Genomic DNA, 113,040 nt, shown 5'->3' with positions numbered 1-113,040 from the left:
GCTGGTCGCGAAGTGGAAGTGGTGGAGATCATCTAAGGTCCTCCGCCGATGCGGCCGGCTTCCTGGATGATGATCGAAGCGCCGGAAGCCAGCGCCATCAAACCCGTTGCACAACATTAGAAGACCGAGGCTTCGCTCCTGAGCGGCGGGGCCAGGCGTCTCCGGCGGCGTCATAAGGCTGTAACGGCGTTCCGGTAGCAGCGCTGTGAAAACGGTTACACAGCCGGTTCACGCATTGCAGGATCCCTCGTGCCGCGCCCCGTCACCATCCGCACCGTCGCCCTCAAGGCGGGCTGCTCCATCGCCACGGTCAGCCGCGTCATGAACGGGACCGCCAGGGCGAGCGCCCAGGTGGAAGCGCGGGTGAGGACGGCGATGGCGGAACTCTCCTTCCGGCCAAGCGAGATCGGACGCGCGCTGAAGACGCTGCGCACCCGCACCCTCGGCGTCGTCATCCCGAGCCTCACCAACCCGGTGTTCGCAAGCTCCGTGGCCGGCATCGAGGCAGAGGCGCGCAACCGCGGGCATGTGCTGCTCGTCACCGCCACGGATTATGATCCCGCCCGCGAGCGGGAGCTGGTGGACACGCTGGTGGCCCAGAGCGTCGCCGGCCTCGTCATCACGGTGGCCGACCCCGACGACAATCCCACCCTCGACCATCTGGACGCCGAGGGCATTCCCTATGTGCTCGTCTATAACGAGCCGCTGCGGGCGGAGCGGGCGGCCGTCACCGTGGACAATGCCGCCGCCGGGCAGACCCTGACAGAGGCCCTGATTGCGCTGGGGCACCGGCGCATCCTGTTCGTGGCCGGGCGCTTCTCCACATCGGACCGCTCGCGCCTGCGCCACCAGGGCTACATCGCGGCCATGGGAAAGGCGGGCCTTGAGCCCGCGCCGGTGCTGGAACTCGACTATATGGGCGATGCCGACGCGCATCGCAGCGCACTTATCGGGCTCCTCGGGACGCCCAAGCGCCCCACCGCGCTCGTCTGCTCCAACGATTTGCTCGCCCTTTCCATCGCTGCGGCGGTGCGGGACATGGGGCTCGACGTGCCCGGCGATGTCTCGGTGGCGGGCTTCGACGGCATCTCCATCGGTCGGCTCGTCTCACCCGCGCTCTGCACCATCGACCAGCCCACGCGCCGGATGGGCGAGCGGGCCGTGGAGCGCCTTTTCGATCTCTTCGACGGCAGCGGCTCCCGCACCGTTGAGCACCTGCCGTTCCACCTGCGCCCCGGCGGAACCATCGCCGTGGCGCCCAGCCCTGCGTGATGCGTCAAGCCCGAGTATCGCGTCCCCCCGCGACCAACTGGAAAGACCAAGGCATGAAATTCACAGCGCTGAAGAGCCTCATCGCCGCCCCGCTGCTGGCGGCGGCCGTCCTGCCCGCTTCCGCTCCCGCCGCGAGCGCCGCGGACGCCATCTGCTACAACTGCCCCACCGAATGGGCGGACTGGGGCAGCATGCTGAAGGCCATCAAGGCCGATACCGGCGTCGACGTACCCCCGGACAACAAGAATAGCGGCCAGTCGCTCGCCCAGATCATCGCCGAGAAGGCGAGCCCGGTGGCGGATGTGGCCTATCTCGGCGTCACCTTCGGCATCAAGGCGAAGGATGTCGGCGTCACCCAGGCCTATGAGCCCAAGCATTTCTCCGAGATCCCCGCTGGCCTCAAGGACCCGCAGGGCCATTGGTTCACCATCCATTCCGGCACGCTCGGCCTGTTCATCAACAAGGACGCCCTCGGCGGCGCGCCGGTCCCGGCCTGCTGGTCGGACCTCTTGAAGCCCGAGTACAAGGGCATGGTGGGCTATCTCGACCCCTCCAGCGCCTTCGTCGGCTATGTGGGCGCGGTGGCGGTCAACACCGCGCTCGGCGGCTCGCTGGACAATTTCAATCCCGGCATCGACTTCTTCAAGAAGCTCTCCGCCAACGCGCCCATCGTGCCGAAGCAGACCTCCTACGCCCGCGTGGTCTCCGGCGAGATCCCGATCCTGTTCGACTACGACTTCAACGCCTATCGCGCGAAATACAGTGAGAAGGGCAATTTCGCCTTCGTCATTCCCTGCGAGGGCACCCTGGTGGTCCCGTATGTGATGACCATGGTGAAGAACGATCCACACCCCGAGGCGGCCAAGAAGGTGCTGGACTATGTCCTCTCCGACAAGGGCCAGGCCATGTGGGCGGCCGCCTATCTGCGTCCCGTGCGCGACATGCCGCTGCCGAAGGAGGTAGCCGAGCGCTTCCTGCCCGCCACCGACTATGCCCGCGCCAAGCCTGTGGACTACGGCAAGATGGAGACCGTCCAGAAGGGCTTCTCCGACCGTTACCTCGCCGAGGTGAAATGAGCGTCTTGCACTCCGCCGCAGCCGGTCGCCCGGCTGCGGCATTTCAAGAGGGGCTTGCATGAACAGCGCTGACCGGCTTGCGCGGGTGATGCTGCTGCCGCTCGGCGTGTTCGTGCTCGCCTTCTTCCTGTTGCCCCTGGTGCGCGTCGTGCTGGTGGCGGGGGAGGGGCCGAACGGGCCGGCGGAATATCTCGTGGTGCTGACCAATCCGCGGCATCTTTCGACGCTCATCTCCACCCTCGTCCTCTCCGCCGGCGTGACACTCGTGACGCTCGCCATCGGTGTGGTGGTGGCGCTGTTCCTGGCGCGGAACCGCTTTTATGGGCGGTCCCTTCTCGTTTCCATGCTCACCTTGCCGCTGGCCTTCCCGGGCGTGGTGGTGGGTTTCATGATCATCCTCTTCGCCGGCCGGCAAGGGCTCGTCGGCGGCTTCACGCAAAGCCTCGGCCTCGGCAAGGTGGTGTTCGCTTATTCCATGGCCGGACTGTTTGCGGGCTATGTCTATTTCTCGCTGCCGCGCGTGCTGGTGACGCTGATGGCAGCGGTGGAGAAGCTCGACCCGGCCTTGAGCGAGGCGGCGCGCTCGCTGGGCGCTGGGCGCTTCGCGGTGCTGCGGGACGTGACTTTGCCTGGGCTCGCGCCGGCCCTGATGGCGTCCGGCGCAGTCGCTTTCGCCACCGCCATGGGCGCGTTCGGCACCGCCTTCACGCTGGCGACCCGCATCGACGTGTTGGCCATGACCATCTACACGGAGTTCACGCTGGCCGCGAACTTCTCCACCGCCTGCGCGCTCTCGCTGGCCCTGGGGCTCATCACCTGGGGCGTGCTGGCGGCCACGCGCAGCTTCGCCGGCTCCGGCGTCGCGGCGGCAGGGTAGGGCGATGCGCACGAGCCCCCTTATCTTCGCCTTCCAGCTCCTCGTGACGCTCGCCACCGCAGCCTTCCTTGTGGTGCCGGCGGTCACCTCCATCCTCGCGGGTGTGACGGTCAACTATTTCCAGGGCGTGCGCTCGGGCCTCACGCTCGACTGGGTGGCGCAGGTGTGGGGCCTCTATGCGCCGACCATCTTCCGCTCTATCGCCATTGCGCTTGGCACGCTCGCCGTGACGCTCCTCATCGGTGTGCCCGCCGCCTGGGCGCTGGTGAGGAAGCCGAGCCGCCTGACCCGTCTCGTGGAGGAAATCGTCACCTTGCCGGTGGCGATCCCCGGCCTTGCTCTCGCCCTCGCCTTGATCCTCGCCTATGGCGGCATCCGCGCGTTCCGGGCCAGTGATGCCTTCATCCTCGTCGGCCACGTGCTCTACACGCTGCCCTTCATGCTCCGCTCTGTCATGGCGGTGCTCGCTGCCGTGGATGTGCGCACGCTCGAGGAGGGGGCGGCGAGCCTCGGCGCCTCGCCCTGGCAGCGCTTTATCCAGGTGGTAGTGCCCAATGCGCGGCCCGGCATCATCGCCGGCGCGCTGATGGTGGTGACGCTCTCCATCGGCGAGTTCAATCTCACCTGGATGCTGCACACGCCGCTGACCCAGACCCTGCCCGTGGGCCTCGCCGACAGCTACGCCTCCATGCGGCTGGAGATCGCCAGCGCCTATACGCTCCTCTTTTTCCTCATGATCGTGCCCCTGCTGCTCGCCATCCAGTTTGCCGGCCGCGAGCATCGGGCCGACCGGAAGGCCCGGCCATGATGATCATTCCCCACGGCGCCGCCATTAGCCTGTCGGGCTGCGCTAAGACCTTTGCCGACGGCACCCGCGCGCTGGAGCCGCTCGATCTCTCCATCGCTGCCGGGGAGACCCTGGTGCTGCTCGGCCCCTCCGGCTGCGGCAAGACCACGACGCTGCGCATCATCGCCGGACTGGAAGCCCCTGATACGGGAGGGACGGTGGCTTTCGACGGCACGGACGTGACCCGCTTGCCCATCGAGAAGCGGCATGTGGGCATGGTGTTCCAGTCCTATGCCCTTTTCCCCAATATGAGCGTGATCGAGAATGTCGCCTACGGCCTGCGGGTGCGCGGCGTCCCCAGGGCGGAGCGGCTGCGGCGTGCCGCAGAGGTGCTGGAGATGATGCGCATCGGCACCCTTTCGGCGCGGCGCATCGACCAGCTCTCCGGCGGACAGCGCCAGCGCGTGGCGCTTGCTCGCGCGCTGGCGGTGCGGCCCCGTGCTATCCTTCTCGACGAGCCGCTGACAGCGCTCGACGCCGCCTTGCGCGAGCACCTGCGCGCCGAGATCGACGCCCTGCTGCGTTCGCTTGCCATCACCGCCATCTATGTCACCCACGACCAGGCGGAGGCGCTGGCGCTGGGCGACCGCATCGTGGTGATGCGCCAGGGCGCCATCGCCCAGATCGGCACGCCGCGCGAGGTCTATTTCCGGCCGGCCGACGCCTTCGTCGCCGGCTTCGTGGGCGTCACCAACCGCCTTGAGGGCCAGGTGCGCGATGGCCGTTTCGAGACCGCCGCCGGCACGCTGCCCCATCCCGGCGCCGCCAGCGCGGAGGCTGTGATCGCCTTTCGGCCGGAGAGCGCGCGCCTGTGCCGCCGAGATGAGGCGCCGCTGCGCTTCACCGTCGCCCAGGTGCACTTCCTCGGCGCCCGCCAGCGCGTCGTGCTGACCGCCGGCGTGAGCCGCATCGTCGTCGAGGCAGAGCCGCAGGAGCCGATCGCCGTCGGCGATGAGGTCGGCCTCATCCTCGATCCCTCCCGCCTCGTCCCGGTCTGACCGCCATGCTCCTCGCCCAGCTCACCGACACCCATATCCGCGCACCCGGAAGCCTCGCCTATGGTGTGGTGGACACCGCTGCCTTCCTGGAGCGCGCAGTGGCCCATCTTGCCGCGCGCGCGCCCCGCCCGGATGCTTTGATCGTGACTGGCGACCTCACCGACTTCGACCGGCCGGAGGAATATGCCCGCTTCAAGGCTCTGACGGCGGGCCTGCCCATGCCGATCTTCCCCATTCCCGGCAACCATGACAGCACGCAGGGTCTTGCGGTCGCCTTTCCCCACATCGCGGCGAGGGGGCAGGGGGGCAAGCTGAACTACGTGGTGGACGACTTCGCGCTCCGCCTTGTGATGCTGGATTCCAGCGTGCCGGATGCGCCCTACGGCCTCTTGGGCGGCGAGACGCTGGCCTGGCTCGACGCCGCGCTTGCTGTGGCGCCCGACCGGCCGAGCCTCGTGGCGCTGCACCACCCGCCTTTCCTCACCGGCATACGCCACATGGACGTGCAGAACCTTCAGGACGCGTCCGCGCTGGAGGCGGTGCTGGGGCGCCACCACCACGTGCTGGCGCTGGTCTGCGGCCATGTCCACCGCACGGTCCTGACCAGCTTCGCGGGCCGGCCGGCCTCCATTTGCCCCTCGCCGGCGCATGCGGTGAGCCTCGATCTCGACCCCGAAGCACACCCGACCTTCCACCTGGAACCGCCGGGTGTGCACCTGCATCGCTTTGCCGGGGGCGGGCTTGTGACCCATCTCGACTTCATCGGCGCCTATGACGGGCCGCACCGCTTCTTCGACGCCGACAACCAGATGCTGGACGGCACGGTCCGCGATTAGTCGCGCACACGGCCCCGCGTGTCTTCTACAGAACCCCGGGGAGCCAATAGGGTGCGGAGCCGCGAGACGGCGCTTGCAGGCGTGGTGAGGACGGGAACCCCCGTCCTGCGCGCCGCTGTCGGCGCGGCGCGTGCCATGGAGAAGTGCCCGAGCACCACGGCATCTCCTTGTGGAAGGGTGCTGACAGCCGCGGCGATCAGCGCGTCATGTCGTTCCGTGTCTCCGCGTTTCAGTGCGTCCAGAGCGCCCTCGACAACGTATCCCTCCAGGTGGAGATCGCTCCCGGTCTCTTCGGCCACCTGCTTCATGTCCGCCGACATGGCCGATAAGGCGGGCGGGAAGGTGACCACCAATGCGATGCGCGGACCAAGTGCGAGCGCCTCTGCGAAGGCGGCCTCGTTCGGCTTCAGGACTGGAATGGCGAGGTCAGCCTTCACCGCATCGATGGCAGCGCCGAAAGCGGAGCAGGTGAACAGGATGGCGTCAGTCCCGCCCCCCGAAGAGCCGGTGTCGGCGGCGTAACGGCCGATGGCGCGGAAACGCTCCACCATGCCGTGGGTGATGGCGCCGTCCGCCGCAAGATCATCGGACAGGGACGTGTCCAGGAGGTCGTAGGCCCGCGCCTGCGGCCATTCCGAGGCGAAGGCATCATGGATTGGCCCGACAGCCTCCTTCAGGGCGTGAACCAGCATGATGCGCGGCCGGGAGCCCGGTGAGGAAGCGCTCATGCTTCGGTCCGCGGGGATGGATCGGGCAACTCGATGGCCAGCATCACGTTGCACAGGCTCTTCCCATGAATGTCCTGCGCGAGCGACCGGGTGACGCCACCGCCAAGTGCGCGCTCGATGACAAAGTTGAATGCCTTGAGATTGGGAATCTCATAGCGCGTCACCGGCCCCTTCGCGATGTGGCGGAAGGCGTGGAGAACCCGTTCCGGGGTCAGCGCGTGGCGCAGGAAATCCCAGTCCTTTGCGTCGTAGCAGATGACCGAGACGTTGGAGGTGTCGCCTTTGTCGCCGGTGCGCGAGTGGGCGAGATCATAGACGCGGACGCTCATAGCTGGCCCTCCACCGCAATCTGCGGATTGACGAACTGCCGGGGCAAAAGGACGGACTTGACCGCGAGCACGTCGCGCACGCGCGGCTCGCACGCGCCGCCGGCACCACCGGGGCCGTGGATATGCATGGCGCGGGTCTCGAAGCCGATGGCGTGGGCGGCCTTGTAGTTGTCGGTGCGGCCGGCGAGCCGCAGACGCACCTCGTAGGGTTCGGGCCGGGACTCCGGGTCGCCGTGAAGGCTCGACATGCCAATGAGGTCCACGCGGAAATCATCATAGGTGAAGCCGCGCAGGCGCAGACGCTCCTTCACCACCTCCGCCGCCCACTTGGCGCGCGCAACGGCATCAATGCCGCCATAGGACACTTCACCCTCGCCGATATAGCCCTCGGCATGGCCAATGGTGACCTTCAGGGAGGCGGTGCGCGGCCGGGCCACGGCGCCGCGTACCCGCACCTGGTCCGCGCCCTCCTGGGTCAGGCTGAGGCCGGTGATGTCGAGGACGCAGTCGGGGGTGATGTAGGCCGTGGGATCGTGCATCTCATAGATGAGCTGCTCGGTGCAGGTCATCACATCCACGCGCCCCCCTGATCCGGGCGTCTTCGTCACCAGGACCGAGCCGTCATCTCCCACCACCGCGAGCGGATAGCCGACGCGGGCGAGGTCGGGGACCTCCTTCTTGCCCGGCCAGCCGAAGCAGCCGCCGGTGACCGAGGCGGTGCATTCCAGGAGGTGGCCCGCCGCGGTGCCCTGCGCCAGGAGGGAATAATCGTCATAGGACCAGCCGAACTCGTGCATCATGGGTGCGACGAACAGGGAGGGATCTGCGACGCGGCCTGTCAGCACGATGGGCGCGCCCGTAGCCAGCGCCTCGCAGATGACGTCGGCGCCGAGATAGGCGTTGGCGGAGGCCACCTTGGGCAGGATGGATTCCAGAGGCTCACCGGTCTCCAGGATGGTCAGCTCGGGATGGTGGCGGATGACGGAGGAGACGTCATCACCCAGCACCACCGCCACCGGCACGTCGCCGAGGCCGAGATCCTTCGCCTCGCGCCGCGCGGCCCGTGCCCCGCCGAGCGGGTTGGCCGCGCCCATATTGCTGACGATGCGGATGTTCTTTTCCATGCAGGTGGGCAGGACCATGCGCAGGCGCTCATGGAGGGAGGGCGTGTAGCCCTTGTCCGGATCCTTGGTGCGGGAGAGGTTCTCGCGGGCGACCGTGCGCTCGGCGAGGCATTCAAACACGAGATAATCGAGGTTGCCCCGCTCCGCCAATTCCAGGGCCGGGACCATCCGGTCGTCGGATGTGCCGGCGCCCGAGCCGATGCGTATAGACTTGCCGCTGCCCATGGAGGGCCTCCATTCCTTCTTATCCCGGGCACCCAATATTGAAAATAAAAGTGCTCGGGTAAGCTTTGATTTATTTCGCTACGCGAGGAGGCGGAATGTATTCGTCTCTTCGTTGGGCGCCAGATTTGATGAGCCGGCCTTCACCGTCCAATTATCTTTGCGGGCGCGGGCATAATGGCCGTTTATGGGGCGGTGGGTGGTGCGAGGTCGCCGCCCGGCCATGGCGGCCCATCAATTGCCGGGCAGGTCGTAGACGATGGGGAAGAACAGCTCCTTCCAGTCGGCCGGGACCGTCTGGATCTGGCCGATCTTCTTCAGGTGCTGCGCCGTGATCATCGTGCCGAGGGGGGTGATCTCCCACCCCACATTATGCCCGCCGATGATCGAGACGATCATGTCGAGGTCGGTCTTGTCGCCGGGATTGGCCGCCTTGTAGATCTGCGCCGCCCGCAGCCGGTCGGTGTTGATGAGCGCAATCGAGGCCTCCAGTGCCTTGCGGAAGGCGAGGAGAAGGTTCGGGTTGGCGGCGTAGAATTTCTCGGTGGTGTAGACGAGGCCGTTCGACACTGGCTGGCCCACCACGTCCTCGGTCTCCATCACCTTATGCATGCCCGGTACGGCGAGCTCGAAATCCGCATAGGGCGGTGCTGTGAAGTGGGCGGTGATCTCGGTATTGCTCAGCAATGCCGCCATCCCGTCCGGGTGCGAGCGGGAGACCGTCAGCGGATCCAGCTTGCGTATGCCTTGAGGCCCAAACGCCTTTTCCGCGGCCATCTGCAAATAGATGGCCTGGGTGGAGGAGCCGACGGCGGGAAGCGCGATGCGGTCCTTGTCGGTGAAGTCCGCCACCGTCTTCACGTCCGGCCGCCGCGTCACCAGGGTGAAGGGCATATGGCCGTAGCCGAACATGGCCCGCACCAGCTTGCCGCGGCTCTTGTCCCACAAGGTCAGGAAGCTGGTGGCGCCGGTGCAGGCGAGATCGATACTGCCCGACAGAAGCGCATCGTTGAGCTGAGGCCCGCCCGCTGTCCGGATCCAGGTGACCTCGACATCGCCAAGCCCCATCTTCTTGGCCTCCGCCTCGACGAGGTGCTCGTGCTCCATCACCATGAAGGCGAGATAGGTGAGGCCATACTGGAACCCCACACGCAGCTTGCCGGCATCGGCAAAGGCCTGCCCCGCCCAGCCGACCCACAGCGCGCAGAGGGCCATGGCCACGGACCTGCGGCTCCATCGCATCATTGGCATCGTTTCCTCCCCTGCCGATCCGGGACGACTGACGCGTCCTCTGGCGATCATCTTACGGGTTGCCGTCCGGGGCGCGCAGGCGCCCCGGTCAATTGCCGGGAAGGTCCGCCGCCGTGGCGTGGAACAGCTCGGTCCAGGCCTTCGGCTCGTGCTTGATGGCGCCGGTCTTGAACATGAAGGTCGCGAAGTCCATCGCACCGGCGGGCACGGTCGTGTATTCGACCTCGGGATCGGCCACCATCTTGGTCACCGCATCCACGGTGCTCTTGTCGTTGTTCATGGCGAGATAGATCTCGGCGGCGCCGCGCGGATTGGTCTTGATAAAGGCGTTAGCCTCCTCCTGGGCCGCGCGAACGATGGCGACCACCTTGGGATTGGCAGTGACGAAGCTGGTCATGGCCAGCATGGCGCCGTTGGTGTGGGGGCGTCCCAGCACCTCGTAGGAGGTGAGCACCTTGTGGATGCCCGGCGTGTCGAGCTCGTAATAATAATAGGGCGAGGAGGCGAAATGGGTGCTGATGTCGCCGCTATTGCTGATCAGCGCGGCGGTGGCGTCGGGATGCGCCCGGTTGATGGCCAGGGGATCGAGCCGGGCATAGTTGGCCTGGCCCCATTCCTTGGCGGCGGCCATCTGCAAGACGATGGCGTGGACAGAGACCTTCACCGCCGGCACCGCAATCTTGTCCTTCTCGGTGAAGTCCTTGACGGACTTGACCGCGTCATTGCGGGTGACGAGGTAGAGCGGCATGGATTGGAGCGACCATAGCCCCTTCACTTCCCGCGAGGTCCCAACCGTCCGGTCCCAGAGCGTGAAGAGCGAGGGCATGCCGTTGCCATACATATCGAGCCGGCCGCCCAGCATGGCATCGTTGAGCTGGCTCGGGCCTGCGAGGACGATATAGGTCGCCTTCAGCGCGGGCATGCCGGCGGCTGCCGCGTGTTTTTCCACCAGCTTGAAATGCTCCATGATCATCAGCGGAAGGAAGGGGAGGCCCGGCTGGCGCCCGATCCGCACTTCCTGGACCTCCGCCTGGGCGGCCCCGAGCGAAACGATGGCGCACAGGACCAGCGCGCACGCCGCCAATGCTCCGCGCATGGCCGATCGGGCATTTCTCATGGACGGTCTCCCCTTCGTTGTTCTTCTCTTTGGCTGCTCTCGCCCGCAACAGCACCTCAGCTTCCGGGCAGATCATGGGCGGAGGGATGGAACAGGTCCTGCCAGCGCTTCGCCGGGTTCTTGTAGCTGCCGGTCTGATACATGAAGGTGGCGATCTTCATGATGTTGAGCGGCGTCGTTGTGTAGTTGACCTCCGGATCGGCCACCATCTTCGCCACCTCGTCCACCGAGCGGCTCTTGTCGTTGGTGGCGTCGATATAGATCTGGGCCGCTTCGCGCGGGTTCGCCTTGATGAAGGCGTTGGCCTCCTCCTCCGCCGCGCGCACCACGGCGCAGACCTCCGGATTGGCGGTGTAGAAGGCGGTGGTGGAGGCGAGGATGCCGTTGGTATGTTCGCCGCCGGTCACCTCGTAGGAGGTGAGAACTTTATGGATCTTGGGGTCCGCCAGCTCGAAATAATAGAAGGGCGAAGAGGAGAAGTGTGCGGTGATCTCGTTGCTGCCGCTCATGAGGGCGGTGGTCGCGTCCGGATGGCCGCGCGAGATGGTGAGGGGATCGAGCTTGGCATAGCTCTCCTGCCCGAACGCCTGGGCCGCCGCCATCTGCAGGGCGATGGCCTGGCTCGACACCTTCACGGAGGGCACGGCGATCTTGTCCCTGTCCGTGAAGTCGCGCAGCGTCTTGATCTGGGGATTGTTGGTGACGAGGTAGAAGGGCATGGACTGGAGCGCCCAGAGCCCCTTCACCTCGCGGCTTGTCCCGGCGGTCTTGTCATAGAGCGTGACGAGGGCCGGGATGCCGATGCCGATCATGTCCAGCCGTCCGCCCAGCATGGCGTCGAGCAATTCCGCCGGGCCGGCGCGCGTGATCCACACCGCCTTCAGTTCGCCGAGCTTGGAAGTGGCAGCGTGCTTCTCGATCAGCTTGAAGCGCTCCATGATGGTGAAGGGCAGATAGGGCAGGCCCGGCTGCCCGCCGATCCTGACCTCCTTCACTTCCGCCCGGGCATGGTCCGCGGGCAGCATGAGCAGTCCAAGGAGCGCGGCGAAGGCCATCTTGTGCAGGGTCTTGATCATCTGCGTCCTCCCCGGATGCCCGTTGTGGGGCTTATGTGTGCGAATAGAGCGGCAACCCGCTGACCGGGACCTCCGCCTTCAGGATGTGGCCGGTCTCCGACTCCGTGATGTAGAGGGTGCGCCCCTCGGGCCCGCCGAAGGCGACATTGGTGGTCAGGAGCCCGGCGCAGGAGCGGATGCGGCCCGTGGGCTCGCCGAGCTTGCTGAACAGCCAGACGGTTCCCAGGCCCACATGGGCGACGGCAAGGCTGCCGTCCGCCGCCATGGCCATGCCGTCCGGCCCGGTGCCGCCGGACATCTGGATGAACACGCCCACCCGGGAAGGCATGCCGTTGCCCGTGAGGTGAAGGGGCACGCGCCAGACATTGTTGGCCCGTGTGACGGCGAGATAGAGCGTCTGCTCGGCGGCATCGAGGACGAGGCCGTTGGGGCTCGGAATGGTGTCCAGGAGCCGGTCGAGCTGGCCGTCCGTGCGCAGTCGATAGAGGCAACCCGCCGGGTTCTGGAGGCCGGTCTGTCCCTGGTCCGTGAAATAGATGTCGCCGTCGCGGCTGAAGATCAGGTCGTTGGTGCCGCGGAAGCGCTCGTGCAGGGCCCATTCGAGATGGGGGCGGATCGCGCCCGAACCCGGATCGAGCACCATGAGGCCCTGCTTGTTGTCGGTGATGAAGATCCGGCCGTCCTTGTGGATCTTCAGCCCGTTGGGAGTGCCGTCATATTCGCACACCACGTCGAACACCCCGTCCGGCGAGACGCGGAAGATGCGGCCATAGGGAATGTCCACGCAGTAGAGATTGCCGGCGCGGTCGAAGGAGGGGCCTTCGAGGAAGCAGTCGCGCGCGTGGCCCCCGCGGACCACGGGATTGCTCGTGCGGCGCAGATGGTCCGGCACGCGCGCGAATACCTGCGTCTCGATGACTGGAGGAGCGGCATACATGGGCTCGGCTCCTTGCGGCTCAGGCGGCCTTGGCGGCGAGCGCCGTGCGCAAGCTTCCGGTGACCCGGTTGGCTTCCGCCATGAGGAAGCCGATGTCGGTCTGGGTGGTCACGAAGCGCGCCCCACGGCGGATCAGCGAGACCTGGCGCTCCACATTGCGGTCGCCGCCGAAGCCGGAATAGCGGCCATGGGCCTTGGCCACATCGATGACCCGCTCGATGGCCGCCATGATCTCCGGATCGCCGAACTGCCCCGGCTTTCCCATGGAAGTCAGCAGGTCGTTGGCGCCCACATGGACCACGTCCACGCCGTCCACGGCCGCGATCTCCTCCACATTCTGAAGGCCCTTCATGGTCTCGATCATGCAGACCACCAGTGTGGCGGCATTCATGGCGGGAATGGTCTGGGTGAGCGGGGTCGGCGCATAGTTGAAATAGGGATAGCCGCCGCACACGGAGCGCGTACCGACGGGGGCGAACTTCGCCGCATTCACCGCACGCCGGGCATCCTCCGCCGTCTCCACGTCTGGGAAGATGATGCCGGTGACGCCGTTGTCCAGCAGCAGCGGTACGTTCGGGTCCTCCGGCGTGCGCACCCGCACCATGGGCGAGATGCCGCAACCCAGAGCGGCCTGGGCGATGTGCCCCACCGTTTCGGTGGCGAACAGGGAATGCTGCATGTCGATGAAGATGAAATCGTGCCCGGTCGCCTTGGCGATGCGGGCGATGTCGCCATTGTGGCCGAGCCGCACATTCATGCCGAGCGCGACGTCGCCGGCCGCCATGCGGTCCCTCGTGGGGTTAGGGATGGCGAGGGGGGCTGAAGACATGGGATGCTCCGTCAAGAAGAGATCGAAAGGTCAGGCGACGCGGCTCAGCGGCTCTTTGCCGGCCACCACGTCGAGGAGCTGTTCGGCGACGAGGCGGGAGCTCCGCGCTTGCGTATCCTCGGTGGAGCCCGCCGCATGGGGCGTCGCCACGAGGTTCGGCAGCGATACCAGCTTGTTGGCCGTGGTCGGCGGCTCCACCTCGAACACGTCGAGGCCCGCACCGAAGATGCGGCCAGCCTTGAGCGCATCGTAGAGCGCATCCTCGTCGACGATGCCGCCGCGCGACACATTCACGAGGATGGCGTCCGGCTTCATCAGCGTGAGTTCGTGCGCGCCGATGAGATGGCGGGTCTGGGACGTGAGGGGCAGGTGCAGCGTCACGACATCCGCGCGCTTCAGCAGGGCGGTGAGATCGTCCACGCGCTCATGGGGAATATCCGCCCATGCGTCGCGAGGCGCGAAGGGGTCATAGGCGATGAGGGGGGTCTCGAAGGCGCCCCGCCATTTCCGCGCCACCCGCGTGCCGATATTGCCCATGCCGACCACACCGACCGTGCGGTGCCAGAGCTCGACTCCGAGGGCATCGGCGCGCTCCACCACTTCGCCGGAGCGGATGCGGGCCGCAAAGTCGGCGACGCGACGAGCCACCGCGAGCGTGAGCGCCATGGCCATCTCCGCCACGGCCTCGCTATTGATGCCGGGCGTATTGCAGACCGTGACGCCATGGCGGCGCGCCGCATCGAGGTCGACGGTGTTGACGCCGACACCCTGCTTGGCGACCACCTTCAGTCGCGTGGCCTTGGCGAAGTCCTCGGCCGTCAGGGGCCACATGCGCACCATGATCGCATCGGCGTCCTGGTGCCAGTTGGCGGCCCTGGGATCGTCCCAGAGCACCACGTCGGCGTGCTGCTGCATCAGCTCCACGCCGGCCGGATGAAACTTGTCGAGGATATAGACCTTCATCGCCGCCTCCCATGGACACAACGGCCGCGCCGATACGTGGCTGCACGCGCCGTTGAGCAAGGCACGGCCGTCTCGGCGCTGCTGTGTCGAAGCTTTTTGCGTTCCGTCCCGGGTCGTTATTCGTCTTGGGCGCTACGGTGCGTTGGGAGGCCTATTTGCGCCAATATTATAATCGGCCCCATCCATAACCGGAATTTATTCGGCCACTCGGTCCGCGAAGCCATAGAGGCGCTCGGGATTGCCCACCAGGAGCTGGTGCAGGGCCTGCGCATCGCCAAATGACGGCAGAAGGTCGAGGAGGACGCCATCATCCACCTCGGTATGACGCGGAAGGGGATGGGGAAAGTCCAGGCCCCAGATCACCCGGTCGGGCGCGGCGGCCATCAAGGCGCGCGCGAACGGCACGGCATCGCGGAAAGGCGGGCCTGAAGCGGAGACCCGGTCGGCGCCTGACAGCTTGATCCAGCAATGGTCTCTCGCCGCGAGCGCCAGCAAGGCCGCGAAGGCAGGCTGGTCGAGGCCCGCCCCTGCATCCACGCGGCCCATATGATCGATGACGCAGGGGAGGGGGAGCCCGTCGACGATCTCGTGCAGGTCTGGCAGCTGGCCGGCGTCCACGTGCAGCAGGGCATGCCAGCCGAGCGGTTGAACCTTCTCGACGGTGCGCCAAAGCGCATGCAGATCGGGTCGGGCGGAGAGGTGCCGCACGAGGGCGAAGCGCACGCCCCGGACGCCGCCTTCGTGCAGCCGCAGCAGGTCTCGTTCGCTGATGTCCGGCGCGACGAGGGCGACACCGCGATAGCGCGCGGGATCACTGGCAATGGCATCGAGCATGGCCCGGTTATCGGTGCCGTGGACGATGGGCTGCACCAGCACCGCCCGTTCGATGCCGAGCCGCGCATGCAGGGTGAACAGCATCTCCTTTCCACGCTCTGGCGGCGTATAGGGCCGCGCCGCGGCGAATGGAAAGCGGTCCGTCGGTCCCCAGATATGGCAATGGGCATCGCAGGAGTGCGGGGGCGGCACGAAAGCCGGGGGCCGGAGCGACGGAGGCATGGGGCGAGCCTGTCATCCGCCGAGAGCGAAGGCCAGCCAAATCCACCATTATCGGGCCTTATGGGGGAACGGGCTTTTTTAATTTCTGCGCCAGTGGGTGCTGCCCTATCGTCCGGTTCCGGCCCCGGCATCCTTGGCGGTGCCGCGCACAAGAACAACCAAAAACAATGGGAGGATGGCGGCGGCTTATAGGCTCCGATCCGGCTGAAAGTTTTGGATCTTCAGTCTTCGTCGGGGCGTCGTCTATCCACACAAGGCCGAAAACTGTCTCAAAGAATGAAGTCGCGGTCCGTCAACGGCACACGTCGCGGCCATCCCTGCGGCATGCCGATGCGTGAAAGACGCGGCATAAAAGGAGGGAGGACGACGTGGGAAGATCGATCTGGTGCATCATCGCGGCCGCCATCGTTGCCGGCCTGACGGCCACTCCGGCGTCGGCGGAGACCAACAAGCTCCGGCTCGGTGTGCAGTATGGCCTCACCTATCTCGTGCCCACCGTCATGGAGCGGGAAAAGCTGATCGAGGCCCAGGCCCGGAAGGCGGGGCTGGGCGAGATCGAGACGGTGTGGGTGCGCACCGCGGGCGGCCCCCAGCTCAATGATGCCATCCTCTCCGGCAATCTCGATCTTGCCTTTACCGGCTCCACCTCCTTCCTCAATCTGTGGGATAAGAGCCGCGGCAAGCTCGTGCGGGCGCTGTTCGGCTATGGCCATATGTCGTTCGTGCTGGCCACCAACAATCCCAATGTGAAGACGGTAGCCGATTTCACTTCCAAGGACCGCATCGCGGTTCCTGCGGTGGGCTCCTCCACTCCGGCCATGTTCCTTCAGATGGCGGCTGAGAAGGCGTTCGGGCCGGAGGGCATGCGCCGCCTCGATCCCCTCACCGTGTCCCGCGCGCATCCCGACGCCATGACGGCGCTGTTCTCCAACACGGAGATCACCGCCCATTTCGCCTCTCCGCCCTTCGTGCAGATGGAGGCGGCGCATCCGGGCATCCGCAAGGTGCTTCAGACCGAGGACGTGGTGGGCCAGCCGGTGTCCAACGGCATCATCTACACCACCGAGAAATTCTACGCGGACAATCCGCGGCTGATCCGGGTCTTCCGGGATGCGCTCCAGCAGGCGGTGGACCTGATCAACACCGATGCGGAGCGCGCCGCGCAGATCTACCTCGCCGCCAATCCCGGCGGGAAGATCACCGCCAGGGAGATCGTGGACATCATCAAGGACCCAAGCACCGGCTGGGAGATCACCCCCCTCGGCACCATGGTCATCGCCAAGCACATGAAGAAGACCGGCCAGATCCAGTCCAACATTCCGGAGGACTGGAAGGAGTTCTTCTTCCCCATCGCTCACGACCTGCCGGGGAACTGAAGCCGCCTCCGCCGGCACCCGCTCATGGAGAAAGTTCATGTCGAACGCAGATACCGCGCTTCGGGTACGCAAGCAGCTTCTCGGCAAGGTGCCGCCGGAGGCGGTGCGGCGCATGGAGATCGAGCGGCTGCCCCGGGAGGTCGTCGAGGGCTTCGCCCGGCTCGTGGACCTCACTGGGACCGTGTCCGACAGCATGGACAATCTGGGATTGACCGGCACCATCCCCGCCTCCGTCCTACCGCCCGCAAGCCCCGGAAAGAGGGTGGCGGGACAGGCGATCACGGTGCGCAATGTGGAGCGCCAGACACGGGATTTCCCCGCCGCGCAGGAGGGGCGCAACCTGATGGGCGAGCAGGAGGCCTACAATCTCGCCGAGCCCGGCGATGTGGTGGTCATCGAAGGCATTTTCGGCGTGTCCAACATGGGCGGCCAATCGGCGACCCTCGCCCATCGCCAAGGCTGCGCGGGCGCGGTGATCGACGGCTCTTATCGTGATCCGGACGCTTCGCGGGAACTTGGCTTTCCCATCTGGGCGCGCGGCGTCACGCCGATCACCGGCAAGTGGCGGCTTGAGACCGTGGAGATCAACGGCCGGGTCCGGATCGCCGGCTTCTCGGTGGAGGCGGGGGACCTTGTGCTGGCGGACGATGCCGGCATCGTATTCGTGCCGTTCGCCCATGCGGCAGCAGTGCTCAAGGAAGCGCAGCGCATCGATGCGGCCGACACGCGCCGCAAGCAGGACATCGAGGGCGGTGCCGATCTGCACGCCTTGGCGGGCCGGAAGTACAAGTAGAAAGCCGCACGCGAGACTCGCATTGAACATGATGGGGAGAAACGGGAATGCTCCGCGTCTGGGGCCGGGCCAATTCGAGCAATGTGATGAAACTGGTCTGGCTCCTGGAGTTGCTCGAGGTTCCCTATCAGCGGATCGATGTGGGCGGACCGTTCGGTGGCACCGACACGCCGGCCTATCTCGCCATGAACCCCAACCAGAGGGTGCCGACCCTCGAAGAGGAGGACGGCTTCATCCTGTGGGAGAGCAACGCCACCTTGCGCTATCTCGCCTCCACCTTGCCGGGCGGCGAAGCCCTTTGGCCGGCGGACATGCGCGCGCGGGCGAATGTGGACCGCTGGATGGACTGGCAGCAGTGCACGGTGGACGCGCCCCAGAGGGTTCTGCTGCAAGGCCTGGTGCGCACGCCGCCGGAGCGGCGCGATCTGGCAGCGCTGGAGAAGGCGGCCGCCGAGTTGCGGCATTGGTGGACGCTGCTGGACCGCCAGCTTGCCCGCGGGTCCTTCGTGGCAGGCGGGGCCTTCTCCCTCGCCGACATCGCGCTCGGCGTCCATGTCCACCGCTGGTTCGCGTATGAGATCGAGAAGCCCGAGCTTCCCACGCTCAAGGCGTGGTACGAGCGGCTGCTCTCAACACCCGTCTATGAGCGGCACGTGGCCCTGCCGGTGAAATAGCCACCGGCAGGAGCGGTCCACCTGACCGCTTCAGGATTGCATGCCCCAGCGCTGCACGGTCCGCTGCTCCAGGATGCGGAACACCAGATTTTCCACGAACAGCCCGATGAGGATAATGGTCAGGAGGCCGGCGAAGACATCGGGGATATTGAGCTGGTTCTTGCTTTCGAAGATGTACCAGCCCAGCCCGCCGGAGCCCGAAGAGACACCGAACACCAGTTCGGCGGCGATCAGCGTGCGCCACGCAAAGGCCCAGCCGATCTTCAATCCCGCGAGGATGCTCGGGAAGGCGGCCGGGATCAGGATCTGCGCCACGAACTTGAGCCCGCCGAGCCCGTAATTGCGGCCCACCATGCGCATGGTGGTGGAGACGCTGCGGAACCCCGCATGGGTGTTGAGCGCCACCGCCCACAGCACCGAATGGACGAGGACGAACACGAGGCTGCCATTGCCGAGGCCGAACCAGATGAGGGCCAGCGGCAGCAATGCGATGGCCGGCAGCGGGTTGAACATGGCCGTCATGGTCTCGAGGAAGTCGGTGCCGAGCCGCGAGCGGATGGCCAGCATGGTGAGCAGCGTGGCGCAGACGATGCCAGTGGCATAGCCCATCAGCAGCACCTCGATGGAGGCGAGCGCGCGGCGCAGGATGGTGCCGTGCACGACGCCGGAAATCAGGGCTGCCATGGTGTCGCTGAAAGTGGGAAACAGCAGCGGATTGTCCAGCCAGCGCCCATAGATTTCCCAGATGCCGGCGAGGATCACGAGCAGCAGGAGCTTGCGCAGCCAGGCGCGGTTGTAGAGCTGCTCGAAGGCAGTGAGGGGCTTCTCGATGATACCGAACTTGTCCGCGCCCAGCGGGGTCCGGTGGATCTCGGGACGGTAGGAAACATCAGCCACGGTCCATCTCCTCGATCCGGTCGGCGAACAGCATTTCGTGGATGGAATTGGCGAGGGCCTCCGCCTCCGCGGGTGAATCGTGGCCGGGCCGCACGCTGTTGAGTTCCGCCTTCACCTGGCCGGGGTGGGGGGAGAGCAGCAGGATGCGGCTGCCGATCTTGATGGCCTCCGGAATGGAATGGGTCACGAAGAGCACCGTGAAGCGGGTCTCCTCCCACAGTGTCAGCAACTCGTCCTGCATGCGCCTGCGCGTGAGGGCATCGAGGGCCGCGAACGGCTCGTCCATGAGCAGGATGTCGGGCTCCATGGCCATGCCGCGGGCGATGGCGACGCGCTGCTTCATGCCGCCGGACAGCATGTGCGGGAAGCTGTCGGCGAAGTTCGCCAGATGCACCTTGTGCAGATAGTGCATCGCCTTTTCGTCCGCCTCCTTCCGGCCGAGCTTGCCGGAGGCGACGAGAGGGAAGACGACATTCTGGCGGACGGTCTTCCAGGGGAGGAGCTGGTCGAATTCCTGGAACACCATCATCCTGTCGGGACCCGGCTTGGACACCAGATCTCCCTTCAGGCGGATCTCGCCCTCGGTTGGCTGGAGATAGCCGCCCACCGCCTTGAGGATGGTGGATTTCCCGCAGCCCGACGGACCGAGCAGGATAAAGCGGTCCGAGCGGAGCACGTCGAAATCCACCCGATAGGTGGCGGTCACGAGATGCTCCGGGGTCTTATACTGCAGCGTGAGCGCGCGCACCTGAAGCAGCGGTGCCGCAGTGCGGGAATCGCGCTGTCCGGCAGCATCCGCCTGCATCGCGCTGGCACGGCGCGCAGCGGCGGGGGACGGACTGTCAGGCATCGCAGTCAAGTGTAAGGCGGCCAATGATTCCTCCCATCTTCTTATCTTTTTGTTGGCACGAGTGTCCGTGCCTTATTCATAACTGTCCAATAAGAAGACAGACCGCGCCTATAAGGCAGGTTGATGCTCTTCCGAGATGGTTCGCTTCAGGTGCGAGACGAACTGGGAGGCGACCTTGGAGATGGGAGAAGACTTCTGCCGCACCAACAGCATGGTGAGCGGTGTGGCGGGGCGCAGCGGCCGCGCAACCACGTTGGGAATGCGGATGGTGTTCAGAAGATAGGGCTCCACCAGCGCCACCGAGCGGCTCCAGCGGGCGAGCATGATCCCCACCAGTGAGAGATTGACCTGCACGGACAGGGAAGGGGCGATGCCCGCCTCCGCCAGCACCTGTTCCACCACGGGACGCAGCATGGCCTGGGGCAGATAGGAGATGATGGGGTAGGGGGCGAGATCGGCCGCGTCGATCACGTCACGCTTCGCCAGTTCGTGGTCCTCATTGAGCGCGCACGTGAGCTGCGAGCACAGCAGCACCTCGGTCTCCAGCGTGGAGTTGATCACGGGAGAGAAGGCGATGCCGATCTCTGCCTCGCCGTTCACCACCGCCTCCACCACGCGCGGCGAGGTCAGCGGAATGAGGTCCACCTGGACATGCGGGCGGTTGGAGATGAAGGTCGCTACCGCCTTGGCGACATGTCCGTTGGCGATAGCCATGGAGGAGCCGATGGTGAGCCGGCCGAGGCGTCCGCCCACCAGTTCCTGGGTGAGGCGCGATATGTCCTCCATGCGGGAGAAGATGGCCGAGACGTCGGGGAAAATGGCCTCGGCTTCCGCGGTCGGCTGAAGGCGGCCCCCGACCCGCTCGAACAGTTTCAGCTGAAGCTGCTTTTCGCAATTCTTCAGCATGGTGCTTACGGCCGGCTGGGTGACGTTCAGGATCCGCGCAGCGCCCGTTACGGAGCCTGTGCGCATGATGGCGTGGAACACCTCCATGTGGCGGAGCTTCATGGCATCCATCTGGTCTCCCTGGGCGGCTTCCCACCCTTATGGCGCGGGGTCGGCCACGATCGTCTTGAGGTGGGAAATGAAGTCCTCCATCACCTCCGATCGCGGCGCGGAGCGATGGCGGATGAGCACGGTCTTCAGCTCGATGGGGGGCACGAGCGGCCGCGCTACCATGTCGGGAATGTCCATGTCCTTCAGGAGGAAAGGCTCCACCAGCGCGATCCCGGCTCCGAAATGCGCCAGCATCATTCCGGTCAGCGACATGCCGAAGCGCACAACGACGTTCGGCACGATGCCGGCCTGGTTGAAGGCGCGATCGATGCCGAGCCAGAGCGTGGAGTCGAGCCTGTAGCTGAGAAGTGGATAGGGTTCGAGGTCGCGGACGCGGATGCTGTCCTGGGCGGCGAGCGGGTGATCGTTGCGCAGGATGCAGGCGATGCTCGCGGTAGCGAGCACTTCGGTCTGCACCTCGGGGCTGACGATCGGCTCATAGGCCGCGCCGAGCTCCACTTCGCGGTTGATCACCCGGTCCAGCACCTGGCGCGAGGTCAGCGACTGCAAGGCGATGCGCAGATGCGGCCGGTCGCTGAGGAAAGTCGCGGCGGCGCGGGCGAGCACACCGTTGGCGATGGGAAAGGCAGCCGCCACCGACAAGGTGCCGAGCCGTCCGCCCACCAGATCCTTTGTGAGGCGCTTCACAGCGTCGAGGCGGCCGAATACGGCGGCGATGTCGGGGAAGATGGCGTTCGCTTCGGGCGTGGGCTGAAGCCGTCCCGCCACGGGCACGAACAGCTTCATCTTCAACTGGCTTTCGCAGTGCTTGAGGATGGCGCTGACCGCCGGCTGCGTGACGTTCAGCATCCGCGCCGCGCCGCTCACCGAGCCGGAGCGCATGACGGCGTAGAACACCTCCATCTGGCGAAGATTCATCATGACGGAACTCGACAGCCGTCCAAGACCATAAAGTTCGTTTATGGGCAGCGTCAACGAATTGATTAGGCGTTTATTACTGCCCGTCCGAAAGTGCCTCTGCCACAGTCTTTGCGGGGCTTCTCGTGCTCATGTCCCTTGATCAGATCCTGCGCAACCGGGTGAAGGAAAAGCTGGCGAATGACGAGGTGGTCGCCTCCATGACGGTGCGGCTGGTGCGCCATGTGGAGATTGCCCGGATCGCGCGCACCGCCGGCTTCGACGCGCTCTATGTGGACGTGGAGCATTCCAGCTTCGGGCTCGATACCACTGGCCAGATCTGCATGATGGCGCTGGAGGTGGGGATCGTTCCCTTCGTGCGGGTGCCGAGCAATACGCCGGACTATATTTCCCGGGCGCTGGATGGCGGCGCCCTGGGCGTGATCGCGCCCCATGTCCGAAGTGCGGAAGAGGCCCGGGCGGTGGTCTCCGCCGCAAAATTCCCACCCTTCGGCGAACGCGGCATTTCCGCCGGGCTGCCGCATCTCCACTTCCGCTCATTTCCCACGGTGGAAGCCTTCGCGGCACTGAATGCCGCCACCATGGTGGTGGTGCAGTTCGAGAGCGCGGACGCGGTGGAACAGGCCGAGGAGATCGCAGCCGTCGATGGCGTGGATCTGGTGCTGATTGGCACCAACGATCTCATGGCCGACATGGGAATCCCCGGCCAGTTCGAGCATCCCCGCGTACGGGACGCCTTCGCCCGCACCATCGCTGCCTGCCGGAAGCACGGAAAGCACGTGGGCGTGGGCGGATTGTCCACCCGTCCACAGCTCATGGCCGAGATGGTCGGCCTCGGCGCGCGTTACGTCTCCACGGGGACCGACCTCGCCTTCCTGCTCGGCGCGGCCACCCAGAAAGCCAATCAGGTTCGGGAGATCAATATCCCATGACGCTCACGGCCCCTCGCGCCGTCGATGGCGCCCCGCTGCTCGGCGTGTCCCACACGCCCCCGTCCTTCTCCGTGCCTCAGCAGGCCTGCGACTGCCATGTGCACGTGTTCGGTCCGGTGGAGCGCTTTCCGTTCGCGTCCGGGCGCCTCTACACGCCGGGGGCCGCCTTGCTGGAGGATCTGAAGGTCCATCAGGGGCTGCTGCACATGGACCGTGTGGTCATCGTGCAGCCGAGCCCTTATGGGCAGGACAATTCCTGCACGGTCGCGGCGACGCAGGCGCTCGGCCGGCGCGCGCGGGCGGTGGCCGTGGTGGCGCCCGATGCCGACGATGGAGAGCTGGAGACGCTCAACGATGCCGGCGTGCGCGGCCTGCGCGTCAATCTGGAATCGCGCGGCGAGACCAGCCTCTCTGCGGCGCGGGCGGCGATGGAGGCCGCGGCACACACCGCAGCCCGCTTCGGCTGGCATGTGCAGACCTACACAAATCTCACCGTGCTCGCGGGCCTTTCCGATGTGATCCGCAGGCTGCCCACCACATTGGTGGTCGATCATTTCGGCCGGGCGGGCGCACAGGAGGTGGAGAGCAGAGATCCCCGCCTTCAAAAGCTCCTGGACCTTGTCTCCAGCGGCAAGGTCTATGTAAAGCTGTCGGCCCCCCACCGCAGTGCGCGGGCGGAGGATTGCTCCGACATGGCGATGGTGGCCCGCACCTTCATCGACGCCAATCCCGATCGCATGCTGTGGGGCTCGGACTGGCCGCACCCTGGCGGCAAGCCCGGCGTGGACCGCGGCGCGGGGATCGAGCCATTCCGTCCCGTGGATGACGGCCAGGCTCTCAACCGCCTCGCCCAATGGGCGACAGGCACCACGCTCCACAAGATCCTGGTGGACAACCCGGCGCGCCTCTACGGCTTCTAAGTTGTGACGCTTGCCGAAATCAGCCGCGCACGTCGCTGCGGGCGCGCCGCATATCCCCAGGCCAGAGTATACTAGCTCCTCGGGGGCATGAACGCGCATGCCCGTTGCTCAATAATCTTTGGCCACTCCAATATATGTTTTACCTGATCAGTATTTTAAAGATCCAAGCCGTAACGCTGCATCTTCGCGTAGAGATTGCTGCGGGAAACGCCGAGCCTGCGTGCTGCTTCGCGCTTGTTGCCTCCGGCTTGGACTAGGGCATCGGCGATCAGGGAGCGCTCCAGCCCCGCCACGGCGCTGGCAAGATCGCTTCCGGGAGCAGGTTCCGGCTGGAGCGGCCCAGGCGAGGCCGATGGCAGCGCCTCGTCAACATGCTCCGCCTCGATGCGTGTTCCATCCGTGCGCGCATAGACCTGCTCAATCACGTTGGCGAGCTCGCGCACGTTGCCGGGCCAATCGTGGTCTCCAAGCCGCGCAAGGGCTGCGGTGGTCAAAGGGCGCAAGGCCATCCCGAACGCAGCCGCCGTCTGCTCGGAAAAGCGTCTGGCCAGAAGCTCGATGTCGCCGGCGCGCTCGCGCAGCGGCGGCAGGCGGATGGGGAGGACATTGAGGCGGTAATAGAGGTCCTGCCGGAAGGTCCCAGCGCGCACCATGTCGGCGAGCGCCCGGCTGGTGGCCGCGATGATGCGCACGTCCACCCGGGCGAGCTGGTTCGAGCCGACGGGTTCCACCTCTCCGTCCTGCAGGGTGCGCAGCAGCTTTGCCTGGAGGGGGAGGGGCATGTCGCCGATCTCGTCCAGGAACAATGTCCCCTCATGGGCGATCTGAAATTTTCCCGGCCGCGGCTGGCGGCCCGCGCCGGTGAACGCGCCGGGCGCGACGCCGAAGAATTCCGCCTCCAGGAGATTTTCCGGCACCGCGGCCACGTTGATGGCCACGAAGGGACGGTTGACCCGGTTCGACGCCGCGTGGATGGCGTGGGCCACCATCTCCTTTCCGGTGCCGGTCTCTCCGAGAAGCAGCACGGGTGATTTCACCTCCGCCGCCCGGCGCAGCAGCCGGGACACCTGCCGCATGGCCGGGCTCGCGCCGAGGATGTGTTCCACGTTGTAGCGGGAGGTGCGCGTGGTGGAGAGCGCCTGCTCGATGCGGGCGAGGCGCGTCTGCAAGTGCTGGACCCGCTCGGCGATGGGCCGCAGATGGGGAATGCTGTTCTTCAGGGCGAATGCGATGCAGCCGATCACCTCGCCCTTCTCGTCCTTGAGCGGCAGGCGGGTCACGAGGAGCGAGCGGTCGCCATACTGGATGATGTCGAGGGGATGGGGGTGGCCTGTCTCGACCACTTCCCTCATGCGGCTGTGCGGGATGACGCGCTCGATCTCCTGCCCCACCACGTCGCTCAGCCGGGGGCCGCCGATCAGCGCCAGCTGGCCCTCGCTGATCCAGACGATGCGGGATTCGCGATCGACCAGGGTCGCCCCTTCGATCATCTCCTCCACCATCAGAAGCAGCGCCCGGGCGGCAGCGAAACGGTCATCTGTCGGAATGTGCATTGGACTATCCGCGCGCACCTGAGTGTCTGACTTTAGGACATATGTGTCAGATTACAGGACGGAGGGGGAGGGCGCGAAGTGCCCTGAATTACAAGCACTGGTTTCTCCGTGGTCCGCGTTCTTGCCGACCGGTGTCCGAAAATCAGGACGCTTCCTGGCGCATCCTCCACAGCGCTATTTGCTCAACCCATTGATTCTCTTTGTTTTTCTCGCGCGATAGAAGCTGGCACACCGCTTGCTCCCTCAGCGGCAACACGTGCCCGCCACACGCATCGATGCCCCGCAACGGCGCGGAAAATGAAGGCCGTGCGGAAGCTGGGGAAGAAATGCAGCCGTCGAGGACCGCCGCCATTGGTGCCGGCCTGAAAGGTCACGCCATCGCCGAGGCCTTTGCCTGGGCCTTGCTTTTGCCTGGGCCGGCCATTCCACGGCCATCCCCGAAGCGGATCCGGCGCGCCGTCCTGGTATCGCCGGCGGCCTCCCCATCGTCTCCTGATCCATCCAACGAGAGAACGCATCCATGAAAGGGCGCAACGCCGTCGTCACTGGCTCCACTTCGGGGATCGGCCTTGCCATCGCGCGGGCGCTGGCCGTCGAGGGCTGCAACGTGATGCTCAATGGCTTCGGGGATCCCGACGAGATCGAGGCCATCCGTGCCGAGACCGCCGCCATGGCCGGGACGAAGGTGGCCTATATGAACGCTGACATGAGCCGTCCGGAGGAGGTGCGCGCGCTTATGGGGCGCGCCGTAGGCGAGTTCGGTCCTGTCGACATCCTCGTCAACAATGCCGGCGTGCAGCATGTGGCGCCTCTCGCGGACTTTCCCGAGGAGAAGTGGGATCTGCTTCTCGCCGTGAACCTCTCTGCAGCCTTCCACGCCAGCAAGGCCGTGATCGCCTCCATGAGCGAGCGGCGGTTCGGGCGCATCGTCAACATCGCGTCCGCTCTTGGTCTCGTCGGTGCGCCGCATAAGCCGGCCTATGTGGCGACCAAGCACGGGCTTGTCGGCCTCACCAAATCCATCGCCATCGAGGTGGCGGAGATGGGGGTGACGTGCAACGCGGTGTGTCCCGGAATGGTGATGACGCCCATCATCGAGATGCAGGTGGCTGATCAGGCCAAGGTGACCGGCCTGCCGCCCGAAGAGGTCGTGCGGCAGGTGTTCCTGGAGAACCAGCCGATCCGCCGCCCTGTCACCGCAGAGGAGATTGCCGGCGCGGTGGTGTTTCTGTGCTCGCCGGCGGGCGCCGGCGTAACCGGAACCGCGCTCTCGGTCGATGGAGGGTATGTCGCCCGCTAGGTCTCGTGCGTCCGTCTAATGTCGTTCTCGAAATAAAAACTGGGAGGAACACATGAGGAGCATCACTTTCGTCGCAGCGTTGGCCGTTGCCGTTGCCGGGCACGCCATTCCCGCCTTGGCGCAGGCGTCCGACGGCAAGATCAAGATCGGTGTCCTGTCGGATCTTTCCGGCATCTATTCGGACATCAACGGTGAGGGCTCCGTATTGGCGGCGCGCCTTGCTGCTGAGGACTTCGGAAATGCCGTCAACGGCGTGCCGATCGAGATCATCTCCGGCGACCACCAGAACAAGGCGGATATCGCCGCAGGCCTCGCCCGTAAATGGATCGACACCGAGCAGGTCGACGTCATCGCCGACGTGCCGAACTCCGCCGCGGCGCTCGCGGTGCAGGATGTCACGAAAGACCGCAAGCGGATCTTCCTCATGTCCGGTCCCGGCTCGGTCGACCTTACGGGCAAGGCGTGCAGCCCCTATGGCTTCATGTGGACCTGGGACACCTATTCCGTCTCATCCGCCACGGCGCGCGCGTTGGTGAACAAGGGCGAGAAGACCTGGTTCTTCATCACCGCCGACTATGCGTTCGGTCATTCGCTGGAAGCGGAAGCGAGCAAAACCGTGAAGGCGCTGGGCGGCACCGTGAAGGGGAGCGTGCGCCATCCGCTCGCAACGTCGGATTTCTCCTCCTTCCTTCTTCAGGCGCAGGGTTCCGGCGCGAAGGTGGTGGCGCTGGCCAATGCTGGCGGCGATACGATCAACTCGATCAAGCAGGCGACCGAGTTCGGGCTGCCGCAGGGCGGCCAGACGCTGGTGGGATTGCTGCTCAACATCAACGACATCCACGCGCTGACGCTGAAGGTCGCTCAAGGGCTCATCCTTTCCAATTCCTTCTACTGGGACCTGAACGAGGAGACCCGCGCCTGGTCGAAGAGGTTCGAGGCGAAGACCGGGCGCAAGCCGTCCATGAACCAGGCGGGCGTCTATTCGGCGGTGCGCCACTATCTGCAAGCGGTGAAGGACACTGGCACGGACGCTTCGGACAACGTGGCGCAGAAGATGCGGGCGACGCCGGTCAACGACATGATGATGAAGAATGCCGTCATCGGTGAGAATGGCCGGGTGTTCGGCAACATGTACCTGTTCCAGGTGAAGAAGCCCGGGGACTCGAAAGGGCCGTGGGATTATCTGACCCTGCTCGAGACCGTCCCCGGGGCTGATGCCTACATTCCGGTCAAGGAAAGCGGCTGCCCGCTGGTGAAGTGAACGTCTGGGAAACGCAGAGCCTGACCTTCTCGACGATGGCGAGCGCGCGGTGATCCCACACGCACGCTCGCCGCCTTGGAGAGCTGAAAACCGCGAGGGCCTGCGCCGGCGGTGAGTGGCCTTCGGTTGGAGCACGGAGTGAACCTCCGACCGGTCCCGCTTGTTGTGTGACAGCACTGAGCGGAGAGTGAAATGGAGCGCACGCACTGGGGACGGATCGCCTGGAGCCTGTTGTTCTGGGGCGTGATTGCCGGGACCCTCGCGTTCGCTCCAAGGCATGGAAGCCGCCGGCACCTGGGCCAAGGGCGCCGGGAAAGGGTGCGCAATGGCCAAGTTACGCCATTGGATGCCCCGGAGCTCGGGGCCGATCGTGGCCGCGCCGCCTCCACTCCCGTGCAGATTCCTTCGCAAGGCTGGCGGGACATCGCCCTGCGTACGTTTAACGAGTTCTTCGCGGACCGGGTGCTCAGCCTCGCCGCCGGCGTGACCTTCTATGCGCTCCTGGCTGTCTTCCCCGCCATCAGCGCCTTGATCTCGCTTTACGGACTGGTGCTGGATCCCTCCGGCCTTCAGGACCAGCTGGAAGCGGCATCCTGGGTTCTTCCGTCCGGCGCCATCGAGGTGATGCGGGATCAGGCATTGCGCGTTATCGCGCAAGGATCCTCCACCTTGAGCTTCGGCTTCGTCTTCAGCCTCGCCATTGCGCTCTGGAGCGCGAACGCCGGCACCAAGGCCATGATCGAAGCGCTGAACATTGCGTATGAGGAAGAGGAGCGGAGGTCCTTCGTGACGCTCACGTTCCTGACCCTTGGCTTTACCTTCACCGCCATTGTCTTTGCGAGCATTGCGACGGCCGCCATCGTGGCGCTGCCGATGGTGCTGAATGTGCTCTATCTCGACACCGGAACCGAGTGGCTGATTTCGGTGCTCCGCTGGCCGGCCCTCACCGTCATCGTCGCGGGGGTCATCACGGTCATCTACAGATATGGCCCGTGCCGGGAACGGGCGCGATGGAAATGGGTGAGCCTGGGCAGCGTGATGGCCGCCATTCTATGGCTGATCGTGTCCGCGGGCTTCTCCTGGTACGTCAGCCGCTTCGGGACTTATAACCAGACATATGGCTCCCTGGGCGCGGTTGTCGGCTTCATGACCTGGATGTGGCTCTCCATCACCATCATCCTCCTCGGGGCCGAGCTTAACGCGGAGATCGAGCACCAGACCGCCGTGGACACGACCACGGGACCTCCGCTGCCCATGGGCGCTCGCGGCGCACGAATGGCCGACACGATCGGCGCTCCGCAATAAGCCAGCAAAGCCACCAAGGCTTTCTTTTACCTAAGGTAAATGAGGCGCTCATTATTTATGCAGAGGCCGGAACATGCTTGGGAGCGAGGGGGTTCACTTCTTGCGTAACAAGGAGGTTTCCCAATGCCCGCCATTCTCCTCTGGCTGCTCGGCGTTCCGCTCCCCATCATCCTCATCCTGATCCTGCTTGCTCACTGAGGAGGCTCCCATGGCTGTTGTCTCCGACGTCAGTGTCCGTGGAGGCCTTGGCGAGGCTTCGGTCTCCTGCATCTCCTGGGCCGCCATCTTCGCGGGGGCATCTGCTGCCATCGCCACGACGATCGTGCTCGCGGTTCTCGGCGTAGGGGTTGGGCTGACCACCGCCTCTCCGTGGAGCGGTCTGCCCTCCGGGACGACCCTCGCGGTATCCGGCGCGGTCTGGCTGATCGTCATGCAGTGGCTGTCTTCGGCGCTCGGCGGATATCTGTCGGGGCGCTTGAGGACCAAATGGTCGGGCGTGCGCACGGAGGAGGTGTTCTTCCGGGACACGGCCCACGGGTTCCTTGCATGGTGTGTCGCGACCATCGTCGTGGTGACCATGGTCGCGTCTTCCACGACCTCATTGGTTTCGGGTGCCGCCAGCGCCGTCGGCGGCGTCGCGGCAAGCGCTGCCCAGGGGGCAGGGCAGGGGGCTGCCCAGCAGGGGATCGCCCAGCTCGGACAGGGTGCTGACCCGACAGCCTATTTCACAGACATGCTCTTCCGCAACACGTCGCCTGGAGCCCAACAGCAGGATGCCCGGGCCGAGGCATCGCGGATCCTCGTGTCCGGCCTTACGGAAGGCGATGTATCCCAGCAGGACCGGGCCTATCTCGCCCAGCTTGTCGCGGGACGCACCGGCCTCAGCCAGGCCGACGCGGAAAAGCGCGTGAATGACGTCATCTCAAGCGCACAGGCCGCCAAGCAGAAGGCCAAGGAGGCTGCGGACGTCGCCCGGAAAGCGAGTGCCACGTTTGCTCTCTTCAGCGTCCTGTCGATGTTGGTCGGCGCCTTCATTGCTGCCGTCGCCGGAGCTGTCGGTGGCAGGGCGCGCGCGGACAATCTCGCCTGACCTCAGCCTTGCAGTCTTCGCTTTAAAGCCCCGCCGGCTCCGTGCCGTGCGGGGCTTTTACTTCCTTAGCCCTTGCCATCGAGCACACGCCGCAGGGATTTCTCAATCTCACCGCCACAATATGCCCGCCCATACTGCTCGAACGATCTCTCCTGCAGCGCGGTAAGAGAAGGGATCGCCTGCATGCGGCGGGTCAAGGCCGCCGTCCGCGGGGCAGTCGCGTCCAGCATTGCCCGGATAGGCGGAAACCGATCAGCCATCGTCGACCATAAGGTGCTCGTGACGATATCGGCCACGCCAGCCTCCGCCGTGCCGAGCAGGTAGCCACTATCTTCTTTCAAGCGATGACGGGTGGCCGTCGCCTCCCAGATGGCCATCCATTTCTTGAGCCTGGGGATGAATTCTTCCCACTTGGCTTCAGTCCACATCTCACGCCCGCCGTCCAGCGTCAGTTCGTCGATAACGTCGTTCGCATCGTTTGCGACCTTGGCCGTCATGGCTCTCTGCCCAGGCTCATGCGCGATGAGGCCGAGGCTGTCGCCGAGGTAGATCGCGATGGAGGGCATTTGCGAGAGGGCGAGACCGGATTGCGCATCGATCAGGACCGGCGGACCCATGAAGGCTATTGGCTGGTTGGCGGGTTCGAGGCTCATGAGCCCCGCGATCTCGTCGGCGTCGTGCTCGTCCCAGCTTTTGCCGCCATAAGCCAGTATGGCGCGGATGAATTGCCCACGGAACGGCACGGGCCAGTAATAGAAATCATAATCCGCCATGGATGCTGCTCCTTCTCCCGAAAGGGAAATGCGCCCATCGGCGCCGTCACAGGAAACACTCAGGGCGGCACGTAGTTTCGGGCCCGCCGCATCTGATTCCAAGCGCAGACCGTGCGCTATTCCGCAAGCTGGGTGCTGTAGAGCCGCGAATAAACGCCTCCGGCATGCACCAGCTCCCGGTGGGGCCCCTGTTCCACCACGCCGTCTCTGGTGACCACCACGATGCGATGGGCATTGCGCACGGTGGACAGGCGATGGGCGATGACGAGGGTGGTGCGCCCTTGCGACAATTCGGCGAGCGAGCGCTGGATCTCCCGCTCGGTCTCACTGTCGAGGGCGGATGTGGCCTCGTCCAGGATCAGGATGGGCGGGTCCTTCAGGAACATGCGCGCGATGGAAAGCCGCTGCTTCTGGCCACCGGACAGCTTCACCCCGCGCTCGCCGATGAGCGTGTCGAGCCCCAGGGGCAGCCCGGCGATCATCTCGTCGAGATGGGCGCGCCGGGCGGCGGCGCGCACCTCCTCTTCGGAGGCGCCGAGGCGCCCGTAGGCGATGTTCTCGCGGATCGTGCCGCTGAACAGGAACACGTCCTGCTGCACGATGCCGATGCTTCGGCGGAGCGAGGAGAGCCTCACGTCGCGGATGTCGTGGCCGTCCACGGTGATGCGGCCGGAGGTCGGCTCGTAGAAGCGCGGCAGCAGCGAGCAGATGGTGGTCTTGCCCGCGCCCGAAGGGCCGACGAACGCCACCGTCTCGCCGGCACGAATGGCGAGATCGATGTCGCGCAGCACGGGCGTGCCGCCGCCATAGCCGAAGCTGACCTTTTCATAACGGATCTCGCCCTTCGCCCCGGAAAGCTCCGCCGCGCCGGGCCGGTCGGCGATGTCGGGACGCACGCCGAGGAATTCGAGATAGGAGCGGAAGCCGGCGACCCCCTTGGGGTAGATCTCCATCACCGCTGTGATCTTCTCGATGGGCCGGAAGAACACGCCCACGAGGAGAAGGAAGCTGACGAAGCCGCCATTGCTCAATTCGCCGCGGATCACGAACCAGGTGCCGGCCAGCATCACAACCACCTGCGTCAGGCGCATGCCCAGATAGTTGAGGGACGTGTTGGCTGCCATGAGGCGGTAGGCGGCAAGCTTGGTGTCGCGGTAGCGGGCATTGTCCTGCGCGAACAGCGCGCGCTCATGGTCTTCGTTGGCGAAGGCCTGGACCACGCGGATGCCGCCCACATTCTCCTCGATGCGCGCGTTGAACGCGCCGACCCGGCCGAACAGGGCTCGGAAATTCTCCGTCATGTGCTGCCCGTAATGGCTGGTGACCCAGGCCACCAGGGGCACGATGGCTCCGGTGATGAGCGCCAGGGGCATGTTCACGGTCAGCATCAGAAGGAAGGCGCCGATGAAGGTCATCACCGCGATGAACACGTCTTCGGGCCCGTGATGGGCGACCTCGCCCACTTCCTCCAGATTCTTGGTCAGGCGGGCGACGAGGTGGCCGGTCTTCTGGTTGTCGAAGAAGCTGAAGGAGAGCTTCTGGATCTGGTCGAACGCCCGGCGGCGCATCTCGGTCTCGATATTGATGCCGAGCATGTGCCCCCAATAGGTGACCACCGCCATCAGCCCCGTATTGAGCAGATAAATGGCCAGCAGCCCCGCTGCTGCGAGGATGATGAGGTCCCAGTCCTGGGCAGGAAGGAGCTGGTCCACGAACAGCTTCACCGCCATGGGGAAGCCGAGTTCCAGCACGCCGGAGGCCACCGCGCAGGAAAAGTCCAGCAAGAACAAGCCCTTGTAGGGCGCGTAATAGGAAGCAAATTGTCTGAGGATCGACATGGAACTCTTCGCAGGCGTCAGGCGGCAATATCGACGCCTTGATGGCCCAACCGCCAATAGGCCGCAACAAGCTGGCGGTTCCGTGGAAGGCCCCGCTCCCTGGTGAGATGGGCGCTAAGCGACCCCGAGGTCCGCCGGCCAGTCCACGGCTCGACCGCACGGCGGAGCAGGTCCGAGGTGCCGGCGGGGCATTCCCGCGATGTAGCCAGCGCAAGTCGAGCGGGGCCGGGGAGGGCAGTCACGGTATGGACCCGCAGCGTCAGCGCATCCTCCGCTCCCGGCCAGAGGGTGCGTCCGTCCATGCCGGCATAGGACCAGACAGGCGCGCGCCCCTCAGGTGCAATGAGCACGCGCACATGCAGGCCGCTGTCGCGGAAAATGCGCGGCGTCCCGGCAAGGACCACGCGGCGCATGCGGAAGGTCGAGGACATGCTCGCGCAGCAGGAGCTGCCTCTGACTGAAATCGCGGCGGCGGCAGGCTTTGCCGATCAGGCCCATTTCACACGGACATTGCGCAAGCTGGCCGGCATCACGCCCGCCGCCTGGCGCAGGGCTCAGCGGAGTTGAGAGCGGGATCGCAATCCACCAAAGTCACGTGTTGGGACGTGAGACCCGGAGATGGCATTTATATTCCATAATATCTCTTCTGCGAATTATCTCATTCCGGTTCCAGGCTCCCGCCCCTTGTGAACGCAAACAAAAACGGGCGCCGATGGCCTCGGCGCCCGCTTTGGTGTGATGTCGGGATTGAGCCCTATTCCGCGGCGCGGATGTTGAGCTTGGCCTCGGCGATGCTGGTGAGCTTCTCGTCCGCGGCCTTCTCCTCTGCGAGGTTTCTTTCGAGCACCCGCGCACAGTCGCCGCGGCCGAGGCGCTTGGCCCAAGCGATGAGCGTGCCGTAGCGCGTCATCTCGTAATGCTCCACCGCCTGCGCTGCGGCGGCCAAGGCGGCATCCAGGACTTCCTTGTCCGCGATGTCGCCAGCGATGTCCTCCGCTTCCTCGATGATGCCGTCGATGGCCGGGCACGTGACGGTCTTGGCCTCGGCGCCATGCATGCGGAAGACCTCTTCCACACGCGTCACATGGCCTTCGGTCTCCGCCAGATGCGCCTGGAAGGCCTGCTTCAGCGTCGAATCCGTGGCTTTATCTATCATCTTGGGCAGCGCTTTAAGGATGCGCTTCTCCGCATAATAGATGTCCTGAAGCGTGTGGACGAACAAATCGTCCATGGTCTTGATGTCTTTAGAGAAGAATCCCATGGCGAAGCTCCCGTTCGACTGATGGTGAAGGCAAAGGTGCGCTGCAGCCTGCCTTCCAAACGAACGTAGGCCCCAAAAGCTTGTTCCTTATGCCAAGCTTGCCGAAACAGATACTTACCCCCTGCCCGCCCCTCTTATTCCGCAGCGTCGAGGGCGGCCGCGGCATGGCCGGAGGAGGGACGGCCGACGCTCTCATAGATGAAGCCGAGCTGCGCCATCTGCTCCGGCACATAGATGTTGCGCAGATCCACCAGCACCGGCTGGCGCATGATGGTCTTCAGCCGGTCGAAATCCAGCGCCCGGAAGGCGTCCCATTCGGTGATGATGACGAGGCAATCGGCCTCTTCCGCCACATCGTAAGGCCCCTGCCCGTATTCCACCGACGGCGGCAGCAGGTGCTTGGCTTCCTCCATCCCCTCGGGGTCGTAGGCGCGCACGCGCATGCCCTTGTCGATCAGCGCGTTGATGATGGAGATGGCGGGGCTTTCCCGCATGTCATCGGTGTTGGGCTTGAAGGTGAGGCCGAGGATGGCGGCGGTCTTGCCACGCACATTGCCGCCCAGGGCCTGCTCCACCTTCCGGCCGATGGCGAGCTTGCGCACGTCGTTCACCGCCACCACCGTCTCGATGATGCGCAGGGGCGCGCCCACCTGTTGGGCGGTGCGGGTGAGAGCCAGCGTGTCCTTGGGGAAGCACGAGCCGCCATAGCCGGGGCCGGCATGGAGGAATTTCGAGCCGATCCGGTTGTCGAGGCCGATGCCCCGCGCGATGTCCTGGACATTCGCGCCCACCTGCTCGCACAGATCGGCCATCTCGTTGATGAAGGTGATCTTCATGGCAAGGAAGGCGTTGCCGGCATATTTGATCAGCTCGGACGTGCGCCGGGCGGTGAACATGAGCGGCAGGTTGTTCAGCGACAGCGGGCGGTAGAGCGCGCTCATCACGGCCTTCGCGCGCGGATCTTCCGTGCCCACCACCACCCGGTCGGGCCGCTTGAAATCCTCGATGGCGGCGCCTTCCCGCAGGAATTCGGGATTGGAAACCACGGAGATGTCCGCCTCCGGCCGTGCCTCGCGGATCACTCGTTCCACCTCATCGCCGGTGCCCACGGGCACCGTCGATTTGGTGACCACCACCGTATAGCCCTCCGCCGCCGCCGCGATCTCGCGCGCCGCGGCGAAAACGTAAGAGAGATCCGCATGTCCGTCGCCGCGCCGCGAGGGCGTGCCCACCGCGATGAACACCGCCTCCGCTTCCTTCACGGCGCGCGTCAGGTCCGTGTCGAAATCGAGCCGCCCGGCGGCTGCGTTGCGGGTTACCAGTTCGTCCAGGCCCGGCTCGAAGATGGGGATGCGCCCCTCCTTCAGCATGGCGATCTTGGCCGAATCCTTGTCGACGCAGGTGACGTGGTGCCCGAAGTCCGCAAAGCAGGCCCCCGAGACCAAACCCACATAACCCGTACCGATCATCGCAACGCGCATTGTCCGATCCTTCGAGCGGCCTTCTTTGTCGCTTTCTAGCGACATTCCACAAACAGGATGCCGCGCCCTTATAACAGGAAGACGGCATCGTCCCCTTAAATGTTGCCGGCGAGAGAAGTCTATATTACATTATATTTTTGTTGTTTTTATATATTCCCATTGGAAAAGTTGCAATGACGGACGCCAGGGTCTAAGGATCGGCCATCCGTCACAGAGCATCCAATGCAGACGCAGAGCACTGCCGGCCTTCTCCTTCCGGACCTTGAAACTCTCGCCGTTTCGGCAGGTCGAGAGATTCTGGACGTCTATTCCACCGATTTTAAGGTGGCCGTGAAGGCGGATGCGTCCAGCGTGACGGAGGCCGATACCCGCGCCGAGGCGGTGATCCTGGAGGGCCTCGCCCGGCTCTCCCCGTGCATCCCCGTGGTGGCTGAAGAACAGGTGGCGGCGGGGCATGTGCCGGATGCCGCTCCCTGTTTCTATCTGGTCGATCCCCTTGATGGAACGCGGGAATTCATCTCCCGCAACGGCGAGTTCACCGTGAACATCGCCTTGGTGGAGGACGGCGTGCCCGTGGCGGGCGTGGTCTACGCCCCTGCGCTCGGCGTGCTTTATTCCGGCGCGGCCGGGCTCGGCGCATTCCGGCGGGATGTCACCGAAGGCGTTCTCGGCCCCGCAGCTCCCATCGCCGTGCGCCAGGCGCCGGCCGAGGGCATCGCCGCCGTGGCGAGCCGGTCGCATGCGGACCCGGCGACGGACCAATGGCTGAGCTGCCTTTCCGTGTCCTCCGTCCATACCGCCGGCTCCTCGCTGAAGTTCGGTCTGGTGGCCGAAGGGCGCGCCGATGTGTATCCCCGCCTCGGCCGCACCATGGAATGGGACACGGCGGCGGGCGATGCGGTGCTGCGGGCCGCCGGGGGCCTCGTCACGCGGCTCGACGGAACGCCCCTTGTCTACGGCAAGGATCGCCAGGGCGCGGATGCGCCTTATGCGAATCCCCATTTCGTCGCCTATGGCGACCGGCGGCTCGTGGAACTGGCCGCCGCGCGTGCAGGATAGGTCATGTCGGTAGCCCACGCTCCCGAGGCGCTCACGGGTCTCTCCCCGGACCGCCTCTCGCACCTCCAGCGCCTGGAGGCGGAAGCCATCTTCATCATGCGCGAGGTGGCGGCCGAATTCTCCAACCCGGTGATGCTCTATTCCATCGGGAAGGACTCCGCCGTGATGTTGCATCTGGCGGTGAAGGCCTTCTATCCCGCCAAGCCCCCCTTCCCGCTCCTGCACGTGGATACCGGCTGGAAGTTCAGGGAGATGATCGCCTTCCGCGACCGGATGGTGAAGGAACTGGGGTTCAACCTCATCGTCCACACCAATCAGGCCGGAGCGGCGCAGGGCGTCAACCCGTTCGACCACGGCTCCTCGCTCTATACCAGTGTGATGAAGACGGATGCGCTGAAGGAAGCGCTCACCGCCCACGGCTTCGACGCGGCCTTCGGCGGCGCCCGGCGCGACGAAGAGAAGAGCCGCGCCAAGGAGCGCGTCTTCTCCTTCCGCACCACCAATCACGGCTGGGACCCGAAGAACCAGCGGCCCGAACTGTGGAACCTGTTCAACGCGCGGGTGAAGCCGGGCGAATCCATCCGCGTCTTCCCGCTCTCCAACTGGACAGAGCTGGATATCTGGCAATACATCCTGGCCGAAGAGATCCCCATCGTTCCGCTCTATTTCGCCGCCGAGCGGCCCATCGTCTGGCGCGGCGGGCAGATGATCATGGTGGACGATGCGCGCATGCGCCTCGAGCCGGGCGAGACGCCGGAACTGCGCAAGGTGCGCTTCCGCACGCTGGGCTGCTATCCACTCACCGCCGCCGTCGACAGCGAGGCCGACACCCTGGAGGCCATCGTCCGCGAGATGCTGGCGGCGCGTACCTCGGAACGCTCCGGCCGGCTCATCGATCATGACGAGGCAGCGTCCATGGAGAAGAAGAAGCGGGAGGGCTACTTTTGATGAACGCCGCCCCCCGCTCGGAGCTGTTCGCCCCCGAGACCAAGAGCCTCCTGCGCTTCCTCACCTGCGGCAGCGTGGATGACGGCAAGTCCACCCTCATCGGCCGGCTGCTCTATGACACGAAGCTGCTGTTCGACGATCAGGTGGCGACGCTCGCCAGCGATTCCCGCAAGTACGGCACGGCCGGCGACGACCTCGATTTCGCGTTGCTGGTGGACGGCCTCGCCGCCGAGCGCGAGCAGGGCATCACCATCGACGTCGCCTACCGCTTCTTCGCCACCGAGCGGCGCAAGTTCATCGTGGCCGACACGCCCGGCCACGAGCAATACACCCGCAACATGGCCACGGGCGCGTCCAATTCGGACCTCGCCGTGATCCTGGTGGACGCCCGCCAGGGCATCCTCACCCAGACCCGGCGGCATTCCTTCATCGTCTCGCTGCTGGGCATCCGCCATGTGGTGCTGGCGGTGAACAAGATCGATCTCGTGGATTTCTCGCAAGAACGGTTCGACGCCATCGTCGCGGAATACCGCGTCATGACGGCCGGGCTCGGCTTCGAGACCTTCCAGGCTGTGCCCCTGTCGGCGCGCTTCGGTGACAATGTGCTCACCAAGAGCGAGCGCATGCCTTGGTACACGGGTCCGAGCCTCGTGCGGTATCTGGAAGGCATCGACGTCGCCCGCTCCGCCGAGCATCAGCCTTTCCGCATGCCGGTGCAGTGGGTGAACCGGCCGAACCTCGATTTTCGCGGCTTCTCCGGCACCATCGCCAGCGGCATCGTGCGGCCCGGGGAAGAAGTGGTGGTGGCCGGCTCGGGGCACGTGTCCCGCGTGAAGTCCATCGTCACCGCCGACGGGAATCTCGACGAGGCCAGCGCCGGCCAGTCCATCACATTGACGCTGGAAGACGAGATCGATGTCTCGCGCGGCGACATCCTTGCCGCCGCATCTGCACGTCCCGAGCTTGCCGAGCAGTTCGCCGCCCGCGTGATCTGGATGCACGAGGACGCCCTTCAACCGGGCCGGCCCTATCTCATCAAGATCGGCACACGGACGGTGGGCGCCAGCATCTCGGCCATCAGCCACAAGATCAACGTCAATACCTACGCGCCGGAGCCGGCGCGGGCGCTTGCGCTCAACGAGGTAGGCGAGGTGAATATCGTCCTGCGCGATGCCATCGCATTCGACCCGTTTACTGAGATTCCGGGCACCGGCGCCTTCATCTTCATCGACCGCATGACCAACCAGACGGTCGGCGCGGGAATGATCCGCTCCGGCCTGCGGCGCGCCACCAACGTGCACTGGCAGGAACTGAAGGTCTCCAAGGTGGCGCGCGCGGCGCTGAACCACCAGAAGCCGACCGTGCTCTGGTTCACCGGACTGTCCGGGGCAGGCAAGTCCACCATCGCGGCTTTAGTGGAGAAGAAGCTGCATGCCGCCTCGCGGCACACCTATGTGCTCGATGGTGACAATGTCCGCCACGGCCTCAACAAGGATCTCGGCTTCACCGATGCCGACCGCGTGGAGAATATCCGCCGCGTCGCGGAGGTGGCGAAGCTGTTCGCCGATGCCGGGCTCATCGTCATCGTCTCCTTCATCTCGCCCTTCCGCGCTGAGCGGCAGCTTGCCCGCGATCTGCTGGACGACGGTGAGTTCGTGGAAATCCACGTGGATACCTCGCTGGAGATCGCCGAGCAGCGCGATGCCAAGGGGCTCTATCGCAAGGCTCGCGAAGGACTGATCAAGAATTTCACCGGCATCGACAGCGCCTATGAGCCGCCGGAGCGCCCCGAACTGCGCCTTGCGGGAGGCACGAGCGCGCCGGAGGAACTGGCGGACCAGGTGATCGCCTATCTCGCGGAGAACGGTTATCTGGAACGGGATGAGGAGACGGACTGGAGCATCTGACTCGGGTTCGCTCCGGGGGGATGACCGCGCGTGCCTTTCTTTCCACTGACGGCGCTGGCGCTTCTCATGGAGGCCGCCTTTGGCTATCCGCGCCGGCTCCTGCCGGCGGTCGGGCATCCCGTCATCTGGATGGGCCGGCTGATTTCGGCGCTGGATCGGCGGATCAACCGGGAGAATGCATCCTTCGCCATGCGCCGCGGGCTGGGCGTCCTGGCCTTGCTGGTGATCCTGCTGTCCGCCGCCCTGCCCGCCTTCCTCGTGCAGCATGTGCTGTTCATGGTGCCGCTGGGCATGGTCGCGGTGGCCCTCCTCGCCTCTTCTCTCCTCGCCCAAAGGTCGCTCTATGAGCATGTGGCGTCGGTGGCGGCCGCGCTGGAGACTGAAGGGCTTGAGGCCGGCCGTGTGGCCGTCTCCCGCATCGTCGGCCGTGATCCGAACCAGCTTGATGTGGCCGGTGTCACACGGGGCGCCATCGAGAGCCTCGCAGAGAACTTCTCCGACGGGATCGTGGCGCCGGCTTTCTGGATGGTGGTCGGTGGCCTGCCCGGCGCAGCCGCCTATAAGGCGCTCAACACCGCCGACAGCATGATCGGCCACAAGACGCCGCGCCATCGGGCATTCGGCTGGGCGGCGGCGCGGCTCGACGATGTGGTGAACCTGCCCGCCTCGCGCCTTTCGGGACTTCTGGTGGTGCTCGGTGCGTCTCTCATGCCGGGCGCCTCGCCGGCCCAAGCTTGGCGCACCATGTGGCGGGATGCGCCCAGGCACCGCTCGCCCAATGCGGGCTGGCCGGAGGCGGCCATGGCCGGGGCGCTCGGCATCTCCATTGCTGGCCCGCGCTCCTATGGCGGCGTGCAGGCGGAGGCGGCCTATATGGGCGACGGCAGGCGGGAGATCGGCGCCGCCGATATCCGCGGAGCGCTGCGGCTCTATCTGATTGCCGATGGCCTGCTGGTGGGGCTCTCCTGCCTCGGCGCGGTCGCGATGCTCATCGCGCGAGGCTGAGGAGGCGGTCGAGGTCCACATGCCGGGCGAGATGGGCGGCCAGCGCATCCAGGGTCTCGTCCACCTGGGCCTCGTAGGAGACCTGCGTCGGTCCGGCACCGAGCAGAGCGAGCCATGCGGCGCGTTGGGCATCGTCCGCGAACAGGCCGTGCGCATAGGTGCCCATCACCAGCCCGGAAGCTGAGACGGCGCCGTCTGGGGCGCCACCTGTGAAGGTCGCGAACGGCCGGGCGCGATCGGGGCCGGTCGTCTCGCCCATATGCATCTCATAGCCGCTGAAGGGCGCGCCCAAACAAGAATGGCCTGAGACCGCCTCCAGGCGCTTGTCCGGCGAGAGCCGTGTGCGGACCTTCAGGAGGCCGAGCCCTTCCGTCCCACCCGGCGGGCCTTCCAGGCCAAGCGGGTCCTCGACCCTCTCCCCGAGAATCTGGTAGCCACCGCAGAGTCCCAGCACGCGCCCGCCCCGCCGTGCGTGGGCGATGATGTCGTGATCGAGGCCCCATTGCTTCAGCGCGGTGAGGTCTGCCCGCGTCGCCTTGGAGCCGATGAGCAGGACGAGATCCGTGTCCGGCGGCAGCACGTCGCCGGGGCGCAGGCGAAGCACTTCCAGAGCCGGCTCGGCGTCCAGCGGGTCTAGATCGTCGAAATTGGAGATATGGGGCAGGATCGGCACTGCGATCCGTACCCGCGCCGCCGGTTTGGAGACCGGCGGGCCTTCCAGGGCGAGCGCGTCCTCTGCGGGCAGGCGAATGGCCTCGGGAAAGTGGGGCACGAGCCCCAAAGCCGGCCAGCCCGTGTGGCGGGTGATGATCTCAAGTCCCTCGCGAAAGAGATTAGGATCGCCCCGGAACTTATTGATAATGAAGCCAGAAACAAGCGCTTCATCTTCAGGATGAAGAACTGTTTTGGTGCCGACGACGCTGGCGATCACGCCGCCCCTGTTGATGTCTCCAATCAGCACCACGGGCACATTTGCTGCGCGGGCAAAGCCCATATTGGCGATGTCGTTGACCCGCAAATTGACCTCGGAAGCGCTCCCGGCCCCCTCCACAAGCACCAGATCAGCCTCGGAAATAAGCCGGCTAAAGCTTCCTAAGACCGCGGGTATCAGGTTCTTCTTCATGCCCTGGTAGACGGCGGCTTTCGCGCTGCCCACCACCCTGCCCTGCACCACGATCTGGGCGCCGGTCTCGCTCTGGGGCTTCAGGAGCACGGGGTTCATGTGGACGGATGGCGCGACTCGCGCGGCGCGGGCCTGGAGCGCCTGGGCCCGGCCGATCTCGCCGCCATCCGCCGTGACCGCCGCATTGTTGGACATGTTCTGCGGCTTGAACGGCCGCACCTTCAGCCCCCGATTGGCGAAGGCGCGGCAGAAACCCGCCACCAACAGGGACTTGCCCACGTCCGAGCCCGTTCCCTGGAACATGAGTGAGGGCATGGCGGCCCTAGAATTCGATGCCGGCCTGCGCTTTCACGCCGGCCGCGAAATGGTGCTTCACAAGGCCCATCTCCGTCACGAGGTCGGCGGCGGCGATCAATTCCGGCTTGGCATTGCGGCCGGTGACCACCACGTGCAGGTCCGGGCGGCGCGCCGCCAGCGTCTCCACCACTTCGCCAAGGTCCAGATAGCTATAGCGCAGCGCGATGTTCAGCTCGTCCAGGATGAGCAGGGCGAGGGTCTCGTCCGCCATCAGCTCGCGCACCTTCTCGAAGGCCCGCTGCGCGGCGGCCACGTCGCGGGCGAGGTCCTGGGTCTCCCAGGTGAAGCCCTCCCCCATGGTGTACCACTGAACCCGGTCGCCGAAGGCCGCGAACGCCTCGCGCTCGCCTGTCTCCCACGCGCCCTTGATGAACTGGACTACACCCACCCGCTTGCCGCGCCCCAGCATGCGCAGAGCGAGGCCGAAGGCGGCGGTGCTCTTGCCCTTGCCAGGGCCGGTATGAACGATGAGGAGGCCCTTCTCCAAGGTGGTCTTGCCGGCCACCTCGGCATCCTGCACGGCCTTGCGCTTGGCCATCTTGTCGCGATGGCGGGCGGCCTCGGCGTCGTCGATCCCGGCGCTCATGGCGCGTCCTCCTTCACCACCAGGGGCAGGCCCGCCACCATGAACACCACCCGGTCGGAGGCCGCCGCCACCGCTTGATTGAGGCGGCCGGCGGCGTCGCGGAAGCGGCGGGCGAGCGCGTTGTCCGGCACGATGCCGAGCCCCACCTCGTTGGCCACCAGAACCGTCAAGCCGCCTCGCCCGAGAAGCGCGGAAACCAGCCGCTCCTGTTCCGCCTCAAGATCATGATCCGCCAGTAAGTGATTGGTCAGCCACAAGGTCAGGCAGTCTACGAGCACGGGGGCGTCCGGCGGAAGCTCCGCCAGAAGGTCAGCTACGTCGAAGGGATGATCGTGGGTCCGCCAGCGCGTGTCACGTCTTGAGCGATGCAGCGCGATGCGATCCGCCATCTCGGCATCGAGCGCCTGCGCCGTCGCCACATAAACATAGGGCGGCGGCGCGGCTTCGATCAGGGCTTCGGCATAACCGCTCTTGCCGGAGCGCGCCCCGCCAAGCACCAGCACGCGGCGGGCGCGCGGCCCGGCCGTCATGGCTGGGCGCCGGCCATCCTTGCGCGGACGAGGCCGGCGACGCCGCCGAGGATCGCCCAGAACAGGAAGCTCGTGACCACCACCGCGACGACGAAATTGTGCGCCAGATCGTGGGGCACGGGAGTTTCGAAGTTCTCCGGCTGCGGCGCGCCGATGAAATGCGGCGCCGCAATCAAAGCGAGCGCGGCGATCACCGCCGGCAGCGAGCGGCCATAGGCGATGAGCGCGATGCCCCCGGCGGTGGCTGCCGCTGTGGCGGTCCACCAGAGCTGCCGGGGACCCAACTCCGCCGCCGGCATGGCGGGAAGCTCGGGCGGAAGGCCGAGGCTGGGCGCCAGCGTGAAGGCGGCAAAGCCCGCGAGGCCCCAGAGGAGCCCGTCGCGCCAGCCGGTGAGCCCGCCCGCGAGTTCTGAAGCGGCGACGAGAAGCAGCGCGAAGCCGATGGCGCCAACGACATTCGCCGCCAGCGTGAAGGCCATGCGCTCGAACCCATCCGCCGGCTGCCAGCCGCCTTCGTCATGGTCATGGGCGGCCGCGGTGTCATGGCTATGCGCGGGCGTTGCGGCGTCATGGGTATGGGTCGCGGGCGCGGCGGCTTCGGCTTCGGCTTCGGCTTCCTCATAGGTCTCGGCCTTGAGGATCAGCGGAACGGTCGCGGCCTGCTGGAAGACGGTCATGGCAATGCCGGAGAATAGGCCGGCGGCCGCCGCCACGAAGACGATGGTGCGGAACAACGACATGTCGGCCCCCTGTCAGTGGCAGGGGAAGCCGGTCGAATGCCTGTAGTCGTGGGCCGCGTTATGGACCACTTCCATATGGGAGAAGCCGACGCCGCCCACCACGAAGAGACCCAGCAGCGCGGCGAAGGTGATCTGCAGCGTGCGCGACGCGACGGATTTGCCGGCGAGGTCCTGGGAAACCTGGTTCTGCGTGCTCATCTTCATCTCCTGGCCCTCCCTCCGAGGGCTGACTGGAAGCGCCCATGACTGGGCTCGCGCGCCTTCGGCAGGTCTCCTGGCTCGCGGTTCATCGCCTCTCCCCAGCCTTCCCGGAACGCATGTTCCAGTGGCGCTGCGGGGAGCGCTCACCGCCGACAGTTGCGGGGGCAGCCGCGGCTTTGGGACAGGTCCCGCACCGCATTCCCTTTTGATCCCCGAAGGGAACCGACGACTCTTCGACTATATAGGCCCGCGCGTGCGCCGCAACGGGAGCGGGGCGATTTATTGCCGAGGCGCCTCAGGACCGCGCCTTCGCCACCAAAGACGAGGTGGAGCGGCCCGCGATCAGGTTCGCCAGCACAAGGCGCCCGCCATTGGCAGTCACCACGTCCGCGCCCACCACCTCCTCGGGCTTGTAGTCGGCGCCCTTCACCAGCACGTCGGGCAGCAGGGCCGTGATGGTCTCAAGGGGCGTGTCCTCGTCGAACAGCACCACGAGGTCCACGCAGCGCATGGCGCCGATGACCCTGGCCCGCGCGGCTTCGTCCTGGAGCGGGCGCGTCGGCCCCTTCAGGCGCTGCGTGGAGGCATCCGTGTTGAGCGCCACCACCAGCCGGTCGCCCTCGGCGGCGGCGGCCTCCAGCAGCGCCACATGGCCGGGATGCAGCAGGTCGAAGCAGCCATTGGTGAAGACCACGCTCGCCCCGCCCGCCCGCCAGCGGGCGATGATCTCCTTCGCCCGCTCCAGCGAGACGAGGGCGCCCGGCGTCTCCATCTGCGGCAAGGCGCGGCCGAGGGCGGCGGCCAGCTCGGCGCGGGTGACGACGGCGGTGCCGAGCTTGCCCACGGCGATGGCCGCCGCCGCATTGGCGATGCGCACGCAGGTTTCCAGCGGCTCGCCGGAGGCGAGCGACATGGCCAGCGCCGCGAGGGCCGTGTCCCCTGCCCCCGAGACGTCGAAGACTTCGCGCGCCTCGGCGGGCACGTGCAGCACGGCGCCGTCGCGGCGCCAGAGGGTCATGCCCTTCTCGGCGCGCGTCACCAGCACATCGCCGCCGAACTGCGCGGCGGCGGCGGCAGCGGCAGCGGCCGCCTGCTCGTCGGTGGTATCAGGCAGGCCGGTGGCGTCCGCCAGTTCCCGGCGGTTGGGCGTCACCAGGGCCGCGCCGCGATAGGCCTCGAAGGTGCGGCGCTTGGGATCAACGATGACAGGCACGCCCCGCGCCTCGGCCTCTTTCATGATGGCCGCGATCACCCGGTCGCCCAGGACGCCCTTGGCATAATCGGAGAGCACGGCGACCCGGCATTGCGCGATGGCCGCACGGGCGGCGGCGATGAGGCGGGCTTCCACCTCAGGGGAGGCAGGGCTCGCATCTTCGGCATCGATGCGGACGATCTGCTGGCGCCCGCTCATCACCCGCGTCTTGGTGATGGTGGGGCGCGCCGGGTCGGCCACGAGATCGAGCGAAATGTCGGGAAAGGCGGCCAGCGCTTCGCGCAGCTCTCCGGCGCGGGCATCCGCACCCACGAGGCCCACCAGATGCACCGGCGCGCCCATGGCGGCCGCATTGGCGGCCACATTGGCCGCCCCGCCGGGCACCAGCCTGTCCATGCCATGCACCACCACCGGCACCGGCGCCTCAGGGGAGATGCGGGAGACCGAGCCGATCACATAATGATCGACGATCACGTCGCCGATGACGGCGATCGGGCCGGGCCGGGCATCAGCGAGCATGGCGCGCCCTCACCCGTTCTTGCCGCGCAGGTGGCCGGTCACATACTGGTGCACGCCGTCCTCCAGCGAGGTGAAGGGCTGGGAGAAACCGGCGGCGCGCAGCTTCGACATGTCGGCCTGGGTGAAATACTGGTAGGCGCCCCGGATGGCCTCGGGCATGTCCACATAGTGGATCAGCGGCTCCTTGCCGGCCGCCGCGAACACCGCGCGGGCTAGGTCCGCAAAGCTGCGCGCCTGGCCCGTGCCCACATTGAAGATGCCGCTCACCGCGGGCGTCTCCAGCAGCCAGCGCACCACGGCGACGCAATCGCCGACATAGACGAAGTCGCGGAGCTGGCCGCCATCCTCATAAGCGGGGTCATGGGACTTGAAGAGTGTCACCGCCTCCCCGGCGGCGGCGGTGGGATAGATCTTGTGGATCACGGAGCGCATGTCGCCCTTATGCGCCTCGCCCGGCCCGTAGACGTTGAAGAAGCGCAGGCCCGCCCATTGCGGCGGGCGCGGACGGCCGGCGGCGATATCGGCGAGGAAGCGCCGGTCCGCCATGAGCTTGCTCCAGCCATAGGCGTTGAGTGGCGCGAGCTCGAGAAGCGCGGAGGCGCTTTCATCGTCCCGGAAGCCGGAGGCGCCGTCGCCATAGGTGGCGCCGGAGGAGGCGTAGATGAAGGGCAGCCCCTTGCGGGCGCACAGGTCCCACAAATCGAGGGTGGGCCGCACATTGCGGGCGACGATCTTGTCGCCGTCCCGCTCGGTGGTGGCGGAGATGGCGCCCATATGGATCACGGCGCGCACCCGTCCGGCCTCGCGCTCCAGGAAGGAGAGCGCCGCCTCGGGGCGGATCACGTCATCCAGCAGGATGTCGGAGATGTTGCGCCATTTCGGCCCGTCTTCCAGCCAGTCGGCCACCACCACGCGCAGGCCGTCCGCGGCGCAGGCGCGGGCGAGATTGGAGCCGATGAAGCCCGCGCCGCCGGTAACCAGCACCGTATCGCGGGAGCCCGGAAGGGTCATGAGCCAAAACCTTCAGGAGCGGGGCCGCTCCGGTCACGAAGCCGGGCGCTGTTGAGGCGCCGAAGGGGTTCCCTGTGCCACGCCTGGGCCGGTCTTGTCCATCTTGTCCGCATGGCCGTGCCGCAGCACATTGAGCCCGCGCCATGCGGCCCGGGCGCCATGATCCACCATGCAGGGCGGGCCTTCCACGGTGTGCGGCGCGATCTTGCAATGGGCGTTCTCGCACGGGGCGCAGGGGCGGAACGAGCGCATCTCCAGCACCTTCGGGCCGAACAGGCCGGTGAGGCGCGCATCGGTGGGGCCATAGAGCCCAACGGTGGGCACGCCCAGCGCGGCGGCGAGGTGCCCGAGGCCGGAATCGACGCCCACCACCCCCTCGGCGCCCGCCAGGATGGGGGCGAGCTGATCGATGGGCGCGGGCGGGAGGATCTCCACCGAGGGCATGCCGCGGGCGATGGCCTCGGCGCGGCGCGTCTCCTCCTCGCCGAGCGCAAAGATGCGGGTCTTCAGCCCCGCCGTCTCGGCGATGGCGGCCAGTTCGCGCCAGCGCAGCACGGTCCAGGTCTTGGTCAGCCACGTGGTGCCGTGGAGCAGCACGAGATAGGGCGCCTCCGCCGGCGCGGGCTCCACCTTGAGCCCGGCATCGGCCGGCAGCGCCGTCAAATCGTAGCCCAGCGCGGCGGCGAACAGCTTGCGGATGCGCGCCGCCATATGCTCCACCTCGGGAATGGCGTGGCGGCGGTGGTAGAGCAGCGTCGCGATGCCCTCCCGCGCGCTGCCCCAGGCAAAGCCGTGGCGCTTTCCTTTCGCGAAGCGGGCGATGCCCGCGCTCTTCATCAGCCCCTGGGCGTCGATGATGAGGTCGTAGCGCTCTTCCGCCAGGGCCGCGCGCAAAGCGCGCCCTTCTTCCGAGCGCCAGCCGGCGAGCGGGGATTTCTTCAGGCGGCGCAGGGGCACGGGAATGGCGCGGCGGACGGCGGGATGCAGGCGCACCAGCGGCACCATGGCCTCTTCCACCGCCCAGTCCACCACGAGGCCGGGCACCGCGCGCGCGGCGTCGGTGAGCGCCGGGAAGGTGTGGACCACATCCCCCAGCGATGAGAGCTTCACGATGAGAAGCTTCATCCCCGGATCCGCGCGGCCGCCGCGAGGACCTCGCTGGGCTGGATGCTCTCGAAGCAGGCCAGCGTCCCCAAGGGGCATTCCCGCTTAAGGCACGGCCGGCAGGGCAGATCGTGGGACACGACCTGGGAGCGCGGCCCGGTGGGCGGGGTCATCTTCTCGGACGAGGAGCCGTAGAGCACCACCAGCGGCCGGTCGAGGGCGCCGGCCACGTGCATGAGCCCGGAATCGTTGGAGATCACCACGTCGGCGGCGCCGAGGATCGCCGCTGCATCGATCAGGCTGGTGCGGCCGGCGAGATTGTCCACGGGCACGCCGGCCTGCGCGACAATCTCCTCGGCGATGGAGGCGTCCTTCGGCCCGCCCAGCACGCGAATGCGATAGCCGGCGGCGCTCGCCATGGCGGCGAGGCGCGCGAACTTGGCGGCCGGCCAGCGCTTGGCGGGGCCATATTCGGCACCGGGGCACAAGGCCATCACCGGCCCCTCTCCGGCCAGAGGAAAGCGCGAAGCCGCCGCCTCCATGGCGCCGTCCGGCAAGTGCAGCACGGGGCGCGGCGACGTGAGGTGGTCGCCGCGGGGGGCGCCGAGGGCGACGAAGCGGTCGATGGTGCGGCCGGTCTTCCGGTCCCTGTCCTTGCGCGCTTCGGTCAGCAGCAGGCTGCGCCCTTCGGCGGCATAGCCGATGCGCTCGGGGATGCCGGCGGCGAAGGGCACGATGGCGGCCTTGAAGGCGCGCGGCAGGATGATGGCCTTGCCGTAGCCCTCCTCGCGCAGCGCCCGGCCCGCCTTCCACCGCGCCATCAGGCCGAATTCGCCATGGCCGAGGCCGAGGGGAATGGTGCGGCGAACGCCGCGGATCAGCTTTGCGATGGGCAAGGCGGCGGGCGGCGCGATCACATCGATGGGGCGGCCCGGCTCGCGGATACGCAGGCTCTCTATCAGGCTTCCCGCCATCACCATGTCGCCGACCCAGGAGGGGCCGACCACGAGGATGGGAGAAACCGAACCTAAGGCGCGCATGGGTGGCTCTTGGCCATGGGTGACTCTTGGGGCGCCGACACGAGGGCGCCGATCAGACGCCCATCATAGTCCGCCGGGCGGCAATGGAACACGGTGGCGCGACGGGCTGCGTCATCGCAAGGCCGGCAGGCGCCGTCAAGGCGGCCGGAAGCGGGACGGCCCGAAAAGAAAAGGACGCCGGGGAGACCGGCGCCCTGCCCTCGCCCGAGGCGAGACGCTGAAAGCGGGAAGAAGATCAGGCCGCGGAGCGGAAGGTCTTCTCGGCCGCGGCCTTGATGGGCTCGGAGCTTTCCGTCGCGATCTTCTGCGCGAGGCCGGAGAGTTCCTTGGCCTGGGCCTGGAGGTTCTCATACTGCGAGCGCAGGTGGGTGCTGGAGAGCTCCACCGCCTCGGCCGCGCTCTTGGCGCTCAGCACGGAGGCGAAGAAGTCGAACGCCGAATTCATGTTCGAGCGCAGGATTTCGAGGGACTTCACATTGTACTCGGCGACGCCCTTGGCGGCGGTGGAGCACGAATCCTCGATCATGTCGGTGGTCTGCTCGGCGGCAGCCTTGAACTTCTCGTAATTGCCACGGGCCTGCTGGACGCTCTTCTCCGCCATGTCACGGAAGGGAGCGGGCACCTCGAAATTGGAGAAGGCGCTGCTGGTGGCGGCCATCTGGTCCTGGAACGCTTTGGCAAAGCTTTCGTTCATGGCTTCCTCGGTGCGAGCAGGTTGGTGCGCGATTGGGCTGACAGGTCCAAGCCCGGCTGCGCGCACGCCCCGGACCCGTGATCCACGATCCCACAACCATCATAACCCACGATGGGTGCGGCACAAAAGAAAATTTTGCGCCGCACAATGTCGAGGTCAAGACGTCGCCAAAGCCTTAGTAGGTCTGATTCGGATCGTAAGGCTTCGGCGCAGCTTCCGCTGCCTTCTCGGCCGCATTCTGCATGTTCTTCGCAGCTGCGGCACCGGCGCTCTGCATGTCTTCAGCCACGGATTTGGCATGGGCGGTGGCGGCGGCGCCCAGAGCCTGCACCCGCTCGGAGAGGGCGCGGGCATGCTCGTCCAGCGAGCGGACGGTGGATTCGCCAAGGGTCCGCGCATCGCTGCCGAGCGCGGCCGCCTGGCTCGCCACGGCCTGCACCTGATCCTTCACGAAGGCGGCCTGCAGGCTCAGCACTTCCTGGGGCGACTTCGCCTGCACCAGCTTGTTGAGGAAGTCGAAGGAGGCATTCACATTGGCCTCCACGAGGCCGAGGGTCTTCTGGCGAAGCTCCTTGATGCCGGAATGCACTTCCTTCATCCGCTCTTCGGATTCGCCCACCGCGCTGCGGGCGGTGTCGAAGAGAGTGTCGAAAGCCTGCCGCGCCTGGGCGACATTCTTCTCGGCAATGGCCCGCAGCTCAGCGGGCAACTCGAGGTCGGGACCGAACTTATTGGTCATCGTCTTGCTCCTCGGGCGTTGCGGAACACCGGCACCGGCGGCTCCGAAGCGATCTTAGATGCGGATCGCTTGAGATGGAATTGGTTTGACGCTTCCTTCCGGCTATGAAACCACCTTTACTCAAGGGCTTAGAGTGCATTTCGGGTGGATTGTCCGCACCCTCCTGCGCCTTTTTGCCCTGGGTGATGGTTGCAGAACACAGTATGCCCCTATCTCGCGACGGTGATGCGATTGCGGGCCTGTTAATTTTTAAGTGGCACACTCAAGATGCAGATAGTGGCTGCCCGCCGGAACGGTCCGCCGGCGGCCGCTGCCCAGTCCGAGGTCATGAGCGAGCATACGTCCCGCCTTCTGACGCTGAACGAGCCGGCGCTTGCGCCGTTGCGGCGGGTGGATTTCGCGTCTTTTCTCGTCTCCCTGCCCGATGCGAAGGTGCTGGTGGCGACCCCGCCCTGCGCCGGCCTGGGCATCACTGAGGATGAGACGGCGCCCATGGGCGTGAAGGTCGTCGCCCAGCGTGTGGCGGCGAGCGGCAATAGCGCTGCCAGATTGGAGCGGGTGCGGCTTCCTTCCGCCTTTGTGCCCCACGTCTTTTCCTGCGCAACCATCAACTCGCCGCTGGGCCGCGCCGTGCTGTTCGCAGATCCCCTCGCCCTCATTCCCGGCGCGAGCGCCCCGGCGGCGGAAACGTCCGACCCCTCCGCCTCATCTCCCGAAGCCGATGAGCCCGCAAGGCCCGTGCGCTTTACCTGGGAGGCGGATGCGCAGGGGCGGCTCTCGGCTCTGTCCCCCTCCATCATCGACGCCTTGGGCCCACGCCTGCGGGCGTGGCAGGGGCGCAGCTTCGCGGACCTTACGGCGGATGGCGTCCTGAAGGACGTGGCTGCCGTCTCCGACCTTCTCCTCGCCGGTGCCAGCTTTTCCGACGCGGTGCTGTGGACCGCGGAAGATCCGCCACGCCGCATCGAGATTGGCGGCGTGCCGCTGTTCGACGGCGCCAAGCGGCGCATAGGGGTGCGCGGCTTCGGTCTCATTTGGGCGGCTCCGCCGCGCCCACCCCAGGCCGAGCCGGAACCGCCGCGCAATGTGGTGCCGCTGCGTGGAGGCACCCTTTCCCCCCGCGAGCGTTCGGCGTTTCATGAAATCGCCAGAACCCTCAACGAGGCCATCGACGGCTGGCCGAAGTCGGGAGGTCCTGAGGCGCCGCCTCCGGCCGCCCCGCCACCGGAGCCAGTGAACCCGCCCGCGCCGGAGATCATCCCTCCTCCCTCCGTCCCTCCTGCCCCCCCGCCGGCGCAGATGATGGACGAGGGGCTGCTCGACCGCCTGCCCATCGGCCTCGCCGTCCAGCAGCGCGGCGAGCTTGTCCACGTCAATGCCACTCTGCTGGCTTGGGCCGGCCTTGCCGACATGGACGCGTTTCGTGCCTCCGGCGGCCTTTCCACGCGCCTTGTGCGGGAAAAGCCGGACTCCCCTCTCGAGCTTGAGTCCGTGGGCGGTGGGCGAATTCCGGTCGATGTGCGGCTCGTCTCCGCGCCCTGGCGCGGCCAGTCGGCCATTGTGCATGTGGTGCGCAGCATCGATCGGCCTGCACCGGCCCCTCCCCCTCCCGCGCCTGTCGCCCCGCCGGTTCCACAAGTGGATGTCGGCGCGGAACGCGCGACCGCCCGGGCGCAGGCACTGGATATCATTCCGTTCGGCGTCCTCCTGCTGGACCGGGCAGGCGCCATCGAGGAGCTGAACGCCACGGCCGCCGAGCTTTGCGGCTTCCGTGGGGACGAGTTGCAGGGCGAGCCGTTCACGCTCCTGTTCGCCTCGGGCAGCCAGATGGAGGCCGTGGCCCTGCTGGAAGGCGCCTCGGCCGCGGCTCCGGGCGACCCGCCCGGCCAGGCGACGCTGACGCTCCGGCATCGGCTGGGCGTCGAAACCACCATGGAAGCAACGCTCGTGCGCGCGCTCCATGCGGCGCCGCGCTTCTGCCTGGTGTTGCGCCCGCCCTCCGCCGCGGAGACAGCGGCGCGCGAAAGGCCTGCTGAGACGCTTGTCGCAGAAGACCCCCCGCACCAGCAGCCCCCCTTGGCTGTGCAGATGGAGAAGGAAGCCGCCGCCGCCGAGGCCATGGAGCCATTCGTGCGACGTGTGTCTCATGCTGTTCGCGTTCCGCTCACCGGCATTCTCGGCTTTGTGGACGCGGTGCGTTCCTCCACGTTCGGCCCGGTGGGCAATAGCCGCTATGCCAAGCAGGCGGAGGCGGCGGTGATCGCCGGCCAGCAGCTTCTGGCAAGCCTTGAGGATATCGAGCAGCTCGTTCCCGGCTCCTTCGATGGCGACGGGGAGGCGGTGGACGTCAATGCAGTGCTGACGGAGGCCGTGGAGCACGTGGCGCCGAGCGCCCGCCGTCGCCGCATCCTGATCCGCCAGGACGTCACCCCTGAATTGGAGTGCTGGTTCAACGCCCCTGCCCTCGCGCGCATGGTGCGTATGCTGCTGGAGGAAGCGTTGCGCGCGACTCCGGCCGGCGGCCAGGTCATCGTCTCGACGCGTCGCAGCGATGCCGCGGGAGACAGCGCGGGTATCGTGGTGATGATCCGCGATGGCGGCATCGGATTGACCGAGGAAGAGATCGCCCAGGCGCTCTCTCCTCTTCGCGCCGCAACCGCCTCGGACCGTTTCACCGCCGCCGGCCTGCCGTTCCGCATGGCCCGTATCGCCGCGGTGATGAAGGCGAACGGGGGCGAATTGCGCATTCGGCGCGGGGTCGAGAGCGGCATGCTCTGCGAGATCCATCTGCCGGCCTGAGAGCGCCCGCCTCTCAACCGTCTTCCGGATCGCAATGCCCGCCGGCGAGAGCGTTCAACAGGCTCTGTAGCCCAAGAAGGGCTGGCTCTGTCGAGGAGCCGCCCAATTGCGCATTCACGATCGCTCCGTCCAAGGCGAGCGTGGCAGCCCAGGCGATGTCGGAAGCTGCCGCATCCGCCGGAAGAAGGCCCGCAATGGCGTCGCGCACCTCCTGCTTATGCTCGAGTGCGATGCCCGTGATCGATGGAATGCTTTCCCCGATCTCCGCGACCGTGTTGGCAAAGGCGCAGCCGCGGAAGCTCGACCCGCCGAACCATTCCCGCGCCACCTGGAGCACAGGCATGAGCGGCTGTGTCTCTCGCTCAGCAGCTGACTGGGAGGCCCGTGACGCGGCAAGACCGTCTTTGAACCACGCGATCCATGTCTCGTGCCGCTGGTGCAGGAACGCGCGCACTAGATCATCCTTGGACGGGAAATGCCGATAGAAGGTCACCTTCGTCACGCCTGCCTCGGCGATGACCCGGTCGATGCCCGTGGCACGCACGCCGTGCCGATAGAACAGGTCCTGTGCGGCCCACAGGATGCGATCCCGGGCGGGGAGGTCCACAGGCGCAGATGGCGGAGAGCTCTGCCTCATTCTCTTATGTAGACAGATCGTTCCACCTCTGCCAACGTAGACGAGCCTGTCTACCAAGTTGCTCCATGACATCCGCACCGCCCGCCACCTCGCCCACCGAACGGCCGGCCCCAATGGCGCTGTCGACCATCGGGCTTTTCGTCTTCGTCGTGACGGCGTGGAGCCTCAACTGGGTCGTCATGAAGCTGGCCGTGCAGGACATCACACCACTCTGGGCGGTCACGATCCGCACGGCGCTGGCCGCTGCAGTGCTCATCCCTGCCCTTTGCGCCAACCGCCAATTTGTGCGTCCCCCGCGCGCCGACTACCCCATCGTCCTTGTGATCTCCGTGTTCCACATGGTCGCCTTCGCCGCCCTGATGACCGCTGGCCTGACATATGTCTCGGCCGGCCGGGCAATCGTTCTGGGCTACACCACGCCCCTCTGGGTCGCGCCCGCCGCCTTTCTCTTCCTTAAAGAGCGGATGTCGGTTCGGCAGATGGTGGGCATCGGCGTCGGCATGGCCGGCCTGCTGCTCCTCGTCGGGCCAAGCGCCTTCGACTGGAAGAGCAGGGAGGCCATCCTTGGCAATGGGCTCCCGATCCTGGCGGCGATCTGCTGGTCCGTGAGCATCGTCTACACGCGTGCCCACCGCTGGACGGCGACGCCCCTCCAGCTCATGCCCTGGCAATGCCTGCTTGCCACTGCGGTGCTCGCGACCCTTGCTTTCTTCTTCGAGGGGCCGCCGCCTATCCGGATGAGCACGCCGGCAATCCTCGCTCTTGTCTATAATGGCGTGATCGGCACGGCCCTCGGCTTTTGGGCCATGACCGTGGTGAACAGGCGGGTGCCGGCCGTCACCGCAGCGCTCGGCGTCCTTGCGACACCGGCGCTCGGTATCGGCCTCGCCGCCCTTCTTCTCGGCGAAGGACTGGACCCGATCCTGGTCCTCTCGGCTCTGGTCATCATGGCCGGCCTCTCCATCGGCGCCAAACCTTGGACATAGCCTTGGTGCATCTCGCCGCTGCGCCAGCGATGAAAGAGGCGCTTCCAAAATAGAACAATTAGAAACTACGGCCGCTTCTTTATTTTTTGCCGTTTCGCCACCATGTCGCATCGTATCGGGATTGACGTCGGCAGGGTCGATTTGCGAAAAAAGACAGTGTGACAAGGATTTAGAAGAAATCTAAACTGCGAACGGCCAGCCAGCACGATGATTGTTTGCTCTTGCAACGTCTTTTCGGATCACCAGGTGCGTGATGCCCTCGCCAACACTGCGGGCGTGCGTTCGGCCGGTGAGGTGTATCGCTGCCTGGGCTGCTCGCCCCAATGCGGCCGCTGCGCACGCACCATCAAGGCGATCCTTGATCAGGTCCACGGCTCCTGTGCCGAATGCCCGGCGGCATGCCCCGGAGCGTCGCTCTCCACGAAGCTGATCGCCGCGGAGTGAGCGGGCGGTGTGCCTGCATGGGCTGGCGATGGTTGCCTTTAGTTTAGAATTCCTCTAACTATGATTCAAGAGTAGCGGGCGCCCCTGCGGCGCAGGGAGAGGAGCGGCGATTATGAAGGGCGATTCCAAGGTCATCGAATATCTCAATCGGGGTCTTCGGTCGGAATTGACCGCCATCAATCAGTACTGGCTGCATTACCGCATGCTGGACAATTGGGGCTTTAAGAACCTCGCCAAAAAGTGGCGCGCCGAATCCATCGAAGAGATGGTGCACGCTGACAAGTTCGTGGACCGCATCCTGTTCCTGGACGGCTTTCCGAACCTGCAGGTGCTCGATCCCCTGCGCATCGGCCAGGACATGAAAGAGATTCTGGAGGCAGACCTCGCCGCCGAGCAGGAGGCCCGTGCGCTCTATCAAGAGGCCGCCGCCTACTGCCACTCGGTGAAGGATTTCCCGAGCCGTGACCTCTTCGAAGAGCTGATGACGGACGAGGAAGGTCATATCGACTTCCTGGAGACGCAGCTCGGCCTCGTCGAGCGCCTCGGCGTCCAGCTTTACGCACAGCATCATATCGGTGAACTCGAGTCCGATTGATCCTTATCTTTTATGTCTTTACGGAAGCCCGGCCATCGCGCCGGGCTTTTTGTTTGGCTCCCTTAGTAGTTAGCCTTTTTAGATATTCTCTAACCTATTGGGATCACGCGCTCTTTCGTTGACGGCGCGCGTCGCCTGACGCTACGCGATGCGGACAGCGAGGCCACACCGAATGGCGGCCTCCGAGGAGGAATCCATGTCCGGGACATCGTCCACCAAATCCCCGCTCCGCCGCGTGTTCCTCGCGGCCCTCTCTTCCGCCGTCCTCGCCAGCGGCGCGGCCTCGGCCCAGGGCGTGGTCAACGTCTACACCACCCGCGAGCCCGGCCTTGCAGCGCCGCTCTTCGAAGCCTTCACCAAGGCCACGGGTATCACCGTCAACAGCGTGTTCGTGAAGGACGGTCTCGCCGAGCGCGTGAAGGCGGAAGGCGCCGCTTCCCCGGCCGACCTCCTCATGACGGTGGACGTGGGCAACCTTCTGGACGTGGTGGATGCCGGCGTCACCCAGCCGGTCCAGACCCCCACTCTCACGGCCGCCGTGCCCGCAAACCTGCGCGACCCGGCCGGCAACTGGTATTCCCTCTCGCTGCGCGCCCGTCTCGTCTATGCGGACAAGGACCAGAAGCTCTCTTCCTTCACCTATGAGGAGCTGGCGGACCCCAAGTGGAAGGGCAAGATCTGCATCCGCTCAGGCCAGCACCCCTATAATGTCGGCCTCACCGCCGCCTATCTCGTGCATCACGGCGAGGCGAAGACCGAGGCGTGGTTGCGCGGCGTGAAGGCCAATCTCGCCCGCAAGGCCACCGGCGGCGACCGTGAAGGCGCCCGCGACATCCTCGGCGGCATCTGCGACCTCGCGGTGGGCAATTCCTATTATGTGGCGCTCATGCGCATCGGCAAGGGCGGCCCCGACCAGCAGAAGTGGGGAGAGGGCATCAATGTGCTCCTGCCCGTGTTCGAAGGCGGCGGCACCCATGTGAACGTCACTGGCGCCGCGGTCGCCAAGAACGCGCCCAACAAGGACAATGCAGTCAAGCTTCTGGAATTCGCCGTCTCGCCGGCCATGCAGGCCATCTACGCCCAGGCGAACTTCGAATATCCGGTGCTCGCCGGCGCGGCGGTGGATCCTGCCATCGCAGCGCTCGGCCCGTTGAAGGTGGATCCCATCTCGCTGGTGGAGATCGCCAAGGCCCGCAAGAAGGCGAGCGAGTTGATCGACCGCGTGGGCTTCGACAGCTGAGCCAGCGTTGACCGACCTCACCCTTAAATCAGGCGCCCCGCCCCTCTACCGCTTTCTGCGGCGAGGACGGGGCGCCTTGCTTGTTACCGGGTCCGCCCTTGTCGTCCTTTTCGTGCTGCTGCCGGTGCTGGCGCTGTTCGGCATCGCGGCGGAGGGCTCCGGGGACCTGTGGCCCCATCTCATTGAGAACGTGCTGCCCACCGCCATCGCGCAGACCTTGCTGCTGCTGGTGGGCGTTGGAATCTTGACGACCGCCGTGGCGGTGCCCTGCGCGTGGCTGGTGGCGACCTGCGATTTTCCCGGCCGGCGCGTGCTGGATTGGGCGCTGCTGCTCCCCCTCGCTTTGCCTGGCTACATCGTCGCCTATTCCTATCTCGATGTGCTCCATCCCCTCGGGCCCATCCAAAGCGCGTTGCGCTGGATGCTGGGCATCTCCAGCCCGCGCGGGCTCCAGCTTCCCGATATCCGCTCGGCTGGCGGCTGCATCTTCGTGATGTCCTGCGTGCTCTACCCCTATGTCTACCTTTCCGCGCGAGCGAGCTTCCTGGTGCAGTCCGCGGCGGCGCTGGATGTGGCGCGGACGCTCGGCGCAAGCCGTCTGCGCACCACGTTGCGCATCGCCTTGCCCATGGCCCGCCCCGCCATCGTGGCCGGTGTGACACTGGCCTTGCTGGAGGTGCTGGGCGATATCGGCGCGTCCGAATTCCTTGGCATGCGGACCCTGACAGTCTCCATCTACGCCACCTGGGTCAACCGTTCGAACCTGCCGGGCGCGGCCCAGATGGCCCTCGTCATGCTGGCGCTGGTGCTGGCTCTGGTAGCGGCCGAGCGTGCGGCCCGCAGCCGGGCGCGCTATGTGGCGGGCGGCACCAACCGCCCGCCGGCGCCCATCCATCTGCAAGGCGGAGCGGGCCTCGCCGCCCTCGCCTTCTGCCTGGTGCCGGTCCTGCTGGGCTTTACGGTGCCGGTGGCCCATCTTGCCTGGGTCGCGGCCCAGCGCATCGAATTCAGCGGCTTCTCGCCGGGCATCCTTGCGGAGGCCCGCAACAGCGCGCTCCTCGCGCTTGGCGGAACGGTGCTTGCCCTGGCGCTTGGCTTCGTGCCGGCGGTGGCGCAGCGCCTCGCCGCCTCGCCCACCACATCCGCCCTCGCCCGCATGGGCAGCCTCGGCTATGCGGTTCCCGGAACGGTGCTGGCCATCGGCCTCCTGACCCCGCTCGCCGGCTTCGACAATTGGGTGGACCAGGGAATGCGCCAGTTCGCGGGCGTGTCCACCGGACTGCTCATCTCCGGCTCGGGCGCGGCTTTGATCATCGCCTATGCCATCCGCTTCCTCGCCATTCCCATTGGCGGGCTGGAAGCGGGTTATTCCAAATTCTCCCCGCATCTCGACATGGCGGCGCGCAGCCTCGGCCGCTCGAAGCGCGGCGCGGTGCGGCACATCCACCTGCCCTTGTTGCGTCCCGCGCTCGCCACCGCCGGACTCATGGTGTTCGTGGACGGGATGAAGGAATTGCCCGCGACGCTGCTGCTGCGTCCGCTGGGCGTCGAAACGCTGGCCACCCACATCTATGGCGAAGCCGCGCGCGGCACCTATGAGGATGGCGCAATCGCCGCTTTGCTCATCGTGCTCGTGGGATTGGTGCCGGTGATCCTTCTGGCCCGGCTGTCGCGGACGGCGACGCCGGGCTCCCTCAAGGGCAGCCGGGGATCGGGTTAGATTTCATCCGTCATGCCCGGGCTCAACCCGGGCATCTTTCTCAGGACGGGTGCGGCGCCAAGCATGGCGGAAGATCCCCGGATCAAGTCCGGGGATGACGACGAGGAGTTGCGACGCTGAAAAGCCTCAACTCTTCAGCGTCTCCAGGTCCTTGTACTCGGACAGGGCCTCAGGGTTCGCCAGCGCCTCGGTGTTCTTCACCGGGCGGCCATGCACCACCTCGCGCACCGCCAGCTCGGTGATCTTGCCCGAGCGGGTGCGGGGGATGTCGCCCACCTGCACCACCTTGGCCGGCACGTGGCGCGGGCTCGCGCCGGTGCGGATCTGGGTCTTGATCTTGGCGGTGAGCGCATCGTCCAGCTTCACCCCCTCGCGCAGCCGCACGAACAGGACGACGCGCACGTCATTGTCCCATTCCTGGCCGATGGCGACGGATTCCAGCACGTCGGGAATCTGCTCCACCTGGGCGTAGATCTCGGCGGTGCCGATGCGCACGCCCTGGGGGTTCAGGGTCGCGTCCGAGCGGCCGAGGATCACCATGCCGCCGTGCTTGGTCCAGAGCGCGAAATCGCCGTGGCACCACACGTTCGGGAAGCGCTCGAAATAAGCAGCGTGGTACTTCGCGCCTTCGGGATCGTTCCAGAACATCACCGGCATGGAGGGGAACGGCCGGGTGCAGACCAGCTCGCCACGTTCTTCCTTCACCGGCTTGCCGTCCTCGGACCACACATCCACCGCCATGCCGAGGCCCGCCGCCTGGATCTCGCCCTTCCACACCGGCGAGGTGGGATCGCCCAGCACGAAGCAGGAGATGATGTCCGTGCCGCCGGAGATGGAGGCCAGCGGCACGTCGCTCTTGATGGCGTCGTACACATAGTCGAACCCCTCCGGCGCCAAGGGAGAGCCGGTGGAGGTGATGAGCTTCACGCTGGACAGGTCATGGGTGTCGCGCGGGCGCAGCCCTTCCTTGTGCAGCGAGTCGATGTATTTCGCGGAGGTGCCGAACAGGGTGAACCGCTCCGCCTGCGCATAGTCGAACAGCACCTGGGGACCGGGCGCAAAGGGCGAGCCGTCGTACAGGCACAGCGTTGCGCCGATGGCGAGACCGGACACCAGCCAGTTCCACATCATCCAGCCGCAGGTGCTGAAATAGAACAGGCGGTCGCCGGCGTTGAAGTCGCTCTGGTAGCGGTGTTCCTTCATGTGCTGGAGCAGCGTGCCGCCCACGCCGTGGACGATGCATTTCGGCACACCCGTGGTGCCGGAGGAGAAGCAGATATAGAGCGGCTGGTTGAACGGCACCCGCTCGAACGTCACCTCGGCCGAGACGAAGGGCGCGATGAAGGCGTCCAGGGTGACGCCGCGGGGGCTGAGCTTCTCCGCCACCACCTCGGCCTCGCCGAGATACGGCACCACCACCACTTTGCTCGGGGTCGGCAGCCCGGCGGCCACCTGCGCCAGCTTGTCGGCGATGGCGACGCGCTTGCCGTTGTACCAATAGCCGTCGCAGCAGAAGAACACCTTGGGCTCGATCTGGCCGAAGCGGTCGAGCACGCCGCGCTCGCCGAAATCGGGCGAGCAGGAGGAGAAGATGGCGCCGAGCGAGGCGGTCGCCAGCATGATGGCCACCGTCTGCGGCATGTTCGGCATCATGGCGGCGACGCGGTCGCCGACACCGACGCCCTCCGCCTTCAGCGCCTGCTGGAGGCGCGAGACCAGGGCGCGCAGTTCGTCATGGGTGACACGGGCCTTTGCCTTGTCCTCGCCCCAGAACACCATGGCTTCGCCATCGCCGCGGCCGCGCAGCAGGTTCTCGGCGAAGTTCAGCTTGGCGTCGGGGAAGAACTTCGCGCCGGGCATCTTGTCGGCATCGATGAGCTGGCGGGAGCCCTTCTCGCCGATCACCTTGCAGTCGTCCCACACGAGGCTCCAGAAGTCGCCGGGATCCTTGATCGACCAGGCATGGAGGTCGCGATAGGTGGAGAGGTTCGTGCCGTGAAGGCTGTTCACCTGGCTGATGAGGCCGGCGATATGGGTCGAGGCGACCCGGGCAGCGCTCGGTTGAAACAGCGGATGTTCGGCTTCGCTCATTATCCCCTCCCCGACCTGCGGCGGGCCTACCGCAAAGGCCCCACGCACCGCAAGCCAACGCACAGGCTTTCTGGACAAGACATAGCCTCTGGATCATCCGCTGTCAGGGGGCTCAATAGCCTTGAAAGCGACACAGACCGCTTAGAAGGTGCGCCGCTCTCGGGGGATGGGGGAATCGCACCGCAGTTTGTGCGGTCGTTTTCCCCTGCCCTGGCCCGAAAAATCGGATGTCTTGGTGGTGATTTTCGGCGCAAACGCCCGTAGGGCCGTGTTCGCGTCGGCCGTTTTGGTCGGCGTCCTGGCTATCATTGGGCTCTGCCTCATATCCTTTGCCTCGCTTCTCGTGCCCACCGCGGATGTGCGCAAGGTGGCGACGGAAGCGTTGGCGCAATCCACCGGCCAGAAGGTGCGCCTTGGCGGGGAGCCGCGCGTCTCGTTCTTTCCGGCCCCGGCGGTGACGCTGGAGAAGGTGGTCTTCCCCATGTCGGGGGACCAGTCGCTGGATGCCGAGGGAGTGGTGGCGCGGCTGCGCCTGCTGCCGCTGCTGATCGGGCGCCTGGAAGTCGCCGACGTGACCTTGAACCGGCCGACCCTGGTGGTGACCGGCAAATCCCTGGTCATGGGGCCGGCCCTGGTGGGGCTCGTGGCGGGGCCGAACCGCCCCGAGCTGCGCCTCGTGGGCGGCACCATCGCGGTGCGCAACGCGGACGGGCTGACCGAAGAACTCGTCAGCGGCATCAACGCCCGCCTCGATCGCTCCGCCGGCGGCGGGAGCCTTGTCGCCAAGATCGCCTTTGCGTGGCGCGACCGGACTGCGGATGCGGACCTCGAACTGGCGAATGCCGCGGCCTTTATCACCGGCGAGCCGTGCGGCACCCGGCTGGACATCACCTCCGGCACCTCCTGGATGCGGTTCAAGGGCTCCTCGTCCGCTGGCCCCAACGCCAAGGCGCAGGGCGATTTCAGCGGCGAGGCAAGCTCGCTGCGCGACCTTCTCGCCTGGGTGGGCCTGCCGGCGCCCACCGCCGGCGGGCTCGGACGGTTCGCTTTCTCGGCCAAGATTGCCGCTGACCGCACCGGCGTCCAGCTGTCGCCCGTGAGCGCGGAGTTGGACGGCAATCGCAGTGAAGGCGCGCTGAGCCTCAAGCTGGACGGCGAGCGCCCGGAAATCCAGGGCACGTTCGCCGCCGACGCCCTGGACCTCACGCCCTATGGCCGGTTCGTCATGACCGAGCCGTCCGACGGCGCCTGGGACCGTAGCGCGCTGAACGTCCATCCCTTGTCCCGGATCGATATCGACCTGCGCCTGTCCGCCGCCCGTATGCGGGCCGAGGACAGCAATTTCGAGCGGGTGGCCACCAGCGCCGTGCTGCGCTCCGGGCGCCTCGTGGTGGCGCTCGGCACGGCGCAGGCCTGGGGTGGGAATGTGCGGGCCTCCCTCGATCTGTCCCCGGCGAAGGATGGGGTCGGCACCACCATGCGTCTTCAGGCGGACGGGACGGGCATCTCTCTCGAACGCACGTTCGGCGACCTTCTCGGCATCCGCCGGATTGAGGGTTCCGGCGATGTCCAGACCGTGCTGGAAGGCAGCGGCGCGAGCTATTACGAGATCGCCCAGTCCCTTTCCGGCAACGTGGCGCTGCGGGTGTCCAACGGCGCCATCGCGGGCATCGACATCGGCCAGGTGATGCGCCGCATCGAGCGTCGTCCCCTCTCCGGCGGCGGCGACCTGCGCGGCGGTCGCACGCCTTTTGAGCAGCTTGGCGCCAAGATCTTCATTGCCGACGGCATCGCGACGTTACAGCAGGCGCACATGGAGGGCAAGCAGGTGCTCCTCTCCCTGGAAGGCGAGGTTGCGGTCGGCTCCAGAGACATCGACCTTCAGGGCCGCGCCGTGCTGCTTCCCGCTGGGAGCGGCACGAGCGACCGTCAGGCAGCGCCGTTCGACCTGCCCTTCATCGTGCAAGGCCCCTGGAGCAGCCCCTACGTGATGCTCGACCCGAAAAGCCTGATCCAGCGCTCGGGCGCCGCCCAGCCGCTGCTGGACGCGGTGCGCAACAAGGGGGTCGGCGAAGCGGCGGTGCGTTCGGTCATCGAGCAGCTCGCGAAGCCCACGGCCCTTCCGCCCGCGCCGACCAAGGCCGGCAACTGACGCTTATTGCGCGGCGAGCGGCGGCGAGGAGGTCTGGTCCAGCTGCTGGTCCGGCCGCAATCCGGCGGCATCCCCGCTCAGCCGCGCGAACAGGAAGTGGTCCTCCCACATCCCGTTGATGCACAGATAGTGGCGCGCAAAGCCCTCGCGCACGAAGCCGAGGCTCTCCAGCAGGCGGATCGAGGGCATGTTGTTGGTCATCGACGCCGCCTCGATGCGGTGCAGGCCCAGCTGGTCGAACGCCACCGGCAGCAGCGCCGTGACCGCAGCCCGCATATGCCCCCGACCGGCATAGGGCGCGCCCATCCAATAGCCGAGGCTGGCGGCCTGACAGATGCCGCGCCGCACATTGGACAAGGTGAGGCCGCCCAGGAGCTGGTCGTCACTGATGCGGAAGATGAAGAGCGGGTAGGCCTCGTCCCGCATCATGTCGCGGGCGTAGCGCCGCAGCCGGCGGCGGAAGGCGCCGCGGGTCAGATCATCCGCCGGCCACAGGGGCTCCCACGGCATGAGGAAGGACCGGCTCTCTTCCCGAAGGTCCCGCCATTGCTGGTAATCCTTGATCTGCGGCACGCGCAGATAGACGCCGTCGCCGACGATGGCGGGGAGAACCTCCGGAGACAGGATCGACTTCAGGAACCACATGCCGAAGCTCGTCTAAGGCTGCGGGCGACAGGTCAAGTACGCCGAAAAGTCATCTTACCCGAAGACGTTCCACCACGCGCGCCGCAGGTTCAAGCCCCTTTCCAGGCCCGATGGCCGCCAGAACGGGCCGGCCGGCGGCCACGAGATCCCGAGCAGCTGCCCGCACGTCCTCCACGGTGACCGCCTCCACCTTCGCCACGATCTCCTCCACAGGGATCACGCGATCGAACGCCAGGATCTGGCGCGCCAGCTGCTCGGCGCGAGCGCCGGAACTCTCCAGCGCCGCGAGAAGCCCCACCTTCATCTGCGCCTTGGCGCGGGCAACTTCGGTCTCGGTGGCGGTTTCGCCTGCCGCCATCAGCTGGTCGATGATGACATCGGTCAATTCGCCCACATCGCCTTCGTCCGTTCCGGCATAGATGCCGAACAGACCAGAATCCGCATAGGCCCAGTGGAAGGCGTAGATGGAATAGCAGAGGCCGCGCTGCTCCCGCACCTCCTGGAACAGGCGCGAGGACATGCCGCCGCCCAGCACGTTGGTGAGCACCTGGAGCGCATGGTAGCGCGGCACCCTGAAGGAGCAGCCCTCCAGGCCCAGCACCACGTGGACCTGCTCGGTATCGCGCGGGGTGAGCGAGATGCCGCCTTTATAGAGGGCCGCGGGCGCCGGCGGCTTCTCGTCCTTCTTGATGGCGCGCAGGCGCTGCGCTGCCTCGGCGACGAAGTGTTCGTGGTCCACGGCGCCGGCGGCGGAGACCACCATGCGCGGGCCGCGATAGGTCCGTCCCAGATAGGCGCCGAGCCGCTCCGGGTCGAAGCTGCGCACCGTGTCGGGCGTGCCGAGGATGGAGCGGCCCACCGCCTGTCCGGGGAAAGCCGCCTCCTGGAACAGGTCGAACACCAAATCGTCCGGCGTGTCCATGACCGCGCCGATCTCCTGCACGATCACGTTCTTCTCCCGCGCCAGCTCCTCGGGCGCGAAGGCGGGTTCGGTGAGAATGTCAGAGAGGATGTCGAGGCCGAGGCCCACATCCTCGCCCAGAACGCGGACATTGTAGGAGGTCTGCTCCACGGAGGTCGCGGCATTGATGTCGCCGCCCACCTGCTCGATCTCCTCGGCGATGCGCCGCGCCGAGCGGCGGCGCGTGCCCTTGAACGCCATATGCTCCAGCAGGTGGGAGATGCCGTGCTCGCTCTCCTGCTCGTCCCGCGCGCCCGCCCCCACCCAGATGCCGAGCGATGCGGTGCCGAGATGGGCCATGTCGTCGGAGATGACGGTGATGCCGTTCTCCAGCGTGGTCTGCCGAACGCTCACGCAGCGGCCCCTGATGCGATGCGGGCATGGCCCGAGATGAAGGCTTCGATGGCGGACAGGTCGTTGGGCAATACGGTGAAGCGCTCCTTGCGCGACATCAGGTCGGCCATGTGCACCGGCAAGGCCGGGCGCTTGCCGGTGGCGGCTTCCACCGCGTCGGGGAACTTCGCGGGATGGGCGGTGGAGAGGACCACCTGCGGCACGTTCGGATTGTGCTCCACCTTGCCGGCGACCGCGAGTGCGACGGCGGTGTGGGGGTCCACCACATAATCCGCCTCGCGATAGGTGCGGGCGATCATGGCGGCGGTTTCCGGCTCGTCGGCCCGTCCGGCGGAGAATTCACCGACGATGGAGGCGAAGGCGTCGCGCGGCACGGTGAACGAGCCGGACTGCGCCAGAGAGGCCATGAGCGAGCGCAAGGTCTCGGCGTCCCGGTCCAGGGACTCGAACAGCAGGCGCTCGAAATTGGAGGAGACCTGGATGTCCATGGAGGGCGAGGAGGTGGCGTGCACCCCCTTCACCTCGTAGCGGCCGCTGGCGATGGTGCGGGCGAGGATGTCGTTCACATTGGTGGCGATGGTGAGGTCGCGCACCGGCAGCCCCATGCGCTTCGCCACCCAGCCGGCGAAGATGTCGCCGAAATTGCCGGTGGGCACCACGAAGGACACTTCGCGCCCCGGCGCGCCCAAGGCCGTGGCTGCATAGAAATAATAGACCACCTGGGCGACGATGCGGGTCCAGTTGATGGAGTTCACCCCCGCCAGCGCCATCCGGTCGCGGAAGGCGTGGTGGTTGAACATGGCCTTCACGTGGGCCTGGCAATCGTCGAACGTGCCTTCCACCGCGATGGCATGGACATTGTGCCCGCCCACCGTGGTCATCTGGCGCCGCTGCACTTCCGAGACCCGCTTGTGCGGATAGAGGATGAACACATCCAGCGCATCGGAATGGCGGAAGGCCTCGATGGCCGCGCTTCCCGTATCGCCCGAGGTGGCGCCGACGAGGGTCGCCCGCGCGCCGCGCTGGGAGAGCACATGGTCCATCAGCCGGGCGAGCAGCTGCATCGCCACGTCCTTGAAGGCCAAAGTCGGGCCGTGGAACAGCTCCAGCACGAAGCGGTTGGGCGCGATCTGCACCAGGGGCGTCGTCGCGGGATGCCGGAAGCACTGGTAGGCGTCGGAGATCATGTCATCGAGCGCGGCCTGGGGAATGGCGTCGCCGACGAACGGGGTGATCACCCGCCGCGCCACCTCTGCATAGGATTTTCCCGCCAGCGCCGCGATCTCCTCATGGGAGAAGGTCGGCCATTCTTCCGGCACGTAAAGGCCGCCGTCGCGGGCAAGGCCGGCAAGGAGAGCGTCCGCAAAGGACAGGAGCGGCGCCTCGCCGCGTGTGGACATATAAAGCAAGATCTCGCTCCGGCGTCGGCGCGGGAGAGGCTCCCAAGGTAAACCTGCTGCCGCTTATATGGCAAAGGCGTCGGACAGTGGGGGTCTTATCCGCCAAAGCCGCGCGACGCCAGAGCGGGTTGCCCTATTGGGCAGGGAGGGACAGGATGTCGCCCTTCATTTGATTGGTCCCATGCTCATTTCCCACCTCTCCCGCCTGCTCGCCGCCACCGGCCGGCAGGGCACCCGCGCCGTTGCCGCCAGCATCTTCCTCGGCCTCGCTCTGCCCCCGCTCGCCGCGGCGGCGAAGCCGCTGCTGCTGCCCTGCATCATCGTTCTGCTCGCCATTTCCTTCATGCGCACCGACATGGCGCAGATGCGCAACAGCCGCCATGCCGGCCTGCTCGTGATCGCCATGGTCTGGATCATGGGCATCCTGCCCACGGTGCTCGGCTTCATCGTCAACCGCCTGCTGCCCCCGTCTGACAGCGGCGTGATGCTGGCGCTGGTGATGCAGGCGGCGGCGCCGCCCATCATGTCCACGCCCGCTTTTGCCACCCTTCTCGGCATCGACGCGACCTTGAGCCTGGCTGTAATGGTGCTTTCGCTCTGCGTGCTGCCCGTCACCGCGCCCATCATGGTCTCCGCCTTCACCGACGGGGCGCTCGCCATCGACGGCCTGGCGCTGGCCGTCCGCCTCGGCCTGATCCTCCTGGGGACTGCGGGCGCCGGGTTTATTGCGCGGGCGGCCTTCGGAGGCGCGCGGCTCGCGCGGTGGAATGACCACCTCAACGGGCTGAACGTGCTTCTTCTTTTGGTGCTGGCGGTGGCCTTCATGGACGGTGTCACCGCCCGCTTCATGGCCGAGCCCTGGCTGGTGCTGTGGGTGGCGGGGCTCGCGGCGTCGGTCTCCGCCTGTGGGCTGCTGATCACCCTCTTCCTGTTCCGCTGGGCGGAGCGGGGGCAGGACCTCATGCTCGCTTATGCCGCCGGCAACCGGAATTTCGGGATTCTCGTGGCGGCGGCCGGCGGCGTGCTGCCGGACACCACTTGGCTTTATGTGGCGGTGGCGCAATTCCCGGTCTACCTGCTGCCTTATCTGCTGCGGCCGCTGGCCGCCCGCCTCACGGCGAAGGCAAAGCAGGATTGACGCAGGCGCGCTACCGCATCGGGCGCCGATCTGTTAGAGCGCTGGCTTCAAGGAACCCTGAGCGAGCGCAGATATGATCCCCCGCTACAGCCGGCCGGAAATGGCCGCCATCTGGACCCCCGAATCCCGCTTCCGCATCTGGTTCGAGATCGAGGCCCATGCGGTGGAGGCCATGGCGGACCTGGGCATCGTGCCCAAGGAGGCCGCCGCCAAGATCTGGGAGCTGGGGCGCAACGCCGAGTTCGACGTGGACCGCATCGACGCCATCGAGCGCGAGGTGAAGCACGACGTCATCGCCTTCCTCACCCACCTTGCCGAGATCGTCGGGCCGGAGGCGCGCTTCGTCCACCAGGGCATGACCTCTTCCGACGTACTGGACACCTGCTTCGCCGTGCAGCTTGCCCGCGCGTCGGACCTGCTCATCGCCGATGTGGACCACGTGCTCACCGTGCTGGAGCGCCGGGCGTTCGAGCACAAGCTGACCCCCACGGTCGGCCGCTCCCACGGCATCCATGCCGAGCCCACCACCTTCGGTATCAAGCTCGCCATCGCCCATGTCGAGTTCCAGCGCGCCCGCGCCCGCCTCGTTGCGGCCCGCGCGGAGGTGGCGACCTGCGCCATTTCCGGGGCGGTGGGCACCTTCGCCCACATCGATCCCCGCGTTGAGGAATATGTGGCGCAGAAGATGGGACTTCAGGTGGAGCCCGTCTCCACCCAGGTGATCCCGCGCGACCGGCACGCCATGTTCTTCGCGGTGCTGGGGGTGGTCGCTTCCTCAGTGGAGCGGCTCGCCACCGAGATCCGCCACTTGCAGCGCACCGAGGTTCTGGAAGCGGAGGAATATTTCTCCGAGGCCCAGAAGGGCTCCTCGGCCATGCCGCACAAGCGCAACCCGGTGCTCACCGAGAACCTGACCGGCCTTGCCCGCATGGTCCGCGCCTATGCCATGCCCGCCATGGAGAATGTGGCCCTCTGGCACGAGCGGGACATCTCCCACTCCTCGGTCGAGCGCATGATCGGGCCGGACGCTACCGTGACCCTGGACTTCGCCCTCGCTCGCCTCGCCGGCGTTGTCGACAAGCTGGTGGTCCATGCGGACAACATGCAGAAGAACATGGACAAGCTGGGTGGGCTCATCCACTCCCAGCGCGTGCTCCTCGCGCTGACCCAGAAGGGCGCGAGCCGCGAGGATTCCTATCGGCTGGTCCAGCGCAACGCCATGCGCGTCTGGCGCGGCGAAGGCGATTTCCGCACCTTCCTGCTGGAGGATGCGGATGTGCGCAAATACCTCTCCGAGGACGACATCAACGAGAAGTTCGACCTCGGCTATCACTTCAAGCACGTGGACACGATCTTCAGGCGGGTGTTCGGGCGGGTGTGACGCGCAGGGCCTGAAAACAAAAATGCCCGGGCAAAGCCCGGGCATTTGCATTCTTAAGAAGGGAAGCGATCAGCCGATGGCGCGGTCGCGGATGGCGACGCCCTTTTCCTCGAAGAGGGGGATCAGCTCACCCGCCTGGAACATCTCGCGGACGATGTCGCAGCCGCCGAGGAACTCGCCCTTCACATAGATCTGCGGAATGGTCGGCCAGCTCGCATAGTCCTTGATGCCCTGGCGCAGCTCGTCGGATTCGAGCACGTTCACGCCTTTGAACGGCACGCCGATATGCTCCAGGATTTGCACCACCTGGCCGGAGAAGCCGCACATGGGGAATTGCGGCGTGCCCTTCATGAACACCACCACATCGTTGCCCTTGACCTCGCGGTCGATGAATTCGCGAATGCTCATGTCTCTCGTCCAGAAGATGGTCCGGCGGCACGCCGGTTCGTACCTGAAGATCGGCCCTCGGGCTGCAAAGTGCAAGGTGCACGTCCTAAAAGCCGCGGCTCGTGCGTGATCAGCTCGGAATGGCCCGCCATGCCTTTGCCTGTCGCCGCGGACGACGCGGCGACAGGCTGCTCGTGCAAAACTGAAGGAAAAAGCTACTTCTTCACAGGCGCGTAGAAGGTTCCGTCCACTTCGGCGATATCGTCCTGGTCGAGCTTGCGCACTTCCAGCACAGTCCGCGGCGGATAGGGCCCCTGCCCCCAAAGCTCGGCCTGCACCTTGTTGACGATGGCGCGATGGCGCGTCACGTCGGTGACGAAGACGGTGAGCCGGACGGCATCCTGCAGCGTGGCCCCCTCCGCCTCCGCGACCGCCTTCATGTTCAGGAACATCTGGCGGATGCGCGCTTCCTCGCCGTCCACCAGCGTGCCGGTCGCGGGATCGACGCCCCGCATGCCGCCGACGAACACGAAATCCCCGGCGCGGGCGCCGACGCTCCAGCTTCCGCTGGGCTTCACCGAGCCCGGAGGCGGGGAAATGATCTTTACGCCTCCCGGGGACTGCGCACCGGCATAAGAGGGAAGCAGCAGGGCGCCAAGAACCAGCGGCAGGGCCGCCCGACGAAACCAATTCATGAAAGGAATCTCCCAACCAATACAGGCGGATAAGGAGATAAACTCTTCACGGGCGTATGACAGTGGCAGGCGCGGCTCTTCTCACGAAGCGGATTGGAGACAGGTCGCGAATGGGAGAGTGGCCATCCCCGGCGAGGTCCTGGATTGAGACCTCAGCGCCGGGAAGGGCCTGCTTGATCATGCGCCCATAAGGCTGAGACGCCTTACTTCTTCACCGGCGCATAGAAGGTGCCCTCCACCTCCACGATGTCGTCCTGGTTCAGCCGGTCCACTTCGATGATGGTGCGCGGCGGATAAGGGCCTTTGCCCCACAATTCCTCCTGCACCTTGTTCACCACCGGGCGGAACCGGAACATGTCGGTCACATAGACCACGAGCCGCACGGAATCCTGGAGCGAGGCGCCCTCGGATTCGGCGATCAGCTTCATGTTGAGGAAGGCCTGCTTCACCCGGGCCTCATCGCCGGGAACCAGCGTGTTGGTCGCAGGGTCGATGCCGCGCATGCCGGCGACGAAGACGAAGTCCCCTGCCCGCGTGCCCAGGTTCCAGGTGCCCGTGGACTTGATGGCCCCCGGCGGCGACAGGGTTTTCACCCCGTTGGGGGAATCGGCGGAGGCGGATAGCGGCAGGAGAAACAAGCCCGTCGCCAGGATGGCGAGCGAGCGGAACGGCGCGCGCATGGAAAACCCTCTGGTATGAATGTACGGCTACATTCATTCCACGAGGTCAAGTTTTGATCACGCGCAAAACATGGGCAATGCGCCGCCCGAAATGCTTCAGGCAGGAGCAGACGTCTTCAGCGCCAGCGCGTGGAGCACGCCACCCATATTCCCCTGGAGCGCCGCATAGACCATCTGGTGCTGCTGCACCCGGCTCTTTCCACGGAACGCTTCGGAGACGATGGTCGCGGCATAGTGGTCGCCATCCCCGGCGAGGTCCTGGATGGTGACCTCGGCGTCGGGAAGGGCTTGCTTGATCAGGCGCTCGATGTCGCCGGCGGCCATGGCCATGATGTCTTATCCCCTGTCAGGCGCTGGCGCCCATATAAATGGGCAGCCACGTCTCGTTCCGGTCCCGCAGCGCTTCCACGAAGATCGAGCGCTCGCCGGGCAGCACGATGCGGTCGCCGCCGGTCTTGCCCAGCTTCAGCAGCGGCACTCCCGCCGCTTCCGCGCGGCGCACCAGCTCGGGCCCCTGCCCGTGCGCGCCGACGATGACATAGCGCGCCTGGTCCTCGCCGAACCAGAAGGCATGGGCCGGGATGTTGTGGGGGCGGTCGATGGAAGCGCCCATATTGCCAGCGATGGCCATCTCGGCGATGGCCACCAGAAGGCCGCCGTCGGAGACGTCGTGGACCGCCGTCACCAGCTCCTCCTGGATCAGCGCACGCACGAAGTCGCCATTGCGCTTCTCAGCGACGAGGTCCACCGGGGGCGGCGCGCCCTCCTCCTTGTCGCAGACCGTGAAGAGATAGGCAGAGGCGCCCAGCCAACCCTCGGTCTTGCCCACCACATAGATGGGTTCGCCGGCCGCCTTGATGGCGAGGGTCATGCTCTTGTCGAGATCGTCGATTAGCCCGACGCCGCCAATGGTGGGGGTGGGCAGGATCGCCTTGCCGTTGGTCTCGTTGTAGAGGCTGACATTGCCGGAGACGACGGGGAATTCCAGCGCTTCGCAGGCCGCGCCGATGCCTTTCACGCAGCCCACGAACTGGCCCATGATGTCGGGCTTCTCGGGGTTGCCGAAGTTCAGGTTGTCGGTGACGGCGATGGGCGTCGCGCCGACGGCAGTGAGATTGCGCCAGGCTTCCGCCACCGCCTGCTTGCCGCCCTCGAAGGGATCGGCCTCGCAATAGCGGGGCGTCACGTCGGTGGTGAGCGCCAGCGCCTTCGGGCCATCTTCCACGCGCACCACGGCGGCGTCGCCACCCGGCTTCTGCACGGTGTTGCCCTGGATCAGGTGGTCGTACTGCTCCCAGATCCAGCGCTTGGAGCACAGGTCCGGCGACATGACGAGCTGCTCGAGGGCATCGGCGAGCGGTACGCTGTCCGGCACGTCGCTCGGCATCAGCACCTTGCGGGGCGGGGCTTCGGTGTGGGGCCGGTAATATTCCGGCGCCTCGTCGCCCAGTTCCTTGATGGGAAGATCGGCCTCCACGACGCCCTTGTGCTTCACGATGAAGCGCAGCGTGTCGGTGGTGTGGCCGATGATGGCGAAGTCCAGCCCCCATTTGCGGAAGATGGCCTCGGCCTCCTCTTCCTTGCCGGGCGCGAGCACCATGAGCATGCGCTCCTGGCTCTCGGACAGCATCATCTCATAGGCGGTCATGCCGGTTTCGCGGCAGGGCACGGCGTCGAGGTTGAGCTCGATGCCGAGGTCGCCCTTGGCGCCCATCTCAACGGCCGAGCAGGTGAGGCCCGCCGCGCCCATGTCCTGGATGGAGACGACGCAGCCGGCCTTCATGATCTCGAGGCAGGCTTCCAGCAGCAGCTTCTCGGCGAAGGGGTCGCCCACCTGCACGGTGGGGCGTTTCTCCTCGGCGTCCGCACCGAATTCGGCGGAGGCCATGGTGGCGCCGTGGATGCCGTCCCGCCCGGTCTTCGAGCCGAGATAGACGATGGCACGGCCCACACCGCTCGCGGCGGCGTAGAAGATCTCGTCGGCCTTGGCGAGGCCGACCGCCATGGCGTTGACTAGGATGTTGCCGTTATAGCGGGCGTGGAAACCCACCGAGCCGCCCACCGTGGGCACGCCGAAGGAATTGCCGTAGCCGCCGATGCCGGCGACGACGCCAGCGATGAGATGGCGGGTGCGCGGATGGTGGCAATTGCCGAACCGTAGCGCGTTCAGCGCTGCGATGGGGCGCGCGCCCATGGTGAAGACGTCGCGCAGGATGCCGCCGACGCCGGTCGCCGCGCCCTGATAGGGCTCGATGAAGGACGGGTGGTTGTGGCTCTCCATCTTGAAGACCACGGCCATGCCGTCGCCGATCTCCACCACGCCCGCATTCTCGCCCGGGCCCTGGATCACGCGCGGGCCCTTGGTGGGCAGCGTGCGCAGCCAGACCTTGGAGGATTTGTACGAGCAGTGCTCGTTCCACATGGCCGAGACGATGCCGAGCTCGGTGATGGTGGGCTCGCGGCCGATCAGCTCGATGAAGCGCTGATACTCGTCCGGCTTCAGCCCATGCTCGGCCACGAGCTCGGGGGTGATGCGGGGGGTGTTCGGAATAAGGTTCACGTGCGTCCGATCCCATCCGATGGCGCGCCGTGGCTCTCGGCCTCCGGTCGCATCGATCGTCTCACTGTTGCAGAAGTGCGCCGGTCCAACAGATAAGACCGCTGGGCGATCTTATCCAGGCCGACATTCAGGCCGCCTTCAGCGCGATGGCGAGGCTTTCGAACAGCCCTCGCCCGTCCACCGGGCCGATCTGCGGCTCGATATGATTCTCCGGGTGCGGCATCATGCCAAGCACGTTGTGCTTCTCGGAATAGATGCCGGCAATGCCGTTGATGGCGCCGTTGGGGCCATCGGCCTCGTCGATCTCGCCGTCCGGGCGGGCATAGCGGAACGCGACGCGCCCTTCCGCCTCCAGCTCGCGAATGGTTTCCTCGTCGGCGGTGTAATTGCCTTCGCCGTGCGCCACGGGAATGCGCAGAATTTCGCCCTTGCGATACGCGCGGGTGAAGGCCGTGTCGGCCCGCTCCACCCTCAGGCGCACTTCGCGGCAGACGAAACGCAGCTTGGCGTTGCGCACCAGGACGCCGGGCAGCATGCCGGCCTCGCACAGGATCTGGAAGCCGTTGCAGATGCCAAGCACCAGCCCGCCCTTCGCAGCATGGGCGCGCACGGCATCCATGATGTTCGCGCGGGCGGCGATGGCGCCGCAGCGCAAATAGTCGCCATAGGAAAAGCCGCCCGCCAGGACCACGAGGTCCGTGTGCTTGGGCAACTCCGTCTCGGCGTGCCAGACCGGCTTGACCTTGGAATCAGCGACGAGCGTCAGCGCCCGCTGGATGTCGCGCTCGCGGTTGGTGCCGGGAAAGACAATGACGGCGGACTTCATTCGGCAAACTCGACCCGATAGGTCTCGATGACCGTGTTGGCGAGCAGCTTGTCGCAGGCATCCTTCAGCACCGATTCGGCGGACGCCTTGTCGTTGCCGGCCAGTTCCACGTCGAAAACCTTACCCTGCCGCACGCTCTGCACCCCGGAGACGCCAAGGGAGCGCAACGCGCCCTCGATGGCCTTGCCCTGCGGGTCCAGAACCGCGGATTTCAGCGTGACGATTACACGCGCCTTCATGAAGCACCACTCGTAACGGAAGCGGGGGCCTTATGGCCCCCGTTCAAGTTGGGATCAAGTCTCGGCCCGGATTACTTAACCAGAGCCGGGCCCTTCGTCTGGGTGGGCTCGTTCTCGCCCAAGATGCCGAGCCGGCGAGCCACCTCGGAATAGGCTTCGACGAGACCACCCATGTCGCGGCGGAAACGGTCCTTGTCCAGCTTGTCGGCGGACTTCACGTCCCACAGACGGCAGGAATCGGGGCTGATCTCGTCGGCCACGACAATCCGCATCATGTCGTTTTCCCAGAGGCGGCCGCATTCCATCTTGAAGTCGACGAGGCGAATGCCGACGCCGAGGAACAGGCCGGTGAGGAAATCGTTCACGCGGATGGCGAGCGCGATGATGTCGTCAATCTCCTGGGTTGTCGCCCAGCCAAAGGCCGTGACGTGCTCCTCGGAGACCAGCGGATCGTTCAGCGCGTCGTTCTTGTAATAGAATTCGATGATGGAGCGCGGCAGGGCCGTGCCCTCCTCGATGCCGAGGCGGGTGGACAGCGAGCCGGCAGCGACGTTGCGGATTACCACCTCAAGCGGAATGATCTCCACTTCACGGATCAACTGCTCGCGCATGTTGAGCCGGCGGATGAAGTGAGTCGGCACGCCGATCTCGTTCAGCCGCGAGAAGATGTATTCCGAGATCCGGTTGTTAAGCACCCCTTTGCCGTCAATGACTTCGTGCTTCTTGTTATTGAAGGCTGTGGCATCATCCTTGAAGTGCTGGATGAGCGTTCCGGGCTCGGGGCCTTCATACAAGACCTTCGCCTTGCCTTCGTAGATGCGGCGGCGGCGGCTCATGGGGGTATACCGTCGATTGAGGAAATCCATGGATTTGCCAAGGCTCCGTTCGGGTGACGCTCCTCGGCGGGGTGCATCGATCGCCGTTTTGCAGCGCACGCTACACCCCCTTCGGACACTAGCCGATCGGCGGGCGGGACACAACGCGCTGTCACAGGCCGCGCCCTCGGCGCATTTTTCGACGGCGACACCCTATCCGTTGATCTAGGGGAACCGCCCCTATATTCAAGGGCGCTGAGCGGGAGAGCGGTTCGCCGTGAACCTGATATCTGTCACGAAAACGTCAACATGAGGGCTGCCATGACCACGTTCGACAAGCGCGAGGATGGCTTCGAGAAGGCCTACGCGCTGGACGAGGAGATTCGCTTCAAGGCTTTGGCGCGGCGCAACAAGCTGCTCGGCCTGTGGGCAGCCGAGAAGCTCGGCCTCAGCGAAGAGGACGCGCAGGCCTACGCCAAGGAAGTGGTGGTCGCCGATCTCGAGGAGCACGGTGACGAGGACGTGTTCCGCAAGCTGCGGACCGATTTCGATGCCAAGAGCATCGAAGTGTCCGACCACCAGATTCGCCGCACCATGGATGAATTCCTGTCCCAGGCCGTGCAGGCGATCCGCGCATCGGAGTGATGCGGCGCTCGGAGTGCAAGTCCGGGGCAAGGTAGCGCGAGCAGGATGGCGCGGTGCAAGACAGCACCGTGGATGCGCAGCTTCGGAGCAGGCATATGAGACGTTCGGGCCAGGCCTTTCTCGCCGTCGCGGCGCTCCTTCTGACGACCGCGTCGGCCTCGGCCGGTGCCGTGGTTCTCACCGATCTGAATGTTCGGGCGGGGCCAGGCACGCGGTTTCCGGTGATCGGCGGGCTGCCGCGCGGCTCCACGGTCCAGGTGCTGAGCTGCTCACCCTCCTGGTGCAATATCGGCCCGTCGGGCTCCGCCTTCGTCGCCGCCGCCTATCTCGGTTTTGACGGCCCCGCGCCTTATGCGACCGGGCCGGCGGTGGTGCCTGTCGGGATTCCGGTCGCCGTTCCGGTGGCGGTTCCCGTTCCGGTCCCCACCCCCATCGTGGTGACCGAGCCCAATCCGGCCTTCATCGTCGCGCCCGCGGCGCCGATCTATTACGGCCCTCCCCCGCGCCTCTATATCAACCCGCCGGTGCCGCAGCCTTCTGCCTGGGGCGGCGGGTGGGGTGGCGGCTGGGGCGGTGGCGGTTGCTGCTGGTAGCGGCGAGGCCGCCGGCCAGAGCAAGCTTCGCAACGCTTTGATGACGCGGTACGTTCTCCTCAAAGGAGAAGAGTGTGCCGCTTAATCCCGACTGGACAGATCTCGGCCTCAGGCTCGCCTGCTGCTTTTTTGCCTGCGCCGTGCTCGGCCTCGACCGGGAATGGCAGGAGCGCGCCGCGGGGATGCGCACCACCATATTGGTGGGGCTGGCCGCCTGCTTTGCCACCATGAGCGGCAACCTCCTTCTCGCCACCGCAGGCAAAGAGGCCGGCGACTTCGCGCAGATCGACGTCATGCGCCTGCCGCTCGGCATCCTCACGGGCATGGGCTTCATCGGTGCCGGCGCCATCATTCGGCGCCAGGACGGGCCGGTGCACGGTGTCACCACAGCGGCGACGCTCTGGTTCGTTACCGTCATGGGGCTGTGCTTCGGCACGGGCCAGCTTGTGCTGGGCGGTTTGGCCTTTGGCCTCGGCCTCCTCACCTTGTGGGCGCTGAAATATGTCGAGGCCCACCTTCACAAGCGGAAGGAAGCGACGATCTCCCTCGCCCTTGGCCGCGACGGACCCACCGAAGAGATTCTGAGGGCAACCTTGAAGGAATCGGATGTCCACATCCGACGCATGTTCGTCCGCCACGAGCCCATCTCCGGCCGGCGGGAATACCGGTTCAGCATCTGGAGCAAGGCGAGCCCGGGCACGCCGCCGCCGCTGGTCGCAAAACTGCGCGGGATGCCCGGCGTCGAGCAGCTGGATTGGGAAATGTAGCCGAAAACGAAAAAGGCCGCCCGGAGGCGGCCTTCGAAAGCTTGGCGATGTCCCGCAGGATCAGCGCGAATAGAACTCGACCACGAGGTTCGGTTCCATCTGAACCGGATAGGGAACCTCGTTGAGCTCGGGGATGCGCACGAAGGTGACGGCCAGCTTGTTGGCGTCGAGCTCGAGATAGTCCGGCACGTCCCGCTCGGCGAGCTGCTGGGCTTCCATCACCAGGGCCATCTGCTTAGAGGCGTCCTTCACCTCGATCACATCACCCACCTTCACCTGGTAGGAGGGGATGTTCACGCGGCGGCCGTTCACCTTCACGTGGCCGTGGCTCACGAACTGGCGGGCGGCGAAGATGGTGGGCACGAACTTGGCGCGGTAGACCACCGCGATGAGGCGGCTTTCCAGCAAGCCGATCAGGTTGGCGCCGGTGTCGCCCTTCAGGCGGCCCGCTTCAACATAGATGGCGTGGAACTGCTTCTCGCCGATGGAGCCGTAATAGCCCTTCAGCTTCTGCTTGGCGCGCAGCTGCACGCCGAAGTCGGAGAGCTTGCCCTTGCGGCGCTGGCCGTGCTGGCCGGGGCCGTACTCGCGGCGGTTGACGGGGCTCTTCGGGCGGCCCCAGATATTCTCACCCATGCGGCGGTCGATCTTGTGCTTCGCCGCGATGCGCTTGCTCATGTAACGCTGATCCTTTTTGCGTCGTCTTTGGATTGGATCGCGCCCCTCCTCTGTGGTCCGAAGACCACTGACAGACCCGCCGACGCGCTGCCGGCTGAAGCCACGGGTGCAAATACCAACGTCTTTCCCGCCGGCCGAAGTTTTCGACCAGCGAGGCGATGGCTTCTAGGCGTGTGACGGCGCCATGTCAATGCGGGAAAGCCTTTGGCGAGCTCCGCGATGATGCTCGAAGGCCATGCGGGCCTAGCGGCTCCGCAGCGCGTTGAGCACCTTCACGCCGGGATAGCCGTCCGCCGGCGAAAGCCCTGCCTGCTGCTGGAAGGCGCGCACCGCGCGCATGGTGTCCTGGCCGACGCGCCCGTCCGTGCCGCCGGTGTCGAAGCCGCCGCGGGTCAGGCGCACCTGGATTTCCTGGATCTCCGCGAGCGTCAGCGTGCGCTCGCCGCCCGGCCAGGGGGTGACGAACGCCCCCTCCCCCCCCACCCGGTCGCCCAGATGGCAGACGGCGAGGGCATAGCTGGACGAGGGGTTGTAGGAGCGCACCGCATAGAAGTTCGGCAGCAGCAGCAAGGCAGGGCCGCCGCTTCCGCCCGGCAGCCAGAGCCGCGCCTCGGCGTCGTATCCCGAGAGCGAGGTGCCATCGACGGTCGTCACGCCCCGGGCGCCCCAGGCGTCGAGCCCGCGCCATGTCTTGTTGTCGGCAAGGTTCGTATCGAAGCCGGCGGGAATCTTCGCCTCGAAGCCCCACGGCTCGCCGCGCCGGTATTTTCCGCGCTTTACCAGATAGTTGGCGGTGCCTGCTAAAGCATCGTCGGGCTTGCCGAAGGGCGAGATGCGGCCATTGCCGTCAAAATCCACGCCCATATTGAGCCAGACTTCCGGCATCCATTGGGTATGGCCCATGGCACCGGCCCAGGAGCCGACCATTTCCTCCGGCGTGCCCCAGCCGCGCTGGACGATGACCAAAGCGTTGAGAAGCTCAGTTTCCCAGTATTTCCGACGGCGCGGCTCGCCCCAGGCCAGCGCCGAGAGGGAATTGAGCACCGGCTTCATATGCTTGGGGTTTTCCACCACCTCGCCGAAGGCCGATTCCATGCCCCAATAGCCGAGCATGATCCGGCGATCGACGCCGAAGGCTTCCTCGATCCGCGTGAAGAGCGAGGCGTATTCCACAGCTTTCTTCCGGCCGGTCTCGATGCGCCAATCGGAGACTCGGCGGTTGAGATACTGCCAGACCTCTTCCTGGAATTCCGGCTGCGCCTTGTCGGCGGCGTAGACGCTCTTATCAGGCACCACGCGGGACATGACGCGATCATAGACCTCGTCGCTGATGCCCCGTGCCTGTGCCCGCGCCTTGAACTTTGCCACCCAGGCGGGAAACGGCTGCGCTGCGCTCTGGGCCGATGCAATGGAGGGAAGGAACGCCGTCCCCGCCGCGCCCAGAAGCCCGGCGAGGAGCGTGCGGCGCCCCAAAGAGGCGCTTGTCCCCTCCTCGGCGGTCAAGATGCGACCTTTACCCGTGCCGGGAGCACGTCGGAAGCTTCGACCTGCCGCCGCAGGACGGCGGAGACGAGGTCGCGGTCCAGCGGCTCCGCTGTGGAGAAGAGGCGCACCGGCTTCGGGCTGCACGCGCTTGCGGACGGGCCGAGCAGGGACACCACCCGCCGGGCGATGGCCGGGGCGGGATCGACCCAGGAGACCGGCCAGGGCGACAGGCGCTTCAGATGGTCGAGGATCAGCGGATAATGCGTGCAGGCCAGTACGATGGTGTCCGTGCGCCCGCCATCATCCTGCACGAAGCAGGGTGCAATCTCGTTGCGGATGTCGATGTCGTCCACCGGGCTGCCGTGCATGATGGCTTCGGCAAGTCCCGCGAGGGTATCGCTCGGAACCAGGGACACCTTGCAGGCGCTGGCGAATTCGCGGATCAGGCTGGCGGTGTAGTCCCGCCGTACCGTGCCCGGCGTCGCGAGGACGCTGACGCGCTTGGAGACCGAGGCGGCGCAGGCCGGCTTGATGGCCGGCACGGTGCCGACGAAGGGGACGTTGTAGCGCGCCCGCAGCGTCGGCAGAGCGAGGGTGGAGGCCGTGTTGCAGGCGATCACCACCATGTCCGGCCGGCAGGCGGCGATGAGGTCGTCCATCACCTCCGCGACGCGCGCCGTCAGCGCCGTCTCGCCCATGTCGCCATAGGGGAAAGCGGCGGCGTCGGCCGCGTAGACATAGCGGGCGTCCGGCCGCAGCCGGGCGATCTCCTGGAACACAGACAGGCCGCCGAGGCCCGAATCGAAGACGAGTATTGTCGGGGAATGCAGTTCAGCGGACGGCACGACAGCGTATCTTTCAGCCGAGGCAGTGACACTGGCCATGATGTATCCTCGTCAGCCCTGGCAACATTGTGTCAGCCTCCGGTAAAGGAAGGATGAGTATCACCTTGAGCTTCGCCACACGGGCCGCCGGGCCGGGATGCCGGGCATGACGGCCCTCAATCCCCCAGCCGCGCGGCGGCCTGTGCGCGTGTCGAGGCGCTGGGCCATGGCGCTCTCGGTGGCGGCCTCTGCCCTCATCATCGCCTTGCCCGCATGGCTCAACGGCTTTCCGTTCCTGTTCTGGGACACCGGCGGCTACCTCTCCACCGTGGCGTCCGGCATGGTGGTCCCCGGCCGCTCCGTCAGCTACGGCCTGCTGCTGATGGCGGGCCGGTGGCCGGACTTCTGGCCGGTGGTCCTCGCCCAGAGCCTGCTCGCGGCTTGGCTGGTCATGCTCATGCTGCGCGTCCACGGCTGGGGCGGGCGGCCGTTCGTCACTTTTGCCGCATGCGCGCTCCTGACCGTTTTCACCGCTTTGCCTTTCGTGGCGGGCCAGCTCATGCCGGATGCGCTCGCCGCCTACGGCCCGCTCGCGCTCTATCTGCTGCTGTGGAAAAGGCCGGCGCTTCGCCCCGCGGAAGTCGCCGTGCTGGGCTCGACCGCCGCCCTCGCCGGCGCCTGCCATGCATCCGCGCTCGCCATACAGATCGTGCTGGTGGTCGTGGCGCTCTGCGCCGGCCTCGCCATTCCGGCGCTCCGCCCCGCTTTGCGCTGGCGGCTGCCGGTGGCGGCGCTCCTGGTCGGGGGGCTTTTGAACCCCTTCGCCAACCTCGTCATCGCCGGCCGCTTTGCCCAGACGCCGGGCGGCGTCGCCTTCGTCTTCGGGCGGCTGCTGGAGGATGGAATGGTGGCGCGCTACCTTGCCCGCCATTGCCCGGACCCCAGCCAGCCTTTGTGCCAATACCGCGACCAGCTGCCAGACAGCGCCAACGATTTCCTCTGGGACAATGACGAGATCTTCAACGCCATCGGCGGATCGCGAGGCGGTGAGCCCTATATGCGCGCCATCATCATCGGCAGTGTCCTCGACGAGCCCCTGCGCAACGCCGCCCTCGCGGTGCGCGCCTTCGCCCGCCAGATGGTCACGCCGGCAACGGGGGAGAGCTTCTTCAACTATCTCATCGACAGCTACGATGTGATCGAGAAGGACGCGCCCGCCGCCTATCCCGCCATGAAGGCCGCTCGGCAGCAATCGGCGGCAGGCCTTGATTTCGAAGCGCTGAACGCGCTCCACGTGCCCGTCGCCATCGGCGCCACCCTCATCCTCACAGCGGTCGTCGTCTGGGCGGGGTGGACGCGGCGCTTGGACATCTGTCTCATGGCCGGAAGCCTGTTCGCCATCCTCGCGGCCAATGCCGCAGTCTGCGGCATCCTCTCCAACCCCACGGACCGTTACCAGTCCCGCGTGGCGTGGATCGCCGTGCTGGCGCTCATCATCCTCGCCCTCAAGGGCGCAGCGGCATTTCGATCGCGCTGGCGAGGAATGCCGTAAAAGCGAGCTGGATGGCGCAGGTGAGCCCGGTCAGGCCGATCACCAGAACACGCAGCACCTGTCCATAAGCCAGATTGCCGAACCCGACCTCCACCCAGCTCACGAAAGCCCAGACCGTGCAGCCGAGGCCGATGGCGCCAACCACCAGCGCGCCGATCAGGACGCGTTCCAGGCTGAACGCGCGCAGCACCCGCTCAAGGTCTTCCGACGCCGGAAGGAACCCCAGCAGCGCGCCGTATCGTCGGGCGATGATGGAAAAAGATACCGCCTGGACGCCCACCAGCAGCGTCATCGCCGCCACCAGATAGGTATGGATGTCCAGCCGCACGCCGGGCGCGATCACCAGCGGCCCGGGAAACAGTGCCGCCATGCCGATGAATCCCACCAGCATCAGGGCTAGGCCGGGATAGAGAAAGAGGAAGCGCGGGCTGTAGAGCAGCAGGAAGCGCAGATGCCGCCAGCCGTCCCGCCACGTCTTGAGGTGCGGCGGCCGAGAGCGGCCGTCCTTCTTCAGCGTGGTCGGCACCTCGACGATGGCTTTACCCGCCAGAGAGGCGCGCACGACCATCTCGCTGGCGAACTCCATACCCGTGGTTTCCAGCCGCAGCCCACGTATGGCCGCGGTGTTGAAGCCCCGAAGGCCGCAATGGAAATCGTGCACGTTCACATGGAAGAACAGCCGTCCGAGGAAGGACAGCACAGGGTTTCCCAGATAACGGTGCAAGAAAGGCATGGCGCCGGGCGCGATGCCGCCGCGAAAGCGGTTCCCCATCACGATGTCCGCGCCCGCCCTCAGCTGGGCGACGAACGCGTCGAGATTGGCGAAATCATAGGAATCGTCTGCATCTCCCATGACCACGTAGCGGCCATGGGCGGCGGCGATGCCGCCTTTCAGGGCGGCGCCGTATCCCCGCTCCGGAACCGGAACCACGCGGGCGCCGCTGGCGGCGGCGATGGCCTGGGAGCCGTCCGTCGAGCCGTTGTCGGCCACCAGGACCTCGCCGGAAATGCCGCTTCTTGCCAGATAGGACATGGCTTTCGCCACGCACGCGCCGAGGGTTTCCGCCTCGTTCAGGCAGGGCATGACGATTGAGAGTTCTACCGCCTCGGCCACGCCTCTACTCCAGGGCGCGCTTCAATCCGCGCCGGATACCGAGTCAGCCCTGCCGCTCCGGCGTATGCAGTATTAGCCCATCGAGCGCGGCTGTCAGCTTGATTTGGCAGGACAATCGCGAAGACGGCCGCATATCGAAGGCATAGTCGAGCATGTCTTCTTCCATTGGCGCCGGCTCACCCACCGCCTCTCGCCATGCTTCATCCACATAGACGTGGCAGGTCGCACAAGCACAGGCGCCGCCACATTCCGCGTCTATGCCGGGAACGCGATTTTTTACTGCGGCCTCCATGGCGGTGGCGCCGACCGGCGCCTCGACCGTGCGGGAGGCGCCATCGAAGGAGACGAACGTAATGCGTGGCATGCGCGAGGACTGTCCTGTTGGCCGGACGCCCCTATAGCGGGCCGCCGCCGCTAAGGCGAGGTGGGCGCCAAATGCGCGCGTTAACGATATCTTCACATGTGTGGCGAAGGCGGTTTCAATTGTCGGCCGGTCAAAGTTAAGATGCGGTAAGGTAAATAAACTCTTGCCGGATCGTGTCTGCTTTCCGCGCGGGGGTTGGTTCGGACCACACTTTGGGAAAAACGTGCGGCGTTGCCGCACCGGGGCACAGAGGCGATCATGAAGACACCGCGAAAGATCCAGGATCCCACCGAAGCGGCGCTCTCGGCGATCCAGGAAGCTTTGACGCTCCAGGTGGACTCCGCCGAGGCGCCCCCGGCGCCCGAAGAGAGGCCCTTTCCGCAGGGCCGCGACGCAAGGCCGCGCCGCGCACGGGTGGATGTCGCCGACCGGCGCGCCGCCAATGACGACCGCCAGACGGTGGGCCAGCTTCTGAGCCAGCTCCAGCGGCGCTCCTCCCCTGCCCCGTATTGGTGGGCGGCGGGCCTCGCCATCCTCTGGATCGGCTTCGGCCTTCCCTACGCCATCGCCACCCAGCGTGCGGCCTTCACCGGCTTGAGCGGCATGGATGCCCTGCTCGCCTCTCCGGCCCTGCTCGCCATCATCGGCGGCCTCCTGATCCCGCCGCTCGCCTTCTTCGGCCTCGCCGCCATGGTGCGCCGCTCCCGCGATCTCCAGCTCGTCGGCCGGTCCATGACCGAGGTGGCGCTGCGCCTCGCTCAGCCGGAATCGCTGGGCACCGACGCGGTGGTGACGGTCGGCCAGGCCGTGCGCCGCGAGGTGGCCGCCATGGGCGAGGGCCTCGACCGCGCCATCGCCCGCGCCGCCGAGCTTGAGACCGTAGTGCGCAACGAGGTCTCCATCCTGGAGCGCGCCTACGAGGACAACGAAATCCGCATCCGCAACCTCATTGAGGAATTGCAGGCCGAGCGGCAGAACATCCTGGTGCACACCGAGCGCCTGCGCGAAGGCATCCTGGATGCCGAGGGCATGCTCTCCAACGAGGTGCGCGAGGTGGCCGACCGCGTGCAGGACAACGTCACCGGCGCCCTCGAGCGCGTGAACGAGATGCTCGGCCGGCGCGGCCAGGACATGACCGACGCCCTCACCCTCATCGGCGATCAGGTCGCCGAGAACCTGAGCGCGAAGAGCAACGATCTGATCGACCGCCTGCAGGCGGTGGGCGGCACCCTTGAGGACAACCTGATCCGCGCCGGCGACGCGCTGTCCTCCACCATGAAGTCGCGCACCGACGATCTGAGCGCCAGCCTGCTCTCCTCCTCCACCGAGGTGGCGGTGCTGATCTCGCGCTGGAGCGAGGAAGTCGCGACCGGCGTCGACACCAGCCGCGCCGCCATCATCGACACACTCGAATCCAACAGCGCGCGCTTTGCCGACGATATCGCGGTGCGCGCGGCCGAAATCACCAATTCGTTCCGCGATGCGGGCGAGAACGTCGTGATGGAATTCTCCAATCGCGGCGGCGACCTGGTGCGCCGCATCGAGGACACCGGCACCCGCGTCGGCGACACCCTCGCCATGCACGGCGGCGACCTTGCCGAGCGCATCGAGATCGCAGGCAACCGCATCCATGATGCAGTCGCGATCCACGGCGATGCGCTCCAGGAGCGCCTTGCGGAAACCGGCGAGCGCCTCACGGAGGCGCTGGAGCGCAGCGGCCACGAGGTCGCGGCGTCCCTGGTCCAGAAGGGCGACGAGATCACCGATGCCCTCTCCTTCGCGGGCAACGAGATGACCGAGCGCCTCGGCGCAGTGGGCCTGGAAGTGACCGAGGCCATCGGCGTGCGCGGCAACAGCGTCACCGCGGCCTTCGGCGAGACCGCCGACGTCCTGCTGTCCACCATCGGCACCAAGGGCGACGCCATCCGCGACATGCTCAATGCGCGGCTCAAGACGCTGGAAGACACCATCACCGTGCGCGGCGGCGACCTTGCCGAGCGCATCGGCCAGGACAGCACGCTCATCGCCCAGGCGGTGCAGCAGGGCGTCGAGACCCTCGACTCCACCCTGCGCCAGCACGCCCCGGCCCTCATCGACGGCCTGTCGCTGCAGGTGAACGTGCTCAATGAAAGCCTCCAGGGCACCCTCGCCGGTCTCGACCAGCGGCTCGACACCACCGCCGACAGCTTCGCCTCGGCGCTGGACGACCGCCTCACCCGCGTGGAGCAGTCCATCGACGTGAAGACCCGCGAGCTCGCGGACACGCTCTCCCAACGCTCCGACCAGCTTGCGCAGGCGATCTCCGCCAGCGTCCAGACCACCGGCGATACCCTCGACCACACGCTGGCGACGCTGGACGACTTCTTCACCCAGCGCACCCAGGCCATCGGCGACCTCCTCAACGACCGTGCCGAGCACATCGGCGAGACGGTCAGTTCCCGCGCCCAGGTGGTCAGCGATATGCTGACCGAGCGTGCCGATTATCTCGGCGAAGCCGTCGGCTCTCGCGCCCAGGCTGTGGGTGATCTCCTCACGCAGCGTGCCGACTATGTCGGCGAGACCATCAGCTCGCGCGCCAAGACCATCGGCGACCTGCTCACCACGCGCGCCGATTATCTCAGCGAAGCCGTCGGTGCCCGTGCGCAGGCGGTCGGCGACCTCCTCACCGAGCGTGCCGACTATCTCAACGAGACCGTCGGCGCCCGGGCGCAGGCGGTGGGCGACCTGCTTACCGAGCGCGCCGATGCCCTCGGGGATGCCGTCAACGCCCGCGTCCAGGCGGTGGGCGACCTGCTCACCGAACGTGCCGACTATCTCGGCGACACCATCAGCAGTCGCGTCCAGGCGGTCAGCGACCTGCTCACCGAGCGGACGGACTATGCGGGCGAGGCCATCATGGTCCGGGCGCAGGACATCGCGACCCAGCTTGAGCACCGCGTGGCCCGCATCGAGGATCTGGTGACCAACCGCCTCGAAGGCGTCTCCGCCGCCCTGGAAGTGCGCGGCACGGCGGTCGCCCAGAACCTTGCGGGCAAGGTGGAGGGCGTTTCTACCCGCCTGCGCCAGGATGCGGCGCAAGTGGAGGCAGCCCTCACCGGCCTTGCCGAGAATGTGGGCCAGACCCTCACCGGCCAGGCCGACGCCATCTCCATCGCGCTCACCGAGCGTCTGCAGGAGATCACCGACACCCTGGACGGCAAGAACGGCATGTTCCTCGCCGCCCTGCAGGAGGCCAGCGAGAAGACGGTGGCCGAAATCTCCGCCGCCAACACCGCGGTGAAGGGCGACGTGCAGAGCATCGTCCAGCGCCTGAACGAGGCGGACGGCACCTTCCAGCAGGCCATGACCAGCATCGTTGCGGCACTGAGCCACTTCGAGACCGGCTTCGCCGACCAGGTGAAGTCGCTGCAGGACAATGTCCGTACCCTCAACGGCTCGGCCGCGGGCACGGTGGGCCAGCTCGGCATCGAGGTGGAGAACCTGCGGGCGCTGACCGACGGCGCGCTGGGCGAGATCGGCGCCCTGACCCAGAGGTTCGAGGAGCAGGGCCGCTCGGTCCTCCAGGCATCGCAGTCGCTCGGCCAGACCCACGACCACGTGGAAGCCACCCTCGCCGGCCGCAAGACCGCGCTCGACCAGCTCGGCACCGAGTTGACCGCCCGCGCGCAGGAGCTGGAGAACCGGCTTGGCAACTTCCACGGCATGTTGGAGCAGTCGCTCATCGCCGCCCAGAAGCGCACGCAGGAGATTGCCAACGCGGTGGTGGAATCGGCGTCGAACTCCTCCAAGGCCCTGGAAGGCCAGTTCGAGCAGGTGCGCAGCGCCTCCTCGGCGGAGCGCGAGCGCGTGGCCGAGATGCTCCGCGGCACCTACAAGGAAGCCATGGGCGAGGTGAACCGCCTGTTCGAGGATACGGGCCGCCGCTTCACCGAGGTGTCGCGCCAGCTCAAGGGCGCCGCGCAGGATGTGCAGCAGTCCATCGAACTCGCCCGCGAGGAGATGAAGAAGGGCATCCTCGAACTGCCTGCCGAGACGGAAGCCAGCGCGGCCACCATGCGCCGCGCGGTCGCCGAGCAGATCAAGGCGCTCGCCGAGCTCAACGAGATCGTCGCGCGCCAGGGTCAGTCGGTGGACGTGGCTGCCGCATCGGGCCGCATGGTGACGCGCGAGGCCCTGCCCCGCCCCGTCGCCGAGCGGCATGTGGAACGGCAGATCGAGCGTCCCGTGGAACGCGCGCCGGAGCGTCCGGTGGAACGCCCGGTCGAGCGCGCCATCGAGCGCCCGGCTGAGCGCGCCGCCCCCGCCCGTCCGGCCCGTGCCGAGAACGGCACCCCGCCCACCGCGCCTGTGGAGCCGCCCCGCCGGGTGGCCTCCCTGCCGCCGCGCCGCCCGGAAGCCGCGCCCGAGCGGGAGCGCACCTCGGGTGAGGCGCGCCCGGCGCAGCCGAACCGCGATGTGGACGGCAACCGCGACGGCTGGCTCTCCGAACTGCTCGCCCGGGCGTCCGGCGAGCTGTCGGAGACCCCCGCAGCGCCCGAGCCTCCGCGTCGTGCGGAGCCTGCCACCCGTGCCCGCCTGCCGCGCCACACCATCGAGTCCCTGGACTCGCTCTCGGTGGACATCGCCCGCATGATCGACCATCAGGCGGCGGTGGAGCTGTGGGAGCGCTACAAGCGCGGCGAGCGCAACGTCTTCACCCGCCGGCTCTACACCATGCAGGGGCAGCAGGCGTTCGACGAGCTGCGCCGTAAGTACCGGGTGGATGCCGAGTTCCGCGACACGGTGGACCGCTACATCGCCGAGTTCGACCGCCTGCTCGACCAGGTGGGCTCGGACGACCGGGGCAATGTGCTGACGAAGACCTACCTCACGTCGGATACGGGCAAGGTCTACACCATGCTCGCCCACGCGGCCGGCCATTTCGACTGAGCCCGCCTCGCTGAAACGTCATCCCCGGGCTTGGCCCGGGGATCTTCTTGCGGAGCGGAGGAGATGGCCGGATCAGGCCAGCCGTGACCGCAGAGCGGACAGTACGAACAAGAACGCCCGCCGCGGCATCCCGCGGCGGGCGTCTTCATTTCAGGACCTGTGAAAGGCGTCAGAACCGCGCGGCGGACCAGATCACGATGTCGGTCAGCACCTTGTTGGATGCCGCATCGAGCGCAGCCGTCACGCCCGCCCCGTTCAGTGCCGGGACCGGCACGCGGGCGGTGAAGATTTGCGCCGCCTGGATCTTGCCGGAGGCGAGGCCGATGACCTTCACCGAAAGCTCCACCACCGCCTCGGGCGCGCCGGCCGTGAACTTCACGCCGAAGGTGCGGATATCGATGTTGAGCTGATAGTCGGCAGTGATGCCGTCGCCCGGCCGCGCCACGCGACGCAGCTTGCTGCCGTTCTCGAACGCCTGGATGGTGCGCGCCTGGAGCAGCGCCGGCAGGCGGTCGCTCCATTGGGCCTCGGGCAGATAGGTGATCTGCCCCGGCGAGGGCTCCACCAGGATCTTCTCCGTATCGAGCGCCGCAAGGGCGGTGGGCGTGACCACTACGAGCTGCCCCGCCCCGCCCCCCCGCGCGGCGAAGGCGGCCGGTGCCGAAAGATCGAATGTCGGCACGGGAGCGGAGGCGCACGCCGCCAGTGCGAGGGCCAGCGCCACCGGCGCGGCACGCATCAGCACAGACGTTCCTTGAAGACGGCGCACGCGACGATCCCCCCGCTCACAAACCATGATTCGTCACCGCCTATATTCCGGCACGGAGCTACCACCGAATATAAATTGTCGGGGATTGCGTTCGAAATTCCTGAATGTGCGGTCGATATCGGACAACGTCCGGCGCCCGTCAGCGGCCAACGCTTCAAATTGGCGCAGGCCGGGTCCGGTGAACTGCTTGATCTGTGCCGTCAGCTCGGCAGTACGAGTGTCGAGATTGTCGGCGAGCTTGCGCACCGAGGTGGCCGCATCCGTCGCCTGCGCCACCAGGCCGTTCGGATCGCTCGATGCCTTCTTGAGGTCGGCGAGCACGGCATCGGCCTTGGTGGCGAGTTCCTGGAGCTGCGCGGCGATCTCATTGGAGCGCTTCAGGAGGCTCGACACGTCTTCCGAGCGGTCGCTCACCGCCTTGGTGAACGCGTCCACATTGGCGACGATCTGCTTCACCTGCTCCGGATCGATGGCATCGAGGATGCCGTTCACCCGCCGCGCCACGTCCTGAACGGTGGAAATGAGGCTGGCGATGCCGGTGCCGCCTTCCGCCTCGATGCGGGGCACGCCGTTGGGGCCGAGGGGCAAGGGCTTCGCGTCCGCCTCCCCGCCCCGGATGCTGACGATCACGATGCCGGTGAGGCCCTGCGATTCAAGGCCGGCGCGCGAATCAGAAAGGATGGGGACGTTGGCGTCGACGCCGACTTTCACCAGCACTTCATTGGGCTTGCCCGGCACGAGGCCGAGGGACGTGACCTGACCCACGGGAATGCCGTTGAAGGTCACGGCATTGCCCTGCCGCAGTCCGCTGACGGTGCCGGAATAGACGATCTCGAACGGCTTGCGCCCTTCGGAATCCAAGGGCCGCATGAACCAGTAGATGAAGCCGAACGCAGCGGCCAGCACGAGGAGCGTGAAGGCGCCGATCAATGTGTAATTGGCCCGGGTCTCCATACGCCCTTCCTAGCTCACCGTTCCGACCGGACCGCGCGGGCCCGTGCACCGTGGAAATAGGCGCGGAGCCATGGATGGGTTGCTTCCATCATGGTCTCGATCGTGCCCTGGGCGATCACCTTTCCATCGGCGAGCGCGGCGATTCGGTCGCAGACAGTGTGCAGACTATCGAGGTCGTGCGTTACCATGAAAACGGTCAGGCCCAAAGTCTGCTGCAGCGTGCGGATCAACTCGTCGAAATCGCCCGCGCCGATGGGGTCGAGGCCGGAGGTCGGCTCGTCCAGGAACAGGATTTCGGGGTCCAGCGCCAAAGCGCGGGCGAGCGAGGCGCGCTTGATCATGCCGCCGGAGAGTTCCGAGGGAAGCTTCTCCCCCGCATCGCACTTCAGGCCGACCATCTCGATCTTCGCGTAGGCGATGTCGTCCATGAGCTTCTGGGAGAGCTTCAGATTCTCGCGCAGCGGAAACTGAATGTTCTGCTTCACAGTGAGCGAGGAGAACAGCGCGCCCTGCTGGAACAGCACGCCCCAGCGGCGCTCGAGGGCGGAGCGCTGCTCCTCGTTGAGCGTGTCGAGGTCCTGGCCGAATACCTCAACTTTGCCGGAGATCTTCGGCACCAATCCGAGAATGGTGCGGGTCAGGACCGACTTGCCGCCACCTGATGTGCCGACGAAGCCAAGAATCTCGCCTCGCATGATGTCGAGGCTGAGATGGTCGAGAATGATGCGGTCGCCGAACCCCACGACGATGTCCCGCACGCTGATGATGGGTTCGCCCTTCCCGTTGTCTTCTCTCATCTCGCCGCTTGAATTGCGCAGTTCCATCGTCGCCTCACATGTCGATGGAGGCGAAGAACATGGCGAACAGCCCGTCCATCACGATGACGAGGAAGATCGCCTTCACCACCGAGGCCGTGGTGTGCTGGCCGAGGGATTCAGCACTGCCGCCGACCCGCAGCCCCTCCATGCAGGCGACGATGCCGATGACGGCCGCCATGAAGGGCGCCTTGATCATGCCGACCATGAAATGGTCGATGGATATGGCGTCCTTCAGGCGGTCCATGAAGACGCCGGGCGTGATGCCGCCATAGAGCCAGGCGACCAGCCCGCCGCCCACCAGCGCCGACATGGAGCCGATGAAGGTGAGGAGTGGCAACGCGATCACCAGCGCCAGGAGGCGGGGGATGACCAGGATCTCCACCGGGTCGAAGCCCATCACCCGGAGCGCGTCCACCTCTTCGCGCATGCGCATGGAGCCGAGCTCGGCGGTGTAGGCGCTGCCCGAGCGGCCGGCGATCATGATGGAGACGATGAGCACGCCGAGCTCGCGCAGCACCAGCACGCCGACCATGTCCACCACATAGATGTCCGCGCCGAATCGGCGGAAGTGGAAGATGCCCTGCTGGGCGAGGATGCAGCCGATGAGGAAGGTGATGAGAACGATGATCGGCACCGCGCGCAGGCCGACCCGGTCGATCTGGTTGACCGTGGAGGTGAAGCGGAACGTCCGCGGCTGGGCCATGGTGCGCAGGGCCGCCGCCACTGTCGCGCCGACGAAGTTCAGCAGCGAGTGGGCATCGTGCGCAATGTTGACGACGTTGTGCCCGAGCCGCTCGACCATCGCCTCGTGGGGGCGAACCGCCGGATGCGCCTCGCGGCCGGTGCGGCTCATCTCCTGGATCAGCACGCTGTAGCGCCGCTTCAGGCCCACCACGCGGGGCTCGACGCCATCCCGCGTCCAGGCGCGGCGCAGGCGCTCCAGCAGCAGCGCGCCGAACGTATCCATGCGGTCGACGCCGCTGAGATCGATGTGCGCATGGGCGGGCTGCGCGTGGGTCCGCGTCGCCTCGGCGACCAGATGCTCCAGTTCGTCGGCGCGGTCCGACGTCCAAGTGCCGTGGCCGACCGCCTTCAATTCATCGCCAGAGAGGCTGACATCGAGAAGCGAGGCTGACGCCACGTGCGACTCCGGTACGAAGCGCTCGCTTGAGCGCGAGCCATCCAATGGTCATACTCGGGCAGCCAAATGGCGTCGAGGGTGGAAAATTGCCCGCTGCAGCCGCGCACCCGCCCGATTCCTTCAATCCTGCCACATGTTTATTGAATGACCTCGCTTCAAGTGCGCATCGAGCGCTTTCCCATTGCCGGCACCTTCACGATTTCCCGCGGGTCCAAGACCGAAGCGGTGGTCGTGGTTGCCGAGATTCGCGATGGGACCAATGTCGGACGGGGCGAATGCGTTCCCTATGGTCGCTATGGCGAGACGCCGGACGGCGTCGCCGATCTCCTGCGCGGGCTTGCCGCAGAGGTTGAAGGCGGGCTCGACCGGGCGGCGCTCCAGCAGCGCCTGCCTGCCGGAGCGGCAAGAAACGCCCTCGATTGTGCCTTCTGGGACCTGGATGCGAAAAGGTCGGGCATTCCGGCCTATCGCGAAGCGGGACTGCCGGAGCTGCGGCCGCTCGTCACCGCCTTCACGCTGAGCCTCGATACGGCCGAGGCCATGGCCGAGGCTGCGCGCGCCTCCGGCTGGCCGCTGCTGAAGCTGAAGCTCGGCGGAGAGGACGATATTGCGCGCCTGAAGGCGATTCGCGCCGCGGTGCCCGGCACGCGGCTCATCGTCGATGCCAATGAAGGGTGGACGGCGGAAACCCTCGCCGAGAACTTCGCGGCCTGCGCAGAGATGGGCGTGGAACTGATCGAGCAGCCTCTTCCCGCCAAGGCGGACGATGCTCTCGCCGCGATTCCCCGGCCGGTACCGGTCTGCGCCGACGAAAGCGTTCATGAGCGCGCCAGCCTCAGGGGCCTCATCGGCAAGTACGATGCGGTGAATATCAAGCTGGACAAGACGGGCGGTCTCACCGAGGCGCTCGCCATGGCGGAGGAAGCACGCGAGGCCGGCTTTACCCTGATGGTGGGCTGCATGCTGGCCTCCTCCCTCGCCATGGCGCCGGCTTTGCTGGTGGCGCAGCGGGCCGGCGTGGTGGATCTCGACGGGCCGCTGCTGCTGGCGCGCGACCGCGAGAATGCCCTGCGTTATGAGGGCGCGACGGTCTTTCCGCCCTCGCCTGCGCTCTGGGGCTGAACGGAGCGGGCCGCAGCCGCCAGGGCCGCGCCCGCAAGTCCGAGGCCGGCGGAGGCGAGGAAGGCGCCATTGCCGAACGACACCCATAGCAGCCCCGAAGCAAAGCTCGCGCAGGACATGGCAAGGCTCACCGTCCAGCCGGCGATGGACTGCGCGGTGCCGGCCCGATGCTCCGGCGTGAAGCGGGCCACCAGTTCCACGAGGCCCAGATAGGTGGCGCCGAAGGTGGCGCCGTGGAGGAGCTGGAGCGGGACCAGCAGCCAGAGTGGCGGATCGAGGCTCAGCGCGGAAAACCGCACGGCCGCCGCCACGCCCCCGGCGCCGAGAAGGACCAGCGGACCGAACCGCTTTACGACGATGGTGCCGTAGCGGAACAGCGCGATTTCGGAAATGACGCCGATGGCCCAAAGCATGCCGATGGCGGTGAGGGAGAGCCCCCCTGCCGCCCAATGCACCGAGGCGAAAGCATAGAGCGTCGCGTGGCTCGCCTGCACTAGGGCTGCCGCCAGTACGCCGAGCACGAGGATGGCGCGCGCCCGCGGCATTGCCATGTGCGGCGAGGCATGGACCGGCGGACGGGGAAGTTCCGGCAGGACAAGCATGGCGGCGAAGAAGCTCGCCTGCCCCGCCACCATCAGCGCCACAACCACCGGCGCCCCCGCCTGGGCGATCAGGAAGCCGCCCGCGAGGTTGGCGAAGACGAAGCTGGCGGAACCCCACAGCCGGCTGCGCCCGTAATCCACCCGGCCGGCGCGAGCCTGGCGCGTGGCATAGGCATCCAGCAGCGCGAAGCTCGGGTTCCAGGCCATGGCGGCAATGCCGAGCACCACATAGATGGCCATGACGGTGTGGCAGAAGGCCAGCACGCCCATGAGGATGCAGGTGATGAGGGCCAGCGCCGCGAGAAGGGCTTTGGGCCGGCCGAGCCGGTCGGAGAGGAGCCCGAGCAGCGGGGTCGCCAGAAGGCGCGTGAAAAGCGGGACGGCGATGGCCGCGCCGATTTCCTGGGGCGAGAGCCCCCGCTCCGTCAGCCAGAGCGGGAAGAAGGGCATGTAGATGCCCAGGGAGAAGAAAAGGGTTCCGTAGGCCGAGGCCAACGCCGCCCGCACGGGGCGCACCTCGCTGCTCATGCCGCCCCCGATCAGGCTGAAAGGCAGGCCTCGAAGGTCGCGGTATCGACGTTCCCGCCCGAGAGCACGATGGCGACGGTTTTTCCCCGCGCGTCGAGTCGCCCGTGGAGCAGAGCCGCGAGCGCCACGGCGCCGCCGGGCTCCACGACCAGCTTCAGCTCACGGAAGGCGAAGCTGATGGCCTTCGCCACCTCGGCATCGGTGGCCGTCACGCCCTCGCCCACCAGATGGCGGGACACCTCGAAGGTGATGACGCCCGGGGTCGGCGCCAGCAGCGCGTCGCAGAAGGAGCCGGAGGCTGCCGCGTTGCGCTCGCGCTGGCCGGAGCGGAAGGAGCGGCCGTGATCGTCGAAGCCTGCGGGCTCGGCGGCAACCACGCGGGCGTTCGGAAAGCGCGCCTTCACCGCCAGCGCGATGCCCGAGATCAGTCCGCCGCCGGAGACATTGGCACTGACGATGTCGGGCGCGAGACCCTGGGCCGCGAGGTCTTCGGCGATTTCGAGGCCCACCGTGCCCTGCCCCGCCATGATGTCCGGATCGTCATAGGGCGGCACGAAGATGGCGCCGCGCTCGGCCGCGATGCGGTTGGAAATGGCGTCGCGGTCTTCCGTGAGGCGGTCGTAACCCACCACTTCGGCGCCCCATTCCAGGGTGCGCTCGCGCTTCATGGCCGGAGCATCGTGCGGCATCACGATCACCGCCGGCAGGCCGAGAAGCTTGGCGGCGGCCGCGACGCCCTGGGCATGGTTGCCGGAGGAGCAGGCAACGACACCGGCAACGCGCTGCTCCTTCGGGATCTGCACGATGCGGTTATAGGCGCCGCGGAACTTGAAGGAGCCGGTGCGCTGGAGCGTTTCCGGCTTCAGGAACACGCGGGCGCCGGTGACCGCGTCGAGCACGGGCGAGGAGATAAGCGGCGTGCGCACGGCGACGCCCTTGAGGCGAGCGGCGGCGGCATCGACGTCGGCGGCTGTGGGAGGCGTCCTGCGGCTGGTCATGCGATGGAAGCTAGCCTACCCCGCCGCAATAAGCGAAACCGCCGCGCCACGGGCCCGAAATCATGGGCGATCAGCACATTGTCCACGAACTGCCGGGCGCATTCCCGCCAGCTGTGGCGCAGCGCGAACTCGCGCGCCGCAACGGGGGAGAGTTCCAGCGCCTTGAGGCAAGCGTTGCGCAGATCCTCGTCCAGCACGCCCACGGGCTCCGTGGCCTCGGCGAGCACATCCTTGGGGCCGGTCACGGGATAGGCCGCCACAGGCAGGCCGCTCGCAAGGGCTTCCAGCAGCACGATGCCGAACGTGTCGGTGCGGCTCGGGAAAACGAAGACGTCGCTGCCGGAATAGATCTCGGCCAGCGCCTCGCCTTCCTTCGGCCCGTAGAAATGCACGTCCGGAAAGCGCTCCTTCAGGCTGGCGAGCGCCGGGCCGCCGCCCACCACCACCTTGGAGCCCGGCAGATCGAGAGCGAGGAAAGCCTCAATGTTCTTCTCCACCGCCACCCGGCCCACAAAGGTGAAGATGGGGCGCGGCAGGCCGAGATCCACTTCGGGACGGGGGCGGAACAGTTCGGCATCCACCCCGCGCGACCAGCGCATCAACCGCTTGAAGCCGCGTGATTCCAGTTCGCGTTCCAGCGTCGCCGTGGAGACCATCACGCCGCCGCCGGCATTGTGGAAGCTGCGCAGCCAGGAATAGGTCAGCCGCTCCGGCACCGGGGCGCGGGCGGAGAGATATTCCGGGAACTTGGTGTGGTAGCTGGTGGTGAAGGTGCGCTTGGAAGCGATGCACGCCCGGCGCACCAGGATGCCGATGGGGCCTTCGGTGGCCACATGGACGAAATCAGGCTGCAGCGCCTCGATGCGCCGCATGATCATGCGCGGCGTCGCCAGCGACAGGCGGATTTCCTGATAGGTCGGAAGCGGGACGGTGCGGAACTGCTGAGGAGTCAGGAATTCCATCTCGGCGCCCAAATGGGCGGCCTCGCGCGCCGTGTGCTCAAGCGAACGCACGACGCCGTTGATCTGGGGATGCCACGCGTCGGTGGCGACAAGAATGCGCATCAGGCAGCCGCGCGGGCGGTCTCCACCTCAGGGGCTGCCAGCGATAGCATAGGTTGGCGCCGCGTCCAGCAGATGATTTCCATCCGGCCGTCCTCGTGCTCGGCTACCGCGGTGCAGCTTTCCACCCAATCGCCGCAATTGATGTAGCGGACGCCGAACTGGTCGTGGATCATGGCGTGGTGGATGTGGCCGCAGATGACGCCGTCCACCTTGTTGCGCTTGGCCTCGTCGGCCACCGCTTCCTCGAACTTGCCGATATAGTTGACCGCGTTCTTCACCTTCAGCTTCGCCCATTGGCTGAGCGACCAATAGGTGAGGCCGAGCTTGCGGCGCACGAGGTTCACATAGGTGTTGATGCCGAGCGCCAGCGTATAGGCGCCGTCGCCCAGGAAGGCGAGCCACTTGGCATGGCGCACCACCACGTCGAACACGTCGCCATGGATGACGAGATACTTCTTCCCGTCGGCCGCCTCGTGGATCACCGTCTCCACCACTTCGATGCCGCCGAAATGGGTGCCGTAATAATCCCGAAGGAACTCGTCGTGGTTGCCGGGCAGATAGACGATCCTCGTGCCCTTGCGCCCCTTGCGCAGAAGCTTCTGCACCACGTCATTGTGCTGCTGGGGCCAGTACCACGATGAGCGCAGGCGCCAGCCGTCGACGATGTCGCCCACCAGATAGAGCGTGTCGGACTCGTGATACTTCAGGAAATCGAGGAGGAGATCGGCTTGGGATCCCTTTGTGCCCAGATGGACGTCTGAAATGAACAAAGAGCGGAAATGTCTCGGTTCAGGGGTGTCGCTCACGTCCCGTCCCTTCATGCGGCCATGCTTCCCGAGCATTCTGGCGGAATTAGCCGGAGTCGTGTATCCCTTTTATGACGCGACTGCGAGAAGATGATGTTCCTAGTCTCCGTCACAGCAAAAGCAAGACGACGCTGGCCGCGACCAAAGTAGCAAGAATCACATTAAGGCGTTGGCGTTGCAGATCATCCTGCAGCACACGCGACATCGCGACGCCGAATATCGCCCAGATTGCAAGTGATGGCAGCGTGGTAACGACGAACGCGGCGGCAATGACCAGCACTTGCGGCAGCATGTCTGTGCCGGAGTGTGTGAATGCGGGAATCACGCTCAGCGCAACCGTCCATGCCTTGGGATTTACCCACTGAAAGGCGACGGACTGAAGAAAGCCCGGCGGCCGCGACTGGTCCGGGCCGGCGCTCGGGGCGGACGCGCGAATCAGGGACCAGGCGAGATAGAGCAGATAGGCCGCGCCCGCGAGCTTGAGGACCGTGTGCAGTCCGGGCACGAGATCGAACAGCCCGCCAAGCCCGAGCCCCATGGCCAGGATCATCACCGGAAAGCCGAACGCGACGCCAAGCATCTGGGGCACGGTGCGCAGGAATCCGAACCGCGCGCCGGATGAGGCGGAGATCAGATTGTTCGGTCCCGGCGAGATCGCGGCGACGAACGCGAACAGGAACAGCGCGGCCAATCGATCCGACATCTTCACTCCCCCTCGCCTCGACCATTGACCAAAGCAGCGTCCCGCGCCAGCTTGCCGACCGGGTGGGCCAGCCGTGTCCGCCGTCTCAACGACAGTCAGGGAGTTCCCCCATGAAGCTGGTCCGCTTCGGCGCCCAAGGCCAGGAAAAGCCCGGCCTAATCGATTCAAATGGCCAGATCCGCGACCTTTCCGGAATCGTCCCCGACATTGCCGGCGATGTTCTGACCCCCGAGGGCCTCGCCCGCATCCGCGCGGTGGATCCTTCCTCCCTGCCCCAGGCGCCTGCTGGCGTGCGCCTCGGCTCCTGCGTGGCGCGGCCCGGCAATTTCGTCGCCGTCGGCCTCAATTATGCGGACCACGCGGCCGAGACCAACAACCCCATCCCAACCGAGCCGGTGCTGTTCAACAAGGCGCCCAATTGTGTCGTCGGCCCCGACGATGACGTGATGATCCCGCGCGGCTCCACCAAGCTCGACTGGGAAGTGGAGCTGCTGATCGTCATCGGCGCCCGCGCCCGCTATGTGGACGAGGCGGACGCGCTGAAGCATGTGGCGGGCTACGCCATCTGCAACGACATCTCCGAGCGCAACTTCCAGATCGAGCGCTCAGGGCAGTGGACCAAGGGCAAGGGCAACGAAACCTTCGGCCCCATCGGCCCCTGGCTCCTCACCCAGGACGAGATGCCCGACACGTCGAGCCTGTCCATGTGGCTGGAGGTGAATGGGGAGAAGGTGCAGAACGGCTCCACCAAGACCATGATCTTCGGCGTCGCCAATCTGGTGTCCTATATCAGCCAGTTCATGGTCCTGGACCCCGGCGACCTCATCACCACCGGCACGCCGCCCGGCGTCGGCCTCGGCATGAAGCCGCCGCGCTATCTGAAGGCCGGTGACGTGATGCGGGTCGGCATCGAAGGCCTCGGGGTGCAGACGCAGACCGTCGTCCCCTTCAAGCTCTGATCTTTCCCTTACCCGAAAAGAAAAAGGGTGGTGCCGTGCGGCACCGCCCTTTCCATTTGTGCGGAGCGCTTGGGCTCAGCGAGCCGGAGCGGCGGGCGCGGCCGGGGCAGCGGCAGCCGGGGCCGCGCCATTGGGAGCAGCCGGACCGCCAGCGGCAGCGCGCTCCTCGGCCTTCTTCTGCGCGAGCTTCTGAAGCTCCTCGGCCATCTTCTGGCGCTCGGCCGCGACCGCATTCGGGTCGGAGGGCGGGCCGTCATAGGCCTTGGCGAAGTCCTTGCCCGGAAGCTGGAAGTTGAGCGTCCGGCCGCCCATCTGCAGCGCCTGGATGGTGATGGTGTTCACCTTCTTCAGCTTGGTCACGAACTCCGCATTCACATCCATGCTGGCGAAGCAGCCATTGGGGAAGCAGATCTCATACTTCAGCGCCAGCGGCGCCTGCTGGTCCAGGACCACGCGGGTGCCAGGCTGGACGAGCATGCCGATCGGCACGGAGACGATGAACTTCTTGACCGGATCGTCCTTCACTTCGCGGATGCCGGCGGACGCCAGCGGCTGCCCGGTCTCTGCGGTGAAGTCCTGCGTGATCATGCAGATCTGCTTGCCGGCCTGTGCGTCGTTGCCGCACACCTTGGTCCAGGGCGTGCTGATGCCGGGCACACCCACGGACTGCGGCGCACCCTGGGCCTGCTGCTGCTGCGCAGCGGCCGGAGGGGCAGCCGGCGCCGCCTGGGCGGGCTTGGCGGGAGCAGCCGGCTTTGCCGGGGCGGTTTGTGCCTGCGCCAGCGCGCTGCCGGCGAAGCCGAGCGCGACCACGACAGCGGCGAGACCGCCGACGCGGCGCAAAGTGGTGGCTTGTGTCATTCCGGAACGATCCCCGTGGTGCGATACGCAGGCCCTGCAAGAAGACGCGACGGCGAGCCCGGTCCCCTCTTAACGCCGGCTCTCTCAGTGTCAAATGAGGCAAGAAGGTGACGCCGTCCCCACCTTTGCATGCGTGCTACATTGACCCGAATTGCGGCCCTGGCGAGACAGCGTTGCCGGGGGCCAAGGCGGACAGGCATGGACAGGGTATTCGGGCGGGTGGCGTTGGGCTTCGGGCTGGCCCTGTTTCTGGCGCCTACGGCGATTGCCGGCAGCGCCGGCACGCCGGATCACGCCATCGCCATGCACGGCGATGCCGCCCTTCCCGATGGCTTCGACCACTTCGCCTATGCCAATCCTGCCGCTCCGAAAGGCGGGCGCCTGACGCTCTCGGTTCCAGGCACGTTCGACAGCCTCAACCCGTTCATCGTCAAGGGGTCTGCCACATCCTTCGTGCGCGGGAACGTGGTCGAGAGCCTGATGGTGCGCAGCTATGACGAGCCCTTCACCCTCTATGGCCTGATCGCCCGGACGGTGGAGACCGACGAGGCGCGTTCCTATGTCCAGTTCGCCCTCGACCCCCGCGCGCGCTTCTCTGACGGCACGCCGGTCACCGCTGAGGACGTGCTGTTTTCCTGGCGCCTGCTGCGCGACAAGGCCCGCCCCAATTACCGGCTCTATTACGCCAAGGTGGCGCATGCGGAGGCGCTGGACCCACGAACGGTCCGCTTCACATTCGAGGGACCGGACCGGGAATTGCCACTCATCATGGGCCTCATGCCGGTGCTGGCGCGCCACGCCACGGACGAAGCCAATTTTGATTCGACCAGCCTGACGCCGCCGCTAGGCTCCGGCCCTTACGTTGTGTCAAGCATCCAGCCCGGCGCCAGCGTCACCCTCACCCGGAACCCCGACTATTGGGGCAAGGACCTGCCGGTCACGCGCGGCCTCCATAATTTCACGGAGCTGCGCTTCGACTATTTCCGGGACGGCAATACGGAGTTCGAGGCCTTCAAACGCGGCCTCATCGATGCGCGCTTCGAGGCCGACCCCGCCCGCTGGCAGACGGGATATGACTTTGCGGCGGTGCGCGAAGGTGACGTCATCAAGGAGGTGATCCCGACGCGCCTGCCCAAGCCCCATTACGCGCTTGTGTTCAATACCCGCCGGCCCATCTTCGCGGACCTCAACGTGCGGCGGGCCATCATCGAGCTGTTCGACTTCCCCTGGATCGACCGCAACCTCTATCACGGCCTTTATACCCGCACGGCAGGGTTCTTCGATGGATCGGACCTCTCCGCCCTCGGCCGCCCCGCATCTGCCATGGAGCGCGCCTTGCTGCTGCCCTACCCCGGCGCGGTGCGAAAGGACGTGATGGCGGGCACCTACAAGCCACCGCAGGCGGACGGCTCGGGCCGCGACCGGGCACGCCTGAAGGCCGCGCTCGACCTTCTCGACGACACCGGCTGGCGGCTGAAGAACGGGCGCCTCGTGAATGAGGACGGTGTGCCCTTCAGCTTCGAGATCATGGTGGCGACACGGGAGCAGGAGCGGCTGTGCCTTGCCTTCGCGAGCCAGCTTGCGCGCGCGGGCATCCAGGCCCGCATCCGCATGGTCGATCCGGTCCAGTTCGACGCGCGCCGCAACAGCTATGATTTCGATATGGTGCCCTTCACCTGGGGCCAGTCGCTGTCGCCGGGCAACGAGCAGGCCTTCTATTTCGGCTCGGATGCCGCCGGCACCCAGGGCACGCGCAATTATATGGGCATGCGCAGCCCCGCCGCCGACGCGCTCATTGCAAGACTGGTGGCGGCGGTGAGCCGGGATGATCTGGAAACCACGTCGCGGGCGCTCGACCGGGTGCTGATCTCCGGCGCCTACGCGGTCCCGCTGTTCCACGCGCCCGGCCAGTGGCTGGCGCGCTGGAAGCAGATCCAGCGCCCGTCCACGCTCTCGCTCTATGGAACGCTGCCGGAAACCTGGTGGCGGGCGCCGTCGCCCTGATCAGGCAACGAGCGGAAAGCGGCGCGCCCGGCGCACCGCCAGATAGCCGAGCACCACGAAGATCACGAGCAGGAGGCCTTGAGCGAACGCGAAGGGCGGCTCGCTGCCGGTGGGTGCCAGCCTGTTGGCCGCGGGCACCTTCAGGAACACCTGCACCAAGCCGACGAACACCAGCAGATAGAGGCTCGCCACCATGCAGCCGGCATAGATGGCCCCCCACGCGCCGGAGAGGTGGCGCACATACCGGGCGTACAGCACCGCGGCCAGAATCAGCAGCGCGACGACGCCGGTGATGTGGGAGGGAAGGATCTTGGCCGCCGGGATGAGAAATCCCGTCACGCTGGTGAGGATGGCGGTGACGAGGAACACATTGGTCCACAGCGCGGAGCCGCGCCCGGCCAGCAATCCCTGGACCACAGGCACGCCCGCCACGATGGCGATGAGGCTGAGCCAGGTGTGAAAACCCACCATTGTCGTCGGATCGAACATGACGGCCCCCTCGGCGTGCAGCGACCTTTTCCCCGCGGGGAGAATGCCCTCATTTTAGAATGATTGCACGTTGGAAGGTGGAGTTTGGAGTTCGCCTTTCGGGTGGGGGCTTGCCTTGGCGGCTCTCAGGCCACCTTCCGCTTCTCCGCCAACCCGGCGAGCTTCTTCAGCACGGCGTGCGTGCCCTTCAGGCGGCCTTCCGCGCTCGGCCAGTCCCGCAGGAAGACCACCTTGAAGTCCGGCCGCACCTTGGCCTGCGGGCCTTCCGAATTGATCATGGCCACAAGCCCGGCGGGATCGGCGAACTGGTTCTCGCGGAACGTCAGCACCACGCCCTTGGGGCCGGCATCCACCTTCTCCACATTGGCCTTCCGCGCAAGCGCCTTGATCTGGGCGAGGCGCAGCAAATGGTCCACCTCGGGCGGGGCTGGGCCGAAGCGGTCCACGATCTCCGCGCCGAAGGAATCGAGCGTCTGGTCCTCGTCGATGTCCGCAAGGCGCCGGTAGAGGGCGAGGCGGACATGCAGGTCGGCCACGTAGTCCTCCGGGATCAGCACCGGCATGCCGATGGTGATGTTGGGCGACCACTTGTCCTCGGCAATGTCGGTGATGCCGGCCTTGAGGTGAGCGATCGCCTCCTGCAGCATCTCCTGGTAGAGTTCGTAGCCCACTTCCTTGATATGGCCGGACTGCTCGTCGCCCAAGAGGTTGCCGGCGCCGCGAATGTCCAGATCATGGCTCGCGAGCTGGAAGCCGGCGCCCAGCGTCTCCAGGGATTGCAACACCTTGAGCCGTCGCTCCGCCTGCGCCGTGATGGGCTTGGATGCCGGCACCGAGAAGATGGCATAGGCCCGCGCCTTCGCGCGCCCGACGCGCCCGCGCAGCTGGTAGAGCTGGGCAAGGCCGAACATATCGGCCCGGTGGACGATGAGCGTGTTGGCGTTCGGCACGTCGAGGCCGCTCTCCACGATGGTGGTGGAGAGGAGCACATCATACTGCCCGTCATAGAAGGCGGACATGATGTCTTCGAGGGAAGTCGCGCTCATCTGGCCATGGGCCACCGCCACCTTCACCTCGGGCACGTTCTTCTCAAGGAATTCCCGCACCTCGGCGAGATCGTCGATGCGCGGCACCACATAGAAGCTCTGCCCGCCGCGATAGCGCTCACGCAGCAGCGCCTCGCGCACGATCAAAGGATCGAACGGCGTAATGAACGTGCGCACCGCGAGCCGATCCACGGGCGGGGTCGCGATGAGGGAGAGTTCACGAACGCCCGTCATGGCCAGCTGGAGGGTGCGGGGGATGGGCGTTGCGGTCAGCGTCAGCACATGCACCTCGGACCGCAGCGCCTTCAGCCGCTCCTTGTGGGCCACGCCGAAATGCTGCTCCTCGTCCACGATGACGAGGCCGAGATCCCTGAAGTGGATGCCCTTGCCCAGCAGCGCATGGGTGCCCACCACGATATCGATGGAGCCGTCCTGGATTCCGGCCTTCACGGCGGTCAGGTCCTTGCCCGTGACCATGCGCGAGGCCTGGGCGATGTTCACCGGCAGGCCCTTGAAGCGCTCCGAGAAGGTCTTGAAATGCTGCCGCGCCAGCAGCGTGGTGGGCACCACCACGGCCACCTGCTTGCCGGAGAGCGCCACCGCGAAGGCGGCCCGCAGCGCCACTTCCGTCTTGCCGAATCCCACGTCGCCGCACACGAGCCGGTCCATGGGGCGGCCCGCGCCGAGATCGTCCAGCACCGCCTCGATGGCGGCTTCCTGGTCGTCCGTCTCCTCATAGGGGAAGCGGGCGCGGAACTCGTCATAAAGGCCCGCCGCCGGCACGAGGCGCGGGGCTTCCGCAAGCTGGCGGCCGGCGGCGATCTTGATGAGCTCGCCCGCCATCTCGCGGATGCGCTTCTTCATCCGCGCCTTGCGCGTCTGCCAGCCGGAGCCGCCCAGCTTGTCGAGCTGCGCCTCGGTCTCCTCCGAGCCGTAGCGCGTGAGCAGCTCCAGATTCTCCACCGGCAGGAACAGCTTGTCCCCGCCGGAATAGTGGATCTCCAGGCAATCGTGGGGCGCGCCCATGGCCTCGATGGCTTTCAGGCCGATGAAGCGGCCGATGCCATGGTCCACATGGACCACGAGATCGCCGGCGGTGAGCGCGGTAAGCTCGGAGATGACGTCCTGAGGCCGGCGCGCCTTGCGCTTCGGGCGCACCAGGCGGTCGCCCAGAATGTCCTGCTCGCCAATGACGGCGAAGTCGTCGGTCTCGAAGCCGCTCTCCACGCCATAGACCGCCAGCGCCACCTGCGTCTTCGGCAGCGCGTCCAGGAGCGCGAAGCGGGAGATGGCGGTGGTGTTCTTCAGGCCGTGGTCGGCGAGCACCGTGCCCAGGCGTTCACGCGAGCCTTCGCTCCACCCGGCCAGGATGACCTTCTTGGACTTCTGGAGCGCGCGCACGTGCTCGATGGCGATGTCGAAGACATTGGCTTCCGGGTCCGCGCGCTCGGCGGCGAACGAGCGGCCCTGAATGCCGCCGATATCGATGGTCTTCCCCACCCCGCCTTCCGGCAGCGCGAAGGGGCTGACGCGCACCAGCGCGCTCGCCTTCAGCCGCTCGCTCCATTCCCCGCCGGTGAGGTAGAGGCGATTCGACGGCAAAGGCTTGTACACGGAGCCGGAGCCCGCCTGCGTCCCCGCCAGGGCCAGGGCTTCCTTACGGGCGGCGTAATAGTCGGCGATCAGCGTAACCCGCTCGCCGGCCGCTTCCTCGGTCAGCGGGTCCACCACCAAAGGCGTGCCTTCGAGATAGTCGAACAGCGTGTCGAGGCCCTCGTGGAACAGCGGCAGCCAGTGCTCCATGCCGGGATGCCGCCGGCCCTCGCTCACCGCCTCATAGAGGGTGTCGCCCTTGGTGTTGGCGCCGAACTCGGCAAGGTAGGCCATGCGGAACTTTCGCATGGTGTCGGAGGTGAGCTGGAACTCGGCCATGGGCACGAGGTCCAGCGCCCGCATCTGCCCGGAGGAGCGCTGCGTCTCCGGATCGAAGGAGCGGATACTCTCCAGCGTGTCGCCGAAGAAATCGAGGCGGATGGGCTGGGGCAGGCCCGGCGGGAACAGATCGATGAGGCCGCCGCGCACCGCATATTCGCCGGTGTCGCGCACGGTGGGCGTGCGCAGATAGCCATTGCGCTCGGCCCATTCCACGATGCCGTCGAGGGCGATGGCATTGCCCGGTGCGGCGGAGAGCGACTGCACCGCCACCAGCGCCTTCGCCGGCACCCGCTGCACGGTGGCGTTCACGGTGGTGAGCACCACGCTCGCCGCCCCGCCCTTCACCCGGGCGAGGCGCGCCAGCGTCGTCATGCGCTGGGCGATGATGGCGGCATTGGGCGAGGCGCGATCGTAGGGCAGGCAGTCCCAGGACGGGAAGGTGTGGATTTCCAGCTCTGGCGCGAAGAAAGCGAGCCCCCGCTCCAGCGCCGCCATGCGCTGGCCGTCCCGGCAGATGACGGCAAGGCTCGGCCAGGGCGCATCCTTCTTCGCCGCGAGGGAGCGCGCGAGATCGGCGACCACGAGCCCTTCCATGCCGTCCGGCACGCGGGAGAGGGTCAGTGATTTGCCGGGGGCGATGTCGTCTGCGAGAGGGCGGGGACGCTTCACGGGCGGGGTTCCATCAAGATCATTTCATCATGGCCGGGTGCAACGGGCCCCCTCTCCCCTTGCGGGAGAGGGCTGGGGTGAGGGGTATGTTGCCGTTTGCGAAGACCTCTCAAGGCGAACCGAGCGGCACCCTCTCCCGCAAGGGGAGAGGGAAAAGTTCACTCCGGCACGCCGGCGCCCGAGAGGTGCCAGTCCTTCAGCTTGCGGAAGATCGGCGTGTCGAAATCGGCGGGCACTTCGACGGCTCCGCCGATCCAGGCGAACAGGTCCGGGTCCTGCACCTCGATGAGGATTTCGAACGCCTCCACCTCGTCCTCGGTGAGCCGGTCGATCTGTGCGTCGGCGAAGCGGCCCATGAGCAGGTCCATTTCGCGCGTGCCGCGATGCCAGGCACGGAACAGGATGCGGCGGCGGCGCACGTCGAGGCCGACGCTGGATTTCACGGTTCCCGTCATCTCCGCCCTTCCTTCAGCGCAACGACGGACGCGGCCGGCCCCCGAAGAAGGCCGTCCGTCCGCGAGCGGCTTATACGGGCAAAGGGATGGGGTTGGCTAGGTTTGATGGGGAAGCGGGTGGCCGGCGGGGGACGCGCGGGGAGGCCTCCCGAATGCGTCCCACCGCCGGCCGAACCCCACGGACCCAGGAGATGCGGCGGACCTGAGCACCCCGTAGGGTTATTGGGGAAGCCCGATGCGCCGAAAGCGGCGCAGACACAGGCTTCACATTCCCGATGCCTTCAAAGGTAGCTGAACGGAAGGGGAAATCAAATCACGAGAATCAGGCGCCGACATATTCCCTTACCGTCGCCAGAAACTTGGCCACGGAAATGGGCTTCGACAGGTAAGCCTCGCAGCCCCCTGCCCGGATGCGCTCCTCATCCCCCTTCATGGCGAATGCGGTGACGGCGACCACGGGAATGCTCTTCAATTCCGGGTCCGCCTTCAGCCATTTCGTGACTTCCAGCCCCGAGACTTCCGGCAGCTGGATGTCCATCAAAATGAGGTCCGGCCTATGCTGGCGGGCAAGGCCCAGAGCCTCGATGCCATTGCGGGTCTCCACGGTGCGGTAGCCGTGGGCTTCCAGAAGATCGTGGAAGAGCTTCATGTTAAGCTCGTTGTCCTCCACGATCATGACCGTCTTTGGCATTCCGCCGTCCCCCACCCACCCACCCGCCGCCGCTTCGCAGGCGCGCGCGGATCGGACATGATGCCATTCGTTAGCTAGAGACCATTCCTTGCGGAAGCGCAAATGCCCATCAAAGATCGAACCGGCTCTTCCACCCCTCTCCGCGTGCGGGAGGCCGCCCAGGCGGTGGCCATCCAGGCCCTGACCTGGCTTGCGCAGGACATGGAGCGCGTCGGCGGCTTCCTCGCCCAAAGCGGCCTCGGGCCGGGGGACCTGCGCGCGCGGGCGGCCGAGCCCGCCTTCGGCGCGGCGGTGCTCGGCTATCTCCTCTCCGACGAGAGCCTGCTTGTCGCCTTCGCCGACGATGCGAAGCTGCGGCCGCAGGACGTGGTGCACGCCCATGACGTGCTGAACCCGCCCTTCGACCCGGACGCGCCGGCGCGGCGCCGCTTCTGAGATGGGCGGGCGCCCGGCCCCCGGCTTCTGCCGCGATTGCCTCGCGGATGCGAGCGCGGGGCCGCGCTGCGCCGCCTGCGGCAGCCCCCGGCTGGTGCGCCATCCCGAGGCGGACACGCTCTCCATCGCCCATGTGGATTGCGACGCCTTCTATGCGGCCATCGAGAAGCGGGACGACCCGAGCCTGCGCGACGTGCCGGTGATCATCGGCGGCGGGGTGCGCGGGGTGGTCTCAACCGCCTGCTACATCGCGCGCATCCATGGTGTGCGCTCGGCCATGCCCATGTTCAAGGCCAAGGCGCTGTGCCCGCACGCCGTGATCGTGAAGCCGAACATGCGCAAATACGCGGCGGTCGGACGGCAGGTGCGCGAGCGGATGCAGGCGCTCACCCCGCTGGTGGAGCCGCTCTCCATCGACGAGGCCTTCCTGGACCTTTCCGGCACCGAACAGCTGCATGGCCGCTCGCCCGGCCGCTCGCTGGCGGGGTTCGCGGCCGAGGTGGAGCGGGATATTGGGATAACCGTCTCAGTAGGACTGGCGGCCAACAAATTCCTCGCCAAGACGGCGAGCGAGCTGGACAAGCCGCGCGGCTTCTCCGTGCTGGGGCAGGCGGAGGCGGCGTCTTTCCTGGCGCCGCGCCCCGTCACCTTCATCTGGGGCGTCGGACCGGCCTTCGGCGCCAAGCTTGCGAAGGACGGCTTCCACCGCATCGCCGATCTTCAGGCGGCGCAGGAGAGCGACCTTGCCCGGCGCTATGGGGCGGAGGGTCTGCGGCTCTGGCGCCTCTCCCGCGGCCTCGACGTGTGTCCGGTGAAGGCGGAGCGGGAGGCGAAAAGCGTCTCGGCCGAGACCACCTTCGACACCGACATCTCCGACCAGCGCCCGCTGGAGCAGACGCTCTATGCCCTGTGCGAGGAGGTGTGCGGGCGCCTGCGCCGCTCCGACATTGCCGGGCGGACGGTGACCCTGAAGCTGAAGACTGCCGACTTCCGCACCTTGACCCGCTCACGCGGGCTGGAGAGCCCCACCGGGCTGGCTGCGCGGCTTTACGAGACCGCCCACGAAATGCTGCTGAAGGAAGTCAACGGCACGCGCTATCGGCTTATCGGCGTGGGCCTCTCCGACCTCGGCCCGCGTTCCGACGCCGACCCGGCAGACCTGCTGGACGCCCGCATGCCGCGCCTGAAGGCGGCGGAGGACGCCATGGACAAGCTGAAGACGAAGTTCGGGGAGAAGGCGGTAGAGCGGGGGATTCTGCTGGGAACGGGGAAGCGGGGCCGGCAGCAGAAGATGTGAGATGAGCGTCTCATGTCAAAGGCGCGACAGGCTCCCTCTCCCCTTGCGGGAGAGGGTTGGGGTGAGGGGTATGGCGCCGCCTGAACTGACCTCACAAGACCAAGGCAAACGGCGCCATACCCCTCACCCGCCTCGCTCCGCTCAGCACCCTCTCCCACAAGGGGAGAGGGGAAACCTATCCCACCTCCGCCATGTCCTTCAGCCTTAGCGAGACGCGCGTCTCGCCTTGCCAATGGTCCAGCTCCAGCGAGCCCGCCACATGGACCAGCTTTCCGCGCGCGGCGAGCATCGCCTTGCCCAGAGGCTCCTCGGCGCAGCGGAACGCCATTGCCTTGAGAACCGCGCCGTCATTTGAGGCGATCCGCGCCCGGATATGGCCCGCGCCGAAACTCTCCACATAGGCAAGGCGATGGTTCGGGAAGGCGAAGACCGGCTCGGGATTGCCCGCGCCGAACGGCCCCGCCTTCGCGATCTGCTCCACCAAAGCCGGCGTCGCTCCGCCAGCGGTCAATGCGCCGTCGATGGATAAGGTGCGGTCCGCCCGCGCCCGCTCCACCGAAGCCGCGAGCACGTCTTCCAGATAAGCGCGCAGGTCACCCAGGCGCCGGCGCTCCACGGTGAGGCCCGCCGCCATGGCGTGGCCACCGCCCTTCACCAGAAGCCCCGCCTCCACCGCCGCCCGCACCGCCTTGCCGAGATCGACGCCGGGAATGGAGCGGGCCGAGCCCGTGCCGGTCTCGCCGTTGAAGGCGATGGCGAAGGCCGGGCGGGTGAAGCGCTCCTTCAGGCGCGCGGCCACAAGACCCACCACGCCGGGATGCCATCCCTCCCCGCTCACGACCACTGCTGCGCCGGTATCCTCAAGCCCGACAGAGGCCAATGCCTCGCCCTCGGCGGCGGCGAGGATCACGCGCTCTACCTCCTGGCGCTCGGAATTCAGGCGGTCGAGTTGGGCGGAGATGCGCTTGGCCTCCACGGGATCGTCCGTGAGCAGCAGCTTCGTGCCGAGCGCGGCGTCGCCGATGCGCCCGCCGGCATTGATGCGTGGGCCCAGCAGGAAGCCGAGATGCCAGGGCCGGGGCGGCCCGTCGAGCCGCGCCACATCCATGAGCGCGGTCAGGCCCAGCCGCTGGCGGCGCCGCAGCGCGATGAGGCCCTTGGCCACGAAGGCACGGTTGAGCCCCTTCAGCGGCACCACGTCCGCCACCGTGCCGAGCGCCACGAGGTCGAGGGCCTGGAGGAGGTCCGGCGCGGGGCGATCGGGGGTCCAATGGCCCAGCTCGCGCAGCCGGCGGGAGAGTCCCACCAGCGTCACGAAGACGATGCCGGCGGCGCACAGATGGCCGAGGCCGGAGAGGTCGTCCTCCCGGTTCGGGTTCACCACAGCCACGGCTTCGGGCAGCACCTCGCCGGCCTGGTGATGGTCGATGACCACCACGTCGAGGCCGAGCTTGTGCGCCGCCGCCAGTGTCTCAATGCTGGTGGTGCCGCAATCCACCGTCACCAGCAGGGTCACGCCGCGCGCGGCCAGTTGCTCGATGGCGCCGATATTCGGGCCGTAGCCCTCAAAGATGCGGTCGGGGATGTGGAACAGCGGGTCGAGGCCCGATGCCCGCAGCAGGCCCACCAACAGCGCGGTGGAGGTGGCGCCGTCCACATCATAATCGCCGAACACAGCCACCTGCTCGCCCGCGCGCACAGCCGCCGCGAGGCGCTCCACCGCCGCGTCCATGCCGGTGAGCGTGTTCGGGTCCGGCAGAAGGGTGCGGATGGAAGGATCGAGGAAGCTCGGCACCGCGTCCAGTTCGACCCCCCTGCCCGCCAGAACGCGGGAGAGGATTTCCGGCACGCCATGGCGCTGCGCGATGGCGAGCGCCGCCTGCGACCCGCGCGCATCGAGCCGATCGCTCCAGCCCCGCCCGGTGGCGGAGGCGGTAACGCCGAGGAAAAAGCGATTCGGAATGTGGATGTTCACACCGTGATGAAGACAGAGGCGGGAGGCGGCGTCGAGATGGTTAAGGCGCTGGGGATAAGTGCAAGGCTTGTCCTGGGCGCATGCAACGGAGCGCAGTGCGGTGGAACGCGACCCGGGACCCAGCGCAAGGGACGCCGAAGGCGCTTCAGCCCATCTCCGACGCCACGCGACGGAGATGCCTTCACGCTGGTCGCTTATTGCCGGCTTCGCCGGACTCTTGCGCTGGATCCCGGCTCAGCGCTCCGGCTACGCCGTCGCTTGTCCGGGACAATTGCCTCACCCCTCCGCCACGAACCGCTCCAGATCCCGGTGCGTCGAGGCGATGCGGCGGAGCGTGCCGGTGGCGGCGCGCATGAGGAGCGTGTCGGTCTCGATGGTGTCGCGGCCGAAGCGCACGCCGTTGAGCAGCGGGCCGTTGGTGACGCCGGTGGCCGCCACGAGGCAGTCGCCGCTCACCATGTCCTGCGCGGAATAGACCTTGGAGGGATCGCGAATGCCCAGCGCCTTCGCCTGCTTGCGCTTGGCGTCGGTGTCGAGCACCAGCCGGCCCTCCATCTGCCCGCCCAGGCAGCGCAGGGCCGCGGCCGCCAGCACGCCTTCCGCGGCGCCGCCGGTGCCGAGATAGATGTCCACCCCACTTTCGCGCGGGTTGGTCGTGTGGATGATGCCCGCCACGTCGCCGTCGGTGATGAGCTTCACCGAGGCGCCCGCCGTGCGGATCGCTTCGATGAGAGCGGAATGGCGCGGGCGGTCCAGCACCAGGGCCGTGATATCCGATGTGGCAACGCCGCGCGCCTTGGCAAGCGCCGCGATATTCTCGCCCGGCGTTGCGGAAAGCGACACCACGCCCTGGGGATAGCCGGGGCCGATGGCGATCTTCTCCATATAGACCGGCGGCGCGTTCAAAAGGGAGCCGCGCTCCGCCAGGACCAGCACGGAGATCGAGCCGGCCATGTTCTTGGCGCACAAGGTGGTGCCTTCCAGTGCATCCACCGCCACGTCCAGATCAGCCCCGCCCACGCCCACCGCTTCGCCGAGATAAAGGCGCTGCACCTCGCCCAGCACGCCCTCGCCAATGACGATCTTGCCGCTGATGGAGGTGCGCATCAGCTCGCGGTGCGCACCCTGCATGGCGGCTTCGTCGGCGGCGGGCTCGTCGCCCCGTCCGCGCCAGCGCGCGGCGGCGACCGCCGCCCGCTCGGTCACGCTCACAAGGTCGATGGCGAGGCGACGGTCGAGGACTGGCGTGGCCCGGACCCCCATGGCGTCAATCCTTTTCGATGCGGATCACCTGCGGAACGGAAGCGAGGACGCCTTCGGCATCAATGGCCGCCACCGCGCGGCGCACGGCCTCCTCGGTGGTGGCGTAGGTGATGAGGATCACGGTGGCCGGTTCGCCGTCGCGGCTGCGCGCGGGGCGCCGCTGCACGATGGATTCCAGCGAGATGCCCTCATCCGCCATGCGCCCGGCAATGATGGCTGCGGTGCCCGGCTTGTTCACGGCAGAAAGGCGGATGTAGTAGCCGCCCTCATGGTGCTGCATGGGCGCGCGCTCGGCGGGCACGAGGTCCGCTGCCGGCGCGCCGAAGGCATAGCCACCGGCGCTGGTCGCGAGGTCCGCAAGGTCGCCCACCACCGCAGAGGCGGTGGCATCGCCGCCTGCGCCAGGTCCCACGAGAGTGACCGCGACCGCATCGCCGTCCACCGCCACGGCATTGATGACGCCGGAGACCTGCGCGATGGGCCAATGCTTGGGCACCATGGTGGGATGCACGCGCTGCTCGATGCCCTCCTCGGTGCGCACCGCGACGCCGAGCAGCTTCACCTTGTAGCCGAGGTCGTCCGCCGCCTCGAGGTCGGCCAGGGTCAGCGAGCGGATGCCCTCCACATAGATGGAGTCCGCGTCCACCTTGGTGCCGAAGGCAAGGCTGGTGAGGATGGAGAGCTTGTGGGCGCTGTCGAAGCCGTCGATGTCGAAGGTGGGATCGGCCTCCGCATAGCCGAGCCGCTGCGCCTCCGCGAGGCAGGCATCGAAGGAGAGCTTCTCGTCCGCCATGCGGGTGAGGATGTAGTTGCAGGTGCCGTTAAGGATACCGGAGACGCGGGTGATGTGGTTGCCCGCCAGCGCCTCGCGCAGCGCCTTCACGATGGGAATGCCCCCCGCCACCGCAGCCTCGAACCGCAGCGCGGCGCCGGAGGCTTCCGAGCGGGCGGCAAGGTCTGCGCCGCAGCGGGCGAGCAGCGCCTTGTTGGCCGTGACGACCGGCTTGCCTGCCTCCAGGGCGGCGATGACGGCGGCCTTGGCGGGATCGCCGTCCCCACCCATCAGTTCGACGAAGACGTCGATATCGGGATCGCGGGCAAGCGCCACCGGGTCGTCGTGCCAGCGCACGCCGGAGAGGTCGATTCCGCGATCCTTGGCGCGGTCGCGGGCGGCCACGGCCACCACCTTAATTTCGCGGCCCGTGCG

At 66.7% G+C, this 113,040-nt stretch carries 106 protein-coding genes and 1 riboswitch (2 of these 107 running past the window's edge); of the genes, 40 read left to right on the top strand and 66 right to left on the bottom strand.

Translation table 11 applies throughout. The features are described from left to right. The 7 genes from greA to ABLE91_RS14020 form a co-directional block, all read left to right on the top strand. Positions 1-36 carry the end of a transcription elongation factor GreA gene (gene greA, locus ABLE91_RS14050; RefSeq protein WP_348931538.1) on the top strand. Its footprint begins 441 nt before the window's first position, so only the last 36 of its 477 coding nucleotides appear in the window; its start codon lies beyond the left edge, outside the window; its stop codon occupies positions 34-36. 213 nt (positions 37-249) lie between these two features. Continuing rightward, positions 250-1,272, top strand: coding sequence for a substrate-binding domain-containing protein (locus tag ABLE91_RS14045; RefSeq protein WP_348931536.1), 1,023 nt, complete (start codon positions 250-252; stop codon positions 1,270-1,272). A 53-nt stretch (positions 1,273-1,325) separates the two neighbouring features. Next, positions 1,326-2,348, top strand: a complete 1,023-nt coding sequence (locus ABLE91_RS14040) for an ABC transporter substrate-binding protein (RefSeq protein WP_348931533.1) — start codon at positions 1,326-1,328, stop codon at positions 2,346-2,348. A gap of 58 nt (positions 2,349-2,406) precedes the next feature. Then, positions 2,407-3,225 carry an ABC transporter permease gene (locus tag ABLE91_RS14035; RefSeq protein WP_348931531.1) on the top strand — a complete coding sequence of 273 codons (819 nt, stop codon included), beginning with the start codon at positions 2,407-2,409 and terminating at the stop codon, positions 3,223-3,225. 4 nt (positions 3,226-3,229) lie between these two features. Beyond that, the gene (locus ABLE91_RS14030) at positions 3,230-4,033 is read left to right on the top strand and encodes an ABC transporter permease (RefSeq protein ID WP_348931530.1); all 804 of its coding nucleotides are present in this window, start codon (positions 3,230-3,232) and stop codon (positions 4,031-4,033) included. Then, positions 4,033-5,070 carry an ABC transporter ATP-binding protein gene (locus ABLE91_RS14025; protein WP_348932060.1) on the top strand — a complete coding sequence of 346 codons (1,038 nt, stop codon included), beginning with the start codon at positions 4,033-4,035 and terminating at the stop codon, positions 5,068-5,070. Before ABLE91_RS14030 ends, ABLE91_RS14025 begins: the two co-directional genes overlap by 1 nt. A 5-nt stretch (positions 5,071-5,075) precedes the next feature. Then, entirely contained in the window at positions 5,076-5,906 is an 831-nt protein-coding gene (locus ABLE91_RS14020) for a phosphodiesterase (RefSeq protein WP_348931529.1), read from the top strand. Here the strand turns inward: ABLE91_RS14020 and ABLE91_RS14015 are convergent. The 10 genes from ABLE91_RS14015 to ABLE91_RS13970 form a co-directional block, all read right to left on the bottom strand. Further along, positions 5,903-6,634 carry an aspartate/glutamate racemase family protein gene (locus ABLE91_RS14015; protein ID WP_348931526.1) on the bottom strand — a complete coding sequence of 244 codons (732 nt, stop codon included), beginning with the start codon at positions 6,632-6,634 and terminating at the stop codon, positions 5,903-5,905. The two genes, ABLE91_RS14020 and ABLE91_RS14015, sit on opposite strands and share 4 nt — an antisense overlap. Further along, on the bottom strand, positions 6,631-6,963 hold the full coding sequence (locus ABLE91_RS14010; protein ID WP_348931524.1) for an AtuA-related protein: 333 nt from the start codon (positions 6,961-6,963) through the stop codon (positions 6,631-6,633). The genes ABLE91_RS14015 and ABLE91_RS14010 overlap by 4 nt, the downstream gene beginning before the upstream one ends. Further along, positions 6,960-8,312, bottom strand: coding sequence for an acyclic terpene utilization AtuA family protein (locus ABLE91_RS14005; protein WP_348931522.1), 1,353 nt, complete (start codon positions 8,310-8,312; stop codon positions 6,960-6,962). The genes ABLE91_RS14010 and ABLE91_RS14005 overlap by 4 nt, the downstream gene beginning before the upstream one ends. Positions 8,313-8,543: 231 nt before the next feature. Beyond that, the gene (locus tag ABLE91_RS14000; RefSeq protein WP_348931520.1) at positions 8,544-9,560 is read right to left on the bottom strand and encodes an ABC transporter substrate-binding protein; all 1,017 of its coding nucleotides are present in this window, start codon (positions 9,558-9,560) and stop codon (positions 8,544-8,546) included. A gap of 88 nt (positions 9,561-9,648) precedes the next feature. Beyond that, complete coding sequence (locus ABLE91_RS13995) at positions 9,649-10,677, bottom strand: ABC transporter substrate-binding protein (RefSeq protein WP_348931519.1); 1,029 nt, start codon at positions 10,675-10,677, stop codon at positions 9,649-9,651. 56 nt (positions 10,678-10,733) lie between these two features. Further along, entirely contained in the window at positions 10,734-11,753 is a 1,020-nt protein-coding gene (locus tag ABLE91_RS13990; protein ID WP_348931517.1) for an ABC transporter substrate-binding protein, read from the bottom strand. A gap of 31 nt (positions 11,754-11,784) precedes the next feature. After that, positions 11,785-12,690 (bottom strand): SMP-30/gluconolactonase/LRE family protein, encoded by a 906-nt coding sequence (locus ABLE91_RS13985; RefSeq protein WP_348931515.1) that lies wholly within the window; start codon positions 12,688-12,690, stop codon positions 11,785-11,787. A 19-nt stretch (positions 12,691-12,709) separates the two neighbouring features. Then, on the bottom strand, positions 12,710-13,519 hold the full coding sequence (locus tag ABLE91_RS13980) for an HpcH/HpaI aldolase family protein (RefSeq protein WP_348931513.1): 810 nt from the start codon (positions 13,517-13,519) through the stop codon (positions 12,710-12,712). 30 nt (positions 13,520-13,549) lie between these two features. Continuing rightward, on the bottom strand, positions 13,550-14,482 hold the full coding sequence (locus ABLE91_RS13975; protein ID WP_348931512.1) for a hydroxyacid dehydrogenase: 933 nt from the start codon (positions 14,480-14,482) through the stop codon (positions 13,550-13,552). A 195-nt stretch (positions 14,483-14,677) separates the two neighbouring features. Next, complete coding sequence (locus ABLE91_RS13970) at positions 14,678-15,538, bottom strand: amidohydrolase family protein (RefSeq protein ID WP_348931510.1); 861 nt, start codon at positions 15,536-15,538, stop codon at positions 14,678-14,680. Positions 15,539-15,906: 368 nt separating this feature from the next. Here ABLE91_RS13970 and ABLE91_RS13965 point away from each other — a divergent pair, with 368 nt between their 5' ends. The 3 genes from ABLE91_RS13965 to ABLE91_RS13955 are packed head-to-tail and all read left to right on the top strand — an operon-like array spanning position 15,907 to position 18,381. Continuing rightward, complete coding sequence (locus ABLE91_RS13965) at positions 15,907-16,914, top strand: ABC transporter substrate-binding protein (RefSeq protein ID WP_348931509.1); 1,008 nt, start codon at positions 15,907-15,909, stop codon at positions 16,912-16,914. A 37-nt stretch (positions 16,915-16,951) separates the two neighbouring features. Continuing rightward, the gene (locus tag ABLE91_RS13960; RefSeq protein ID WP_348931507.1) at positions 16,952-17,707 is read left to right on the top strand and encodes an RraA family protein; all 756 of its coding nucleotides are present in this window, start codon (positions 16,952-16,954) and stop codon (positions 17,705-17,707) included. Between the two features lie 47 nt (positions 17,708-17,754). Further along, entirely contained in the window at positions 17,755-18,381 is a 627-nt protein-coding gene (locus ABLE91_RS13955; protein ID WP_348931506.1) for a glutathione S-transferase family protein, read from the top strand. Positions 18,382-18,411: 30 nt separating this feature from the next. On the opposite strand, the gene ABLE91_RS13950 is transcribed toward ABLE91_RS13955, so the two are convergent. The 4 genes from ABLE91_RS13950 to ABLE91_RS13935 form a co-directional block, all read right to left on the bottom strand. Continuing rightward, entirely contained in the window at positions 18,412-19,278 is an 867-nt protein-coding gene (locus tag ABLE91_RS13950) for an ABC transporter permease (protein ID WP_510181946.1), read from the bottom strand. After that, positions 19,271-20,083, bottom strand: a complete 813-nt coding sequence (locus ABLE91_RS13945) for an ABC transporter ATP-binding protein (protein WP_348932057.1) — start codon at positions 20,081-20,083, stop codon at positions 19,271-19,273. Before ABLE91_RS13945 ends, ABLE91_RS13950 begins: the two co-directional genes overlap by 8 nt. A 153-nt stretch (positions 20,084-20,236) precedes the next feature. Next, the gene (locus tag ABLE91_RS13940) at positions 20,237-21,136 is read right to left on the bottom strand and encodes a LysR family transcriptional regulator (protein WP_348931504.1); all 900 of its coding nucleotides are present in this window, start codon (positions 21,134-21,136) and stop codon (positions 20,237-20,239) included. A 36-nt stretch (positions 21,137-21,172) separates the two neighbouring features. Beyond that, positions 21,173-22,066, bottom strand: a complete 894-nt coding sequence (locus ABLE91_RS13935) for a LysR substrate-binding domain-containing protein (protein WP_348931502.1) — start codon at positions 22,064-22,066, stop codon at positions 21,173-21,175. Positions 22,067-22,194: 128 nt separating this feature from the next. Between ABLE91_RS13935 and ABLE91_RS13930 the strand changes: the two genes are divergently transcribed. Together ABLE91_RS13930 and ABLE91_RS13925 are read left to right on the top strand one after the other, a co-directional pair. Further along, positions 22,195-22,995 (top strand): HpcH/HpaI aldolase family protein, encoded by an 801-nt coding sequence (locus ABLE91_RS13930; RefSeq protein ID WP_348931500.1) that lies wholly within the window; start codon positions 22,195-22,197, stop codon positions 22,993-22,995. Next, a complete protein-coding gene (locus ABLE91_RS13925) occupies positions 22,992-23,915 on the top strand; it encodes an amidohydrolase family protein (RefSeq protein WP_348931498.1) in 924 nt (307 codons plus the stop codon). Before ABLE91_RS13930 ends, ABLE91_RS13925 begins: the two co-directional genes overlap by 4 nt. Positions 23,916-24,070: 155 nt before the next feature. On the opposite strand, the gene ABLE91_RS13920 is transcribed toward ABLE91_RS13925, so the two are convergent. Further along, positions 24,071-25,468, bottom strand: coding sequence for a sigma-54 interaction domain-containing protein (locus ABLE91_RS13920; protein ID WP_348931497.1), 1,398 nt, complete (start codon positions 25,466-25,468; stop codon positions 24,071-24,073). A 520-nt stretch (positions 25,469-25,988) separates the two neighbouring features. Here ABLE91_RS13920 and ABLE91_RS13915 point away from each other — a divergent pair. From ABLE91_RS13915 to ABLE91_RS13900, 4 genes are all read left to right on the top strand, one after another. After that, a complete protein-coding gene (locus ABLE91_RS13915) occupies positions 25,989-26,768 on the top strand; it encodes a 3-hydroxybutyrate dehydrogenase (protein ID WP_348931495.1) in 780 nt (259 codons plus the stop codon). A 52-nt stretch (positions 26,769-26,820) separates the two neighbouring features. Next, entirely contained in the window at positions 26,821-28,029 is a 1,209-nt protein-coding gene (locus ABLE91_RS13910; protein ID WP_348931493.1) for an ABC transporter substrate-binding protein, read from the top strand. A gap of 342 nt (positions 28,030-28,371) precedes the next feature. Next, positions 28,372-29,334, top strand: coding sequence for a YihY/virulence factor BrkB family protein (locus ABLE91_RS13905; RefSeq protein WP_348931492.1), 963 nt, complete (start codon positions 28,372-28,374; stop codon positions 29,332-29,334). Between the two features lie 208 nt (positions 29,335-29,542). Then, positions 29,543-30,424, top strand: coding sequence for a hypothetical protein (locus tag ABLE91_RS13900; RefSeq protein WP_348931491.1), 882 nt, complete (start codon positions 29,543-29,545; stop codon positions 30,422-30,424). A 65-nt stretch (positions 30,425-30,489) separates the two neighbouring features. Here the strand turns inward: ABLE91_RS13900 and gst are convergent, their stop codons facing one another. The 3 genes from gst to ABLE91_RS13885 form a co-directional block, all read right to left on the bottom strand. Then, positions 30,490-31,197 carry a glutathione transferase, Atu5508 family gene (gene gst / locus ABLE91_RS13895; protein WP_348931489.1) on the bottom strand — a complete coding sequence of 236 codons (708 nt, stop codon included), beginning with the start codon at positions 31,195-31,197 and terminating at the stop codon, positions 30,490-30,492. Between the two features lie 116 nt (positions 31,198-31,313). Further along, positions 31,314-33,029, bottom strand: coding sequence for an ABC transporter ATP-binding protein (locus ABLE91_RS13890; RefSeq protein WP_348932054.1), 1,716 nt, complete (start codon positions 33,027-33,029; stop codon positions 31,314-31,316). Positions 33,030-33,052: 23 nt separating this feature from the next. Continuing rightward, a complete protein-coding gene (locus ABLE91_RS13885; protein ID WP_348932087.1) occupies positions 33,053-33,466 on the bottom strand; it encodes a hypothetical protein in 414 nt (137 codons plus the stop codon). Between ABLE91_RS13885 and ABLE91_RS13880 the strand changes: the two genes are divergently transcribed. Next, entirely contained in the window at positions 33,378-33,602 is a 225-nt protein-coding gene (locus tag ABLE91_RS13880; protein ID WP_348931487.1) for a helix-turn-helix domain-containing protein, read from the top strand. The genes ABLE91_RS13885 and ABLE91_RS13880 overlap by 89 nt on opposite strands. Before the next feature lie 187 nt (positions 33,603-33,789). Here the strand turns inward: ABLE91_RS13880 and ABLE91_RS13875 are convergent, their stop codons facing one another. Then, positions 33,790-34,296 carry a YciE/YciF ferroxidase family protein gene (locus ABLE91_RS13875; RefSeq protein WP_348931485.1) on the bottom strand — a complete coding sequence of 169 codons (507 nt, stop codon included), beginning with the start codon at positions 34,294-34,296 and terminating at the stop codon, positions 33,790-33,792. 134 nt (positions 34,297-34,430) lie between these two features. Beyond that, a complete protein-coding gene (locus ABLE91_RS13870; protein WP_348931484.1) occupies positions 34,431-35,777 on the bottom strand; it encodes a UDP-glucose dehydrogenase family protein in 1,347 nt (448 codons plus the stop codon). A 222-nt stretch (positions 35,778-35,999) separates the two neighbouring features. Between ABLE91_RS13870 and cysQ the strand changes: the two genes are divergently transcribed. Genes cysQ through cbiB form a run of 4 tightly spaced genes read left to right on the top strand, consistent with a single transcriptional unit; the run spans position 36,000 to position 40,696 of the window. Further along, positions 36,000-36,836: a 3'(2'),5'-bisphosphate nucleotidase CysQ gene (gene cysQ, locus ABLE91_RS13865; RefSeq protein ID WP_348931482.1), complete on the top strand. Its 837-nt coding sequence runs from the start codon at positions 36,000-36,002 to the stop codon at positions 36,834-36,836. A gap of 3 nt (positions 36,837-36,839) precedes the next feature. Next, positions 36,840-37,784: a sulfate adenylyltransferase subunit CysD gene (gene cysD / locus ABLE91_RS13860; protein ID WP_348931481.1), complete on the top strand. Its 945-nt coding sequence runs from the start codon at positions 36,840-36,842 to the stop codon at positions 37,782-37,784. Further along, a complete protein-coding gene (cysN, locus tag ABLE91_RS13855; RefSeq protein ID WP_348931479.1) occupies positions 37,784-39,691 on the top strand; it encodes a sulfate adenylyltransferase subunit CysN in 1,908 nt (635 codons plus the stop codon). The genes cysD and cysN overlap by 1 nt, the downstream gene beginning before the upstream one ends. Positions 39,692-39,721: 30 nt before the next feature. Continuing rightward, complete coding sequence (cbiB, locus tag ABLE91_RS13850) at positions 39,722-40,696, top strand: adenosylcobinamide-phosphate synthase CbiB (protein WP_348931478.1); 975 nt, start codon at positions 39,722-39,724, stop codon at positions 40,694-40,696. Here the strand turns inward: cbiB and ABLE91_RS13845 are convergent. From ABLE91_RS13845 to ABLE91_RS13795, 11 genes are all read right to left on the bottom strand, one after another. Beyond that, positions 40,680-42,134, bottom strand: coding sequence for a cobyric acid synthase (locus ABLE91_RS13845; protein ID WP_348931477.1), 1,455 nt, complete (start codon positions 42,132-42,134; stop codon positions 40,680-40,682). The genes cbiB and ABLE91_RS13845 overlap by 17 nt on opposite strands. A 7-nt stretch (positions 42,135-42,141) precedes the next feature. After that, a complete protein-coding gene (gene cobO / locus ABLE91_RS13840) occupies positions 42,142-42,762 on the bottom strand; it encodes a cob(I)yrinic acid a,c-diamide adenosyltransferase (protein ID WP_348931476.1) in 621 nt (206 codons plus the stop codon). After that, positions 42,759-43,292 (bottom strand): bifunctional adenosylcobinamide kinase/adenosylcobinamide-phosphate guanylyltransferase, encoded by a 534-nt coding sequence (cobU, locus tag ABLE91_RS13835; protein ID WP_348931473.1) that lies wholly within the window; start codon positions 43,290-43,292, stop codon positions 42,759-42,761. Before cobU ends, cobO begins: the two co-directional genes overlap by 4 nt. Then, the gene (locus ABLE91_RS13830; protein WP_348931470.1) at positions 43,289-44,032 is read right to left on the bottom strand and encodes a CbtA family protein; all 744 of its coding nucleotides are present in this window, start codon (positions 44,030-44,032) and stop codon (positions 43,289-43,291) included. The genes cobU and ABLE91_RS13830 overlap by 4 nt, the downstream gene beginning before the upstream one ends. 12 nt (positions 44,033-44,044) lie before the next feature. Next, positions 44,045-44,230: a CbtB domain-containing protein gene (locus ABLE91_RS13825; protein ID WP_348931468.1), complete on the bottom strand. Its 186-nt coding sequence runs from the start codon at positions 44,228-44,230 to the stop codon at positions 44,045-44,047. Between the two features lie 49 nt (positions 44,231-44,279). Beyond that, a riboswitch (cobalamin riboswitch) is annotated at positions 44,280-44,475 on the bottom strand. 53 nt (positions 44,476-44,528) lie between these two features. Continuing rightward, the gene (gene rfaE1, locus ABLE91_RS13820; protein ID WP_348931466.1) at positions 44,529-45,965 is read right to left on the bottom strand and encodes a D-glycero-beta-D-manno-heptose-7-phosphate kinase; all 1,437 of its coding nucleotides are present in this window, start codon (positions 45,963-45,965) and stop codon (positions 44,529-44,531) included. 9 nt (positions 45,966-45,974) lie between these two features. After that, positions 45,975-46,976: an ADP-glyceromanno-heptose 6-epimerase gene (gene rfaD, locus ABLE91_RS13815; RefSeq protein WP_348931464.1), complete on the bottom strand. Its 1,002-nt coding sequence runs from the start codon at positions 46,974-46,976 to the stop codon at positions 45,975-45,977. A gap of 33 nt (positions 46,977-47,009) precedes the next feature. Next, positions 47,010-48,101: a lipopolysaccharide heptosyltransferase I gene (gene waaC / locus ABLE91_RS13810; protein WP_348931462.1), complete on the bottom strand. Its 1,092-nt coding sequence runs from the start codon at positions 48,099-48,101 to the stop codon at positions 47,010-47,012. Then, positions 48,098-49,120, bottom strand: a complete 1,023-nt coding sequence (waaF, locus tag ABLE91_RS13805) for a lipopolysaccharide heptosyltransferase II (RefSeq protein ID WP_348931460.1) — start codon at positions 49,118-49,120, stop codon at positions 48,098-48,100. The genes waaC and waaF overlap by 4 nt, the downstream gene beginning before the upstream one ends. A gap of 235 nt (positions 49,121-49,355) precedes the next feature. Continuing rightward, positions 49,356-49,814 carry a phasin gene (locus ABLE91_RS13800; RefSeq protein WP_348931458.1) on the bottom strand — a complete coding sequence of 153 codons (459 nt, stop codon included), beginning with the start codon at positions 49,812-49,814 and terminating at the stop codon, positions 49,356-49,358. A 175-nt stretch (positions 49,815-49,989) separates the two neighbouring features. Continuing rightward, entirely contained in the window at positions 49,990-50,553 is a 564-nt protein-coding gene (locus ABLE91_RS13795; protein ID WP_348931456.1) for a phasin family protein, read from the bottom strand. 267 nt (positions 50,554-50,820) lie between these two features. Here ABLE91_RS13795 and ABLE91_RS13790 point away from each other — a divergent pair, with 267 nt between their 5' ends. Further along, on the top strand, positions 50,821-53,352 hold the full coding sequence (locus ABLE91_RS13790) for an ATP-binding protein (protein WP_348931454.1): 2,532 nt from the start codon (positions 50,821-50,823) through the stop codon (positions 53,350-53,352). Positions 53,353-53,365: 13 nt separating this feature from the next. Here ABLE91_RS13790 and ABLE91_RS13785 read toward each other — a convergent pair whose 3' ends face one another. Beyond that, positions 53,366-53,959, bottom strand: coding sequence for a TetR/AcrR family transcriptional regulator (locus ABLE91_RS13785; RefSeq protein WP_348931453.1), 594 nt, complete (start codon positions 53,957-53,959; stop codon positions 53,366-53,368). Between the two features lie 95 nt (positions 53,960-54,054). On the opposite strand from ABLE91_RS13785, the gene ABLE91_RS13780 reads away from it, so the two are divergent. The 5 genes from ABLE91_RS13780 to ABLE91_RS13760 all read left to right on the top strand — a co-directional run bounded on the left by ABLE91_RS13780 (position 54,055) and on the right by ABLE91_RS13760 (position 58,974). Further along, the gene (locus ABLE91_RS13780; protein WP_348931452.1) at positions 54,055-54,975 is read left to right on the top strand and encodes a DMT family transporter; all 921 of its coding nucleotides are present in this window, start codon (positions 54,055-54,057) and stop codon (positions 54,973-54,975) included. 207 nt (positions 54,976-55,182) lie between these two features. Next, complete coding sequence (locus tag ABLE91_RS13775) at positions 55,183-55,419, top strand: (2Fe-2S)-binding protein (protein WP_348931450.1); 237 nt, start codon at positions 55,183-55,185, stop codon at positions 55,417-55,419. A 112-nt stretch (positions 55,420-55,531) separates the two neighbouring features. Beyond that, positions 55,532-56,014: a bacterioferritin gene (bfr, locus tag ABLE91_RS13770; protein WP_348931448.1), complete on the top strand. Its 483-nt coding sequence runs from the start codon at positions 55,532-55,534 to the stop codon at positions 56,012-56,014. Positions 56,015-56,210: 196 nt separating this feature from the next. After that, entirely contained in the window at positions 56,211-57,254 is a 1,044-nt protein-coding gene (locus tag ABLE91_RS13765) for an extracellular solute-binding protein (RefSeq protein WP_348931447.1), read from the top strand. A 76-nt stretch (positions 57,255-57,330) separates the two neighbouring features. Further along, positions 57,331-58,974 (top strand): ABC transporter permease, encoded by a 1,644-nt coding sequence (locus ABLE91_RS13760; protein ID WP_348931446.1) that lies wholly within the window; start codon positions 57,331-57,333, stop codon positions 58,972-58,974. Between the two features lie 126 nt (positions 58,975-59,100). Here ABLE91_RS13760 and ABLE91_RS13755 read toward each other — a convergent pair whose 3' ends face one another. After that, positions 59,101-61,065 (bottom strand): acetoacetate--CoA ligase, encoded by a 1,965-nt coding sequence (locus ABLE91_RS13755; RefSeq protein ID WP_348931444.1) that lies wholly within the window; start codon positions 61,063-61,065, stop codon positions 59,101-59,103. Positions 61,066-61,408: 343 nt separating this feature from the next. Between ABLE91_RS13755 and ABLE91_RS13750 the strand changes: the two genes are divergently transcribed. Then, positions 61,409-63,217, top strand: a complete 1,809-nt coding sequence (locus ABLE91_RS13750; protein ID WP_348931442.1) for an AsmA family protein — start codon at positions 61,409-61,411, stop codon at positions 63,215-63,217. A gap of 3 nt (positions 63,218-63,220) precedes the next feature. Here the strand turns inward: ABLE91_RS13750 and ABLE91_RS13745 are convergent, their stop codons facing one another. From ABLE91_RS13745 to thrC, 3 genes are read right to left on the bottom strand one after another with little or no spacing between them, the layout of a single operon-like run. Then, complete coding sequence (locus ABLE91_RS13745) at positions 63,221-63,862, bottom strand: GNAT family N-acetyltransferase (protein WP_348931441.1); 642 nt, start codon at positions 63,860-63,862, stop codon at positions 63,221-63,223. A 49-nt stretch (positions 63,863-63,911) separates the two neighbouring features. Further along, positions 63,912-65,177 carry a M16 family metallopeptidase gene (locus ABLE91_RS13740; RefSeq protein ID WP_348931440.1) on the bottom strand — a complete coding sequence of 422 codons (1,266 nt, stop codon included), beginning with the start codon at positions 65,175-65,177 and terminating at the stop codon, positions 63,912-63,914. Further along, positions 65,174-66,577 carry a threonine synthase gene (gene thrC / locus ABLE91_RS13735; RefSeq protein ID WP_348931439.1) on the bottom strand — a complete coding sequence of 468 codons (1,404 nt, stop codon included), beginning with the start codon at positions 66,575-66,577 and terminating at the stop codon, positions 65,174-65,176. The genes ABLE91_RS13740 and thrC overlap by 4 nt, the downstream gene beginning before the upstream one ends. A gap of 181 nt (positions 66,578-66,758) precedes the next feature. On the opposite strand from thrC, the gene ABLE91_RS13730 reads away from it, so the two are divergent. Together ABLE91_RS13730 and purB are read left to right on the top strand one after the other, a co-directional pair. After that, positions 66,759-67,715 (top strand): hypothetical protein, encoded by a 957-nt coding sequence (locus tag ABLE91_RS13730; RefSeq protein ID WP_348931438.1) that lies wholly within the window; start codon positions 66,759-66,761, stop codon positions 67,713-67,715. Positions 67,716-67,788: 73 nt separating this feature from the next. Continuing rightward, entirely contained in the window at positions 67,789-69,096 is a 1,308-nt protein-coding gene (gene purB, locus ABLE91_RS13725) for an adenylosuccinate lyase (protein WP_348931437.1), read from the top strand. A gap of 69 nt (positions 69,097-69,165) precedes the next feature. Here the strand turns inward: purB and grxD are convergent, their stop codons facing one another. The 8 genes from grxD to purC all read right to left on the bottom strand — a co-directional run bounded on the left by grxD (position 69,166) and on the right by purC (position 75,349). Further along, positions 69,166-69,504, bottom strand: a complete 339-nt coding sequence (gene grxD / locus ABLE91_RS13720) for a Grx4 family monothiol glutaredoxin (protein ID WP_348931436.1) — start codon at positions 69,502-69,504, stop codon at positions 69,166-69,168. 194 nt (positions 69,505-69,698) lie between these two features. Next, the gene (locus ABLE91_RS13715; protein WP_348931434.1) at positions 69,699-70,178 is read right to left on the bottom strand and encodes a RidA family protein; all 480 of its coding nucleotides are present in this window, start codon (positions 70,176-70,178) and stop codon (positions 69,699-69,701) included. A 203-nt stretch (positions 70,179-70,381) separates the two neighbouring features. After that, positions 70,382-70,858 (bottom strand): RidA family protein, encoded by a 477-nt coding sequence (locus tag ABLE91_RS13710; RefSeq protein WP_348931432.1) that lies wholly within the window; start codon positions 70,856-70,858, stop codon positions 70,382-70,384. A gap of 96 nt (positions 70,859-70,954) precedes the next feature. After that, the gene (locus tag ABLE91_RS13705) at positions 70,955-71,188 is read right to left on the bottom strand and encodes a BolA family protein (protein WP_348931431.1); all 234 of its coding nucleotides are present in this window, start codon (positions 71,186-71,188) and stop codon (positions 70,955-70,957) included. Between the two features lie 16 nt (positions 71,189-71,204). Next, on the bottom strand, positions 71,205-73,409 hold the full coding sequence (purL, locus tag ABLE91_RS13700) for a phosphoribosylformylglycinamidine synthase subunit PurL (protein WP_348932053.1): 2,205 nt from the start codon (positions 73,407-73,409) through the stop codon (positions 71,205-71,207). Positions 73,410-73,545: 136 nt separating this feature from the next. Beyond that, on the bottom strand, positions 73,546-74,244 hold the full coding sequence (gene purQ / locus ABLE91_RS13695) for a phosphoribosylformylglycinamidine synthase subunit PurQ (protein ID WP_348931429.1): 699 nt from the start codon (positions 74,242-74,244) through the stop codon (positions 73,546-73,548). Then, positions 74,241-74,483 carry a phosphoribosylformylglycinamidine synthase subunit PurS gene (purS, locus tag ABLE91_RS13690; RefSeq protein ID WP_348931427.1) on the bottom strand — a complete coding sequence of 81 codons (243 nt, stop codon included), beginning with the start codon at positions 74,481-74,483 and terminating at the stop codon, positions 74,241-74,243. Before purS ends, purQ begins: the two co-directional genes overlap by 4 nt. Positions 74,484-74,554: 71 nt before the next feature. After that, on the bottom strand, positions 74,555-75,349 hold the full coding sequence (gene purC, locus ABLE91_RS13685; protein WP_348931425.1) for a phosphoribosylaminoimidazolesuccinocarboxamide synthase: 795 nt from the start codon (positions 75,347-75,349) through the stop codon (positions 74,555-74,557). Between the two features lie 270 nt (positions 75,350-75,619). On the opposite strand from purC, the gene ABLE91_RS13680 reads away from it, so the two are divergent. The 3 genes from ABLE91_RS13680 (at position 75,620) to ABLE91_RS13670 (ending at position 77,303) form a co-directional block, all read left to right on the top strand. Continuing rightward, on the top strand, positions 75,620-75,943 hold the full coding sequence (locus ABLE91_RS13680; RefSeq protein WP_348931422.1) for a DUF1476 domain-containing protein: 324 nt from the start codon (positions 75,620-75,622) through the stop codon (positions 75,941-75,943). Between the two features lie 95 nt (positions 75,944-76,038). Continuing rightward, positions 76,039-76,536, top strand: a complete 498-nt coding sequence (locus ABLE91_RS13675) for an SH3 domain-containing protein (RefSeq protein ID WP_348931420.1) — start codon at positions 76,039-76,041, stop codon at positions 76,534-76,536. 74 nt (positions 76,537-76,610) lie between these two features. Continuing rightward, on the top strand, positions 76,611-77,303 hold the full coding sequence (locus ABLE91_RS13670; RefSeq protein WP_348931418.1) for an MgtC/SapB family protein: 693 nt from the start codon (positions 76,611-76,613) through the stop codon (positions 77,301-77,303). A 60-nt stretch (positions 77,304-77,363) separates the two neighbouring features. Here the strand turns inward: ABLE91_RS13670 and rpsD are convergent, their stop codons facing one another. The 3 genes from rpsD to murI form a co-directional block, all read right to left on the bottom strand. Beyond that, positions 77,364-77,981 (bottom strand): 30S ribosomal protein S4, encoded by a 618-nt coding sequence (gene rpsD / locus ABLE91_RS13665; RefSeq protein ID WP_348931415.1) that lies wholly within the window; start codon positions 77,979-77,981, stop codon positions 77,364-77,366. A 243-nt stretch (positions 77,982-78,224) separates the two neighbouring features. Then, the gene (locus tag ABLE91_RS13660; protein WP_348931413.1) at positions 78,225-79,484 is read right to left on the bottom strand and encodes a lytic murein transglycosylase; all 1,260 of its coding nucleotides are present in this window, start codon (positions 79,482-79,484) and stop codon (positions 78,225-78,227) included. After that, positions 79,481-80,350, bottom strand: a complete 870-nt coding sequence (gene murI, locus ABLE91_RS13655) for a glutamate racemase (RefSeq protein ID WP_348931412.1) — start codon at positions 80,348-80,350, stop codon at positions 79,481-79,483. Before murI ends, ABLE91_RS13660 begins: the two co-directional genes overlap by 4 nt. A 106-nt stretch (positions 80,351-80,456) precedes the next feature. On the opposite strand from murI, the gene ABLE91_RS13650 reads away from it, so the two are divergent. Beyond that, positions 80,457-81,842, top strand: a complete 1,386-nt coding sequence (locus ABLE91_RS13650; protein WP_348931410.1) for a hypothetical protein — start codon at positions 80,457-80,459, stop codon at positions 81,840-81,842. Here ABLE91_RS13650 and ABLE91_RS13645 read toward each other — a convergent pair. Together ABLE91_RS13645 and ABLE91_RS13640 are read right to left on the bottom strand one after the other, a co-directional pair. Continuing rightward, a complete protein-coding gene (locus ABLE91_RS13645) occupies positions 81,796-82,956 on the bottom strand; it encodes a glycosyltransferase family 2 protein (RefSeq protein ID WP_348931408.1) in 1,161 nt (386 codons plus the stop codon). The genes ABLE91_RS13650 and ABLE91_RS13645 overlap by 47 nt on opposite strands. Positions 82,957-82,999: 43 nt before the next feature. After that, positions 83,000-83,320, bottom strand: a complete 321-nt coding sequence (locus tag ABLE91_RS13640; RefSeq protein WP_348931406.1) for a 2Fe-2S iron-sulfur cluster-binding protein — start codon at positions 83,318-83,320, stop codon at positions 83,000-83,002. A gap of 258 nt (positions 83,321-83,578) precedes the next feature. Between ABLE91_RS13640 and ABLE91_RS13635 the strand changes: the two genes are divergently transcribed. After that, positions 83,579-88,249 (top strand): apolipoprotein A-IV repeat region-like domain-containing protein, encoded by a 4,671-nt coding sequence (locus ABLE91_RS13635; RefSeq protein WP_348931405.1) that lies wholly within the window; start codon positions 83,579-83,581, stop codon positions 88,247-88,249. A gap of 169 nt (positions 88,250-88,418) precedes the next feature. Here the strand turns inward: ABLE91_RS13635 and ABLE91_RS13630 are convergent, their stop codons facing one another. The 4 genes from ABLE91_RS13630 to ABLE91_RS13615 all read right to left on the bottom strand — a co-directional run bounded on the left by ABLE91_RS13630 (position 88,419) and on the right by ABLE91_RS13615 (position 91,931). Beyond that, positions 88,419-88,988, bottom strand: a complete 570-nt coding sequence (locus tag ABLE91_RS13630; protein WP_348931402.1) for an ABC-type transport auxiliary lipoprotein family protein — start codon at positions 88,986-88,988, stop codon at positions 88,419-88,421. A gap of 63 nt (positions 88,989-89,051) precedes the next feature. Beyond that, positions 89,052-89,972: an MlaD family protein gene (locus ABLE91_RS13625; RefSeq protein ID WP_348931400.1), complete on the bottom strand. Its 921-nt coding sequence runs from the start codon at positions 89,970-89,972 to the stop codon at positions 89,052-89,054. Positions 89,973-89,986: 14 nt separating this feature from the next. Beyond that, the gene (locus ABLE91_RS13620; protein ID WP_348931398.1) at positions 89,987-90,769 is read right to left on the bottom strand and encodes an ABC transporter ATP-binding protein; all 783 of its coding nucleotides are present in this window, start codon (positions 90,767-90,769) and stop codon (positions 89,987-89,989) included. Between the two features lie 34 nt (positions 90,770-90,803). Further along, the gene (locus ABLE91_RS13615) at positions 90,804-91,931 is read right to left on the bottom strand and encodes an MlaE family lipid ABC transporter permease subunit (RefSeq protein ID WP_510181945.1); all 1,128 of its coding nucleotides are present in this window, start codon (positions 91,929-91,931) and stop codon (positions 90,804-90,806) included. Positions 91,932-92,075: 144 nt separating this feature from the next. On the opposite strand from ABLE91_RS13615, the gene dgcA reads away from it, so the two are divergent. Next, positions 92,076-93,053, top strand: a complete 978-nt coding sequence (gene dgcA / locus ABLE91_RS13610) for an N-acetyl-D-Glu racemase DgcA (protein ID WP_348931397.1) — start codon at positions 92,076-92,078, stop codon at positions 93,051-93,053. Here dgcA and ABLE91_RS13605 read toward each other — a convergent pair. The 5 genes from ABLE91_RS13605 to ABLE91_RS13585 form a co-directional block, all read right to left on the bottom strand. Then, positions 93,005-94,183 (bottom strand): MFS transporter, encoded by a 1,179-nt coding sequence (locus ABLE91_RS13605; RefSeq protein WP_348931395.1) that lies wholly within the window; start codon positions 94,181-94,183, stop codon positions 93,005-93,007. The two genes, dgcA and ABLE91_RS13605, sit on opposite strands and share 49 nt — an antisense overlap. Before the next feature lie 11 nt (positions 94,184-94,194). After that, a complete protein-coding gene (locus ABLE91_RS13600) occupies positions 94,195-95,181 on the bottom strand; it encodes a threonine/serine dehydratase family protein (RefSeq protein ID WP_348931393.1) in 987 nt (328 codons plus the stop codon). Continuing rightward, positions 95,178-96,245, bottom strand: a complete 1,068-nt coding sequence (locus ABLE91_RS13595) for a glycosyltransferase family 4 protein (protein ID WP_348931390.1) — start codon at positions 96,243-96,245, stop codon at positions 95,178-95,180. The genes ABLE91_RS13600 and ABLE91_RS13595 overlap by 4 nt, the downstream gene beginning before the upstream one ends. Then, a complete protein-coding gene (locus ABLE91_RS13590) occupies positions 96,245-97,066 on the bottom strand; it encodes a UDP-2,3-diacylglucosamine diphosphatase (protein ID WP_348931388.1) in 822 nt (273 codons plus the stop codon). The genes ABLE91_RS13595 and ABLE91_RS13590 overlap by 1 nt, the downstream gene beginning before the upstream one ends. 94 nt (positions 97,067-97,160) lie before the next feature. Beyond that, the gene (locus ABLE91_RS13585) at positions 97,161-97,754 is read right to left on the bottom strand and encodes a LysE family translocator (RefSeq protein ID WP_348931386.1); all 594 of its coding nucleotides are present in this window, start codon (positions 97,752-97,754) and stop codon (positions 97,161-97,163) included. A gap of 110 nt (positions 97,755-97,864) precedes the next feature. Between ABLE91_RS13585 and ABLE91_RS13580 the strand changes: the two genes are divergently transcribed. Beyond that, on the top strand, positions 97,865-98,713 hold the full coding sequence (locus ABLE91_RS13580; RefSeq protein ID WP_348931384.1) for a fumarylacetoacetate hydrolase family protein: 849 nt from the start codon (positions 97,865-97,867) through the stop codon (positions 98,711-98,713). Positions 98,714-98,788: 75 nt separating this feature from the next. Here ABLE91_RS13580 and ABLE91_RS13575 read toward each other — a convergent pair whose 3' ends face one another. Beyond that, on the bottom strand, positions 98,789-99,574 hold the full coding sequence (locus ABLE91_RS13575) for an invasion associated locus B family protein (RefSeq protein ID WP_348931383.1): 786 nt from the start codon (positions 99,572-99,574) through the stop codon (positions 98,789-98,791). Positions 99,575-99,772: 198 nt separating this feature from the next. Here ABLE91_RS13575 and ABLE91_RS13570 point away from each other — a divergent pair, with 198 nt between their 5' ends. Further along, entirely contained in the window at positions 99,773-101,578 is a 1,806-nt protein-coding gene (locus ABLE91_RS13570) for an extracellular solute-binding protein (RefSeq protein WP_348931381.1), read from the top strand. On the opposite strand, the gene ABLE91_RS13565 is transcribed toward ABLE91_RS13570, so the two are convergent. The 4 genes from ABLE91_RS13565 to ABLE91_RS13550 all read right to left on the bottom strand — a co-directional run bounded on the left by ABLE91_RS13565 (position 101,579) and on the right by ABLE91_RS13550 (position 106,863). Continuing rightward, positions 101,579-102,067: a hypothetical protein gene (locus ABLE91_RS13565; RefSeq protein WP_348931380.1), complete on the bottom strand. Its 489-nt coding sequence runs from the start codon at positions 102,065-102,067 to the stop codon at positions 101,579-101,581. Between the two features lie 125 nt (positions 102,068-102,192). Next, positions 102,193-105,717, bottom strand: coding sequence for a transcription-repair coupling factor (mfd, locus tag ABLE91_RS13560; RefSeq protein ID WP_348931379.1), 3,525 nt, complete (start codon positions 105,715-105,717; stop codon positions 102,193-102,195). Positions 105,718-105,875: 158 nt separating this feature from the next. Then, positions 105,876-106,172: an FAD assembly factor SdhE gene (locus tag ABLE91_RS13555; RefSeq protein ID WP_348931377.1), complete on the bottom strand. Its 297-nt coding sequence runs from the start codon at positions 106,170-106,172 to the stop codon at positions 105,876-105,878. Between the two features lie 322 nt (positions 106,173-106,494). Then, a complete protein-coding gene (locus tag ABLE91_RS13550) occupies positions 106,495-106,863 on the bottom strand; it encodes a response regulator (protein ID WP_348931375.1) in 369 nt (122 codons plus the stop codon). Between the two features lie 102 nt (positions 106,864-106,965). On the opposite strand from ABLE91_RS13550, the gene ABLE91_RS13545 reads away from it, so the two are divergent. Beyond that, a complete protein-coding gene (locus tag ABLE91_RS13545) occupies positions 106,966-107,298 on the top strand; it encodes a DUF3572 domain-containing protein (RefSeq protein ID WP_348931373.1) in 333 nt (110 codons plus the stop codon). Between the two features lies 1 nt (position 107,299). Then, entirely contained in the window at positions 107,300-108,595 is a 1,296-nt protein-coding gene (locus ABLE91_RS13540) for a DNA polymerase IV (protein ID WP_348931372.1), read from the top strand. A gap of 175 nt (positions 108,596-108,770) precedes the next feature. On the opposite strand, the gene recJ is transcribed toward ABLE91_RS13540, so the two are convergent. From recJ to ABLE91_RS13525, 3 genes are all read right to left on the bottom strand, one after another. Then, on the bottom strand, positions 108,771-110,570 hold the full coding sequence (gene recJ / locus ABLE91_RS13535; protein ID WP_348931370.1) for a single-stranded-DNA-specific exonuclease RecJ: 1,800 nt from the start codon (positions 110,568-110,570) through the stop codon (positions 108,771-108,773). Between the two features lie 276 nt (positions 110,571-110,846). Next, a complete protein-coding gene (glpX, locus tag ABLE91_RS13530; protein ID WP_348931368.1) occupies positions 110,847-111,833 on the bottom strand; it encodes a class II fructose-bisphosphatase in 987 nt (328 codons plus the stop codon). 4 nt (positions 111,834-111,837) lie between these two features. After that, positions 111,838-113,040, bottom strand: partial view of a homoserine dehydrogenase gene (locus ABLE91_RS13525; RefSeq protein WP_348931366.1) — the 3' portion only. It continues 93 nt past the right edge of the window; 1,203 of the gene's 1,296 nt are visible here — the last part of the coding sequence; the start codon falls outside the window, past its right edge; it ends in the stop codon at positions 111,838-111,840.

It is taken from the genome of Aquabacter albus, assembly GCF_040049275.1.
Classification (GTDB): Bacteria; Pseudomonadota; Alphaproteobacteria; order Rhizobiales; family Xanthobacteraceae; genus Aquabacter.
The sequence above is the reverse complement of the archived record's forward strand: the minus strand, read 5'-3'. Positions and strand labels throughout refer to the sequence as shown.

Bases quoted from the DNA above. Each gene is read 5' to 3' on its own strand.
- ABLE91_RS13795 (WP_348931456.1), bottom strand. From the start codon at position 50,553: ATGACCAATAAGTTCGGTCCCGACCTCGAGTTGCCCGCTGAGCTGCGG.
- purC (WP_348931425.1), bottom strand. From the start codon at position 75,349: ATGGATTTCCTCAATCGACGGTATACCCCCATGAGCCGCCGCCGCCGC.
- ABLE91_RS13940 (WP_348931504.1), bottom strand. From the start codon at position 21,136: ATGAAGCTCCGCCACATGGAGGTGTTCCACGCCATCATGCGCACAGGC.
- ABLE91_RS13975 (WP_348931512.1), bottom strand. From the start codon at position 14,482: ATGAAGGTCTATATCCTCGACAAGTTTCATCCGGCCGGCGTGGAGCTG.
- murI (WP_348931412.1), bottom strand. From the start codon at position 80,350: ATGGCCAGTGTCACTGCCTCGGCTGAAAGATACGCTGTCGTGCCGTCC.
- rpsD (WP_348931415.1), bottom strand. From the start codon at position 77,981: ATGAGCAAGCGCATCGCGGCGAAGCACAAGATCGACCGCCGCATGGGT.
- ABLE91_RS13780 (WP_348931452.1), top strand. From the start codon at position 54,055: ATGACATCCGCACCGCCCGCCACCTCGCCCACCGAACGGCCGGCCCCA.
- ABLE91_RS13800 (WP_348931458.1), bottom strand. From the start codon at position 49,814: ATGAACGAAAGCTTTGCCAAAGCGTTCCAGGACCAGATGGCCGCCACC.
- ABLE91_RS13630 (WP_348931402.1), bottom strand. From the start codon at position 88,988: ATGCGTGCCGCGCCGGTGGCGCTGGCCCTCGCACTGGCGGCGTGCGCC.
- ABLE91_RS14000 (WP_348931520.1), bottom strand. From the start codon at position 9,560: ATGCCAATGATGCGATGGAGCCGCAGGTCCGTGGCCATGGCCCTCTGC.
- ABLE91_RS13745 (WP_348931441.1), bottom strand. From the start codon at position 63,862: ATGTGGTTCCTGAAGTCGATCCTGTCTCCGGAGGTTCTCCCCGCCATC.
- ABLE91_RS13775 (WP_348931450.1), top strand. From the start codon at position 55,183: ATGATTGTTTGCTCTTGCAACGTCTTTTCGGATCACCAGGTGCGTGAT.
- thrC (WP_348931439.1), bottom strand. From the start codon at position 66,577: ATGTCCACACGCGGCGAGGCGCCGCTCCTGTCCTTTGCGGACGCTCTC.
- ABLE91_RS13925 (WP_348931498.1), top strand. From the start codon at position 22,992: ATGACGCTCACGGCCCCTCGCGCCGTCGATGGCGCCCCGCTGCTCGGC.
- ABLE91_RS13545 (WP_348931373.1), top strand. From the start codon at position 106,966: ATGCCCATCAAAGATCGAACCGGCTCTTCCACCCCTCTCCGCGTGCGG.
- cysN (WP_348931479.1), top strand. From the start codon at position 37,784: ATGAACGCCGCCCCCCGCTCGGAGCTGTTCGCCCCCGAGACCAAGAGC.
- ABLE91_RS13900 (WP_348931491.1), top strand. From the start codon at position 29,543: ATGGCTGTTGTCTCCGACGTCAGTGTCCGTGGAGGCCTTGGCGAGGCT.
- ABLE91_RS13960 (WP_348931507.1), top strand. From the start codon at position 16,952: ATGTCGAACGCAGATACCGCGCTTCGGGTACGCAAGCAGCTTCTCGGC.
- dgcA (WP_348931397.1), top strand. From the start codon at position 92,076: ATGACCTCGCTTCAAGTGCGCATCGAGCGCTTTCCCATTGCCGGCACC.
- ABLE91_RS13575 (WP_348931383.1), bottom strand. From the start codon at position 99,574: ATGACACAAGCCACCACTTTGCGCCGCGTCGGCGGTCTCGCCGCTGTC.
- ABLE91_RS14030 (WP_348931530.1), top strand. From the start codon at position 3,230: ATGCGCACGAGCCCCCTTATCTTCGCCTTCCAGCTCCTCGTGACGCTC.
- ABLE91_RS13990 (WP_348931517.1), bottom strand. From the start codon at position 11,753: ATGATCAAGACCCTGCACAAGATGGCCTTCGCCGCGCTCCTTGGACTG.
- ABLE91_RS13565 (WP_348931380.1), bottom strand. From the start codon at position 102,067: ATGTTCGATCCGACGACAATGGTGGGTTTTCACACCTGGCTCAGCCTC.
- ABLE91_RS13870 (WP_348931484.1), bottom strand. From the start codon at position 35,777: ATGCGCGTTGCGATGATCGGTACGGGTTATGTGGGTTTGGTCTCGGGG.
- rfaD (WP_348931464.1), bottom strand. From the start codon at position 46,976: ATGACCCTTCCGGGCTCCCGCGATACGGTGCTGGTTACCGGCGGCGCG.
- ABLE91_RS13845 (WP_348931477.1), bottom strand. From the start codon at position 42,134: ATGCCCTCACTCATGTTCCAGGGAACGGGCTCGGACGTGGGCAAGTCC.
- ABLE91_RS13830 (WP_348931470.1), bottom strand. From the start codon at position 44,032: ATGTCGTTGTTCCGCACCATCGTCTTCGTGGCGGCGGCCGCCGGCCTA.
- ABLE91_RS14025 (WP_348932060.1), top strand. From the start codon at position 4,033: ATGATCATTCCCCACGGCGCCGCCATTAGCCTGTCGGGCTGCGCTAAG.
- waaC (WP_348931462.1), bottom strand. From the start codon at position 48,101: ATGAAGCTTCTCATCGTGAAGCTCTCATCGCTGGGGGATGTGGTCCAC.
- ABLE91_RS13550 (WP_348931375.1), bottom strand. From the start codon at position 106,863: ATGCCAAAGACGGTCATGATCGTGGAGGACAACGAGCTTAACATGAAG.
- cobU (WP_348931473.1), bottom strand. From the start codon at position 43,292: ATGACGGCCGGGCCGCGCGCCCGCCGCGTGCTGGTGCTTGGCGGGGCG.
- ABLE91_RS13540 (WP_348931372.1), top strand. From the start codon at position 107,300: ATGGGCGGGCGCCCGGCCCCCGGCTTCTGCCGCGATTGCCTCGCGGAT.
- ABLE91_RS13680 (WP_348931422.1), top strand. From the start codon at position 75,620: ATGACCACGTTCGACAAGCGCGAGGATGGCTTCGAGAAGGCCTACGCG.
- ABLE91_RS14035 (WP_348931531.1), top strand. From the start codon at position 2,407: ATGAACAGCGCTGACCGGCTTGCGCGGGTGATGCTGCTGCCGCTCGGC.
- purS (WP_348931427.1), bottom strand. From the start codon at position 74,483: ATGAAGGCGCGTGTAATCGTCACGCTGAAATCCGCGGTTCTGGACCCG.
- ABLE91_RS13885 (WP_348932087.1), bottom strand. From the start codon at position 33,466: ATGTCCTCGACCTTCCGCATGCGCCGCGTGGTCCTTGCCGGGACGCCG.
- ABLE91_RS13640 (WP_348931406.1), bottom strand. From the start codon at position 83,320: ATGCCACGCATTACGTTCGTCTCCTTCGATGGCGCCTCCCGCACGGTC.
- ABLE91_RS13635 (WP_348931405.1), top strand. From the start codon at position 83,579: ATGAAGACACCGCGAAAGATCCAGGATCCCACCGAAGCGGCGCTCTCG.
- cysQ (WP_348931482.1), top strand. From the start codon at position 36,000: ATGCAGACGCAGAGCACTGCCGGCCTTCTCCTTCCGGACCTTGAAACT.
- ABLE91_RS13585 (WP_348931386.1), bottom strand. From the start codon at position 97,754: ATGTCGGATCGATTGGCCGCGCTGTTCCTGTTCGCGTTCGTCGCCGCG.
- ABLE91_RS13765 (WP_348931447.1), top strand. From the start codon at position 56,211: ATGTCCGGGACATCGTCCACCAAATCCCCGCTCCGCCGCGTGTTCCTC.
- ABLE91_RS13935 (WP_348931502.1), bottom strand. From the start codon at position 22,066: ATGATGAATCTTCGCCAGATGGAGGTGTTCTACGCCGTCATGCGCTCC.
- ABLE91_RS13995 (WP_348931519.1), bottom strand. From the start codon at position 10,677: ATGAGAAATGCCCGATCGGCCATGCGCGGAGCATTGGCGGCGTGCGCG.
- ABLE91_RS13920 (WP_348931497.1), bottom strand. From the start codon at position 25,468: ATGCACATTCCGACAGATGACCGTTTCGCTGCCGCCCGGGCGCTGCTT.
- ABLE91_RS13710 (WP_348931432.1), bottom strand. From the start codon at position 70,858: ATGCGCGCGCCGTTCCGCTCGCTCGCCATCCTGGCGACGGGCTTGTTT.
- ABLE91_RS13570 (WP_348931381.1), top strand. From the start codon at position 99,773: ATGGACAGGGTATTCGGGCGGGTGGCGTTGGGCTTCGGGCTGGCCCTG.
- ABLE91_RS13625 (WP_348931400.1), bottom strand. From the start codon at position 89,972: ATGGAGACCCGGGCCAATTACACATTGATCGGCGCCTTCACGCTCCTC.
- ABLE91_RS13955 (WP_348931506.1), top strand. From the start codon at position 17,755: ATGCTCCGCGTCTGGGGCCGGGCCAATTCGAGCAATGTGATGAAACTG.
- ABLE91_RS13930 (WP_348931500.1), top strand. From the start codon at position 22,195: ATGTCCCTTGATCAGATCCTGCGCAACCGGGTGAAGGAAAAGCTGGCG.
- ABLE91_RS13595 (WP_348931390.1), bottom strand. From the start codon at position 96,245: ATGCGCATTCTTGTCGCCACCGACGCGTGGCATCCCCAGATCAACGGC.
- purQ (WP_348931429.1), bottom strand. From the start codon at position 74,244: ATGAAGTCCGCCGTCATTGTCTTTCCCGGCACCAACCGCGAGCGCGAC.
- ABLE91_RS13755 (WP_348931444.1), bottom strand. From the start codon at position 61,065: ATGAGCGAAGCCGAACATCCGCTGTTTCAACCGAGCGCTGCCCGGGTC.
- cysD (WP_348931481.1), top strand. From the start codon at position 36,840: ATGTCGGTAGCCCACGCTCCCGAGGCGCTCACGGGTCTCTCCCCGGAC.
- ABLE91_RS13600 (WP_348931393.1), bottom strand. From the start codon at position 95,181: ATGACCAGCCGCAGGACGCCTCCCACAGCCGCCGACGTCGATGCCGCC.
- bfr (WP_348931448.1), top strand. From the start codon at position 55,532: ATGAAGGGCGATTCCAAGGTCATCGAATATCTCAATCGGGGTCTTCGG.
- ABLE91_RS13650 (WP_348931410.1), top strand. From the start codon at position 80,457: ATGACGGCCCTCAATCCCCCAGCCGCGCGGCGGCCTGTGCGCGTGTCG.
- ABLE91_RS13705 (WP_348931431.1), bottom strand. From the start codon at position 71,188: ATGGCCATGGCCGCCGGCGACATCGAGCGCCTGATCAAGCAAGCCCTT.
- gst (WP_348931489.1), bottom strand. From the start codon at position 31,197: ATGGCGGATTATGATTTCTATTACTGGCCCGTGCCGTTCCGTGGGCAA.
- ABLE91_RS13620 (WP_348931398.1), bottom strand. From the start codon at position 90,769: ATGAGAGAAGACAACGGGAAGGGCGAACCCATCATCAGCGTGCGGGAC.
- ABLE91_RS13980 (WP_348931513.1), bottom strand. From the start codon at position 13,519: ATGTCTTCAGCCCCCCTCGCCATCCCTAACCCCACGAGGGACCGCATG.
- ABLE91_RS13985 (WP_348931515.1), bottom strand. From the start codon at position 12,690: ATGTATGCCGCTCCTCCAGTCATCGAGACGCAGGTATTCGCGCGCGTG.
- ABLE91_RS13580 (WP_348931384.1), top strand. From the start codon at position 97,865: ATGAAGCTGGTCCGCTTCGGCGCCCAAGGCCAGGAAAAGCCCGGCCTA.
- ABLE91_RS13880 (WP_348931487.1), top strand. From the start codon at position 33,378: ATGAGCACGCGCACATGCAGGCCGCTGTCGCGGAAAATGCGCGGCGTC.
- ABLE91_RS13675 (WP_348931420.1), top strand. From the start codon at position 76,039: ATGAGACGTTCGGGCCAGGCCTTTCTCGCCGTCGCGGCGCTCCTTCTG.
- ABLE91_RS13730 (WP_348931438.1), top strand. From the start codon at position 66,759: ATGCTCATTTCCCACCTCTCCCGCCTGCTCGCCGCCACCGGCCGGCAG.
- waaF (WP_348931460.1), bottom strand. From the start codon at position 49,120: ATGCGCGCCTTAGGTTCGGTTTCTCCCATCCTCGTGGTCGGCCCCTCC.
- ABLE91_RS13970 (WP_348931510.1), bottom strand. From the start codon at position 15,538: ATGCCTCCGTCGCTCCGGCCCCCGGCTTTCGTGCCGCCCCCGCACTCC.
- ABLE91_RS14010 (WP_348931524.1), bottom strand. From the start codon at position 6,963: ATGAGCGTCCGCGTCTATGATCTCGCCCACTCGCGCACCGGCGACAAA.
- rfaE1 (WP_348931466.1), bottom strand. From the start codon at position 45,965: ATGCTCGCTGATGCCCGGCCCGGCCCGATCGCCGTCATCGGCGACGTG.
- ABLE91_RS13910 (WP_348931493.1), top strand. From the start codon at position 26,821: ATGAGGAGCATCACTTTCGTCGCAGCGTTGGCCGTTGCCGTTGCCGGG.
- grxD (WP_348931436.1), bottom strand. From the start codon at position 69,504: ATGAGCATTCGCGAATTCATCGACCGCGAGGTCAAGGGCAACGATGTG.
- ABLE91_RS14015 (WP_348931526.1), bottom strand. From the start codon at position 6,634: ATGAGCGCTTCCTCACCGGGCTCCCGGCCGCGCATCATGCTGGTTCAC.
- cobO (WP_348931476.1), bottom strand. From the start codon at position 42,762: ATGAGCGCCGGGATCGACGACGCCGAGGCCGCCCGCCATCGCGACAAG.
- ABLE91_RS13945 (WP_348932057.1), bottom strand. From the start codon at position 20,083: ATGCAGGCGGATGCTGCCGGACAGCGCGATTCCCGCACTGCGGCACCG.
- ABLE91_RS13555 (WP_348931377.1), bottom strand. From the start codon at position 106,172: ATGACGGGAACCGTGAAATCCAGCGTCGGCCTCGACGTGCGCCGCCGC.
- ABLE91_RS13715 (WP_348931434.1), bottom strand. From the start codon at position 70,178: ATGAATTGGTTTCGTCGGGCGGCCCTGCCGCTGGTTCTTGGCGCCCTG.
- ABLE91_RS13875 (WP_348931485.1), bottom strand. From the start codon at position 34,296: ATGGGATTCTTCTCTAAAGACATCAAGACCATGGACGATTTGTTCGTC.
- purB (WP_348931437.1), top strand. From the start codon at position 67,789: ATGATCCCCCGCTACAGCCGGCCGGAAATGGCCGCCATCTGGACCCCC.
- glpX (WP_348931368.1), bottom strand. From the start codon at position 111,833: ATGGGGGTCCGGGCCACGCCAGTCCTCGACCGTCGCCTCGCCATCGAC.
- ABLE91_RS14005 (WP_348931522.1), bottom strand. From the start codon at position 8,312: ATGGGCAGCGGCAAGTCTATACGCATCGGCTCGGGCGCCGGCACATCC.
- ABLE91_RS13790 (WP_348931454.1), top strand. From the start codon at position 50,821: ATGCAGATAGTGGCTGCCCGCCGGAACGGTCCGCCGGCGGCCGCTGCC.
- ABLE91_RS14040 (WP_348931533.1), top strand. From the start codon at position 1,326: ATGAAATTCACAGCGCTGAAGAGCCTCATCGCCGCCCCGCTGCTGGCG.
- ABLE91_RS13590 (WP_348931388.1), bottom strand. From the start codon at position 97,066: ATGAAGGGACGGGACGTGAGCGACACCCCTGAACCGAGACATTTCCGC.
- ABLE91_RS13605 (WP_348931395.1), bottom strand. From the start codon at position 94,183: ATGAGCAGCGAGGTGCGCCCCGTGCGGGCGGCGTTGGCCTCGGCCTAC.
- ABLE91_RS14020 (WP_348931529.1), top strand. From the start codon at position 5,076: ATGCTCCTCGCCCAGCTCACCGACACCCATATCCGCGCACCCGGAAGC.
- ABLE91_RS13825 (WP_348931468.1), bottom strand. From the start codon at position 44,230: ATGAGCACGCAGAACCAGGTTTCCCAGGACCTCGCCGGCAAATCCGTC.
- ABLE91_RS13915 (WP_348931495.1), top strand. From the start codon at position 25,989: ATGAAAGGGCGCAACGCCGTCGTCACTGGCTCCACTTCGGGGATCGGC.